The 94,105-nt window shown below is 72.2% G+C and carries 86 protein-coding genes and 2 riboswitches; of the genes, 56 read left to right on the forward strand and 30 right to left on the reverse strand.

Going from position 1 to position 94,105, the window contains the following annotated elements; translation table 11 throughout:
* Window positions 1-53: 53 nt before the first annotated feature.
* Complete coding sequence (locus ACFW01_RS25600) at window positions 54-1,580, reverse strand: hypothetical protein (RefSeq protein ID WP_234953844.1); 1,527 nt, start codon at window positions 1,578-1,580, stop codon at window positions 54-56.
* Between the two features lie 92 nt (window positions 1,581-1,672).
* On the reverse strand, window positions 1,673-1,882 hold the full coding sequence (locus ACFW01_RS25605) for a hypothetical protein (RefSeq protein WP_125494738.1): 210 nt from the start codon (window positions 1,880-1,882) through the stop codon (window positions 1,673-1,675).
* Window positions 1,883-2,014: 132 nt separating this feature from the next.
* Between ACFW01_RS25605 and ACFW01_RS25610 the strand changes: the two genes are divergently transcribed.
* The gene (locus ACFW01_RS25610) at window positions 2,015-2,989 is read left to right on the forward strand and encodes a carbohydrate kinase family protein (RefSeq protein ID WP_122620517.1); all 975 of its coding nucleotides are present in this window, start codon (window positions 2,015-2,017) and stop codon (window positions 2,987-2,989) included.
* A 15-nt stretch (window positions 2,990-3,004) separates the two neighbouring features.
* On the opposite strand, the gene ACFW01_RS25615 is transcribed toward ACFW01_RS25610, so the two are convergent.
* Window positions 3,005-4,387 (reverse strand): cysteine desulfurase/sulfurtransferase TusA family protein, encoded by a 1,383-nt coding sequence (locus tag ACFW01_RS25615; protein WP_234953843.1) that lies wholly within the window; start codon window positions 4,385-4,387, stop codon window positions 3,005-3,007.
* Between the two features lie 301 nt (window positions 4,388-4,688).
* Here ACFW01_RS25615 and coxB point away from each other — a divergent pair, with 301 nt between their 5' ends.
* The 4 genes from coxB (at window position 4,689) to ACFW01_RS25635 (ending at window position 9,182) form a co-directional block, all read left to right on the forward strand.
* Window positions 4,689-5,648, forward strand: a complete 960-nt coding sequence (gene coxB, locus ACFW01_RS25620) for a cytochrome c oxidase subunit II (protein WP_234953841.1) — start codon at window positions 4,689-4,691, stop codon at window positions 5,646-5,648.
* Window positions 5,645-7,381, forward strand: a complete 1,737-nt coding sequence (gene ctaD / locus ACFW01_RS25625; RefSeq protein WP_234953839.1) for a cytochrome c oxidase subunit I — start codon at window positions 5,645-5,647, stop codon at window positions 7,379-7,381. The genes coxB and ctaD overlap by 4 nt, the downstream gene beginning before the upstream one ends.
* Window positions 7,378-7,776, forward strand: a complete 399-nt coding sequence (locus ACFW01_RS25630; protein ID WP_064727489.1) for a cytochrome c oxidase subunit 4 — start codon at window positions 7,378-7,380, stop codon at window positions 7,774-7,776. The genes ctaD and ACFW01_RS25630 overlap by 4 nt, the downstream gene beginning before the upstream one ends.
* A gap of 128 nt (window positions 7,777-7,904) precedes the next feature.
* Entirely contained in the window at window positions 7,905-9,182 is a 1,278-nt protein-coding gene (locus tag ACFW01_RS25635) for an Ig-like domain-containing protein (protein ID WP_234953837.1), read from the forward strand.
* Between the two features lie 112 nt (window positions 9,183-9,294).
* Here the strand turns inward: ACFW01_RS25635 and ACFW01_RS25640 are convergent, their stop codons facing one another.
* A complete protein-coding gene (locus ACFW01_RS25640) occupies window positions 9,295-9,696 on the reverse strand; it encodes a hypothetical protein (RefSeq protein WP_234953835.1) in 402 nt (133 codons plus the stop codon).
* Window positions 9,697-9,903: 207 nt separating this feature from the next.
* Between ACFW01_RS25640 and ACFW01_RS25645 the strand changes: the two genes are divergently transcribed.
* The 6 genes from ACFW01_RS25645 to ACFW01_RS25670 all read left to right on the forward strand — a co-directional run bounded on the left by ACFW01_RS25645 (window position 9,904) and on the right by ACFW01_RS25670 (window position 17,019).
* Window positions 9,904-10,524 (forward strand): heme-copper oxidase subunit III, encoded by a 621-nt coding sequence (locus ACFW01_RS25645; protein ID WP_064727486.1) that lies wholly within the window; start codon window positions 9,904-9,906, stop codon window positions 10,522-10,524.
* A gap of 65 nt (window positions 10,525-10,589) precedes the next feature.
* The gene (locus ACFW01_RS25650; protein WP_064727485.1) at window positions 10,590-11,399 is read left to right on the forward strand and encodes a c-type cytochrome; all 810 of its coding nucleotides are present in this window, start codon (window positions 10,590-10,592) and stop codon (window positions 11,397-11,399) included.
* Window positions 11,396-12,454: a Rieske 2Fe-2S domain-containing protein gene (locus ACFW01_RS25655; RefSeq protein ID WP_234953833.1), complete on the forward strand. Its 1,059-nt coding sequence runs from the start codon at window positions 11,396-11,398 to the stop codon at window positions 12,452-12,454. The genes ACFW01_RS25650 and ACFW01_RS25655 overlap by 4 nt, the downstream gene beginning before the upstream one ends.
* A complete protein-coding gene (locus ACFW01_RS25660) occupies window positions 12,451-14,088 on the forward strand; it encodes a cytochrome bc complex cytochrome b subunit (RefSeq protein ID WP_384506996.1) in 1,638 nt (545 codons plus the stop codon). Before ACFW01_RS25655 ends, ACFW01_RS25660 begins: the two co-directional genes overlap by 4 nt.
* A gap of 130 nt (window positions 14,089-14,218) precedes the next feature.
* On the forward strand, window positions 14,219-15,283 hold the full coding sequence (trpD, locus tag ACFW01_RS25665) for an anthranilate phosphoribosyltransferase (RefSeq protein WP_384506999.1): 1,065 nt from the start codon (window positions 14,219-14,221) through the stop codon (window positions 15,281-15,283).
* Window positions 15,284-15,382: 99 nt separating this feature from the next.
* A riboswitch (SAM riboswitch) is annotated at window positions 15,383-15,499 on the forward strand.
* A gap of 146 nt (window positions 15,500-15,645) precedes the next feature.
* Window positions 15,646-17,019, forward strand: a complete 1,374-nt coding sequence (locus ACFW01_RS25670; RefSeq protein WP_234953827.1) for an aminotransferase class V-fold PLP-dependent enzyme — start codon at window positions 15,646-15,648, stop codon at window positions 17,017-17,019.
* On the opposite strand, the gene ACFW01_RS25675 is transcribed toward ACFW01_RS25670, so the two are convergent.
* From ACFW01_RS25675 to ACFW01_RS25705, 7 genes are all read right to left on the reverse strand, one after another.
* Window positions 16,953-18,221, reverse strand: coding sequence for a glycerate kinase (locus ACFW01_RS25675; protein WP_384507002.1), 1,269 nt, complete (start codon window positions 18,219-18,221; stop codon window positions 16,953-16,955). The two genes, ACFW01_RS25670 and ACFW01_RS25675, sit on opposite strands and share 67 nt — an antisense overlap.
* 11 nt (window positions 18,222-18,232) lie before the next feature.
* Window positions 18,233-19,648 (reverse strand): SLC13 family permease, encoded by a 1,416-nt coding sequence (locus ACFW01_RS25680; protein WP_384507005.1) that lies wholly within the window; start codon window positions 19,646-19,648, stop codon window positions 18,233-18,235.
* A gap of 57 nt (window positions 19,649-19,705) precedes the next feature.
* Window positions 19,706-20,371 carry a winged helix-turn-helix domain-containing protein gene (locus ACFW01_RS25685; RefSeq protein WP_234953821.1) on the reverse strand — a complete coding sequence of 222 codons (666 nt, stop codon included), beginning with the start codon at window positions 20,369-20,371 and terminating at the stop codon, window positions 19,706-19,708.
* Between the two features lie 19 nt (window positions 20,372-20,390).
* The gene (locus ACFW01_RS25690; protein WP_384507008.1) at window positions 20,391-21,866 is read right to left on the reverse strand and encodes an ATP-binding protein; all 1,476 of its coding nucleotides are present in this window, start codon (window positions 21,864-21,866) and stop codon (window positions 20,391-20,393) included.
* A complete protein-coding gene (locus tag ACFW01_RS25695) occupies window positions 21,802-22,101 on the reverse strand; it encodes a small secreted hydrophilic protein (RefSeq protein WP_234953817.1) in 300 nt (99 codons plus the stop codon). The genes ACFW01_RS25690 and ACFW01_RS25695 overlap by 65 nt, the downstream gene beginning before the upstream one ends.
* Window positions 22,102-22,188: 87 nt before the next feature.
* Entirely contained in the window at window positions 22,189-22,470 is a 282-nt protein-coding gene (locus ACFW01_RS25700; protein WP_122614980.1) for an Lrp/AsnC family transcriptional regulator, read from the reverse strand.
* The gene (locus ACFW01_RS25705) at window positions 22,467-23,228 is read right to left on the reverse strand and encodes a rhomboid family intramembrane serine protease (RefSeq protein WP_384507011.1); all 762 of its coding nucleotides are present in this window, start codon (window positions 23,226-23,228) and stop codon (window positions 22,467-22,469) included. Before ACFW01_RS25705 ends, ACFW01_RS25700 begins: the two co-directional genes overlap by 4 nt.
* 157 nt (window positions 23,229-23,385) lie before the next feature.
* On the opposite strand from ACFW01_RS25705, the gene ACFW01_RS25710 reads away from it, so the two are divergent.
* The 5 genes from ACFW01_RS25710 (at window position 23,386) to ACFW01_RS25730 (ending at window position 28,817) form a co-directional block, all read left to right on the forward strand.
* Window positions 23,386-23,625: a hypothetical protein gene (locus tag ACFW01_RS25710; protein ID WP_064727475.1), complete on the forward strand. Its 240-nt coding sequence runs from the start codon at window positions 23,386-23,388 to the stop codon at window positions 23,623-23,625.
* Between the two features lie 63 nt (window positions 23,626-23,688).
* Window positions 23,689-25,032, forward strand: a complete 1,344-nt coding sequence (locus ACFW01_RS25715) for an NYN domain-containing protein (protein ID WP_384507015.1) — start codon at window positions 23,689-23,691, stop codon at window positions 25,030-25,032.
* Window positions 25,033-25,263: 231 nt separating this feature from the next.
* On the forward strand, window positions 25,264-26,304 hold the full coding sequence (locus ACFW01_RS25720) for a C40 family peptidase (RefSeq protein WP_161328673.1): 1,041 nt from the start codon (window positions 25,264-25,266) through the stop codon (window positions 26,302-26,304).
* Window positions 26,305-26,517: 213 nt separating this feature from the next.
* On the forward strand, window positions 26,518-27,552 hold the full coding sequence (locus tag ACFW01_RS25725; protein ID WP_384507019.1) for an NlpC/P60 family protein: 1,035 nt from the start codon (window positions 26,518-26,520) through the stop codon (window positions 27,550-27,552).
* A 71-nt stretch (window positions 27,553-27,623) separates the two neighbouring features.
* Window positions 27,624-28,817: a hypothetical protein gene (locus ACFW01_RS25730; protein ID WP_384507022.1), complete on the forward strand. Its 1,194-nt coding sequence runs from the start codon at window positions 27,624-27,626 to the stop codon at window positions 28,815-28,817.
* 598 nt (window positions 28,818-29,415) lie between these two features.
* Here ACFW01_RS25730 and ACFW01_RS25735 read toward each other — a convergent pair.
* Window positions 29,416-30,657 carry a glycosyltransferase 87 family protein gene (locus ACFW01_RS25735; RefSeq protein WP_384507119.1) on the reverse strand — a complete coding sequence of 414 codons (1,242 nt, stop codon included), beginning with the start codon at window positions 30,655-30,657 and terminating at the stop codon, window positions 29,416-29,418.
* A gap of 122 nt (window positions 30,658-30,779) precedes the next feature.
* Here ACFW01_RS25735 and ACFW01_RS25740 point away from each other — a divergent pair, with 122 nt between their 5' ends.
* The gene (locus tag ACFW01_RS25740; RefSeq protein ID WP_384507025.1) at window positions 30,780-31,922 is read left to right on the forward strand and encodes a glycosyltransferase family 4 protein; all 1,143 of its coding nucleotides are present in this window, start codon (window positions 30,780-30,782) and stop codon (window positions 31,920-31,922) included.
* A gap of 104 nt (window positions 31,923-32,026) precedes the next feature.
* Here ACFW01_RS25740 and ACFW01_RS25745 read toward each other — a convergent pair whose 3' ends face one another.
* On the reverse strand, window positions 32,027-33,823 hold the full coding sequence (locus ACFW01_RS25745) for an AMP-dependent synthetase/ligase (RefSeq protein ID WP_384507028.1): 1,797 nt from the start codon (window positions 33,821-33,823) through the stop codon (window positions 32,027-32,029).
* 293 nt (window positions 33,824-34,116) lie between these two features.
* Here ACFW01_RS25745 and ACFW01_RS25750 point away from each other — a divergent pair, with 293 nt between their 5' ends.
* The 6 genes from ACFW01_RS25750 to ACFW01_RS25775 all read left to right on the forward strand — a co-directional run bounded on the left by ACFW01_RS25750 (window position 34,117) and on the right by ACFW01_RS25775 (window position 39,663).
* Window positions 34,117-34,914, forward strand: a complete 798-nt coding sequence (locus tag ACFW01_RS25750) for a metallophosphoesterase (RefSeq protein WP_384507031.1) — start codon at window positions 34,117-34,119, stop codon at window positions 34,912-34,914.
* Window positions 34,915-35,070: 156 nt separating this feature from the next.
* On the forward strand, window positions 35,071-35,511 hold the full coding sequence (locus tag ACFW01_RS25755) for an SRPBCC family protein (protein ID WP_384507034.1): 441 nt from the start codon (window positions 35,071-35,073) through the stop codon (window positions 35,509-35,511).
* A 477-nt stretch (window positions 35,512-35,988) separates the two neighbouring features.
* Window positions 35,989-37,161, forward strand: a complete 1,173-nt coding sequence (locus tag ACFW01_RS25760) for an ArsA family ATPase (protein ID WP_384507037.1) — start codon at window positions 35,989-35,991, stop codon at window positions 37,159-37,161.
* A 66-nt stretch (window positions 37,162-37,227) separates the two neighbouring features.
* Window positions 37,228-37,764, forward strand: a complete 537-nt coding sequence (locus tag ACFW01_RS25765) for a DUF5304 domain-containing protein (RefSeq protein ID WP_234953800.1) — start codon at window positions 37,228-37,230, stop codon at window positions 37,762-37,764.
* A gap of 54 nt (window positions 37,765-37,818) precedes the next feature.
* Window positions 37,819-38,772 (forward strand): ROK family glucokinase, encoded by a 954-nt coding sequence (locus tag ACFW01_RS25770; RefSeq protein WP_122614970.1) that lies wholly within the window; start codon window positions 37,819-37,821, stop codon window positions 38,770-38,772.
* Between the two features lie 129 nt (window positions 38,773-38,901).
* Entirely contained in the window at window positions 38,902-39,663 is a 762-nt protein-coding gene (locus ACFW01_RS25775; RefSeq protein WP_234953798.1) for an endonuclease/exonuclease/phosphatase family protein, read from the forward strand.
* Window positions 39,664-39,709: 46 nt separating this feature from the next.
* Here the strand turns inward: ACFW01_RS25775 and ACFW01_RS25780 are convergent, their stop codons facing one another.
* Window positions 39,710-40,324 (reverse strand): hypothetical protein, encoded by a 615-nt coding sequence (locus tag ACFW01_RS25780; RefSeq protein ID WP_234953796.1) that lies wholly within the window; start codon window positions 40,322-40,324, stop codon window positions 39,710-39,712.
* On the reverse strand, window positions 40,317-41,120 hold the full coding sequence (locus ACFW01_RS25785) for an alpha/beta hydrolase (RefSeq protein WP_384507043.1): 804 nt from the start codon (window positions 41,118-41,120) through the stop codon (window positions 40,317-40,319). The genes ACFW01_RS25780 and ACFW01_RS25785 overlap by 8 nt, the downstream gene beginning before the upstream one ends.
* Before the next feature lie 148 nt (window positions 41,121-41,268).
* Between ACFW01_RS25785 and ACFW01_RS25790 the strand changes: the two genes are divergently transcribed.
* The 5 genes from ACFW01_RS25790 to ACFW01_RS25810 all read left to right on the forward strand — a co-directional run bounded on the left by ACFW01_RS25790 (window position 41,269) and on the right by ACFW01_RS25810 (window position 46,216).
* Entirely contained in the window at window positions 41,269-42,087 is an 819-nt protein-coding gene (locus ACFW01_RS25790) for a lysophospholipid acyltransferase family protein (protein ID WP_384507122.1), read from the forward strand.
* 39 nt (window positions 42,088-42,126) lie between these two features.
* Complete coding sequence (macS, locus tag ACFW01_RS25795; RefSeq protein WP_234953793.1) at window positions 42,127-43,368, forward strand: MacS family sensor histidine kinase; 1,242 nt, start codon at window positions 42,127-42,129, stop codon at window positions 43,366-43,368.
* The gene (locus ACFW01_RS25800) at window positions 43,361-44,038 is read left to right on the forward strand and encodes a response regulator (protein ID WP_384507047.1); all 678 of its coding nucleotides are present in this window, start codon (window positions 43,361-43,363) and stop codon (window positions 44,036-44,038) included. The genes macS and ACFW01_RS25800 overlap by 8 nt, the downstream gene beginning before the upstream one ends.
* A 52-nt stretch (window positions 44,039-44,090) precedes the next feature.
* Entirely contained in the window at window positions 44,091-45,119 is a 1,029-nt protein-coding gene (locus tag ACFW01_RS25805) for a 6-phosphofructokinase (RefSeq protein ID WP_384507050.1), read from the forward strand.
* A 101-nt stretch (window positions 45,120-45,220) separates the two neighbouring features.
* The gene (locus ACFW01_RS25810) at window positions 45,221-46,216 is read left to right on the forward strand and encodes a 2-hydroxyacid dehydrogenase (RefSeq protein WP_234953789.1); all 996 of its coding nucleotides are present in this window, start codon (window positions 45,221-45,223) and stop codon (window positions 46,214-46,216) included.
* Here the strand turns inward: ACFW01_RS25810 and ACFW01_RS25815 are convergent.
* The 3 genes from ACFW01_RS25815 to ACFW01_RS25825 all read right to left on the reverse strand — a co-directional run bounded on the left by ACFW01_RS25815 (window position 46,168) and on the right by ACFW01_RS25825 (window position 51,122).
* On the reverse strand, window positions 46,168-48,051 hold the full coding sequence (locus ACFW01_RS25815) for an anthranilate synthase family protein (RefSeq protein ID WP_384507055.1): 1,884 nt from the start codon (window positions 48,049-48,051) through the stop codon (window positions 46,168-46,170). The two genes, ACFW01_RS25810 and ACFW01_RS25815, sit on opposite strands and share 49 nt — an antisense overlap.
* A gap of 106 nt (window positions 48,052-48,157) precedes the next feature.
* On the reverse strand, window positions 48,158-48,256 hold the full coding sequence (locus tag ACFW01_RS25820; protein WP_384507125.1) for a trp operon leader peptide: 99 nt from the start codon (window positions 48,254-48,256) through the stop codon (window positions 48,158-48,160).
* 37 nt (window positions 48,257-48,293) lie between these two features.
* Window positions 48,294-51,122: an N-acetylmuramoyl-L-alanine amidase gene (locus ACFW01_RS25825; protein ID WP_384507058.1), complete on the reverse strand. Its 2,829-nt coding sequence runs from the start codon at window positions 51,120-51,122 to the stop codon at window positions 48,294-48,296.
* Between the two features lie 176 nt (window positions 51,123-51,298).
* Here ACFW01_RS25825 and ACFW01_RS25830 point away from each other — a divergent pair, with 176 nt between their 5' ends.
* Window positions 51,299-52,651, forward strand: coding sequence for a class II 3-deoxy-7-phosphoheptulonate synthase (locus ACFW01_RS25830; RefSeq protein WP_234953784.1), 1,353 nt, complete (start codon window positions 51,299-51,301; stop codon window positions 52,649-52,651).
* A gap of 163 nt (window positions 52,652-52,814) precedes the next feature.
* Entirely contained in the window at window positions 52,815-53,048 is a 234-nt protein-coding gene (locus ACFW01_RS25835; protein ID WP_384507128.1) for a bacterioferritin-associated ferredoxin, read from the forward strand.
* Window positions 53,049-53,067: 19 nt separating this feature from the next.
* On the opposite strand, the gene bfr is transcribed toward ACFW01_RS25835, so the two are convergent.
* Window positions 53,068-53,571 (reverse strand): bacterioferritin, encoded by a 504-nt coding sequence (gene bfr, locus ACFW01_RS25840; RefSeq protein ID WP_122614957.1) that lies wholly within the window; start codon window positions 53,569-53,571, stop codon window positions 53,068-53,070.
* Between the two features lie 191 nt (window positions 53,572-53,762).
* Here bfr and ACFW01_RS25845 point away from each other — a divergent pair, with 191 nt between their 5' ends.
* Window positions 53,763-54,410 (forward strand): sulfite oxidase-like oxidoreductase, encoded by a 648-nt coding sequence (locus tag ACFW01_RS25845; protein ID WP_384507063.1) that lies wholly within the window; start codon window positions 53,763-53,765, stop codon window positions 54,408-54,410.
* A gap of 19 nt (window positions 54,411-54,429) precedes the next feature.
* Here the strand turns inward: ACFW01_RS25845 and ACFW01_RS25850 are convergent, their stop codons facing one another.
* From ACFW01_RS25850 to thiO, 5 genes are all read right to left on the reverse strand, one after another.
* Window positions 54,430-55,317 carry a deoxyribonuclease IV gene (locus tag ACFW01_RS25850; protein ID WP_384507066.1) on the reverse strand — a complete coding sequence of 296 codons (888 nt, stop codon included), beginning with the start codon at window positions 55,315-55,317 and terminating at the stop codon, window positions 54,430-54,432.
* Window positions 55,314-57,251 (reverse strand): Stk1 family PASTA domain-containing Ser/Thr kinase, encoded by a 1,938-nt coding sequence (gene pknB, locus ACFW01_RS25855; RefSeq protein ID WP_234953778.1) that lies wholly within the window; start codon window positions 57,249-57,251, stop codon window positions 55,314-55,316. Before pknB ends, ACFW01_RS25850 begins: the two co-directional genes overlap by 4 nt.
* Window positions 57,252-57,473: 222 nt before the next feature.
* Window positions 57,474-58,271 carry a thiazole synthase gene (locus ACFW01_RS25860; RefSeq protein WP_234953776.1) on the reverse strand — a complete coding sequence of 266 codons (798 nt, stop codon included), beginning with the start codon at window positions 58,269-58,271 and terminating at the stop codon, window positions 57,474-57,476.
* 3 nt (window positions 58,272-58,274) lie between these two features.
* Window positions 58,275-58,475, reverse strand: coding sequence for a sulfur carrier protein ThiS (thiS, locus tag ACFW01_RS25865; protein ID WP_122614953.1), 201 nt, complete (start codon window positions 58,473-58,475; stop codon window positions 58,275-58,277).
* Window positions 58,472-59,713, reverse strand: coding sequence for a glycine oxidase ThiO (thiO, locus tag ACFW01_RS25870; RefSeq protein ID WP_384507071.1), 1,242 nt, complete (start codon window positions 59,711-59,713; stop codon window positions 58,472-58,474). The genes thiS and thiO overlap by 4 nt, the downstream gene beginning before the upstream one ends.
* A riboswitch (TPP riboswitch) is annotated at window positions 59,711-59,822 on the reverse strand. Its footprint overlaps the gene before it by 3 nt.
* Before the next feature lie 52 nt (window positions 59,823-59,874).
* On the opposite strand from thiO, the gene ACFW01_RS25875 reads away from it, so the two are divergent.
* The 6 genes from ACFW01_RS25875 to ACFW01_RS25900 all read left to right on the forward strand — a co-directional run bounded on the left by ACFW01_RS25875 (window position 59,875) and on the right by ACFW01_RS25900 (window position 64,819).
* The gene (locus ACFW01_RS25875) at window positions 59,875-60,225 is read left to right on the forward strand and encodes a hypothetical protein (protein WP_384507074.1); all 351 of its coding nucleotides are present in this window, start codon (window positions 59,875-59,877) and stop codon (window positions 60,223-60,225) included.
* An 89-nt stretch (window positions 60,226-60,314) separates the two neighbouring features.
* On the forward strand, window positions 60,315-61,526 hold the full coding sequence (locus ACFW01_RS25880; RefSeq protein WP_384507131.1) for an NAD(P)/FAD-dependent oxidoreductase: 1,212 nt from the start codon (window positions 60,315-60,317) through the stop codon (window positions 61,524-61,526).
* A 57-nt stretch (window positions 61,527-61,583) separates the two neighbouring features.
* A complete protein-coding gene (locus tag ACFW01_RS25885) occupies window positions 61,584-61,949 on the forward strand; it encodes an Rv2175c family DNA-binding protein (RefSeq protein ID WP_234953770.1) in 366 nt (121 codons plus the stop codon).
* A 116-nt stretch (window positions 61,950-62,065) separates the two neighbouring features.
* Window positions 62,066-62,725 (forward strand): thiamine phosphate synthase, encoded by a 660-nt coding sequence (thiE, locus tag ACFW01_RS25890; RefSeq protein ID WP_234953768.1) that lies wholly within the window; start codon window positions 62,066-62,068, stop codon window positions 62,723-62,725.
* A 106-nt stretch (window positions 62,726-62,831) separates the two neighbouring features.
* Window positions 62,832-63,755, forward strand: coding sequence for a methylenetetrahydrofolate reductase [NAD(P)H] (gene metF / locus ACFW01_RS25895; RefSeq protein WP_234953766.1), 924 nt, complete (start codon window positions 62,832-62,834; stop codon window positions 63,753-63,755).
* A 56-nt stretch (window positions 63,756-63,811) separates the two neighbouring features.
* Window positions 63,812-64,819 (forward strand): hypothetical protein, encoded by a 1,008-nt coding sequence (locus ACFW01_RS25900; protein WP_384507079.1) that lies wholly within the window; start codon window positions 63,812-63,814, stop codon window positions 64,817-64,819.
* Window positions 64,820-64,873: 54 nt separating this feature from the next.
* On the opposite strand, the gene ACFW01_RS25905 is transcribed toward ACFW01_RS25900, so the two are convergent.
* Both ACFW01_RS25905 and ACFW01_RS25910 read right to left on the reverse strand, forming a co-directional pair.
* Complete coding sequence (locus ACFW01_RS25905; RefSeq protein WP_384507081.1) at window positions 64,874-66,373, reverse strand: phytoene desaturase family protein; 1,500 nt, start codon at window positions 66,371-66,373, stop codon at window positions 64,874-64,876.
* Window positions 66,374-66,835: 462 nt separating this feature from the next.
* A complete protein-coding gene (locus ACFW01_RS25910) occupies window positions 66,836-67,465 on the reverse strand; it encodes a TetR/AcrR family transcriptional regulator (RefSeq protein ID WP_122614947.1) in 630 nt (209 codons plus the stop codon).
* A gap of 184 nt (window positions 67,466-67,649) precedes the next feature.
* Between ACFW01_RS25910 and ACFW01_RS25915 the strand changes: the two genes are divergently transcribed.
* The 3 genes from ACFW01_RS25915 to ACFW01_RS25925 all read left to right on the forward strand — a co-directional run bounded on the left by ACFW01_RS25915 (window position 67,650) and on the right by ACFW01_RS25925 (window position 69,838).
* On the forward strand, window positions 67,650-68,198 hold the full coding sequence (locus ACFW01_RS25915; RefSeq protein ID WP_234953760.1) for an SAV_6107 family HEPN domain-containing protein: 549 nt from the start codon (window positions 67,650-67,652) through the stop codon (window positions 68,196-68,198).
* Window positions 68,199-68,351: 153 nt separating this feature from the next.
* Window positions 68,352-69,155 carry a methyltransferase gene (locus tag ACFW01_RS25920; RefSeq protein ID WP_234953758.1) on the forward strand — a complete coding sequence of 268 codons (804 nt, stop codon included), beginning with the start codon at window positions 68,352-68,354 and terminating at the stop codon, window positions 69,153-69,155.
* Window positions 69,156-69,433: 278 nt separating this feature from the next.
* The gene (locus ACFW01_RS25925) at window positions 69,434-69,838 is read left to right on the forward strand and encodes a spore wall synthesis complex protein (RefSeq protein ID WP_125495243.1); all 405 of its coding nucleotides are present in this window, start codon (window positions 69,434-69,436) and stop codon (window positions 69,836-69,838) included.
* Between the two features lie 133 nt (window positions 69,839-69,971).
* Here ACFW01_RS25925 and ACFW01_RS25930 read toward each other — a convergent pair whose 3' ends face one another.
* From ACFW01_RS25930 to ACFW01_RS25945, 4 genes are all read right to left on the reverse strand, one after another.
* Window positions 69,972-72,362: a transglutaminaseTgpA domain-containing protein gene (locus ACFW01_RS25930; RefSeq protein ID WP_384507087.1), complete on the reverse strand. Its 2,391-nt coding sequence runs from the start codon at window positions 72,360-72,362 to the stop codon at window positions 69,972-69,974.
* Entirely contained in the window at window positions 72,359-73,723 is a 1,365-nt protein-coding gene (locus ACFW01_RS25935; RefSeq protein WP_234953754.1) for a DUF58 domain-containing protein, read from the reverse strand. The genes ACFW01_RS25930 and ACFW01_RS25935 overlap by 4 nt, the downstream gene beginning before the upstream one ends.
* On the reverse strand, window positions 73,723-74,796 hold the full coding sequence (locus ACFW01_RS25940) for an AAA family ATPase (protein ID WP_376299566.1): 1,074 nt from the start codon (window positions 74,794-74,796) through the stop codon (window positions 73,723-73,725). The genes ACFW01_RS25935 and ACFW01_RS25940 overlap by 1 nt, the downstream gene beginning before the upstream one ends.
* Before the next feature lie 228 nt (window positions 74,797-75,024).
* Window positions 75,025-75,546 carry a carbonic anhydrase gene (locus tag ACFW01_RS25945; RefSeq protein WP_125495246.1) on the reverse strand — a complete coding sequence of 174 codons (522 nt, stop codon included), beginning with the start codon at window positions 75,544-75,546 and terminating at the stop codon, window positions 75,025-75,027.
* A gap of 431 nt (window positions 75,547-75,977) precedes the next feature.
* Here ACFW01_RS25945 and rsmH point away from each other — a divergent pair, with 431 nt between their 5' ends.
* The 16 genes from rsmH to divIVA all read left to right on the forward strand — a co-directional run bounded on the left by rsmH (window position 75,978) and on the right by divIVA (window position 93,934).
* Window positions 75,978-76,934 carry a 16S rRNA (cytosine(1402)-N(4))-methyltransferase RsmH gene (gene rsmH / locus ACFW01_RS25950; protein WP_361361537.1) on the forward strand — a complete coding sequence of 319 codons (957 nt, stop codon included), beginning with the start codon at window positions 75,978-75,980 and terminating at the stop codon, window positions 76,932-76,934.
* A 61-nt stretch (window positions 76,935-76,995) separates the two neighbouring features.
* Window positions 76,996-77,550 (forward strand): septum formation initiator family protein, encoded by a 555-nt coding sequence (locus ACFW01_RS25955; protein ID WP_384507093.1) that lies wholly within the window; start codon window positions 76,996-76,998, stop codon window positions 77,548-77,550.
* Window positions 77,547-79,514 carry a peptidoglycan D,D-transpeptidase FtsI family protein gene (locus tag ACFW01_RS25960; protein ID WP_384507096.1) on the forward strand — a complete coding sequence of 656 codons (1,968 nt, stop codon included), beginning with the start codon at window positions 77,547-77,549 and terminating at the stop codon, window positions 79,512-79,514. The genes ACFW01_RS25955 and ACFW01_RS25960 overlap by 4 nt, the downstream gene beginning before the upstream one ends.
* A 195-nt stretch (window positions 79,515-79,709) precedes the next feature.
* Window positions 79,710-81,233: a UDP-N-acetylmuramoyl-L-alanyl-D-glutamate--2,6-diaminopimelate ligase gene (locus tag ACFW01_RS25965; protein WP_234953747.1), complete on the forward strand. Its 1,524-nt coding sequence runs from the start codon at window positions 79,710-79,712 to the stop codon at window positions 81,231-81,233.
* Window positions 81,234-81,282: 49 nt separating this feature from the next.
* Complete coding sequence (gene murF / locus ACFW01_RS25970; RefSeq protein ID WP_234953745.1) at window positions 81,283-82,698, forward strand: UDP-N-acetylmuramoyl-tripeptide--D-alanyl-D-alanine ligase; 1,416 nt, start codon at window positions 81,283-81,285, stop codon at window positions 82,696-82,698.
* Window positions 82,698-83,795: a phospho-N-acetylmuramoyl-pentapeptide-transferase gene (mraY, locus tag ACFW01_RS25975; RefSeq protein WP_234954647.1), complete on the forward strand. Its 1,098-nt coding sequence runs from the start codon at window positions 82,698-82,700 to the stop codon at window positions 83,793-83,795. Before murF ends, mraY begins: the two co-directional genes overlap by 1 nt.
* Before the next feature lie 11 nt (window positions 83,796-83,806).
* Window positions 83,807-85,222 (forward strand): UDP-N-acetylmuramoyl-L-alanine--D-glutamate ligase, encoded by a 1,416-nt coding sequence (gene murD / locus ACFW01_RS25980; RefSeq protein ID WP_384507136.1) that lies wholly within the window; start codon window positions 83,807-83,809, stop codon window positions 85,220-85,222.
* A 77-nt stretch (window positions 85,223-85,299) separates the two neighbouring features.
* On the forward strand, window positions 85,300-86,670 hold the full coding sequence (gene ftsW / locus ACFW01_RS25985) for a putative lipid II flippase FtsW (protein WP_234953743.1): 1,371 nt from the start codon (window positions 85,300-85,302) through the stop codon (window positions 86,668-86,670).
* A 6-nt stretch (window positions 86,671-86,676) separates the two neighbouring features.
* Window positions 86,677-87,771 (forward strand): undecaprenyldiphospho-muramoylpentapeptide beta-N-acetylglucosaminyltransferase, encoded by a 1,095-nt coding sequence (gene murG, locus ACFW01_RS25990; RefSeq protein ID WP_064727427.1) that lies wholly within the window; start codon window positions 86,677-86,679, stop codon window positions 87,769-87,771.
* 22 nt (window positions 87,772-87,793) lie between these two features.
* The gene (gene ftsQ, locus ACFW01_RS25995; RefSeq protein ID WP_384507105.1) at window positions 87,794-88,588 is read left to right on the forward strand and encodes a cell division protein FtsQ; all 795 of its coding nucleotides are present in this window, start codon (window positions 87,794-87,796) and stop codon (window positions 88,586-88,588) included.
* Window positions 88,589-88,876: 288 nt separating this feature from the next.
* Entirely contained in the window at window positions 88,877-90,079 is a 1,203-nt protein-coding gene (gene ftsZ, locus ACFW01_RS26000) for a cell division protein FtsZ (protein WP_161330395.1), read from the forward strand.
* Window positions 90,076-90,804, forward strand: a complete 729-nt coding sequence (gene pgeF / locus ACFW01_RS26005; protein WP_384507109.1) for a peptidoglycan editing factor PgeF — start codon at window positions 90,076-90,078, stop codon at window positions 90,802-90,804. Before ftsZ ends, pgeF begins: the two co-directional genes overlap by 4 nt.
* Window positions 90,805-90,810: 6 nt before the next feature.
* Window positions 90,811-91,530: a YggS family pyridoxal phosphate-dependent enzyme gene (locus tag ACFW01_RS26010; protein WP_384507112.1), complete on the forward strand. Its 720-nt coding sequence runs from the start codon at window positions 90,811-90,813 to the stop codon at window positions 91,528-91,530.
* Between the two features lie 129 nt (window positions 91,531-91,659).
* A complete protein-coding gene (locus tag ACFW01_RS26015; RefSeq protein WP_384507115.1) occupies window positions 91,660-92,301 on the forward strand; it encodes a cell division protein SepF in 642 nt (213 codons plus the stop codon).
* A gap of 81 nt (window positions 92,302-92,382) precedes the next feature.
* On the forward strand, window positions 92,383-92,667 hold the full coding sequence (locus ACFW01_RS26020; RefSeq protein WP_122614930.1) for a YggT family protein: 285 nt from the start codon (window positions 92,383-92,385) through the stop codon (window positions 92,665-92,667).
* Between the two features lie 55 nt (window positions 92,668-92,722).
* On the forward strand, window positions 92,723-93,934 hold the full coding sequence (gene divIVA / locus ACFW01_RS26025) for an apical growth/hyphal branching protein DivIVA (RefSeq protein WP_234953730.1): 1,212 nt from the start codon (window positions 92,723-92,725) through the stop codon (window positions 93,932-93,934).
* Window positions 93,935-94,105: the final 171 nt, after the last annotated feature.

Here is a 94,105-nt window from a genome sequence, read left to right on the forward strand (position 1 = left end):
GGCCCGGGGCGAGAGCCCCGGGCCGCCGCCCTCTTCCGCTCACGCGCCCGGCCTCACCGGCCCCCGGACGGCGCCGGCAGCCGCGCGCCGGGCTTGTGCAGCGGGATCTTCTCGCCGTCCGCACCCACGACCTTCCGGTCACCGAGCGGTTCGTCGAGCCGCACCGTGCGCTCGTACTCCTTGGCGATCAGGATGCACACCTTGTCCGGATGCGGGGTCTCGGTCACCTTCACGGTCACCTCCCCGTCCTCCTCCTCGGCCTTCGCCTCGTAGTCCGCGCACACCCCGCCCGTGAAGTGCACGGTCAGCTCGCCGCCCTCGGCCGTGTAACCGTTCACCCGCACGTCCCGCGGCTCGCCCGGCTTCGAGGCCGGCTTGTCGGACGGGGACGGCGAGGCCGGGGCCGCGGTCGTCAGGTACTCCGGCTCGACCGCCGGATACGTGACCGTGGAGCTGTCCTCCGCGCCCGGCGCGCGCACCTCGAACAGCCAGGAGGGCACCAGCGTCTGCCGCCCCCGCACCGGATGCGCGGCCAGACCGAACACCGCGTCCTCGACCGTGACCGTCTGCTTCTGCTGTGCGGGCTTCTCCGGTGAGCCGGTCGGCGGCGCGCACGGAGTGCCGGCGCCGTCCTCGTGCGGCACCGGGCTCGCGCAGCCCCCGATGCCCCCGGCGCCGGGCCCGGAACCGCCGCCCGGCGAGTTCAGCAGCGCCAGGGCCTCCTTCGCGCCCAGGACGGGGTACGTGTCCCCCTTGACCGGGGCCTTGACCTGCCCGCTGCCGCCGACCACGTCGCCCTGGGCACCGACGACCACACCGGTCGTCCAGCCCTGCGTGGGCAGCCCGCCGACCTCGGGCTCGGCGTTCACGGCCCGCCGGGCGCCCATGACCTGGCCCGCGTCCAGCTTGGCGGCGTCCTGGCCCAGCGCCTTCAGCACCGGCGCCGCGGCCTTCTTCGCGGCCGCCTCGCTCACCGGGCTCCCGTCGGCGGACGGGGCCCGGCACACGGCGCCCTTCTTGCAGTCGTCCGTGCCGGGTGTGTAGCGGTGGAACGTCCAGGTGCCCGGCGCCTGCGTGGTCACCGTCAGCAGGGGCCCCGAGCCGTCCTTGGCGTTGCCGACCTTCCAGGCCCCGCCCTGGACGCGCGGTGCGCCCGTCACCTTGAGCGCCTCGGCCAGCCGGGCCACCTCCGCCTCGGTGACCTCGCCCTTCGTCCGGTACACGGGCGCCGAGCCGGGTCCCTCGGGGAGGGAGCCCTCGGCGCGGTAGGTGACGCCGTACGGGTTCGGCTCACCGGGCGCGATGCCGTTCGTCCCGTCCGTACCGCCGTCGGGGGACGTCCCGTGGTCGTCCAGGGCCAGCGGCGGGGGAGTGTCGTCGCCCGACGCCCCGGACGCCGTACCGCCGTCCGGGTCGCCGTCGGAGGCGGACGTGGCCAGGTAGGCACCGCCCGTGCCGACCAGCAGCACGGCGGCGGCGACCGACGCGACGACGACCGCGGAGGGACGCCGTCGCGCGGGACGCCCGGTGCCGGCCTCGTCGGCCGCGGTGGCGTCGTTGTCGGGTCGCTCGCTGTTCACCGCATCGCTCCTTCAGCTGTTACTGGGGACAGCGATGGGACGCGGTGGGCGGACATCCGGTTCCCGGCGACGGCGAGCGCCGCCCGAACGGCTCAGTCGCCGTAGTCCGACATCGCCTCCAGCAACCGGGCCGACGTCTGCGGCACCCGCACACCGTGGAGCAGCGAGACGGGCACCGGCCGGGTGGCGACGTGAGCCGGGGCCGACCAGCGCGGGGTCATCCGGGCGCAGTCACCGCGCAGTGACGCCAGGTCGCCGTCCAGGTCGGCCGGGGCGGGGTCGGCGGTCCTCAGGTTCGTCATAACAGAACCGTAGGCACGTCCCGGACCGCGAAGAAAGTTGTACTACCGGGTAGTTTTGCCTGCTTCGATCGGGAGGCGGTCCCGGGTAGCGTGAACTGTCAACCCGCCTCCCCTCAGGAGAGAGTCCACGCCGTGCGCATCGCAGTCACCGGCTCCATCGCCACCGACCACCTCATGACCTTTCCCGGCCGATTCTCCGACCAGCTCGTCGCGGACCAGCTGCACACGGTCTCGCTCTCCTTCCTCGTCGACCAGCTGGACGTACGCCGGGGCGGCGTCGCCGCGAACATCGCCTTCGGCATGGGCCAGCTCGGCATCCGGCCGATCCTGGTCGGCGCGGCCGGCTCGGACTTCGCCGAGTACCGCGCCTGGCTGGACCGGCACGGCGTCGACACCGGCTCGGTGCGCATCTCGGAGACCCTGCACACCGCCCGCTTCGTCTGCACCACCGACGCCGACCACAACCAGATCGGCTCCTTCTACACGGGCGCGATGAGCGAGGCCCGCCTCATCGAGCTGAAGACCGTCGCCGACCGCGTGGGCGGCCTCGACCTGGTCTCCATCGGCGCCGACGACCCGGAGGCGATGCTCCGGCACACCGAGGAGTGCCGCGCGCGGTCCATCCCCTTCGCCGCGGACTTCTCCCAGCAGATCGCCCGGATGAACGGCGACGAGATCCGGATACTGCTGGACGGGGCGACCTACCTCTTCTCCAACGAGTACGAGAAGGGGCTCATCGAGACCAAGACCGGCTGGACGGACGAGGAGATCCTCGGCCGCGTCGGGCACCGCGTCACCACCCTCGGCGCGCGGGGCGTGCGGATCGAGCGGGCCGGCGAGGAGACCATCGAGGTCGGCGTGCCCGACGAGGAGCGCAAGGCCGACCCGACGGGGGTCGGCGACGCCTTCCGGGCCGGGTTCATGTCGGGACTGGCGTGGGGCGTTTCGCTGGAGCGGGCGGCGCAGGTGGGCTGCATGCTGGCGACCCTCGTCATCGAGACGGTCGGTACGCAGGAGTACCAGCTGCGGCGGGGGCACTTCATGGAGCGGTTCACCAAGGCGTACGGGGACGAGGCGGCGGAGGAGGTTCGGGGGCGGCTGGGCTGATCGGCCGGGTGCGGTCTACTTGATCCGGCGGACCAAGTAGGCCGTTCCCCTCTCCTCCCGCTCCTCACCCACGTACTCCTGGCCACGCATCTCGCACCACGCCGGGATGTCCAGGCGCGCCGCCTCGTCGTCGGACAGCACTCGCACCGTTCCGCCGACGGGGACGTCGCCGATGACCTTGGCCAGTTCGATGACAGGGATCGGGCAGCGTCGGCCGATGGCGTCCACGACGAGGTCCGCCCCGGTCCGAGGGGCGGACTCCGCGGCCGCCGGCGCGCCCAGCCTCTCCCGCACCGCGGCCACCGTGCCCGGCAGCACCTCCAGGAACCGCTCCACGTCCTCGGCGGGGGTGCCCGGCGGCAGCGACACCCGGACGTTGCCCTCGGTGAGCACGCCCATCGCCTTCAGGACGTGGCTCGGTGTCAGCGTGCTGCTGGTGCAGGAGGAGCCGGACGAGACGGAGAAGCCGGCCCGGTCCAGCTCGTGCAGCAGAGTCTCCCCGTCGACATAGAGACACGAGAAGGTGACGATCCCGGGCAGCCGCCGCACCGCGTCGCCGACCACCTCGACGTCCGGCACCAGCCCGGGCACCCGCGCCCGGATCCGCTCCGTCAGCTCCCGCAGCCGGTCCGCCTCCTGCGCGGCCTCGGCCCGCACCGCCCGCAGCGACGCCGCCGCGGCCACGATCGCCGGCAGGTTCTCGAAGCCGGGCGCCCGCCCCGACTCCCGCTCGTCCGCCGCCCCTTGCGGCGCGAACCGCACCCCCTTGCGCACGACCAGCAGCCCGACCCCCGACGGCCCGCCCCACTTGTGCGCGCTCGCCGTGAGCAGCGACCAGTCGCCCGGCACCTTGCCCCAGCCCAGCGACTGGGCCGCGTCCACCAGCAGCGGCACGCCCGCCGCCCGGCAGACCTCCGCCACCTCCGCCACGGGCTGCTCGGTGCCCACCTCGTGGTTGGCCGACTGGAGGCAGGCCAGCGCGGTGTCGTCACCGAGGGCCGCGGCGAAGGCCCCCGCGTCCACCGCGCCGACGCGGTCCACGGGGACCTGGGTGACGGTCCCGCCGTCGCGCTCCAGCTCCTCCGCCGCATGGAGTACGGAGGAGTGTTCGACGGCGGACACGATCAGGTGGCGTCCGACGCGCCGCCGCCCGGCGAGCGCCCCCGCCACCCCTGAATGCACCGCCCGCGTCCCCGAAGGAGTGAAGACCAGTTCGTCGGCCCGGCACCCCACTGCCTCCGCGGCGGCCTCGCGGGCGGCGTCGAGCAGCAGCCGCGCCCGGCGCCCCTCCCGGTAGAGCCGCGCGGGATCGGCCCACCCCTCGTCAAGAGAGGCCAGCAGCGCCTGCCGGGCAACGGGATGGAGGGGAGCAGCGGAAGCAGCGTCAAAGTAAGCCACACGCACACGCTATGACGTGCGGCAGGGCGTCGCCGCCAAGGGGCGCGGGGAACTGCGCGACAAGCCACAACGCACCGCAAGCCGCCGAACGACCCCCGCCCCCCCACCCCCGTAGGCACCCCATCCCACCCTTAAAGAGTGACCCCCGGCGCGTATGCCACCCTCCCCGCGACCCCCCGGAGGGCGTCGGCTAGGGTTTGGTCCGCATAAACATCAAACCCCTGCCCGACGCAGGGCGGCGACCGACCAGCGAGAAGGCCGCAGCCGAACAGCGCGGGCGAGACTCTCGGGAAGGCGCTACGTGAGTCCCAACGGCTCCGACCGCTCGCCGCGGCGCCCGATGCGGCGGAAGCTGCTGCAGGCACTGACCGCGGGCCTGGTCCTGGCGACCGCCACAGGTTGCACATACGAGGACTTCCCCCGCCTCGGCTTGCCCACCCCCACCACGGAAGAGGCTCCGCGGATCCTCTCCCTGTGGCAGGGCTCCTGGGCGGCCGCGCTGGCCACCGGCGTGCTGGTGTGGGGCCTGATCCTGTGGAGTGTGTTCTTCCACCGGCGCAGCCGCACCAAGGTCGAGGTCCCTCCGCAGACCAGGTACAACCTGCCCATCGAGGCGCTGTACACCATGGTTCCGCTCGTCATCGTCTCGGTGCTGTTCTACTTCACCGCGCGTGACGAGTCCGAGCTCCTGAACCTCAAGAAGAAGCCCGACGTCACGGTCAACGTGGTCGGCTTCCAGTGGAGCTGGTGCTTCAACTACGTCGAGAGCGTCAACGGTTCCTCCGGTGACGCCAAGACCTCCGAGGAACTGTCCGCCATCCCGGACCGGTTCAAGGAGGACTTCCCGGCCAACGCCGGCGGCACCTACGACTGCGGTACCCCGAGCACGCGGAACCCGCAGACCGACAACCCCGGTCCGACCCTCTGGCTCCCCAAGGGCAAGACGGTCCGCTTCGTCCTGACCTCGCGTGACGTCATCCACTCCTTCTGGGTGGTGCCGTTCCTCATGAAGCAGGACGTCATTCCGGGCCACACCAACGCCTTCGAGGTGACCCCCAACAAGGAGGGCACCTTCCTCGGCAAGTGCGCCGAGCTGTGCGGCGTGGACCACTCCCGGATGCTGTTCAACGTGAAGGTCGTCTCCCCGGAGCGCTACGAGCAGCACCTCCAGGACCTCGTGAAGAAGGGGCAGACCGGTTACGTTCCCGCAGGCATCGCGCAGACGAGCCACGAGAAGAACCGGGAGACGAACAACCTGTGAGCATCCTCAACGAACCCCAGGGTGCCTCGGCAGCGGAGGACTCGTACGAGAACGAGCTGCCGGTACGGCGCAAGCAGCCCGGCAACGTCGTGGTCAAGTGGCTGACGACCACTGACCACAAGACGATCGGCACGCTGTATCTGGTGACGTCGTTCGCCTTCTTCTGCATCGGTGGCGTGATGGCGCTCTTCATGCGCGCCGAGCTGGCCCGGCCGGGTCTGCAGATCATGTCGAACGAGCAGTTCAACCAGGCGTTCACGATGCACGGCACGATCATGCTGCTGATGTTCGCGACGCCGCTGTTCGCCGGCTTCACGAACTGGATCATGCCGCTGCAGATCGGCGCGCCGGACGTGGCGTTCCCGCGGCTGAACATGTTCGCCTACTGGCTGTACCTGTTCGGCTCGACCATCGCGGTGGGCGGGTTCCTGACCCCGCAGGGTGCGGCCGACTTCGGCTGGTTCGCCTACTCCCCGCTGTCCGACGCGGTGCACTCGCCCGGCATCGGCGGTGACCTGTGGATCATGGGTCTGGCCTTCTCCGGCTTCGGCACCATCCTCGGCGCGGTCAACTTCATCACCACGATCATCTGCATGCGCGCGCCCGGCATGACGATGTTCCGGATGCCGATCTTCACCTGGAACGTGCTGCTGACCGCGGTGCTGGTCCTGCTGGCCTTCCCGGTGCTGGCCGCGGCCCTGTTCGCGCTGGAGGCGGACCGCAAGTTCGGTGCGCACATCTTCGACTCGGCCAACGGCGGGGCGCTGCTGTGGCAGCACCTGTTCTGGTTCTTCGGCCACCCCGAGGTGTACATCATCGCGCTGCCGTTCTTCGGCATCATCAGTGAGATCATTCCGGTCTTCTCCCGCAAGCCGATCTTCGGTTACACGGGTCTGATCGCGGCGACCATCGCGATCGCGGGCCTGTCGGTGACGGTGTGGGCGCACCACATGTACGTCACGGGCGGCGTGCTGTTGCCGTTCTTCTCCTTCATGACCTTCCTGATCGCGGTCCCGACCGGTGTGAAGTTCTTCAACTGGATCGGCACCATGTGGAAGGGCTCGCTGTCCTTCGAGACACCGATGCTGTGGTCCACCGGCTTCCTGATCACTTTCCTCTTCGGTGGTCTGACCGGTGTCATCCTGGCCTCGCCGCCGCTGGACTTCCACGTCTCGGACTCGTACTTCGTGGTGGCGCACTTCCACTACGTGGTGTTCGGCACGGTGGTGTTCGCGATGTTCGCGGGCTTCCACTTCTGGTGGCCGAAGTTCACCGGCAAGCTGCTGGACGAGCGCCTGGGCAAGATCACGTTCTGGACGCTCTTCGTCGGCTTCCACGGCACGTTCCTGGTCCAGCACTGGCTGGGTGCCGAGGGCATGCCCCGCCGGTACGCGGACTACCTGGCGGCCGACGGGTTCACCGCCCTGAACACGATCTCGACGATCAGCTCGTTCCTGCTCGGCGCGTCGATCCTGCCGTTCTTCTACAACATCTGGAAGACGGCCAAGTACGGCAAGCCGGTCGAAGTGGACGACCCGTGGGGCTACGGGCGTTCGCTGGAGTGGGCGACCTCCTGCCCGCCGCCGCGGCACAACTTCCTCACCCTGCCGCGCATCCGCAGCGAATCCCCGGCGTTCGACCTGCACCACCCCGAGATCTCGGCGATCGACCAGTTGGAGAACGTCGGTCACGGGGAGAAGACCCTCGCCGGCGGCAAGGAGGCCGGGAAGTGAAGATCCAGGGCAAGATGTTCATCTGGTTGAGCGTCTTCATCCTCGTCGTGGCGGTCGTCTACGGCTACTGGTCCAAGGAACCGGCCGGCACCACGGCGCTCTTCCTGGCCTTCGGCCTGTCCATCATGATCGGCTTCTACCTGGCCTTCACGGCCAAGCGGGTCGACGTCGGTGCGCAGGACAACAAGGAGGCGGACGTCGCGGACGACGCCGGCGAGGTCGGGTTCTTCAGCCCGCACAGCTGGCAGCCGCTCGCGCTCGGCCTCGGCGGTGCGCTCGCCTTCCTGGGCGTGGCCGTCGGCTGGTGGATCATGTACTTCTCGGCACCGGTGATCCTGGTCGGCCTGTTCGGCTGGGTCTTCGAGTACTACCGCGGTGAGAACCGCACCCAGTAGCACGCGCTGAGCACAGAGGGGCCCGGACACTCCGTCAGGAGCGTCCGGGCCCTTCGTATGCCGTACGCCTTTCACTCGTCCGGATTACCCACCGTGCCGTCCTTGACGTGGCTCCCTAGCGTGAGGTCATGAGCGACACGGATCACTTCCAGGCGCGGGGGCGTACGGTCGTCGGCTGCACCCTGCTGGTGATGGCCCTCGGCGCGTCCGTCACCGCCTGCACCGGCGACGACGACAACCCGCTGTCCGCCTCGCCCTACGACGCGGCCGGCCAGATCTCCTTCAACGGCCCCAAGGACGCCGGGAAGAAAGCCGACCCGGACAAACCCCTGGAGGTCGTCGCCGAGGGCGCCGACGGGCGCATCACGGACGTCACGGCCGTCGACGCGTCCGGCCGCTACGTCGCCGGGGAACTGTCCGCCGACGGCGCCCGCTGGCACAGCACCTCACCCCTGGCCGCCAACGCCAGCTACACGGTGCGGGTCAGCACCGAGGACGGCGACGGGGCGCCCGGCCGCAAGGTGCTCACCTTCGAGACGGGCAAGCCCGGCGCCAAGAAGACGCTGGGCATCACCTTCGGGCCCAAGGCGGGCGCGTACGGGGTCGGCCAGCCCGTCACCGCGGAGCTGAGCCAGCCGGTCCGGGACAAGGCGCAGCGGGCCATAGTGGAGCGTGCGCTGAAGGTGGACTCCACGCCCGCGGTGGAGGGCGCGTGGCACTGGGTGGACGACAAGAAGCTCCACTACCGCCCGAAGGAGTTCTGGCCCGCGCACGCGACCATTCAGGTCCGCAGCACCCTCGACGGCATCAAGGTCGGCGACCGGATGTGGGGCGGCGCCGCCAAGCCCCTGAAGATCACCACGGACGACCGGGTGGTGGCCGTCACCGACGCCGCCGCACACACGCTGACCGTCTTCCAGGACGGCAAGGAGATCAAGCAGATCCCGGTCACCACCGGCAAGCCCGGCTTCGACACCCGCAACGGCGTCAAGGTCGTCCTCGGCAAGGAACCCTTCGTACGCATGCGCAGCACCACCGTGGGCATCGCCGAGGGCTCCTCGGAGTCGTACGACCTGCCGGTCCACTTCGCCACCCGCGTCACCTGGAGCGGCGAGTACGTGCACGCCGCCCCCTGGTCCGTCGGCTCCCAGGGCTCGGCCAACGTGAGTCACGGCTGCGTCGGCATGAGCACCGCCAACGCGGAGTGGTTCTTCAAGGCCGTCCAGGAGGGCGACCTCGTGGAGGTGGTCAACTCCGGCGGCGAGATGATGGAGCCGTTCGGCAACGGCTTCGGCGACTGGAACCTGGACTGGAACAAGTGGCGCACGGGCAGCGCCCTCACCGGCGGCACGGGCAGTGCCGCAAGCAACCAGGAAACGGCACGCCTACGCCCGACAGTGGTTTGACCCACCTAGGGGCGCGGGGCCGTGTCGATGTGCGGCTCCGCCGCGTGGGCGCGACAAGCCACAACGGCGCCGCACCCGCCACACAACCCCGCCCCCACCCCCTAAGGGCGCCCTAAACGCCCTGCAGCCTCTTCTCACGAAGCAGCGCGGCCAGCGCACCCGCGAACTCCACCGGCTCCACCGGCAGCGTCACAGCGGCCTCCGCGCGGCTCCACGTGGCCAGCCACGCGTCCTGCGGGCGCGCGATCAGCAGCAGTACCGGAGGACACATGAAGATCTCGTCCTTGATCTGGCGGCACACCCCCATACCGCCCATGGGCACGGCCTCGCCGTCCAGCACGCAGACGTCGATCCCGCCCTTGTCCAGCTCCTTCAGCACGGCGGCCGGAGTCGCGCACTCCACGAACTCGACGACGGGCACGTCCGGAGCCGGCCGGCGGCCGGTCGCGAGCCGCACCTGTTCGCGGGTGTTGGAGTCGTCGCTGTAGACCAGCACCGTGGCGGTCGCCTGCATGCTTCCTCCGATACGCGGTGAAGACCGGTAAGGCAGTCGTGGCTGTCGTAGCCCGTTGGGGCGGATGCTACTCCCTTGAACACCTCGTCAACACCGGTTCGGACACGCCTTCGACGGGCCGTTCGATGGGCCATACGGGCAGTACAGACGGGGCGGACACTCCGAACGGCACCCCCCGGGGTGAGGGCGGGATAAGCGACCGACATAATGTCGGTCGTGGCGACAGCAACGACAGTAGAAACCGGGCACGCGCACCCGTCGGTCAACCGGCCGAACCTCACCAGCGTCGGAACCATCATCTGGTTGAGTTCCGAGCTGATGTTCTTCGCGGCCCTCTTCGCGATGTACTTCACCCTGCGATCGGTGACCGGCCCGGACTTCTGGTCCGAGAAGGCCGACGCGCTGAACTTCCCGTTCTCCGCGACGAACACCACGATCCTGGTGCTCTCCTCCCTCACCTGCCAGCTCGGCGTGTTCGCGGCCGAGCGCGGTGACGTGAAGAAGCTCCGGATGTGGTTCATCGTCACCTTCGTGATGGGTGCGATCTTCATCGGCGGTCAGGTGTTCGAGTACACCGAGCTGGTCAAGCACGAGGGTCTCTCGCTCTCGTCCGACCCGTACGGCTCGGCGTTCTACCTGACCACCGGCTTCCACGGACTGCACGTGACGGGCGGCCTCATCGCCTTCCTGCTGGTCCTCGGCCGCACCTACGCGGCCCGGAGGTTCACCCACGAGCAGGCGACCGCGGCCATCGTCGTGTCCTATTACTGGCACTTCGTCGATGTCGTCTGGATCGGCCTCTTCGCCACGATCTACATGATCAAGTAGTCGCGGCACGCACCCGCGCAATACCAGAAGCATCGACGCAGAAGATCCTGACACCGGGGTAATCCGTGAAAAAGCTCTCCGCACGACGACGCCATCCGCTGGCGGCGCTCGTCGTCCTACTCCTCGCGCTGGCATGCACAGGGGGGCTGTACGCCGCGTTCGCACCCGCGAGCAAGGCGCAGGCCGATGAAACCGCCCAGTCCCTCGCCATCGACGAGGGCAAGAAGCTCTACGCCGTCGGCTGTGCCAGTTGCCACGGCACCGGAGGGCAGGGCACCACCGACGGCCCGAGCCTGGTGGGCGTGGGCGCCGCCGCCGTCGACTTCCAGGTCGGCACCGGCCGCATGCCGGCCCAGCAGCCCGGCGCGCAGGTCCCGAAGAAGAAGGTCATCTACTCCCAGGCGGAGATCGACCAGCTCGCGGCCTACATCGCCTCGCTGGGTGCCGGCCCCGCCGTCCCCTCGGAGGAGAAGTACGGTCCGGAGGGCGCGGACATCGCCAAGGGCGGCGAGCTGTTCCGCACCAACTGCGCGCAGTGCCACAACTTCACCGGCAAGGGCGGCGCCCTGACGCACGGCAAGTACGCGCCGACCCTCGAGGGTGTCGACCCCAAGCACATCTACGAGGCCATGCAGACCGGCCCGCAGAACATGCCCTCCTTCCCCGACACCACGCTGTCGGAGCAGAACAAGAAGGACATCATCGCCTACCTGGACGCGGTCAACGGTGACGACACCGTCGAGCCCGGTGGCCTCAGCCTCGGCGGACTGGGCCCGGTCAGCGAGGGTCTGTTCGCGTGGGTCTTCGGACTGGGCGCGCTGATCGCGGTCGCCGTCTGGGTCGCCGCTCGGACCGCAAAGGCCAAGAAGTCATGAGTAGCCAAGACATTCCTGAAGAGAACCTGCCCGCTGAGCAGGGCCACGCGCACGGCGCGGTGAAGGTCGCGGACGAGGAGAACCCGTTCGCCGACCCGGGGCTGCCGCCCCACGAGCACCGGATCCAGGACATCGACGAGCGGGCCGCCAAGCGGTCCGAGCGCACGGTCGCCCTGCTGTTCACGGTGTCGATGCTGGCCACCATCGGCTTCATCGCCTCGTTCGTGGCGATCCCGGTCGACAAGTCGGTCTACATCTGGCCGATCGGTCACATCAGCGCGCTGAACTTCGCGCTCGGCATGACGCTCGGCGTCGCGCTGTTCGCGATCGGCGCGGGCGCGGTCCACTGGGCCCGCACCCTGATGTCCGACGAGGAGGTCGCCGACGAGCGGCACGCGATCGAGGCCGACACCGAGACCCGTGCCAAGGTCCACGCGGACTTCAAGCAGGGCGCCAAGGAGTCCGTGATCGGGCGCCGCAAGCTGATCCGCAACACGATGCTGGGCGCGCTCACCCTGGTGCCGCTCTCCGGCGTCGTCCTGCTGCGCGACCTCGGCCCGCTGCCCGGCACCAGCCTCCGCCACACCCTGTGGTCCAAGGGCAAGCTGCTCGTCAACATGAACACCAACGAGCCGCTGCGTCCCGCCGACGTCGCGGTGGGCTCCCTCACCTTCGCCAAGCCCGAGGGCCTGGAGGAGCACGACGAGGGGTTCATGAACGAGATCGCCAAGGCGGCCCTGATGATCATCCGGCTGGAGCCGGACGCCATCAAGGACAAGCGCGAGCTCGAGTGGTCGCACGAGGGCATCGTGGCGTACTCGAAGATCTGCACCCACGTCGGTTGCCCGATCTCCCTGTACGAGCAGCAGACGCACCACGCGCTCTGCCCCTGCCACCAGTCCACCTTCGACCTTGCCGACGGTGCCCGGGTGATCTTCGGTCCCGCGGGTCACGCCCTGCCGCAGCTGCGCATCGGCGTGAACGACGAGGGGTACCTCGAAGCGCTCGGCGACTTCGACGAGCCCGTCGGTCCTTCCTTCTGGGAGCGCGGATGAGTACTACACCCAACGAAGCCCCGCGCTCTCGCGGGAAGGCACCGGCCGGCGAGCGCGTCGCCGACTGGGCCGACGGCCGGCTGGGGATCTACTCCCTGGCCAAGGCCAACATGCGCAAGATCTTCCCCGACCACTGGTCGTTCATGCTGGGTGAGATCTGCCTCTACAGCTTCATCATCATCATCCTCACGGGTGTGTACCTGACGCTGTTCTTCCACCCGTCGATGAACGAGGTCACGTACCACGGCTCGTACGTGCCGCTGCAGGGCCAGCTGATGAGTGAGGCGTACGCCTCCACGCTGGACATCAGCTTCGACGTCCGCGGCGGTCTGCTCATCCGGCAGATCCACCACTGGGCTGCGCTGATCTTCCTGGCCGGCATGTTCGTGCACATGATGCGCGTCTTCTTCACCGGCGCGTTCCGCAAGCCGCGTGAGATCAACTGGCTGTTCGGCTTCCTGCTGTTCGTCCTCGGCATGTTCACCGGCTTCACCGGTTACTCGCTCCCGGACGACCTGCTCTCCGGCACCGGTATCCGCTTCATGGAGGGCGCGATCCTGTCCGTGCCGATCGTCGGCACGTACATCTCGTTCTTCCTGTTCGGCGGGGAGTTCCCCGGCCACGACTTCGTGGCCCGGTTCTACTCGATCCACATCCTGCTGCTGCCGGGCATCATGCTCGGCCTGGTGGTCGGCCACCTGATCCTGGTCTTCTACCACAAGCACACGCAGTTCGCGGGTCCGGGCAAGACCAACAAGAACGTCGTCGGCATGCCGCTGCTGCCGGTGTACATGGCGAAGGCCGGAGGCTTCTTCTTCCTGGTCTTCGGTGTGATCGCCGCAGTCTCGGCCATCGCCACGATCAACCCGATCTGGGCCATCGGCCCCTACCGGCCGGACCAGGTCTCCACCGGCGCGCAGCCCGACTGGTACATGGGCTTCTCCGAGGGTCTGATCCGTGTGATGCCCGGCTGGGAGATCGACTTCTGGGGTCACACGCTCGCCCTGGGCGTGTTCGTCCCGCTGATGATCTTCCCGCTGGTGCTGGTGGCGATCGCGGTCTACCCGTTCATCGAGTCCTGGGTCACCGGGGACAAGCGCGAGCACCACATCCTGGACCGCCCGCGCAACGCCCCGACGCGTACCGCCTTCGGTGTCGCCTGGATCACGGTGTACTTCGTGCTGCTGGTCGGTGGCGGCAACGACCTGTGGGCCACCCACTTCCACCTGTCGATCAACGCGATCACCTGGTTCGTCCGCATCGCGTTCTTCGTCGGACCGGTCCTCGCGTTCATCGCCACCAAGCGGATCTGCCTCGGCCTCCAGCGCCGGGACAAGGAGAAGGTGCTGCACGGCCGCGAGTCGGGCATCATCAAGCGCCTGCCGCACGGTGAGTTCATCGAGGTGCACGAGCCGCTCAGCCAGGAGCAGCTGCACACCCTCACCGCGCACGACCAGTACAAGCCCGCCGAGATCGGCCCGACGGTCGACGAGAACGGCGTCGAGCGCAAGGTGTCCCGCACCGAGAAGCTCCGCGCCAAGCTGAGCGAGTCGTACTACGGCGAGGAGTCGCAGATTCCGAAGCCGACCGTCGAGGAGTACAAGGAGATCACGAGCGGCCACGGCCACCACTGACCCTCCTGCGTCGCCACACCACGGTCGAAGGGCCCCGTCCGTTCCGCGGACGGGGCCCTTCGCCGTGCCCGGGGCTGGATAGGGTGGGACCACACTCCTTCTCCACGATCCACGACCATCAGGAGCGGCCATGAGCGCTGTGACCCCCGCTGGAGGCGACACCGCGGGCGGCCGCTCCTGGCCCGCCCTGCTGAACCGGCTGCTGGACGGCCACGACCTGTCCCAGGACGACACCGCGTGGGCGCTGGACGTGATCATGCGCGGCGAGGCGACCGACGCGCAGATCGCCGGCCTCGCGGTGGGCCTCAGGTTCAAGGGCGAGACCGTGGAGGAGATCTCCGGCCTGGTCCGCACCATGTACGCGCACGCCAACGTCATCGAGGTGCCGGGCGAGACGGTCGACATCGTCGGGACCGGGGGCGACGGTGCGAAGACGGTCAACATCTCCACCATGTCGGCGATCGTCGTGGCCGGCACCGGCGCGAAGGTCGTCAAGCACGGCAACCGCGCCGCCTCCTCGGCCTCCGGGGCCTCCGACGTCCTGGAGAAGCTCGGCGTCAATCTGGAACTGACGCCGCAGCGGGTCGCCGAGGTCGCCGACGAGGCCGGCATCACCTTCTGCTTCGCCGTGAAGTTCCACCCGGCGCTGCGCCACGTGGCCTCGGCGCGCGGCCAGCTCGGCATCCGCACGGTGTTCAACTTCCTGGGCCCGCTGACCAACCCCGCGAAGGTCAAGGCCCAGGCGATCGGCGTCGCCCACGCCCGGATGGCCCCGATCATCGCCGGTGTCTTCGCCGAGCGCGGCCACTCGTCCCTGGTCTTCCGGGGCGACGACGGCCTCGACGAGCTGACCACGACCGCCACCTCCCGGGTCTGGGTGGTGCGCGACGGCCGGGTGACCGAGGAGACCTTCGACCCGCGGGACGTCGGCCTCGACCTGGTGCCGGTCGAGGCCCTGCGCGGCGCCGACGCCTCCTACAACGCCGACGTGGCCCGGCGCCTGCTGAACGGCGAGACGGGCCCCGTGCGGGACGCCGTGCTGCTGAACTCGGCGGCCGCCCTGGTCGCCCTGGAAGGCGGCGAGGGCCCGCTGGCGGAGCGTATCCGGGCCGGCATGGACCTGGCGGCCGAGGCGATCGACTCGGGCGCCGCCAAACGCGCCCTGGACCGCTGGGTGGCCGCCAGCAACGCGTAGGCCCCACCGTGTGACGTGTGACGTGTGACGTGTGACGTGCGTCCCGCGATCCGGACTCGGGTTGCGGGACGCCGATCACTTCCCATAAGTTTTTCGACAGGTCATGAGTGACAGTCATGAGGCCCCGGCCGACTGTCCGGCAACCCTCCGTCCGTGGCGGGGTGCCCCGGGTGAAGACCAGGCCGTGGACAGCAAGGTTCACGGCAAGCGCGGACCCCTCGCGGAACCAGGGGTCCTGGGTCGTCCGAGGGAGTCTCCCGTGAACCAGCGAATGCGATAGGGCCGCAGAGCCCCGCCTCCGCACACCCTTTTCTTCTCTTTCACAGCGCCCTGCTCCGCGCTGGTCCTCACGGGAGTCCGCCATGTCCGTACCCACCGCTGTCGCCACCCCGCTGCCCGTCCTGGGCCGCGACGTCACCGTCCCGCTCGTCACCGGCGGCGAGGTCACCTACGCCGCGCTCGACTACGCCGCCAGCGCCCCCGCGCTCCAGCGGGTCTGGGACGACGTGGCGGCCTACGCCCCGTACTACGGCAGCGTGCACCGCGGGGCCGGGTACCTGTCGCAGCTGTCGACCGACCTGTTCGAGAACGCCCGCGCCACCGTCGCCGACTTCCTCGGCTGCCGCGAGGACGACCAGGTCGTGTTCACCCGGTCCACCACCGACTCCCTGAACCTGCTGGCCGGCGCGCTGCCGGCCGGCTGCCGGGTCTTCGTCTTCGAGACCGAGCACCACGCCTCGCTGCTGCCCTGGAGGGACGCGGACGTGACCTACCTCGACGCCCCCCGCACGCACGCCGAGGCCGTCGAGACGCTGGAGCGCGCCCTCGCCGCCCGTGAGCCGTACGGGCCCGCCCTGGTCTGCGTCACCGGTGCCTCCAACGTCACCGGCGAGCTGTGGCCGGTGCGCGAACTGGCCGCCGCCGCGCACGCGCACGGCGCCCGGATCGTGCTGGACGCCGCCCAGCTCGCCCCGCACCACCCGGTGAGCGTGCGCGACCTCGACGTCGACTGGGTCGCCTTCTCCGGGCACAAGCTGTACGCCCCGTTCGGCTCCGGTGTGCTGGCCGGACGGGCCGACTGGCTGCGCGAGGCCGAGCCGTACCTCGCCGGCGGCGGTGCCAGCCGCAGCGTCACCCGGCGCGCCGACGGCGGTGTGGACGTGCGCTGGCACGAGAGCGCCGCCCGGCACGAGGCCGGGTCGCCCAACGTCATCGGCGCCTACTCGATCGCCTCCGCCTGCAAGGCCCTCACCGAGGCCGGGTTCGGCTCGCTGGTCGCTCGCGAGGAGTACCTGATCGCCAAGGTGCGGGAGGGCCTCGCCGAGGTGCCCGAGGTGCGGATCCTCTCCCTCTTCGGCGACGACGCGCCCCGCGTGGGCGTGCTCTCCTTCGTCGTCGACGGCTGGAACAGCTCCCACTTCGCCGCCGCGCTCTCCGCCGAGTACGGCATCGGGGTGCGCGACGGCCTCTTCTGCGCCCACCCGCTGGTGCGCACCCTGCTCGGCGGCGAGCCCGGGGCGCAGGGCGAGTGCGGCGCCCCGGAGGCGGCGCCGGGGGAGAAGTCTCTCAACGCCATCCGCGTGAGCTTCGGCGCCGGCACCCCGGACGAGCACGTCGAGCGGTTCGTGCACGCCGTCAAGGAGCTGGTCAGCGACGGCGCCCGGTGGAGCTACCGCACCGAGGACGGCCGCTGCGTGCCCGACACCTCCGCCGCCCTGGGCAGCTCCGCCGCCTGAGCCGGCCGGCCCGGCAGCCGCGACCCCAGGAGAACCATCCGCAACGCCCGCTCCGTGGCGTCCGTCAGCAGCTCCGCGGCCTGCAGCAGCGCGTCCGCCAGGGCCATCGGCGCCGGCATGATCCCGTGGCAGGCGTCCACCCCCGGCACCTCGTGGGCGCCCTCGCCGAGCGTGCCGGCCAGGGCGAGGACGGGCCGGCCGTAGCGCTTGGCGCGCCGGGCGACCTCGGCCGGGACCTTGCCGCGCGGCGTCTGGTGGTCCAGGGCGCCCTCGGCGGTGAGCACCAGGTCGGCACGGGCGAGGCGGGCGTCCAGGTCCAGGTGGTCGAGCAGCACGTCGAAGCGGGGCAGCAGCCGGGCGCCGACCGCGGCCAGCCCGGCGCCGAGCCCACCGGAGGCACCGGTGCCGGGACCGCCCCGCAGGTCCGTGCCGACGACCCCGAGGTCGCGGGTGAGGACGCGCGCCCAGTTCTCCAGACCGGCCGACAACTGCTCCACCTGCGCGGGCGTCGCCCCCTTCTGCGGGCCGAACACCCGGGCCACCCCCCGCTCGCCGCACAGCACGTTGTACGGGTTGCAGGCGACGAGCAGCTCGGTGTCCTTCAGGCGGGTGTCCAGGCCGGAGGGGTCGACGCGGGCGAGCCGGACCAGCTCGCCTCCGCCGGGCGGCAGTTCGAACCCGTCCGCGTCCAGCAGCCGCGCCCCGAGCGCCTGGAGCGCACCCGCGCCCCCGTCCGAGGTACCGGAGTCGCCGCAGCCGACCAGGATCCGCCGTACCCCGGTGTCGAGCGCGGCACCGATCAGCTCGCCGACGCCGTACGTGGTCGTCGCGCCGGGGTCGCGCAGGGCGCGGGAGACCAGGGACAGACCCGCGACCGCGGCCATCTCCACCACCGCCGTGTCCCGGCCGCCGAGCAGCGCGAAGTGGGTGCCGACGGGTTCGCCGACCGGGCCGGTGGCGGCCAGCGCGACCAGCCGCCCGCCGGTCGCGGCGGCCAGCGCCACGGCCGTGCCCTCACCGCCGTCGACCAGCGGGATACGGTCGATCTCGGCGGCCGGCAGCACCCGGCGGACACCGGCCGCGATGGCGTCGGCGGCGGCCTGCGCGGACAGGGACTCCTTGAAGCCGCTGGGAGCGACGGCGACGCGGCCCAGCAGGGAGGGGGGTGAGGGCGCTGAGGACAGGGCGAACGTGGCGGACATGGCGAACTCCTTCATCGGGTGACGGGCACGCCGAGCAGCGGCCAGACGGCGGCGGCGAAGAACAGCACGAGCAGGGCGGTCAGCGGGGCCAGAACGGCGGACAGCCGCAGCAGGTCGCGCGGGGTGTAGGTGGGGGTGCCGGGAAGGTCGGAGAAGAGCGTGACCGGCTTGGCGGAGGCCGGCAGCGTGTGGCAGAAGCCGGCCGCGGCGGTCGACGCGAGCGCCGCCGCGACCGGGTTGACCCCCGCGCCGACGGCCGCGGCGATCACCAGCGGGACCAGCACGGACGAGCGGGCCGAGCGGGACTGGAGGACCAGGTGGGCCGCCGTGCTCACCGCGACCACGACCCCGAGGAAGACGGCCGGCGCCACGTGTGCGGGCAGCCCCGACACCAGCCACTTCGCAGCCCCGGAGTCCGCGAGCGCCACGCCCATCGCCATGGTCGCCGCCATGAACAGCAGCAGCGACCAGGGAACCGTCTTCAGCGCGTCCTTGAGCCGTACGGTGCCCAGCGCGGGGGAGGAGGCGACGACCGCCCCGATCAGCGCCACCACGGCGGGCGACACGTGGTGCAGGGGCTCGCTGCACCACAGCGCCACCACCGTGGCCAGCAGCAGGGCGCAGCGCTTCTCCGCCTGCGTCCAGGGGCCGGTGACCGGGCTCTCGCTGTGCCGCTGTATCTCCTCGGCGGTGATGTGGACCGGGCCCTTGCGGTCCGCGCGGCGCGTGGTGGTCAGCAGGACGGTCTCGGCGGCCAGATGGGAGGAGGCCACCGCCAGCGGCAGCCCCAGCAGCAGCCATTGCGTGAACCCGATCCGGTCGCCGGTCGCCTCCCACAGCACCGACACCGTGATCAGGTGCGCGCCCGCGCCGATCAGGGTGGCGACCGCCGACAGCAGGATCACCGTCGGGAACAGCAGCGCCAACATCACCACCAGCCGCTTCCGGTCCGCGAGGGCCTTGGCGAGCGCCAGGAACACCGGCAGCGCGAGCGCCGCCCGGCCCGACGTGGCCGGCACCGCGAACGCGGTCACGACCAGCGCGGCCGTCGTCAGGTGCGTCAACTGCCGTACCGTGCGCGCCCCGCCGACCAGGAACGCCGCCGCCCGCCCGGCGAGCCCGGTCCGCGCCACCGCGGCCGCCAGCACGAAGGCGCAGATCAGCAGCCACACCGTGGCGTCCCCGAGGGTGCCGAAGAGGGTGTCGCTGCTGATCACTCCGGTCGCGGTCAGCGCGAGCCCGGCGCCCAGCGCGATGTACGTGTCGTCGATCGGCGTGCCGATCCAGGCACAGGTCGCCAGCGCGAACACGGCCAGGGTCAGCCGCGCGTCGCCGCCCAGGGCGGGGAAGTTGGCGGGGACCGCCAGCAGCGCGCACAGGGACAGCGCCACGCACAGGGCCGCCGCGAGGCGGAGGTTCAACGTCACGTCATCGAGGGTTCACGGGTGCGGTGAGCCATCGATGAGCGTCACATGAAGGAAACTTCACCAGGCCGGCAGCCGGTACCCCATCCCGCGCACGGTCTCCACCTGCTGCGCCCCGAGCTTCTTGCGCAGCGCCCGCACGTAGACGTCCACGATGTTGGAGCCCGGGTCGAAGTCGTAGCCCCACACGTGCGACAGGATCTGCTCGCGGGAGAGCACCTGCCCCGGATGGCGCAGGAACAGCTCCAGGAGCACGAACTCACGGGCCGTCAGGTCGACCGTGCGTCCCTGGGAACGGGCCCGGCGGGTGCGCAGATCCAGGCTGAGCGCCCCCGACTTCAGCACCGTCACCTCCGGCGCGCGGGCGGCCGTACGCAGCCGCAGCCGCACCCGGGCGAGCAGTTCCTCGAAGCGGAACGGTTTGGTCATCCAGTCGTCGGCGCCGCCCTCCAGGCCGGCCACCGTGTCCCGGACGGAGTCGCGGGCGGTGAGCACGATCACCGGGGTCGTCACCCGGGCCTCGCGCAGCTCGCGCAGGACCGTGAAGCCGTCCCGGCCGGGCAGCCCGATGTCCAGCACGACCAGGTCGAAGCCGCCGGTGAGGGCGTACTCGTAGGCGGCCACGCCGTCGCCGACGGCGGTGGTGGTGAAGCCGTTGGCGCGCAGGCCCTTCTCGACGAAGGAGGCGATGCGCTCCTCGTCCTCGACGATGAGGATGCGGTTCATGGGCGTGCCTCTTCCGAAGTCAGTCCAGTGTCAGTACGAAGGTGGCTCCGCCGCCCTCGGTGGCGCCCAGGCCGACCCGGCCGCCGTGGCCCTCGGCGATCGCCCGGACGATCGACAGTCCGAGCCCGGCGCCCGTGCCGCGCACCCCGCGCCGCGCCGTGCCGCGCCGGAACCGCTCGAAGATCACCTCGGCGTCCTGCGCCTGGACCCCGGGACCGGAGTCGGCGACGTACAGCTCGACGCGGGCGCCGTCGGCGCGGGAGCCGATGCGGATGGTCTGGCCGGTGGTGGTGTGCTGCACCGCGTTCTGCGCGAGCTGCACCATGGCCTGGGTGATCCGCTGGGGGTCGAGCCGGGCCTCTCGGTCGGCGACCTCCGCCAGCACCCAGTCCCGGTCCCCGAGGGTGCGGGCCTTGACGTAGACGTCGGCGGTGAGTTCGGCCAGCTGCACCGGTTCGGGGGTGACGAAGTCGGGGCGTTCGGCCTTGGCGAGCAGCAGCAGGTCCTCGACGATGCGACTCATCCGGTCCAGTTCGTCGGTGACGAGCCGGACGGTCTCCTCGCGCTCGGCGGGCTCGTCGCCCATCAGTTCCAGGTGGCCGCGCACGATGGTGATGGGGGTGCGCAGTTCGTGGCCGGCGTCGTCGACGAACCGGCGCTGGGTGGCGAAGGCGCGCTCCAGCCGGTCCAGCATGGCGTTGAAGGTCTCGGCCAGGGCGGCGACGTCGTCGTGGCCGTGCACCGGGATGCGCCGGGTCAGGTCCTGCTCGGTGAGCTGGGCGGCCGTGGTACGCACCAGGCGCACCGGTTTGAGGATGCGGCCGGCGACCACCCAGGCGATGCCGGTCGTCATCAGCAGGGCGACGCCGGAGATGGCGAGCAGGACGCGGAACACCGCGTCCGCGCGGGCCTGTTCGCGCCCCGGGTGGAAGGCCACCACGAAGGCGGCCGCCGGTTCGCCGCCGTAGCGGGCCACGGTGACCTTGGCCCAGCGGATCTCGCCCTCGGGCCGCTCCAGGGTGCCGGTGGAGTCGGGCGAGGCGTGGATGCGGCGCCGGGCGTCGGCGTCCTCGTGCAGGGGGCGGTCGACGGGGATCTCGCGCTGCTGGATGATCTGGGTGGGCCTGCTGCCCACCTCGCCCACCAGGCCGACCAGTTCCTCGTCCAGGTCGGCGTACTGCCGCTCCAGGAAGACCCGCAGTAGCCGGCCGGGGTCGGTGAAGGGGCGGCCGGTCTCCGGGTCGAACCCCTGCTCCTCGAAGTTGGCGAACTCTCCGGCCTCCTGTGCGAGCAGGCCGTTGATCCGCTGGTCGGTGTCGCGCAGCAGGATCGAGCGGGTGGTCGCCGCCACCGAGGCGAGCGCGACCGCCATCACGAGCAGCAGCCAGAGCAGGATGCGGACCCGGGCCGAGATCCGTCGGCGTTCACGGTCAGCCGTCGGCCCCGTCGTCCCCGGCCCCGTCGTCGCCGCCGTCCCGGCCTCGGTCGTCGTCATCGTCGTCATCCGAAGGGCCGTCCGTCACCGGCGGCCGGGTCACCACCTGGTCGCTGGGCGTGGGCTGGGGCGAGGAGGAGGTGGGTGCGGGGCTGGGGGAGCCGCTCTCCAGCTCCACCTTCGCCGGGACCCTGGGCTCCTTCGGACTGTCGGTGAGGGCGAAACTGGTAGCGGCGATACCGAGGGGAATCAGGACGACGGCGGCGAGTGCCGCCATCCGGCGGGAGAAGACCATACGTCCGATGCTGCGCCCGGTACCCGGTGGTTCCGATGAGTCCCGCATGAAGAACCCTTCATCCGCGACGGCCCGCGGAGCGCCGGCTCAGCTGTCGAGCCCGATGGCGAACGCCGCCTCCAGGTCGTGCTGCGAGTACGTCCGGAACGCGACGTGGGTGTCGGTGCCCTCCACGCCCGGGATCTTGCTGATCCGGCCCGGGATGACGTCGGCCAGGTCCTCGTGCCGGCTCACCCGCACCATGGCGATCAGGTCGTACGTGCCGGTCACGGAGAAGACCTCGCTGACGCTCTCCAGCGCGGCGATCTGCTCCGCGATCTCGGGAATCCGGTCCACGCTGGTCTTGATGAGCACGATCGCGCTGATCACGGCTGGTTCTCTCCCTCGGGGGCCGCCACTGGAACGCCCTTCACTCTAGTCGTACGCCCGAACCGCACCCACGCGAAGCTGAAGCCCAGGCCGAAGCCCACCAGGTGGGCGAGGTACGCCACCCCCGGGCCGTCGCCCGCCCGGCCCGCCGCCATCCACTGCAGGGCCGCCCAGAACGGGAGGACCAGCCAGGCCGGGAAGCGCAGGGGCAGGAAGAAGAGGAAGGGCAGGAGGCTGGTCACCCGGGCGCGGGGGAAGAGGAACAGGAACGCGCCGAGGATCGCGGAGATCGCCCCGGAGGCGCCGACCAGGGTCTGCTGGGAGTGGGCGTTCGCGCCCGCGTAGCCGAGCAGCGCCAGGTAGCCGCAGCCGAGGTAGAACAGGGCGAACTGGAACCGGCCCATGCGTTCCTCGGTCATCGCGCCGAAGACGTACAGGAAGAGCATGTTGCCCAGCAGATGCACCCAGCTGCCGTGGACGAACAGCGCCGTGGCGGGGGTGAGCGCGGAACCGGGGGAGCCCTCGAACAGTTCTGCGGGGATCACGCCCCAGCGCCGGAAGTACGCGCGCTGCGCGGCCAGCAGCTCCTCCCCGGTGCCGTACGCCGGATTGAGGCCCGCCGCCGGGCTGACCAGGAACAGCACACAGCAGAGGGTGATCAGCGTGTACGTCACCGGTGCCGCACGGCCCCGTGGCGTCAGGGCCGTGCCGAGCGTTCGAGCCGTCCCGAGGGCCGTCCTGCTCCAGTCACCGATCATGGACACAGAGCATGACGTAACCGGCCGCAACCGCTCATACCGCCTCGCCGCCGTGGACACGCGGGCGTCGGGTACCCGCCAGGCCGTAGGGTTACGAGCCACACGCACCGGGGGAGCCCGGCGCGTCACCGACACTGGAAGAGAGCGAACAGCCACGATGACGGTTCCCCTGCCGACGGACACGACACGGTGGCGCTGCACCCTGTGCGGCAACCTGACCCGATTCGACGTGACCCGGGCCTCGAAGGTCGTCGAGTACGTCCACCTCGACCTGGCCGGCGAGCCGAAGGTCGAGGAGCGCGAGGTGCTCAGCGAGACCGTCGAGTCGGTGCGGTGCCGCTGGTGCAACGCCGTGGACCAGGTGGAACTCGTGGACAGGCCGGGTGCCGCCTCCTGAGCGGAGCGGTTCCCGCACGAGGCGGTCCCCGGCCGGGACCGCCCTGAGACATGGGGATGACGGATGGTGGAGACACACGACGGGGGGCCGGGCGACGGCGCCGCTGAGGTGCTCGACCGCCCGCTGCCCGACGGCGTGCGCCGCAGAGTCGTGCAGATCGTGTCCGACGGCTTCGGCGGACTCACCCTCGCCGAGCTGCCCGCACAGCTGAGGCAGTACGCCAGGTTCGCCCCCAACCGCAGGGCCAAGTTCGCCGGCAACGCCATGGCCGCCGCCGTGGAGAGCGACCCGCTGTTCCGCCAGCGCATCGGCGAGAAGTTCCGCGACGCCCAGCCGGAGCTGGCCGGCGCCCTGGACGCCGGCTCCCCGCCGCCCGCCGCCGACCCGCTCGACGTGGCCGCCGCGGCCTACGTGCTGCGCCCGCACGGCTGGGTGAAGCTGGTGACCGCCGCCGGCGAGGAGGCGCAGCGCGCGGACGCCGAGCGCGCCGACGAGGAGAGCCGCGCCGAGCTGGAGCGGCTGCACGAGGAGCTGGCCCGGGCCCGGGAGCACACCCGGACGGAGACCGAGCGGCTGCGCGCCGAGCTGGAGTCGGCGAAGAAGGAGACCGAGACGCTCCACCGCAAGCTGCGCTCGGCCCTCAGCGACGTCAAGCGAGGCGAGGCCGCGCTGCGCAAGGTCCAGGCCGAGATGGACACCGTCCGCACCGAGGGCCAGACCCAGGTGTCCGCCGCGGAGAGCGAGTCCCGGCGGCTCAAGACCCGCCTCGCGGAGGCGGAGGCGGCCCTGGAGGCCACCCGCAAGGCCGCCCGCGAGGGGCGCAGCGTCGAGGACATGCGCGTCCGGCTGCTCCTGGACACCCTGCTGGACGCCACCCAGGGGCTGCGCAGGGAGCTGGCGCTGCCCCCGGTGTCCGTGCGGCCCGCCGAGACCGTGGACGCGGTCGAACCCGGCCGGATGACGCCGAAGGACATCGCCGCGCGCGCCCTGTCCGAGAACGACCCCGCCATCCTCGACCAGCTGCTCGCCCTGCCCCAGGCCCACCTGGTCGTCGACGGCTACAACGTCACCAAGACCGGCTATCCGCAGATGCCGCTGGAGAAGCAGCGGCTCAGGCTGCTCGGCCAGCTCTCCCAGCTCGCCGCCCAGACCGGCGCCGAGATGACCTGCGTCTTCGACGGGGCCGAACTGGCGGCGCCGGTGCTGCTCGCGCCGCCGCGCGGGGTGCGGGTGCTCTTCTCCAAGCCCGGCGTCACCGCCGACGAGCTGATCCGCCAACTCGTGCGCGCCGAGCCGCCGGGACGGCCCGTCATCGTCGTCTCGACCGACCGCGAGGTGGCCGACGGCGTGGCGCGCGCCGGCGCACGCCCGGTGGCGTCCGTGGTGCTCCTCAAGCGGCTTTCCTAGCCGCTCGTTCACTTCCGCACCAACCGCAACGTAGGCGCCCTATGCCTGAATTGACGGAACTGTCACGCAACGTAGTGTCAGGCAAGCGTCACTGCAGGTGAGTTGTGACGAAGAACGCGGTGCGTAACCAGGATTTTTCGGCGGAGGATTTGAACTGATCACGAGTGGGTCACTAGGGTCAGCGCTCGAACCCTCGAACGGGTGATCCCTCTCAAGAAGGAGCTCGTCTCCGTGGCGTCCCACCGTCGTCCCAAGCAGCCGAGCCGCACGCGCGTGACCGTGCTCACCACCGCTGCCGCCGCCGCTGTCGCTCTCAGCTCGCAGGCCGCCAACGCCGCGCCGAGCGAGAAGCCGAGCAAGGACGAGGTCAAGGCCAAGGTCGACAAGCTCTACGAGGAGGCCGAGAAGGCCACCGAGAAGTACAACGGCGCCAAGGAGAAGCAGGAGAAGCTCCAGAAGGAGATCTCCACCATCCAGGACAACGTCGCCCGCGGCCAGGAGGAGCTCAACGAGCTGCGCGACGGCCTCGGTTCGATGGCCAGCGCCCAGTACCGCTCCGGCGGCATCGACCCCTCGCTCCAGCTCTTCCTCTCCGCCGACCCGGACAACTACCTGGACAAGGCCTCCACCCTCGACCAGCTCAGCGGTCAGCAGGTCGAGGCGCTGAAGAAGATCCAGGGCAAGCAGCGCGACCTCGCCCAGCAGCGTTCCGAGGCGTCCGAGAAGCTCAAGGACCTCTCCGCCACCCGCACCGAACTGGGCAACAAGAAGAAGGAAGTCCAGGGCAAGCTCTCCTCCGCGCAGAAGCTGCTCAACACGCTCACCGCGAAGGAGAAGGCCGCGCTCGCCGCCGAGGAGCAGCGCGCCACCCGCAGCAGCGAGCGCGAGGTCCTCTCCGGCAAGGGCACCCCCGCCTCCGGCCGGGCCGCCGCCGCCTTCGCCGCCGCCCAGAGCAAGATAGGCACGCCGTACGTCTACGGCGCCACCGGCCCGTCCTCCTTCGACTGCTCGGGCCTGACCTCCTGGGCCTACGCCCAGGCCGGCGTCGGCATCCCGCGCACCTCCGAGGCGCAGACCGGCGCGGGCACCCGGATCTCCTCGATGAGCCAACTCCAGGTCGGCGACCTCGTCTTCTTCTTCAACGACCTGCACCACGTCGGCCTCTACGCCGGCAACGGCCAGGTCCTGCACGCGCCGCGCACCGGTACGGTCGTGCGCTACGAGTCGATGAGCACCATCGGCGGCCCGTTCATGTTCGGCGTGCGGGTCTGACCCGGAGCACGCGCCACCCCTGAACCGCCCTCGCCATGCCGCCCGTTCGGGCGAATCACGGCACGGCCTGTGGACCCCCTGCCCCGCCGGTGACCTGCGTCAGCGGCGGGGCGCCGCCGTGCGCGGCACCCGGAGGTCGTTGGCCGGTACCCCGTCACGGGGTTACTGTCTGCCGCGTTTCCCCGTCCGCCAGCGGAAGGAGTGCGGCTTCCCGTGGGGTCCCATCGCCGCCTTGCACCGTCCGGGTCCGACCGCGGCTCCGCCGCCGCCGTCGGTCTGCTCTCCGTCGCCGCCGCAGTCCTGGGCGCCGTACCGGCCACCGCCGCGCCCACGGCCCCGGCCGCCCCGCGGGACGACCGGCGGGCGGAGGTGGACCGCCTGCACACCGAGGCGGAGCAGGCGACCGAGGCCTACAACAAGGCCGACGCGCGCACCGACGCCCTGCAGAAGGAGGTCGGCACCGCGCAGGACTCGATCGCCCGGCAGCAGGAGCGGATCAACTCCATGCGCGACGCGCTCGGTTCGCTGGCCGGCGCCCAGTACCGCTCCGGGGGCATCGATCCGTCGCTGGCCCTGCTGCTCTCCGCGAACCCGGACGAATACCTGGACCGGGCCTCCGTCCTCGACCGGATCTCCAGCCGCCACGCGGGCGAGCTGCGGGAACTCCAGCGGGCCATGCGCGACCTCGCCCAGGACCGCGCCGAGGCCGCCGGCAAGCTCGCCGAGCTGGAGAAGGGCCGCAAGGCCGTCGCCGCCCACAAGAAGACCGTGGAACGCAAGCTCGCCAAGGCGCGCGCGCTGCTCAACTCCCTCCCGGACGACGAACGCGCGGGCTACGAGCGCGGCTCCCGCTCCGGCCGCGCGGACCTGACCGCCCTCACCGGCGCCGGGGGCCCGGCCTCCGGCCGCGCGGGCGCCGCGTTCGCCGCCGCCCGCTCCGCCCTCGGCAAGCCGTACGTGTGGGGCGCCAACGGCCCCACCGGCTTCGACTGCTCCGGCCTGACCCAGTGGGCGTACGCCCAGGCGGGGGTCGGCCTGCCGCGCACCTCGCAGGCGCAGTCCGGCGCCGGGCAGCGGGTCTCCCTGTCCGAGGCCCGGCCCGGCGACCTCGTGGCCTACCGCGACGACGCCAGCCACATCGGCATGTACGCCGGAAACGGCCAGGTGATCCACGCGCCCTACCCCGGCGCGCCGGTGCGCTACGACCCGGTCGGCATGATGCCGGTCTCCTCGATCACCCGGGTCTGACCCGCCGCGGCACCGGAGTCCGGAGCGCCGCCCTGTGACCCGTACCGCCACGCGCCCGTACGATCGGGAAGGTGGCTGGTCGATGGCGGGTGTCGGGTTCCTCGGTGGTGGTGCTGTGCCTGCTGCTGGCCGCCCTCGTGGCCTGCGGTGGCGGGGTCACCGCCGACCCGGTGCGGGCCGAGGTGCAGAAGGTGCTGGACCGGCGCGCGGCGGCCGTCCTCGGCCATGACCGGGCCGCCTACGCCCGTACGGGCACCGGGACCGGCTTCGGCAACCTGAGCGCGATTCCGCTGGCCGACTGGTCGTACCGGGTGACCGACGTGGACCGCGGCGGCGACACCGCCACCGCCGAGGTCGAGCTGCGCTACCGCGTCGACGGCTACGACCGGGGAGCCGTCACCGCGCACCGCACCGTCGCGCTGAGCCGGGACGGTGCGGACGGGGAGTGGTCCGTCGACTCCGAGCGGCCCGCGAAGGGGTCCGGCCAGCAGCCCTGGGACCAGGGCGCGGTCCGGGTGGTGCGCGGCACGCACAGCCTGGTGCTCGGCGTCGGGCAGTCCACCGGCTCCCTGCGCGCCTTCGCCGGCCTCGCCGACCGGGCGGTGCCCGCCGTCTCCGACGCCTGGGACGGCGACTGGGCACGCCGGGTCGTCGTGCTCGTCCCGCGGTCCGTGGAGGGCATGGCGGGCCTGCTGGGCTCGCCCGCCTCCTCCTACCGGGGCATCGCCGCGGTCACCACGGGGGAGACCGGCGGCCGGGAGCACGCCCCGGCGGACCGGATCATCGTCAATCCCGACGCGTACGGGCTGCTCGGCGACCTCGGCAAGCAGGTCGTGCTCACTCACGAGACCACCCACGTCGCCACCCGCGCCGACACCACCGCCGCCACCCCGCTGTGGCTCTCCGAGGGCTACGCCGACTGGGTCGGCTACCGAGGCAGCGACCGCGACCCCGACGAGGCCGCTCCCGAACTGCACGGCGAGGTGTCCGAGGGCCGGGTGCCCGGCGCACTGCCGACGGACGACGACTTCGGCTTCACCGCCGACGCCGACGGACTGGCCCGCGCCTACGAGGGCGGCTGGCTGGCCTGCCGCATGATCGCCGACCAGTGGGGCGAGGACCGCCTGGACGCGTTCTACCGCGCCGTGGGCACGCACGACGAGCGCGCGGGCGCGGTGGAGGCGGCGATGGACGAGACCCTCGGGACGACACCCGAGGACTTCACGGCGCGCTGGCGGGAGTACCTGCGGAGCGAACTGGGCTGAGGCGCCCCAGGCTCCGTGGGCGGCACGGCTGGGTCGGTCCGAAGCGGCCTGCTCCCCGGGGCCGGGGTGCTCGTCGAGGGGTGGGTGTGGTCGGGGGCTTCGGGGGTGGGGGGTGCCGCGCGGGGGCACGGTGTGACGGCGGAGGGGGCTGTGGGGTGAGCGGGGTGGGCTCGGCTTCGCGGGTGGTGGGGACGTCGGGGCGGGGTCGCGGTGCGGCGGCGGGAGGGACGGTAGGGCGGGCTGGGTGGGCCGCCCGGCTTCGCGGTGGCGGCGCGCGGGGTCACGGTGCGGCGGCGGAGGGGGCTGTGGGGCGAGCGGGGTGGGCCGGCTCGGCTTCGCGGGTGGTGGGGACGTCGGGGCGGGGTCGCGGTGCGGCGGCGGGAGGGGCGGTAGGGCGGGCTGGGTGGGTCGCCCGGCTTCGCGGTGGCGGCGCGCGGGGTCACGGTGCGGCGGCGGAGGGGGCTGTGGGGCGAGCGGGGTGGGCCGGCTCGGCTTCGCGGGTGGTGGGGACGTCGGGGCGGGGTCGCGGTGCGGCGGCGGGAGGGGCGGTAGGGCGGGCTGGGTGGGTCGCCCGGCTTCGCGGTGGCGGCGCGCGGGGTCACGGTGCGACGGCGGGTGTGTCCGTGGGGCGAGGCGTGGTGAGCCGTTCGCCCCGGGCGGCGGGAGTGCGTCGCCGTGTGTCGCGCCACAGGGCGCGGGCCGCGATCAGGGCGGCGGCCACCAGCAGGCCGTTGCGGACGGCCAGGAGCGCGATGCCGAGCGGCGTGCTCGCCACGACGTCGGCGAACAGGACCGGGAACTCCAGCGCCGTCACCGGGGTCGCCGCCAGCACCAGCGCGGTCGGCACCCGCATCCGGGTCGCCCGGCAGCACCGGCAGACCGCCGCGAGGCCGACCAGCCACACCATGTACTGCGGGCTGATCACCCGGCTCGTGACCGTGAACACCAGTACCGCCACGAAGGCCGCGTCCGCCGCCGTGTGCGCCGCGAACCGGGCCGCCCGCAGCCGCCACAGCAGCAGCCAGCCGAAGCCGAGCGCGCTCAGCGCCAGCGCCACCGTGCTCACCGCGCCCACGTACGGGCCGAGGAACTCCACCGAGCCGTAGTTCAGCAGCACCTCGCCCCGCCAGCCGAAGTGCCGGGCGACGTGGAACACCAGCGCCCCCAGCGACTCCACCTCGGTGCCCCGCTCACGCTGGAACGTCAGGAACGCGAACGCCCCCGGCATCGTCACCACGAACAGCGCGGCCAGCCCCGCCCCGCTCACCGCGGCGGCGACCCACGGCCCACGCCCCCGCATCCCGAGCAGCACCAGCGCCGGCCACACCTTCAGCAGCGCCCCGAGCGCGACCAAGGCCCCCGCCACCCGCGGATGCCGCCCCGCGGCCAGCAGCGCGGCCACCGCGACGGCGGTGACCATCACGTCGTAGCGGGCGTACACCGTCGGGCCGAGCAGCGGCACGCCCACCACCCAGACCCACGCCCCGCGCGGCGAGCGCCCCGCGCCCCGGCCCGCGTGCCGCAGCAGCGCCAGCACGGCCAGATCCACGGCACAGGCCAGGACGAAGAAGGCCGTGGCGTACGTCAGGAAGGGCAGCAGCCCGGGGGAGAGGACCGCGAAGGCCGCCGCCGGCGGGTACTGCCAGGTGACGTCGTCCAGCGGAAACGTTCCGGTGCGCAGGATCTCGCACCAGCCCCGGTAGATGACGGACACGTCGCTGGTGACGTCCGGACCGGGGAAGACCAGGACCTTCAGCACGAACAGCAGCAGCAACAGCCGTGTGGCGCCCCAGGCCGTCAGCAGCCACCGCGGTGACCGCCCCTCGTCCCTCGTCTCCACGTGCTCCCTGCCCGTCCGCGTCCGCCCTGCCGGTGCGGCCATGATGACCCGGACACCTGTGCGTCTGCCACAGGACGCGGCCGGGCCCCGGCCCGCACGGAGGGTTCGGTAGGGTCGGCGGCGTGCGCAAGACCTTGATCGTGACGAACGACTTCCCGCCCCGTCCGGGCGGCATCCAGGCCTTCCTGCACAACATGGCGCTGCGCCTGGACCCCGAGCGGCTGGTCGTCTACGCGTCCACCTGGAAGCGGAGCCGCGAGGGCGTCGAGGCCACCGCCGCCTTCGACGCCGAGCAGCCCTTCACCGTCGTAAGGGACCGTACGACGATGCTGCTGCCGACACCGGGCGCGACCCGGCGCGCGGCCGGACTGCTCCGCGAGCACGGCTGCACATCGGTGTGGTTCGGCGCGGCCGCACCCCTCGGCCTGATGGCGCCGGCGCTGCGCCGGGCGGGTGCCGAGCGCCTCGTCGCCACCACCCACGGCCACGAGGCGGGCTGGGCCCAGCTGCCCGCCGCCCGGCAGCTGCTGCGCCGTATCGGGGAGTCGACCGACACCCTCACCTACCTCGGCGAGTACACGCGCTCGCGCATGGCGGACGCGCTCACCCCGGCGGCCGCCGCACGGATGACGCAGCTGCCGCCCGGCGTCGACGAGAAGACCTTCCACCCGGACAGCGGCGGCGACGAGGTCCGCGCCCGCCTCGGCCTGACCGAGCGCCCCGTCGTGGTCTGCGTCTCACGCCTGGTCCCGCGCAAGGGCCAGGACACCCTGATCCGGGCCATGCCCCGCATCCTCGCCGCCGAGCCGGACGCCGTCCTGCTGATCGTCGGCGGCGGCCCCTACGAGAAGGACCTGCGCCGCCTCGCCGAGGACACCGGCGTCGCCGCCTCCGTGCACTTCACGGGCGCGGTGCCCTGGTCCGAGCTGCCCGCGCACTACGGCGCCGGCGACGTCTTCGCCATGCCCTGCCGCACCCGCCGTGGCGGCCTCGACGTCGAGGGCCTCGGCATCGTCTACCTGGAAGCCTCCGCGACCGGCCTCCCCGTCGTCGCCGGCGACTCCGGCGGCGCCCCGGACGCGGTACTCGACGGCGAGACGGGCTGGGTGGTCCGCGGCGACTCGCACGACGACACGGCCGACCGCGTCATCACCCTCCTGGCCGACCCCGAACTCCGCCACCGCATGGGGGAGCGGGGCCGCGCCTGGGTCGAGGAGAAGTGGCGCTGGGACCTCCTGGCAGAACACCTGAAGGCGCTGCTGTAGCGCGGGGTAACTGCGCGCCCTTCAGGGGCGCGGGGAACTGCGCGACCAGCCGCAGCGAACCCGCACCCGCCCACGGCGCCGAAGCGGCACCCCACTAGGCGCCTTCACTTGGCGTAAATCGCCTCGATCTCCCCCGCGTAATCCTTGGCAACGACATGCCGCTTCAGCTTCAACGACGGCGTCAAGTGCCCGGAATCCTCGGTGAACTGAGCCCCCAGCACCCGGAACCTCCGTACCGACTCCGCCTTGGAGACCGCCGAGTTCCCGTCATCGATCGCCGACTGGATCTCGGCGAGCAGCTCCGCGTCGTCCCGCAGCGACGCCGCCGTCGAGCCGGCCGGCTTGCCGTGCTCCGCGCACCACCGCCCGAGGAACTCCTCGTCGAGGGTGACCAGCGCACCCACGAAGGGCCGCCCGTCGCCGACCACCATGCACTCCGCGACCAGCGCGTGCGCGCGGATGCGGTCCTCGATCACGGCCGGGGCGACGTTCTTGCCGCCGGCGGTGACGATGATCTCCTTCTTGCGGCCGGTGATCCGCAGATACCCGTCCTCGTCGAGGGTGCCGATGTCCCCGGTGTGGAACCAGCCGTCGGCCAGCGCCTCGGCGGTCGCGCCCGGGTTGTTCCAGTACTCCTTGAACAGGTGCTCGCCGTGCAGGAGCACCTCGCCGTCGTCCGCGATGCGCACCACGGAGCCCGGCAGCGGCTGACCGACCGTGCCGATCTTCTGCCGGTCCCAGGGGTTGAAGGCGGTGGCGGCGCAGGACTCGGTCAGGCCGTAGCCCTCCAGGACCGTGAAGCCGATGCCGCGGAAGAAGTGACCGAGCCGCTCGCCGAGCGGCGCGCCGCCGGAGATGGCGTACTCGCCGCGTCCGCCGAGGACCGTGCGCAGCTTGCTGTAGACGAGCCGGTCGAAGACCTTGTGCTTGATCTTCAGGCCGACGGACGGCCCCGACGGCGTGTCCAGCGCGCTGCTGTACGCGATGGCGGTGTCCGCCGCCTTGTCGAAGATCTTGCCCTTGCCGTCGGCCTGCGCCTTGGCGCGCGCCGAGTTGTAGACCTTCTCGAAGACGCGCGGCACACCGAGGATCAGCGTCGGCCGGAAGGCGGCCAGCTCGTCGGTGAGGTTCTTGATGTCGGGGACGCAGCCCAGCTTGATCGGCGCGATCATCGGCGCGACCTGCACCAGCCGCCCGAAGACATGGGCGAGGGGCAGGAAGAGGAGGACGGAGCACTCACCGGTGCGGAACAGGGGGCGCAGGCGCTCGACCACGTTCCCGCACTCGGCGAAGAAGCTGCGGTGGGTGAGGACGCAGCCCTTGGGGCGGCCGGTGGTGCCGGAGGTGTAGACGATGGTCGCGGGGTCGTCGGCCTTCGCGATCGAGCCGCGCTCCCCGACGGCGCGGTCGGTGACGTCCTGGCCGAGGCGCCCCAGTTCCTCCACGCCGCCGGCGTCGATCTGCCAGACGTTCTTGAGGGCGGGCAGCGCCTCGCGCACCGACTCGACGACGGCCGAGTGCCCGGCCGACTCCACGACGCAGGCGGTGGCCCCCGAGTCGCTGAGGATCCACTGCACCTGCTCCGGCGAGCTGGTCTCGTACACCGGCACGGTGATCGCGCCCGCGCTCCAGATGGCGAAGTCCAGCAGCGTCCACTCGTAGCGGGTGCGGGACATGAGGCCGACCCGGTCGCCCGGCTGGACACCGGACGCGATCAGGCCCTTGGCGGCGGAGTGCACCTCGGCGAGGAAGTCGCGGGCGGTCACGTCCTGCCAGGCGCCCGACACCTTGCGGGAGATGACGGCGACGTCGGGATGCTGCGCGGCGTTTCTGCGGACGATGTCGGTCAGGTTTCCGTCCGCGGGGACCTCGTACAAGGCCGGAAGGCTGAACTCGCGCAAGACTGCTGCTCCTCATAGGGCGCCGGCGCCACGACACTGTGTGATGCGACGGTGCGGTCCAAGGCTCGGGCTGGTGCTCGGGAGGTGGTTGAAATCCTGAGCACGACTGGACTGCCCGGACGTTACCCGTCGGTATGCGTTCTCCGACAGGGGGTCCCCGCGAGATGTTCGACGCGTCACACGGATGGGGTTTCCTTTGCGCACAGTAGTCGACGGATCAACCGACCAGCCAGTAACCGCAGGTCCGACCGCCACTGTTCACAAGAGGCGCGCGCTGCTTACGCTTGATCACCATGGCACCCACACCGGCCCGTAACACGAGCACGCGCGTCCACGTGGTGAGCGACGTGCACGGCAACGCCCGCGACCTGGCCAGGGCCGGCGAGGGCGCCGACGCCCTGATCTGCCTCGGCGACCTGGTCCTCTTCCTCGACTACGCCGACCACTCGCGCGGCATCTTCCCCGACCTGTTCGGCGTCGCGAACGCCGACCGCATCGTCGAGCTGCGCACCGCCCGCCGCTTCGCCGAGGCGCGGGAGTTCGGGGCGGGGCTGTGGGCGGGCGTCGGCGAGGACCGGTCGAAGCTGATCGAGGGGGCGGTGCGCAAGCAGTACGCCGAACTGTTCGCCGCCTTCCCCACCCCGACGTACGCCACCTACGGCAACGTCGACATGCCGCCGCTGTGGCCCGAGTACGCCCGCCCCGGCACGACCGTGCTCGACGGGGAGCGGGTGGAGATCGGCGGCCGGGTCTTCGGCTTCGTCGGCGGCGGCCTGCGCAGCCCGATGCGCACGCCGTACGAGATCAGCGACGAGGAGTACGCCGCGAAGATCGAGGCCGTCGGCGAGGTGGACGTGCTGTGCACCCACATCCCGCCCCAGGTGCCGGACCTGGTCTACGACACGGTGGCGCGGCGCTTCGAACGGGGCAGCCGGGCGCTGCTGGACGCGATCCGGCGGACCCGGCCCCGGTACGCGCTGTTCGGGCACGTGCACCAGCCCCTGGCCCGCCGCATGCGCATCGGCGCCACCGAGTGCGTGAACGTCGGCCACTTCGCGTCGACCGGGCGGCCGTGGGTGCTGGAGTGGTGATTTTTCCGACCGGGGCCGCACAGGCAGGTGGTGGCCGTCGCGGCGTCCGTGCGCGATAGCCTTCACGCGGCACACACGTGCGCCCCACGGGCGCACGGGACCCGAGACGACTCACGACGACACCTGTACCGGCCCGCATCCGGAGGAGCCACGGCGATGGCGGAACACACCAGCTCGAGCATCACCATCGAGGCGGCACCCGCCTACGTCATGTCGGTGATCGCGGACTTCGCCCGCTACCCGGACTGGACCGGCGAGGTGAAGGAGGCCGAGGTCCTCGCCAGCGACGGCCAGGGGCGCGCCGAACAGGTCCGGCTGGTCATGGACGCCGGCGCGATCAAGGACGACCAGACGCTGGCGTACACCTGGACCGGCGAGCACGAGGTGTCCTGGACGCTGGTGAAGTCGCAGATGCTGCGCTCACTCGACGGCTCCTACCTGCTCCGCCCGGCGGGCACGGGCACCGAGGTCACCTACCGGCTCACCGTCGACGTCAAGATCCCCATGCTCGGCATGATCAAGCGCAAGGCCGAGAAGGTCATCATCGACCGCGCGCTGGCGGGCCTGAAGAAGCGAGTGGAAACCCCGGCGAAGTAGCCGTCGCCGCAGCGGGTGCTCCGCCGCGGCCGACCGTGCCGCTCGGGCGGCACCCGTCCGCAGGAGAGCGCACCCCGCCACGCCGGGCTGCGACACCCACCCCGGCCCGCACGGACCCCGCACCCCTTCGACGCCGGACGCGACCACTCGCACGCGGGCTGGACGTGGCCACCCGCACGCTGGCCGGACGTGGCCACCCGCACGCGGGCTGGACGTGGCCACCCGCACGCACGCCGGACGTGGCCACCCGCACGCGGGCTGGACGTGGCCACCCGCACGCACGCCGGACGTGGCCACCCGCACGCACGCCGGACGTGGCCACCCGCACGCGGGCTGGACGTGGCCACCCGCACGCACGCTGGACGCGGCCCCCGCACCCACGCCGGACGCGGCCCCCGCACCCACGCCGGACGCGGCCCCCGCACCCACGCCGGTCACGAGCCGACCAGGCGTCCCGCGAAGGTAGCGTTCAGCCTCATGCGCACCATCCTGATCACAGGCCCCGGCGGCAGCGGCCGTACCACCGTCGCGGCCGCCACCGCGCTCGCCGCCGCCCGGCAGGGCACCCGCACCCTGCTGCTCGGCACCGACCGCGACGACACCCTCGGCGCCGCGCTCGGGGTGCGCACCGGCCCGGCGCCGACGACCGTCGAACCCCACCTCACCGTCTGGCGGCCGGACGCCGCCCAGGGGTTCCGGGACGGCCTCGCCGCGCTCCAGGACCGCGCCTCCTCCGCCCTCGACCTCCTCGGCGCCGCCCGCCTCGACCCCGAGGAACTCACCCCCCTCCCCGGCGCCGACGAACTCGCCCTGCTGCGCGCCCTGCGCGACGCCGCCCTCGCCGAGCGGCACGATCTCCTCGTCGTCGACCTCCCGCCCGCCCCGCGCGCCCTCGCCCTGCTCGCCGCCCCCGAGGAGCTGCGCCGCTGCCTGCGCCGGCTGCTGCCCCCCGAGCGGCAGGCGGCCCGTGCCCTGCGCCCCGTCCTCGGCAAGCTCGCGGGCGTCCCCATGCCCGCCGAGGCGCTGTACGAGGCCGCGGCCCGCTGGGACCTGGAACTCGCCGCCGCCGAAGCCGTCGTCGCCGACCGGAACACCGTCGCGCGGCTGGTCGCCGAACCCGGCCCGGCGGGCGCCGACGCCATCCACGCCACCGTCCTCGGCCTCGCCCTGCGCGGCCTCCGTACCGACCTGCTGGTCGCCAACCGCGTCCTGCCCGAGGAGGTCCCGGCCGACAGCTGGCTCACCGGCCCCCTCGCCCAGCAGCGCAAGACGCTGGAGGAGTGGCGGGGCACGTACGACGTCCGCGCGCTCCCGCACCTCGGCCGCGATCCGCGCGGCACCGACGACCTCGCCGCGCTCGGTGCGCCGGGCCCCGGCCCGGCCGTCACCCCGGTCGAGTGGCCCGTCACCGACCGGCTGGCCGAGGACGGCGTCCTGGTCTGGCGCATCCCGCTGCCCGGCGCCGTACGCGAGGAACTCGACCTGGTCCGCCGCGGGGACGAACTGGTCGTCGCCGCCGGACCGTTCCGCCGGATCGTTCCGCTGCCGTCCGCGCTGCGCCGCTGCACCGTCGAGGGGGCCGCGCTGCGGGAGGGCACGCTCGCCGTCCGGTTCGCGCCTGACCCGCAGCTGTGGCCGCGGGGGCGCTGATCCCGCCACGGGGCCCGAGTCCGTTCGGGTAACGTCGTAAGGACGAAACGTAGTCAGGAGTCCGTCATGAGCGAACAGCTCCCCCCGTCCGAGGCCCCCCGCCCCGACGAGGCCGACGGGGCCGACGCCGCGCGACCGAGCGACGCCGACGCCTGGGCGACGGCGTGCGCCGAGGACCTGGAGTCGGAGAAGGCCCGCCGCCGTGCCGAGTACGGGGTACCGCCCGGCTCGGCCGCCGAGGAGCTGCGCCGGCTCGTCGACACCGTGGCGGACAAGCTGTCCGGCCTCCAGTCCCCGCTGCTCGGCCAGGTCGCCGGACCCGCCGCCCAGCAGGTGTTCCGGCAGGTCGTCCAGCAGGCCAGGGCCGCCGTCGAACCGGTCATCGAGCGCAACCCGGACGTCTTCGACCACCTCGCCGCCGCCGGCGGCGAACTCCTCGCCGCCTACCGCTCCGCCGTCCAGGACCAGGAACGCCGCTGGACCACCGGCGACTCCCCGGCCAAGGACCCGCGCGACCCCCGCGACCAGGCCGAACGCCGGGACGGCGGCGGCGACGACGGCGACGAGGGCACCGGCCCGGGCCAGCGCATCGACCTGGACTGAGCCCCGCCTCGGGTACGGTTGCCCATAGCGGGGCTCGACCGAACTGAGGGATTCATGGGACTCACCATCGGCGTCGACATCGGCGGCACGAAGATCGCGGCCGGCGTGGTCGACGAGGAAGGCAACATCCTCTCGACCCACAAGGTGCCGACCCCCAGCACACCCGAGGCCATCGTGGACGCCATCGCCTCCGCGGTGGAGGGCGCACGCGTGGGGCACGAGATCGTCGGAGTGGGCATCGGCGCCGCCGGATACGTCAACCGCCAGCGCTCCACGGTCTACTTCGCGCCCAACATCGACTGGCGCCAGGAACCGCTCAAGGAGAAGGTCGAGGCCCGCGTCGGCCTCCCGGTCGTCGTGGAGAACGACGCCAACGCGGCCGCCTGGGGCGAGTACAAGTTCGGTGGTGGCAAGGGCCACCGCAACGTCATCTGCATCACCCTCGGCACCGGCCTCGGCGGCGGCATCATCATCGGCAACAAGCTGCGCCGCGGTCACTTCGGCGTGGCCGCCGAGTTCGGCCACATCCGCATGGTGCCGGACGGGCTGCTGTGCGGCTGCGGCTCGCAGGGCTGCTGGGAGCAGTACGCCTCCGGGCGGGCCCTGGTGAGGTACGCCAAGCAGCGCGCCAACGCCACCCCCGAGCGCGCCGAGGTGCTGCTCGCGCTCGGCGACGGCACCCCCGAGGGCATCGAGGGCAAGCACATCTCCGTGGCCGCCCGCCAGGGCTGCCCGGTCGCCGTCGACTCCTACCGTGAACTGGCCCGCTGGGCCGGCGCCGGCCTCGCCGACCTGGCCTCCCTCTTCGACCCGTCCGCCTTCATCGTCGGCGGCGGCCTCTCCGACGAGGGGGACCTGGTCCTCGACCCGATCCGCAAGTCCTACAAGCGGTGGCTGGTCGGCGGCAACTGGCGCCCGGTCGCCGACGTGGTCGCCGCACAACTCGGCAACAAGGCGGGCCTGGTCGGTGCGGCCGACCTGGCCCGGGAGCCCGACCCGATCATGTAGACCGAGGATCGCCGTACGCCCAAGGGGCGCGGGGAACTGCGCGACAGGCCACGACGCACCGGCGGTCGCCCACCAACCCCGCGCCCCGGGCTGTCCGGCGCAAGATCCGCGGTCCCGTAAATTGACCGCATGGCGACATCCCTCCCCCCGCTCCCCAACTCCCGTACCGAACCAGACGGTTCCGCCGTCCTCCGCGTCCTCAGCTACAACATCCGCTCGATGCGCGACGACACCGACGCCCTCGCCCGCGTCATCACCGCCTGCGCCCCCGACCTCGTCCTCCTCCAGGAGGCCCCCCGCTTCTTCCGGTGGCGCAAGAAGCTCACCCGGCTCGCCGACGCCTCCGGCCTGGTGCTGCTCTCCGGTGGCGCCCCCGCGGCCGGCCCCGCGCTGCTGTGCTCCCTGCGGGCCACCGTCGAGCGCACCGAGGACGTGCTGCTCCCGCTCACCCCCGGCCGGCACCGGCGGGGCCTCGCCACCGCCGTGGTCCGGTTCGGCGGCGCCCGCCTCGGTGTCCTGAGCTGCCACCTCTCCCTGGAGGCGGAGGAGCGCCACGAGCAGGCGGGCCTGCTCCTCGACCGGCTGGCCGCCCTGGACGTCCCGCACGCGGTCGCGGGCGGCGACCTCAACGAGCGCCCCGGCGGCCGCACCTTCCGGCGCCTCGGCGACGGCCTGCGGGACTGCTGGACCGCCGCGCCCTGGGGCGGCGAGTACACGTTCACACCCACGGCGCCCGACCGCCGCATCGACGCCGTCTTCGTCACCGAGGGCGTCGAGGTGCTGGGCTGCGGCGTGCCGCTGGGACTGGCCGGGGTGGCCGAGGCGGACCTGAGGGCGGCCACGGACCACCTCCCGGTCCTGACCGCCCTCCGCGTACCCGCGACGCCCTGAGCCCGGGCGCCGCTGAGCCCGGGCGCCGGCCGAGCGTCGACAGACCCTAGACCACCGCGCCCCGCCCGGGATCGTCGTCGTCCTCGTCGTCCGTCCGCATCCGCATGACCAGCGTGGCGAAGCCGCCGAGGAAACCGCCGATGCTGAGGGTCGTCAGCCACCAGGTCATGTCCCAGCCGAACAGCACCGCCAGCAGGAGCAGCACGGGCCCGCCGAGCACGCCCAGCCAGGCGAACTTCGCGGTGGGGTCCGCCTCGGGCAGCGGCGGCGGCTCGGGCGGCACGAAGTGGCCCTCGTCGTCCTCGTCGAAGTCGTCGTCGGACGGCTCGGCCGGCGTGTGGTCGCGGGGACCGACGCCGGGCGCGAACGCGACGGAGCTGCCCAGCGGCCGGGCCGAGGACGGCTGGTCCGGCGCGGGCTTCTCGTCGTTCGTCTCGGGCTCCAGGAGCGCCAGGTCCTCGACCGACTTGAACGGCTTCGCGCCCGGCGGGTCCGGGGGCTCGTCCCCGTACCCGGCGACGATCGCGGCCCAGGCGGCGTCCTCGTCGAGGGGCACGCCGCCCTGCTCCTCGGGCCCGCGGTCCGCCGCGCGCTCCCGCCCCTCGGGGTGCTCCCGCTCCCGCTCCTCGCGGTCCTCGCGGTCGGAGTCGTGCTCAGCCACCTGCGGCCGTCCCTTCCTTGCCGATGCCGGGCTCCGGCTCCCTGACGGAACCGGGCGCGAGCCGGCCGATGAACGCGACGCTCTCCGCGAAGATCCGGTCCGCATCGTGGTCCAACGTCGCCACGTGGTAGCTCTGTTCCAGCAGGACCTCCGTCACGTCCGTGGAGGACACCCGGCCGAGGATCCGCGCCGAGTCGGCCGGCGGCACCACGTGGTCCTGCGGGCTGCGCAGCAACAGCAGCGGCTGCGTCACCTGCGGCAGGTCGCCGTCGGCGAGACGGAAGTACGAGCGCAGCGAGTGCGCCGCGTGCAGCGGCACCCTGTCGTAGCCCAGCTCCGAGCCGAGCGGCTTGGCGATGTCGCTGGCGATGCCCTTCGTCGCCGGCAGCAGATGGCGCACGAGGGGCAGGGCGTGCTGGGCCACGCCGTGCATCCGGTTCGCCGGGTTGACGACCATGACGCCCAAGACCGCGTCCCCGTGCTTGGCGGCGAGCCGCAGCGCCAGCGCGCCGCCCATCGACAGGCCGGCCACGAAGACCCGCGCGCAGCGCTCGCGCAGGGCGCGCAGCTCGCGGTCCACCTCCGCGTACCAGTCCTGCCAGCCGGTGACCTGCATGTCCTGCCAGCGGGTGCCGTGCCCGGGCAGCAGGGGCAGCGCGACGGTCAGGTCGCGGGCGGCGAGATACCGCGCCCAGGGGCGCAGCGACTGCGGGGAACCGGTGAAGCCGTGACAGAGGAGGACGCCGGTCTCCCCGCCCTCGTGGCGGAACGGCTCGGCTCCGGGCAGGACCGACACGTCTCGGTCTCCTGTCGTCAGATACTTGCGGGTACTTCACCGTACGCGACCGCACTGACACCGACCAGGGCCGTCGGGGCCATTGACGGTGCCCCGGGATAGAGTCTGACCCACAGACACAGGAGGCAATCGGTTGTTGTACGGCGCGATGAAGGTCACCGTCGGGGGTTCGCTGAAGCTCGCCTTCCGGCCCTGGGTGGAGGGCCTGGAGCACATCCCGGCCGACGGCCCCGCCATTCTGGCGAGCAACCACCTGTCGTTCTCCGACTCGTTCTTCCTGCCCGCCGTCCTCGACCGCAAGGTGACCTTCATCGCCAAGGCCGAGTACTTCAACACCCCCGGCGTCAAGGGACGGCTCACCGCCGCGTTCTTCAAGGGCGTCGGCCAGCTCCCGGTGGACCGCTCCGGCGTGCGCGGCGCCGGCGAGGCCGCCATCCGCAGCGGCATAGAGGTCCTGGAGCGCGGTGAGCTGTTCGGCATCTACCCCGAGGGCACGCGCTCGCCCGACGGCCGCCTCTACCGGGGCAAGCCGGGCGGGCTCGCGCGCGTCGCGCTGGCCACCGGCGCGCCCGTGATCCCGGTCGCCATGATCGACACCGAGAAGATCCAGCCGCCCGGCCAGGTGGTGCCGAAGCTGATGCGGCCCGGCATCCGCATCGGCCGGCCCCTGGACTTCTCCCGCTACCAGGGCATGGAGCACGACCGCTTCGTGCTCCGCGCGGTGACCGACGAGGTCATGTACGAGATCATGAAGCTCTCCGGCCAGGAGTACGTCGACATGTACGCGACCGCGATGAAGCGGCAGATCGCGGACGCGGCCAAGGCCGAGAAGGAGGCGGGCAAGGCGGCGAAGGCCGCACTCGCCCAGGCGGAGAAGGCCGAGAAGGACGAAAAGGCCGGGAAGGACGACAAGGCCGGCAAGGCCGACAAGGCCGAGACTGCCGAGAAGGACCCGACCGGGTCGTAGCCCCGGAGACCGGTATCCCGGGGGAGGGGGAGGGGGGACATGGCCAGGCGCGAGAGAGTCATGCGGATGTCGGTCGAACAGCCGCTGTGGCGCGCGCTCGCCGGCTACCGCGTGCTGACCATGCTGTACGCGATCGGCTTCTTCGCCACCGCCTACTCCGGCTTCACCCGCCCCTGGCTCGCCGTCGCCTACTACGCCCTCCTGTTCGTCTGGACCCTCGCCACCCTGCCGAAGGTCGCGGGCGCCGCGAGCTGCACCAAGCGCTTCCTCGCCGCCGACCTCACCATCGCCGTCACCGGCATCCTGCTGACGCCCCTCGCCGACGCCCACGAGCGGGTCATGGACGGCGGCCCCACCCTGCCGTCGATATGGACCGCCGGGTCCGTCCTGGCCTTCGCCATCAAGGGCGGCTGGCGCTGGGCGGCCGTCGCCTCCACCCTGGTCGCCGTCGCCAACCTGGTCGAACGCGGCACCCCGGCCCGCGACACCGTGCACAACGTGATCCTCGTCTGGGTCGCCTCCATCGCCATCGGCTACGTCGTCGAGGTCGCCCGCGCCTCCGAGCGCACCCTCGCCCGCGCCCTGGAGATCGAGGCGGCCACCAGGGAACGCGAACGGCTCGCGCGGGACATCCACGACAGCGTCCTCCAGGTGCTGGCCATGGTGCAGCGGCGCGGCGCCGTCATCGGCGGCGAGGCGGCCGAGCTGGGCCGGATGGCCGGTGAGCAGGAGGTGGCGCTGCGCACCCTGGTCTCCGGCGGCCTGGTGCCGGTCTCCCGCGTCTCCGAGGACACCGCCGAGGGCGCGGTCGTCCGGGCGGTGGAGGAACCGGATCCGGCGGACCCGGACGGCCCCGTCGACCTGCGGACCCTGCTCGCCCCGTACGCCGGCTCCCTCGTGCACCTGGCCGAGCCGGGCGCGCCCGTCCCGCTGGCCCCGGCCGCGGCGCGGGAGCTGGCGGCGGCCGTGGGGGCCGCCCTGGACAACGTACGCGTGCACGTCGGCGAGCGGGCGCGGGCCTGGATCCTGGTCGAGGACGAGCCCGACGAGGTGATCGTCACCGTCCGCGACGAGGGACCGGGCATCCCGGACGGGCGGCTCGCCGAGGCCGAGGGCGAGGGGCGGCTCGGGGTCGCCCTGTCGATCCGGGGCCGGCTGCGCGACCTCGGCGGCACGGCCGAACTGATCTCGGTGCCCGGCCAGGGCACGGAGGTCGAACTGAGGGCACCGAAGGAAACCGGCGGCGGCGCCGCCCGGGGGAAGGCAGCGGACCATGAGTGAACGACGGGAACCGATCAAGGTCATGGTGGTCGACGACCACCCGATGTGGCGCGACGCGGTCGCCCGGGACCTGGCCGAGTCCGGCTTCGACGTGGTCGCCACCGCGGGCGACGGGGACCAGGCGGTGCGCCGCGCCCGGGCCGCCGCGCCCGAGGTCCTCGTCCTCGACCTCAACCTGCCCGGCAAGCCCGGCGTCCAGGTCTGCAAGGAGGTCGTCGGCGCCGACCCGAGGCTGCGCGTCCTCGTCCTCTCGGCGAGCGGGGAGCACGCCGACGTGCTGGAGGCGGTGAAGTCCGGCGCGACCGGCTACCTGCTGAAGTCGGCGTCCACCGAGGAGTTGCAGGACGCGGTGCGCCGTACGGCCGTCGGCGACCCGGTGTTCACGCCGGGACTGGCCGGCCTGGTCCTCGGCGAGTACCGCCGCCTCGCCTCCGAACCCGCCCCCGCCGCGGACGCCGGTGAACCCGGGGCGCCCCGGCTCACCGACCGGGAGACCGAGGTGCTGCGCCTGGTCGCCAAGGGCCTGAGCTACAAGCAGATCGCCGAGCGCCTCGTGATCTCCCACCGCACCGTGCAGAACCACGTCCAGAACACCCTGGGCAAGCTCCAGCTGCACAACCGGGTCGAGCTGGTGCGGTACGCGATAGAACGCGGTCTGGACGACGCCTGACCCCACGCGGGACAGTGGCCCCAACCACTCACCCTCCCAAAGGGGTTGTGCGATGAAGGTCGGAGTACTGACCGGAGGCGGCGACTGCCCCGGGCTCAACGCCGTCATCAGGGCCATCGTCCGCAAGGGAGTCCAGGAGTACGGCTACGAGTTCACCGGCTTCCGGGACGGCTGGCGCGGCCCCCTGGAGGGCGACACCGTCCGCCTCGACATCCCGGCCGTCCGCGGCATCCTGCCCCGCGGCGGCACCATCCTCGGTTCCTCGCGCACCAATCCGCTCCAGCAGGAGCAGGGCATCCGGCGCATCAAGGAGAACCTGGCGAAGCTCGACGTGGAGGCGCTCGTCGTCATCGGCGGCGAGGACACCCTCGGTGTCGCCACCCGGCTCGCCGACGAGTACGGCGTGCCCTGCGTCGGCGTTCCCAAGACCATCGACAACGACCTGTCCGCCACCGACTACACCTTCGGCTTCGACACCGCGGTCGGCATCGCCACGGAGGCCATCGACCGGCTGCACACCACCGCCGAGTCCCACATGCGGGTCCTCGTCGTCGAGGTCATGGGCCGGCACGCCGGCTGGATCGCCCTGCACTCGGGCCTGGCCGGCGGCGCCAACGTCATCCTCATCCCCGAGCAGCGCTTCGACGTCGAGCAGGTGTGCGCCTGGGTGACCTCCCGGTTCCGGGCGTCCTACGCCCCGATCGTGGTCGTCGCCGAGGGCGCGATGCCGCGCGACGGCGACATGGTGCTCAAGGACGAGTCGCTCGACTCCTACGGCCACGTCCGGCTGTCCGGAGTCGGCGAATGGCTGGCCAAACAGATCGAGAAGCGCACCGGCAACGAGGCCCGCACCACCGTCCTCGGCCACGTCCAGCGCGGTGGCACGCCCAGCGCCTTCGACCGCTGGCTCGCCACCCGTTTCGGGCTGCACGCCATCGACTGCGTGCGCGACGGCGACTTCGGCAAGATGGTCGCCCTGCGCGGCACGGACATCGTCCGCGTCCCGATCGCCGACGCCACGGTCCGCCTGAAGACCGTCGACCCCAGGCTGTACGAGGAGGTGGGCGTCTTCTTCGGCTGATCAGCTGACCGGCTGACCGGCCGACTGTACGACCGGCTGACCGGCGACTCCGGGCGGCAAGTCGTATATTCGGCCCGGAGTCCACCGGAAGGGGAGCGGTCATGGAGATCCTGGCCTTCGGCGTCCAGGCCGACGAGCAGCCCCTGATCGAGCGGGCCTTCCGCGACGCCGAGGAGGTCCGTTGCCTGGACGTCTTCCTCAACGAGGACACCGCCCCCATCGCGGCCGGCCACGAGATCATCTCGACGTCCGTCAACGCCGACCTCGGCGAGGGCGTCCTGGAGATCCTCGCGGCCGGCGGCACCCGGATGGTGGCCCAGCGCTCCACCGGCTTCAACAACATCGACCTGGACACCGCCGAGCGGCTCGGCCTGACCGTGGCGAGGGTGTCGTACTACTCGCCGTACTCGGTCGCCGAATTCGCCTGGGCGCTGGCCATGGCCGTCAACCGCCGGATCGTCCGCGCCTCCACCCGCACCCGCGACTTCGACTTCCGCCTGCACGGCCTGATGGGCCGGGACATGCACGGCCGCACCGCCGGTGTCGTCGGCACCGGCAAGATCGGCGAGGCCTTCGCCCGGATCGCCCACGGATTCGGCATGCGCCTGCTCGGCTGGGACGTCGCCGAGAACCCCGCCTGCGCGGAACTCGGCATGCGCTACGTCCCGAAGGACGAGCTGCTCGCCCGGTCCGACCTGATCACCCTCCACGTCCCGCTGGTGGCCGAGACCCGGCACCTGATCGACGCGGCCGCCCTCAAGTCGATGCGCGACGACGCGATCCTGGTCAACTCCAGCCGCGGCGGCCTGATCGACACCGCCGCGCTCGTCGGCGAGCTGCGCGCCGGCCGTCTCGCGGGCGTGGGCCTGGACGTCTACGAGGCGGAGGCGGGCCTGTTCTTCCTCGACAAGTCGCTGGAACCCCTTGAGGACGACACCCTGGCCCGCCTCGTCACCTTTCCGAACGTCCTGGTCACCTCGCACCAGGCGTACTACACCGAGGACGCCGTCGGCCAGATCGTCGACGCGACGGCGCGCAACGTGCTCGACTACCGGGAGGGCCGCCGCTCGGAGAACGTGCTGGTCCCGCGCAGCTGACCGGCCAGCTCCCGCACGATCGCGGCGCCGTTCAGCGTCAGCACCGACTCGGGGTGGAACTGGACCCCGGCGAAGCCCGGCCCGCGCAGCGCGTGCACCTCGCCGTTCGCGGCGCGGCTCACCCCGATGCCGTGCGCGGCCAGCTCGGCGGCCGTCGCGTCGTCGCAGTGCGCGGTGAAGCTGTTGTAGAAGCCGACCGTCTCGCGCCGCCCGAAGAGGTCGATCTCCGTCTGCGCCCCCTGGTACGGCACCTCCTTGCGGACGAGGTCCAGACCCAGCTCCGCCGCGATCAGCTCGTGCCCGAGGCAGACGCCGAGGACACCGTGCCGGTGGTCCCGGACCACCTCGGCGGTCAGGGCGCGCAGGAAGCGCATCTTCGGGTCGTCGGGGTCCGACGGGTCACCGGGCCCCGGCCCCAGGACCACCGGCCCCTCGTGCCCGAGCACCGCCTCGCGCAGCCCCGGTTCGTCGTACCGCCGTACGCTCACCGCGAGCCCCGACGAGCGCAGCACATGCGCGAGCATCGCCGTGAAGGTGTCCTCGCCGTCGACGACCAGGGCGTGCCCGGCGAGCGCGTCGGCCGGTTCCTGCATCCGCAGCCAGAACGGGGCCAGCGAGGCCCGGCGCCCGTCCAGAGCCGCCCGCACCCTGGGGTCGTCGGCCAGCCTCGGCCGGCCCGCCTCCGCACGCGGCCGGGACGGGCGTACGCCGAGGGCCGCCAGTACCCCGGCAGCCTTGGCGTGGGTCTCCGCGACCTCGCCCGCCGGGTCCGAGCCGCGCACCAGCGTGGCGCCGACCGGCACCCGCAGCCGCCCGTCGGCGTCGATGTCGGCGGTACGGATCAGGATGGGGGAGTCGAGGGTCTGGGCGCCGCCGGAATCACGCCCCAGCAGCGCCAGCGCCCCCGCGTAGTAGCCGCGCCCCCCGGCCTCGTGCCGCGAGATGACCCGGCAGGCGTTCTGCACCGGAGAGCCGGTGACCGTCGCCGCGAACATCGTCTCCTTCAGCACCTCCCGCGCGTCCAGCGAGGAACGGCCGCGCAGCTCGTACTCGGTGTGCGCGAGGTGCGCCATCTCCTTCAGCCGCGGCCCGACGACCACACCCCCCATGTCGCCGACGGTGCACATCATCTTCAGCTCCTCGTCGACGACCATCGACAGCTCCTCGATCTCCTTGCCGTCGGCGAGGAAGCGGAGCAGGTGCTCGGGCGTGGGTCCCCCGGCGGGGTAGCGGTACGTCCCGCTGATCGGGTTCATGACGACCGTGCCGCCGGACATCCGCACGTGCACCTCGGGGCTGGCCCCCACCAGCGTGCGGTCCCCGGTGTGCACGACGAACGTCCAGTACGCGCCCCGCTCACCCTCCAGCAGCCGCCGGAACAGCGCCAGCGCGTCGGCCCGCCCGAACCCCGCGACACGGCCCCCGTACGTCCGCCGGATCACGAAGTTGGCGCCCTCGCCGGCCCCGATCTCCTCCTCCAGCACCCGGCCGACGATCTCCGCGTACTCCTCGTCGCCGACGTCGAAACCGCCGCCCTCGACGTGGACCTCGTGCGCGGGGAGCCGGTCCAGGGCCTCGGCGAGCGGGATGTCGTGCCGCTCCTCGGGGGTCAGCACGAGCAGCGGCGTGCCGTCGTCGCGGACGTCGAAGCCGCGCTCGCGGATCTGCCGGAACGGGACGAGCGCCAGTCCCTCGTCGGGCAGGCCGGCGAGTCTGTCGCGCTCGGTCACCGGGCCGAGCAGCAGTTCCACGGTGTCGTGATCGTGGCCCGGGGTGCGGCGGCGGAGCAGGGCGAACGGGCGGGAGTCGGCCAGGAGGCCGTCGAGCGGTGTCATGAGTCCGTGTCCTTCTCGGTTCGTCGGAGAGAGGAACGGACCCCGGTCGCGGAAACACCGAAGGCCGCCCCTCGGGCGGCCTTCGCGAGTCTTACGTCACGCGCAGTCAGCGGGCCGCCGGATGAGCGGTCCACCACCAGTTCTGGATCGAGTGCGCGAACATGCCGCAGACCCTACTGCATCCGCGCGCGGCGCCGCGGCACATCCCGGGACACGGGACGACCGCGGCGCCGCCCGCCACGTCAGACGATCATGTCGTACGTGTTCCACCCGCCGCCGATCCTGGACCGGCCCTCGAAGGGCTTCGCGGCGTTGCCGGTGCCCTGGTAGAACCAGAGGACGCCGTCCTTGCCCCGGGCGACCAGGTCGGGCACCCCGTCGCGGTTCAGGTCGCTGGGGCCGCGCAGCACGTCGTAGACGGACCAGCCGCCGCCGACCCTGCTCATGGCCTCGAAGGGCTTCGCGGCGTCGCCGGTGCCCCGGTAGAGCCAGAGCACCCCGCCCTTGTCGCGGGCGACCAGGTCGGCCCGGCCGTCACCCGTGAGGTCGCCGGTGTCGGCCAGCGCGTTGAAGACGGACCACCCGCCGCCGATCCTGGACCGGCTCTCGAAGGGCTTCGCGGCGTCACCGGTGCCCTGGTAGAGCCAGAGGACGCCGCTCTTGTCCCGGGCGACCAGGTCGGCCCTGCCGTCACCCGTGAGGTCCCGGGCGCCGGTGATCGTGTCGTACACCGACCAGCCGCCGCCGACCCGGGTGCGCTTCTGGAACGGCTCCGTCAGGTCGCCGCTGCCCTTGTAGTACCAGAGGACCCCGCTCTTGTCGCGGGCCACCGCGTCGCCGGTGCCGTCGGCGCGCAGCGCCGTGAGCGTCGTCACCGCGTCGTAGGCGTTCCAGCCGCCGCCGACGCGGAAGCGGCCGAAGAACGGGGCGGTGGCGCCGCCGGTGCCCTGGTACTGCCACAGCACGCCCGAGGCGTCCCGGCCGAGGATGTCGTACCGGTCGGTGCCGGGGTCGGGCGCGGTGCCCTTGACCAGCTGGACGTCGGCCGTGCGGACGTAGCCGATGCGGTGGTTGTAGCGGATCGGGTAGTACGTGGTGTCGCCCACGACCACCGTGCGCGAACCCTCGCCCGAGCCGTCGATGTTGCCGCTGTTGTAGTACGAGCCCTTAAGGGCCCCGCCGGCCGGCGCGTACTTCTGCCCGGCCAGGACGCCGTACTTCGTCAGCGACTCGTTGTTCTTGCTCTGGACCGGCACTCCGGTGCCCGCGTACGCGCTGTCCTCGGGGTAGGCGCGCCCGTACACCGGGACGGAGCCGGCCCCCGCCTTGGGCGTGACGACGTCCGGTGTACCGACGGAGGTGGCGAACTGGCCGCCCCGGTTGTGGAACCAGGCCTTCTTGCCGCCGTACCAGATGGCCGTCCAGTCCTGCCGGGCCTCGGCGACCACGAACTCGCCGCCGGCCAGGACCTTGTTGGCCCAGTTCCAGCCCTCGGTCCAGGTCTGGCTGCCCAGGTACGGGTCGGTCAGCGTGGCCGAGGAGGTGGACGGCGAGGAGTACAGGTACGTGAAGTTCGCCGGCTGCCCGGGGACCGCGGAGCCGCCGTTGGTGATCTTCGGCTGGTTCGCCGTGGTGAACGGCGGAACGACGCGGACCACCTGGCCGGCCCGGTACGGGCCGCCCGGGCCCTCGGCGCCGGTGGGGGCGCCCATCAGATCCATGTAGTGGTTCCAGTCCCAGAACGGGCCCGGGTCCCAGTGCTGCGACTTCACGTTGCCGTCCAGGACGCCCGGCACCTCGTCGTGGCCGATGATGTGCTCACGGTCCAGCGGGATGTCGTACTTGCCGGCCAGGTACTTCACCAGCGCGGCCGAGGACTCGTACTGCGGCTCCGTGTACCAGCTGCCGTCCTTGATCGCGTAGCCCTCGTGCTCCACGCCGATCGAGTGCATGTTGAGGGTCTTGTTGGCCGCGTGCCACGCCTCGTTCTTGTTCTCGACCATCTGGGTGACCAGACCGTCGGAGGCGCGGATCAGGTAGTGGGCGCTGGCGTACGACAGGGAGTTCTGGAAGACGCCGAGCGCGCTGCTGTAACTGCCCTCGGTGTCGTGGATCACGATCGAGGTGATCTCGTGGCCGGCCGTGGGGCGGCTCGCGACGTTGTAGTTGCCCCAGTCGTCGATGCCGCCGTTCTGCTTGTAGGCGGCGGGACGGAAGTCGCAGTTCAGGCCGGACGGGCACTCGGGGGCCGGTGCGGCGGAGGCCGCGGCGAGCTCGAGGTCGGCCGTCCTCTTCGGCTCCACCGCCGGGGCGGCCGGCAGGGTGAGGGACTGGCCGTCGGCGGTGACCCGCTTCTCACCGGTCTTGATCGAGTCGAAGACGCGCTGCGCGAAGAGCCGCGCGCCCTTGTGGTCCGGGGCCTGGCTGGCGCGGGCTACGGCCGGGTACCAGGCGCCCGGGTCCTCGGGCAGCGAACCGGTCGCGTCCTTCTGGTACTTGGCCAGCAGCGCGGCACCCGCCCGGATGCTCTCGCCGGCGTCGCTCCGCACCTCTGCGGCCGGCGCGTCGATGAGGCCGGCCGCCTCGTCCAGGGTGTGCAGCCGGGGGTCTTCGGTGTCGACGGGCTGCTCGTCGAGGCTCTTGAGCGCCTTGTCGGCGTCGAAGTTCTTCTCGACCACCGGGTCGCCGCTGCGGTTCATGTGCTCGAGCCGGTGCTCGCGCTCCTCGGCGGAGCCGCCGTCCTCCAGGTCCTCCGGATCGACGTCGGTGAGTCCCATCACGTTGTACGCGCCGGTGGTGCTCGGCAGCCCGTCGTGGTCCTCCCAGCGCGTCTGCCGGTACGAGACCGCCATGAGCACGCTCTGCGGGACGTCGAACTCCTCCGCGGCCTGCCGGAACTCGCTCTGCAGCCGGGCGCCCGGAGCCGCCGCGGCCCGGGCGGTGTCCGCGCCCAGGAAACCGGGTGAGGCCAGGGCCAGCGTGCCGGCCGTGGCGGCGACGGCCACCGCCGAGGCGACACCGTAGACGAGCAGTCTCTTCTTCTTGCGGTCTCTGCGATGCTCCGCGCTCAAATCCCCACCCCGATACGCGTTCGACATGTACGTGAGATGTCCGTGATCAGAACCTTGATCAGAACATCGAAGGCGCGTGAGGGTACCAACCCGGTCGCCGAGACCCCCACCGGGGTCCCGTCTCATCTGTCGAGCCGGGGCGCGGAGCGCGGGTCCGGACACCGTAGGGTTGAGGGGTGACCGTGAACGCTAAGACCAGCCCGAGCGCTGGCAACACCTGGCGAGACCTGCCCGCGGCGCAGCAGCCCGAGTACCCCGACACCGAGGCTCTGCGCGCAGTGATCGCGGACCTCGAGTCGTATCCGCCGCTCGTCTTCGCGGGCGAGTGCGACCAGCTGCGCGCCCGGATGGCGGCCGTCGCCAAGGGAGAGGCGTTCCTCCTCCAGGGCGGCGACTGCGCCGAGGCCTTCGACGGCGTGTCCGCGGACCACATCCGCAACAAGCTGAAGACCCTGCTCCAGATGGGCGCCGTACTCACGTACGCCGCGTCCGTGCCCGTGGTGAAGGTCGGCCGGATCGCCGGCCAGTACTCCAAGCCGCGCTCCAAGCCGACCGAGACCCGCGACGGCGTGACCCTGCCGACCTACCGCGGCGACTCGGTCAACGGCTTCGACTTCACCGAAGAGGCCCGGATCCCGGACCCCGAGCGGCTCAAGCGCATGTACCACGCCTCGGCCTCCACGCTGAACCTGGTGCGCGCCTTCACCACCGGCGGCTACGCCGACCTGCGCCAGGTGCACGCCTGGAACCAGGACTTCGTGAAGTCCTCCCCGTCCGGGCAGCGCTACGAGCAGCTGGCCCGGGAGATCGACAGCGCGCTGAACTTCATGCGGGCCTGCGGCACCGACCCGGAGGAGTTCAAGACCGTCGAGTTCTTCTCCTCGCACGAGGCGCTGCTGCTCGACTACGAGTCGGCCCTCACCCGGGTCGACTCCCGCACGGGGCAGCTGTACGACGTCTCCGGGCACATGGTGTGGATCGGCGAGCGCACCCGGCAGCTGGACCACGCGCACATCGAGTTCGCCTCGCGGATCCGCAACCCGATCGGCATCAAGCTCGGACCCACGACGACGGCCGAGGAGGCGCTCCAGTACATCGAGCGGCTCGACCCGGAGCGTGAGCCGGGCCGGCTGACCTTCATCGTCCGCATGGGCGCCGACAAGATCCGTGACCGGCTCCCCGAGCTGGTGGAGAAGGTCACCGCCTCGGGCGCGACCGTCGCCTGGATCACCGACCCGATGCACGGCAACACCTACGAGGCGGCCTCCGGGCACAAGACCCGCCGCTTCGACGACGTGCTCGACGAGGTCAAGGGCTTCTTCGAGGTCCACAAGGCGCTCGGCACCCACCCGGGCGGCATCCACGTGGAGCTGACCGGCGACGACGTCACCGAGTGCGTGGGCGGCGGCGACGAGATCTTCGTCGACGACCTGCATCAGCGCTACGAGACGGCCTGCGACCCCCGGCTCAACCGCAGTCAGTCGCTCGACCTGGCGTTCCTGGTGGCGGAGATGTACCGGGACCAGTGAGGCTGCGCCCCTTACGGGCGGTGGAATGGGGCGCGGGTCACATGGGATCCGCGCCCCCTCCACTTTTGCCGACCCGGCCTCATGGGTAAGGTTAGGTTTGCCTCACCGACCAGTCGGGCCCTCCGGTCGTCGGTACGGCACGACCTTGTACCCCGCCCGGGAGGTGAACCGCGTGTTCGTCTGCAGCTGCTTCGGTGTCACCGAGGAACAGGTGAAGAGCCACGCGGACGCCGGTGCGTGCACGCCCCGGCAGATCGCGTCCGCCTGCAAGGCCGGCACCGACTGCGGCGGCTGCGTACGGCGCATCCAGGCGTTGCTCGGCCGCGGTGCCTGCCCCCGCCGGAGCCTGGCCGACCGGGGCGAACCGGCACTCACGGAGCTTCCGGAAGCCGCCTAGCCGGCCCTGGGCCGCCCGGCTAGAGCGAGCCGGGGCCGGACGGGTCGGGCTGGGACTGCTCGATCACCGTCGACAGGTACAGCGACTCGCCCAGCTTCTCGATCAGGTCGAGCTGGGTCTCCAGGTAGTCGATGTGGTGCTCCTCGTCGGCGAGGATCGCCTCGAACACGTTGGCCGACGTGATGTCGTGCTTGGCCCGCATCACCTCGATGCCGCGGCGCAGCCGGTCGATCGCCTCGATCTCGATCTCCCGGTCGGCCTGGAACATCTCGGTCACGCTCTGACCGACCCGCACGTGGAAGAGCCGCTGGTAGTTCGGCAGGCCGTCCAGGAGCAGGATGCGGTCGGTGAGCACCTCCGCGTGGCGCATCTCGTCGAAGGACTCCGCGCGCGTGTACTTCGCGAGCTTGGTCCAGCCCTTGTGGTCCTGCAGCTTCGCGTGCAGGAAGTACTGGTTGATCGCCGTGAGCTCGGCGGTCAGCTGCTCATTCAGGAACTCGATGACCTCGGGGTCGCCCTGCATCGCTTGACGCTCCTTAAAACGGGAACTGGCCTGTTGCGCCGCATGATTGCACCGGCATCGAAGATCGTCCAGTAAGTGTTGACTTAGTAAGTAAGTACAGGCTTAGTCGATTTTGTTGATGTTTTTCCTGTTTGCCTGAATGTAAGTGGGGTGGGTCAAGGGCATCGGTCCGGGTCTGTCAGGATGGAGACATGGGTCAGCCGGTGGGAAACGAAATGGGGGAAGACGGTTCGGAAGGGGCGACCTCGTTCGAGCTCCCGCCGGGACAGCGCCTCCAGCGCGGCTGGCCGGTCACGCACTACGGACCGGTACCCAAGTTCCGCCCCGAGCGCTGGGAGTTCCGGGTCTTCGGCGCCACCGCCGACGGTGACAAGCGCGGCTGGACCCATGAGGAGTTCACCGCCCTGCCGTACTCCACGGTCGTCGCCGACCTGCACTGCGTCACGAAGTTCAGCATGCTCGGCGCCGAGTGGGGCGGGGTGCCCGCCGCCACGGTCCTGGAGCTCGCGCCGCCCGCCCCGGCCGTCACCCACGTGATGGTCTGGGCCGAGTACGGCTTCAGCTCCAACCTCCGGCTGGCCGACTTCGCCGACGGGCGTGCCCTCTTCGCCACCCACAAGGACGGCGAACTGCTCACCGCCGAGCACGGCTTTCCGCTGCGGCTGATCGTCCCCCACCTGTACGCCTGGAAGGGCCCCAAATGGGTCCGCGGCATCGAGTACATGACAGCCGACCGGCGCGGCTTCTGGGAGGAGCGCGGCTACCACAACATCGGCGACCCGTGGCGCGAGCAGCGCTACTCCTACCAGGAGGAACCCGGGGACGGCCCCGAGCTCTGAGCCCGCCGCCGGACGCGGATCAGCCGTCGCGCAGCTTCTTCAGCCGCTCCACGTCCGCCGCGTGCCCCTGCTTGCCGCCCGGCGTCTCGATGATCAGCGGCACGCCCTCGGTCGCGGGGTGGGTCATGAGCGCCCGGAACGGGTCCTCGCCGATGTGCCCGGCGCCGATGTTCTCGTGCCGGTCCTTGTGGGCGCCCGCCACGTCCTTGGAGTCGTTGGCGTGGATCAGCTTCAGCCGGCCCGCGCCGACCGTGTCGACCAGCAGGTCCAGGGTCTGGTGCATGCCGGACGGGCCGGTCAGGTCGTGCCCCGCCGCGAAGACGTGGCAGGTGTCCAGGCACACGCCCAGCTTGGGATGCGAGTCCAGCGCCTCGAAGTACGGGCCGAAGTCCCAGGTCCGCGAGCACAGAGAGGCGCCCTGCCCGGCGGTCGACTCCAGCAGGAGGAACGGGTCGTCGTCGTGGGTCAGCTCGTCGAGCAGCGGCAGCAGGTACTCCCGCACCTGCTTGAGCGCCACCGACCTGTCCCGTCCGCCGGTCGCGCTGCCGGTGTGCACGACCACGCCCAGCGCCCCGATGGCCCGCCCGCGCCGCAGCGAGTGCCGCATGGACTCCACCGACCGCTGGGCCGTCGCCTCGGTGTGCGAGCCGAAGTTGATCAGGTACGGGGCGTGCACGTACGCCGGGATCGACTCGGCCGCGCAGGTCTCCCGGAAGGCCTCGTCCTGCTTCGGGTTGCCGGCCGGCGTGGCCCAGCCGCGCGGGTTGGCGACGAAGACCTGCACGGTCTCCGCCTTCAGCTCACGGGCGTAGGACAGCCCCACGGAGTGCAGCCCGCCGGCCACCGGGACGTGGCCGCCGACCGGGTTGCGGGGGAGTGCGGGCGTCCCGCCCCTGCCCCCGGTCATCGGATGGTGATCGTGACGGTGGAGCCCTCGGCAGCCGTGTCCCCGGCGTCCACGGACTGCTTCTTCACCGTGTCGCCGAACAGCCCGAGCAGCCCCCGGTCCTCGTCCACCTGGAAGCCCGCGTCCGTCAGCTTCCGCTTGGCGTCGTCCACGCTGTCGCCGACCACGTCCGGGACCTCGATCTGCCGGGGGCCCTTGGACACCGTGAGCGTCACGGTGTCGCCCTCGGCGGCGCGGCTGCCCGGCTCCGGGGTCTGCCGGGCGACCTGGCCGCTGTCGTACTCGGAGTTCACCCGCGTCTCGTCGACCTTCACCTTGAGGCCGGCCTCCGTCAGCCGGCTCCGCGCGTCCTCCAGGCCGACGCCGGAGACGTCCGGGACGTCCACCGGGCTGCCCTTGCTGACCACGAGCGCGACCGCCGAGCCGCCGCGCACCGTGGTGCCCGAGGCGGGCTTGGTGGAGATCACGAAGCCCTTGGGCACCTCGTCGCTGAACGCGCGGGTCACCATGCCCGGCTCCAGCCCCTCGTCCTTCAGCAGGGTGCGGGCCCGGTCCAGCCGGTAGCCCTCCAGGTCCGGCAGCTTCACGGTGTCGGGGCCGTCGGAGACCGTGAAGGACACGGAGTCGTTCTTGCGGATCCGGGAGCCCACGCCGGGGTCGGTGCTGATGATCCGGCCGCGGTCCACGGTGTCGCTGTGCGCGTGCCGCACCGTGCCGACGTCCAGCCCGGTGTCCTCCAGCCGGTCGCGGGCCTCCGCCTCGGTCTTCGAGAGCAGCGGCGGCACCTTGGTGAACTGGCCGGAATTGATGTACCAGACGCCGGTGCCCAGGCCGAGCACCAGCAGCACGGCCAGCACGATCGTCAGCGGGCCGCGCCGCACCCCCGGCCGGCGGCGCCGGGGCGGGTCCGGCGGGGGAGACGCCAGCCGGCTGGTGTGCTGCACGCCGTCGTCTCCGGCGCCGTACGCGTCCTCGTCGACCGGCAGCGGCCGGGGCACGGTGAGCGAGCGCGGGATGACACTCGTGCGGTCCTCGGCGTTGTCGTGCTCCGTGCCGAGCGCCTGCGGCGGCACCGCGTCCAGCTGCTCGGCGGTCAGCGCCGCGCGCGCCTCACGGGCCCGCGCGAGCAGCGCGACGGCGTCGTACGGCCGGATCTCCGGGTTGCGCGCGGTGGCGGCGGCGACCAGCTCGTCCAGCTCGTACGCCATCCCCGGCACCGCGGAGGAGGGCGGCGGCACGTCCTCGTGGAGGTGCTTGTAGAGCACCACCGCGGCCGAGTCCCCCTCGTGCGGCTTGCCGCCGGTCAGCATCTCGTAGAGCACCACGCCGCACGCGTACACGTCGACCCTGGGGTCGGCGGCGCCGTGCTCGACCTGCTCGGGCGCCAGGTAGGAGACGGTGCCGAGGACGGCGCCGGTGGTGCTGGTGACGGTGTCCACCGAGCGGACCAGGCCGAAGTCGGCGACCTTGACCCGGCCGTCGTCCCCGATCAGCACGTTCTCCGGCTTCATGTCCCGGTGCACGAAACCCGCCCGGTGCGCGGCGCCGAGCGCGGCCAGCACCGGCTCCAGGATGTCGAGGGCGGCCCGCGGCCGGAGCGCACCGCGCTCGCGCAGCACGTCACGCACGGTGCAGCCCGGGATGTACTCCATGGCCAGGTAGACGTACGCCCCGTCGGCCCCCTGGTCGAAGACCTGGACGACATTGGGGTGGTCGAGGCGGGCCACCGACTTGGCCTCGCGGATGAACCGCTCGACGAAGCCGGCGTCGGTCGCGAGCGCCGGGTGCATCACCTTCAGCGCGAGCACGCGGTCCAGGCGGGTGTCCACGGCCCGGTAGACCGTGGCCATCCCGCCGACCGCGATCCGCGCCTCGACGCGGTACCGGCCGTCGAGCACCTGCCCGACGAGAGGGTCCTGAAGGGTCGTGTCCACGCAGGCGAGTGTACGAGCCACGACCGACACCCCGCGCTCGCCGCCCGCCACCGGGGCGGTACTGCAGCGCACCTGTGACGCACGTGACACGTACCGGGCGATCCCCCGCCCACGCACGGTGAGCCGCCGACGGCGAGTCACCCCCACGGGAGAGCCCAGCCTCTTGTCCGACTGGAAACGCGTGGTGCGCGGGTGGGAGAAGACCCTCGGAGCAACGCAGGCTCACTGAAAAGCGGGCCGCTCCGGATCAAGGTCGGCCAAGCCCTCCGCAGGAGACGACGCCTCGGCGAAGTGCCGCCGCGGGATCCGTCCCGCAAGCCGCGCCAACCGCCCGGCCTCGACCCCCGCACGCATCGCGGAAGCCATCAGCACCGGCTCCTGCGCCCGCGTGACCGCCGAGGCCAGCATCACACCCGCACACCCCAGCTCCATCGCCAGCGCCACGTCCGACGCCGTACCGGCCCCCGCGTCCAGGATCACCGGCACCCCCGCGCGCTCCACGATCAGCTCGAAGTTGTGCGGGTTGCGGATCCCGAGCCCCGACCCGATCGGCGAACCGAGCGGCATGATCGCCGCACACCCCACGTCCTCCAGCTTCTTCGCGAGAACGGGGTCGTCGTTCGTGTACGGCAGCACCGTGAACCCGTCGTCGACCAGGGTCTCCGCGGCCTCCAGCAGCTCGATCGGGTCCGGCAGCAGCGTGCGCTCGTCGGCGATGACCTCCAGCTTGACCAGGTCCGTGCCCAGCGCCTCGCGCGCGAGCCGGGCGGTGAGCACCGCCTCCCCGGCGGTGAAGCAGCCGGCCGTGTTGGGCAGCACGCGGATGCCGAGCTTCTCCAGCACCGACAGCACGGACCCGTGCACCGACGCGTTCACGCGCCGCATCGCGACCGTGGTCAGCTCCGTCCCGGAGGCCACCAGCACGCGCTCCAGCACGTCCAGGCTGGGCGCCCCGCCGGTACCCATGATCAGACGGGACGCGTACGACGTGCCGTCGAGGACAAAGGGGTCGTCGGCCATGGTTCAGCCTCCTTGCACAGCGGTGAGGACCTCGACGCGGTCGCCGTCGGCCAGGGCGGTGGCGGACCACCGCGCGCGCGGGACCACGGTCTCGTTCAGGGCGGCGGCCACTCCGGACGGCGCGGTGGTGAGCGTGCCCACCAGGGCGTCCAGGGCCGTACCGGGAGCCACCTCGCGCGGCTCGCCGTTGACGGAGATGTTCATGCGGACTGCTCCGAGAGTGCGGGGGCGGCGTCGAAGCGCCGGGGGGTGAAGGGGCGGGCCTCGTCCGGCAGCTCCCCGGTGGTCAGGGCGTGCGCCATGGCGTCGCCGGTGACGGGGGTGAGCAGGACGCCGTTGCGGTGGTGGCCGGTGGCCAGCAGCAGCCCGTCGAGGCCGGTCGGCCCGAGCAGCGGGGCGTTGTCGGGGGAGGTGGGGCGCAGGCCCGCGCGGGTCTCCGTCAGGGGCAGCTCGGTGATGCCGGGGACCAGCTCGTGGGCGTCGCGCAGCAGCTCGTACACGCCGCCCGCGGTCACCGTGGTGTCCCAGCCCAGCTCCTCGCTGGTGGCGCCGACGACCAGCTCGCCGCTCTCCCGGGGCACCAGGTAGACGTGGTTGCCGCGCACCACGGCGCGCACGGTGCGGTTCAGCAGTGGCCCGTGCGTCCGCGGCATGGTCAGCCGCAGCACCTGCCCCTTCACCGGCCGCACCGGCGGCAGCACGGCGTCCGGCACGCCCGCGAGGCGCCCGCTCAGGCTGCCCCCGGCCAGCACCACCTGCCCGGCCTCCAGCGCGGTTCCGTCGGCGGTGGCGACCCCCGTGGCCCGCTCCCCGCGTCCGACGGTGAGCCGGTCGGCCCACACCCGGTGGAAGACCACCCCCGCCCGCTCACAGGCGGCCACGAGCGCGTGGGTGAGGCGCCGGGGGTCGATCTGGTGGTCGCCGTCCACCCGCAGGCCCCCGCGCACGCCCGGCGCGAGCATCGGCTCCAGGCGCCGGCACTCACGCCCCGACAGCCACTCGGACTCCAGGCCGGAGCGCTGCTGAAGCGCGTGTACTTCGCGCAGGTGGGACCGGTCGTCGGCGTCCAGCGCGACGGCGAGGGTGCCGCAGCGGCGGTACCCCAGGTCGTGGCCGGTGACATCGGTCAGCTCGGCGGCGAACTCCGGGTAGCGGCGGGCCGAGGAGAGATTCAGCGAGAGCAGCGTCTGCTCGCCGTGGTGCAGCTCCGTGACGGCGGCCAGCATCCCGGCCGCCACCTGCGCCGCCCCGCCGCCGGGCTCGGGGTCGACGACGGCCGTGGCGAGCCCGCGCTGGGCTGCCCGCCAGGCGGTGACCAGACCGATGACGCCACCGCCCACCACGAGGACGTCGGGCGTACGGGACACGGTGGGTGACGACGTGGTGTGCGACGACACGGTGTGTGACGAGCTGTGTGGCGAGCTGTGTGATGAGGACGGCATGGGCGTCCAGCCCCTCCCTTCGCCGGCATGACCCGGATCAGGTTCGTACGGTCGGAGGCCGCCAGCCTCCCTCTCAGCCCGGTGCGTCCGGGCTCCCGCGAGTGCTTTACGTTGGCCAGCCTAGCCCGCAGCGCCTCGCACTCGTAAGGGAGCCTCCGCCCGTGCCCCGTTCGCTCGATGGTCTCGTCCTCGCCCCCGTCACCGACCAGGCGCCCGGCCAGGTGGGCACCCGCACCCGGTTCACGTACCACGAGCGGGACGACGCCGTCTGGGCCGACTACGCGGGCGGCGACGTCGTCCGCGGCCACCTGGTGGGTACCCGCGCGGGGGACCGGCTCGACTTCCGGTACGTGCAGCTCAGGACCGACGGCAGCACGGCGTCGGGGCACTGCGTGTCGACCGTGCTGGAACTGCCGGACGGCCGGGTGCGCCTGGAGGAGAGCTGGGAGTGGGAGTCGCGCCCCGGCCGCGGCACGAGCGTTGTGGAGCAGGTCACGGTGCACGAGCGCTGACTGACAAATTGTCAGGTGGCTAAGGTGATCAGGTGAGCGAGCAGACGCGGGAGCGGGGACCGGAACCGGCGGCGGACGACGCGCGCCGCGTGGTCGTGGTGGGCGCCGGCATGGCGGGCGTGCAGACCGCCGTCGCCCTGCGGGAACAGGGCTTCACCGGCACCCTGACACTGATCGGCGCCGAGCCCCACCAGCCCTACGACCGGCCTCCGCTGTCCAAGGCCGTCCTGCTCGGCACGGCCGAGGGCTCCGCCTTCGACGTCGACTTCGAGGCACTCGGCATTACCCTGCGGCTCGGCTGCGAGGCCCTGGGTGTCCGCCCCGGCGAGCACCTCCTCGACACCTCCGAGGGCCCCGTGCCGTACGACGCCCTCGTCCTCGCGACCGGCGCCGAACCGGTCCGGCTCCCCGGCACCGACGGCGTGCCGGGCGTGCACCTGCTGCGCACCCTGGACGACGCCGAACGGCTGCGCCCCGTGCTCGCCGGCCGCCACGGCATCGTCGTCGGCGCCGGCTGGATCGGCGCCGAGTTCGCCACCGCCGCGCGCGAGGCCGGCTGCGCGGTGACCGTGGTGGAGGCCGCCGGCCGGCCGCTCGCCGACGCGCTGCCCGCCGAGGTGGCCGCGCCGATGACCGCCTGGTACGCCGAAGCGGGCGCCGCACTGCGCACGCACGCGCGCGTGGAGCGGGTCGAGCCCGGCGAGTCGGGGGAGCCCCTCCGGGTCGTCCTCGACGACGGCACCCGGCTGCCCGCCGACGCGGTCGTCGTCGGCATCGGCGCCCGCCCCTCCACCGCGTGGCTCGCCGGCTCCGGGATCGCCCTCGGCGGGCACGGCGAGGTCCTGGCCGACGACCTCCTGCGCACCTCGGCGCCGGACGTGCACGCGGTTGGCGACTGCGCCTCCTTCCCCTCCGCCCGCTACGGCGAGCGGCTGCTGGTGCACCACTGGGACAACGCCCTCCAGGGCCCGCGCACCGTCGCCGCCGACATCGTCGGCGCCCCCGCGGGCGAGACCCCGGCGGCGTACGACCCGGTGCCGTACTTCTGGTCCGAGCAGTTCGGCCGCTTCGTCCAGTACGCCGGACACCACACGGCCGCCGACACCGTCCTGTGGCGCGGGGACCGCACGGGCCCGGCCTGGACGGTCTGCTGGCTGCGCGAGAACCGGCTGGTGGCCCTGCTCGCGGTGGGCCGCCCCCGCGACCTGGCGCAGGGAAAGCGGCTGATCCAGGCGGGCACGACGATGGACCCGGTGCTGCTGGCCGACCCGGCGAGGCCGCTCAAGGGGGCCACGGCGTAGCACCGGTCCGGACGGGTCCGGCTTCCTCCTGTCAGTGCCAGATGGCAGGCTGGAGACGTGACCGAGATTGACGCAAAGACCGATGCTCTCGTGCCTGCCTGGCTCACCGTTCCCGACATCGCCGAGATGCTCGGCGTCGAGGTGACCCGCGTACGCCAGCTGATCAAGGAAGGCCAGCTCATCGCCGTACGCCGGGGTGAGAACCGCGCGCTGCACATTCCGGCGGCCTTCATCGACGAGGACAAGGTCGTCAAGGGCCTGGCCGGGACCCTGACGCTGCTGCGGGACGACGGCTTCACGCCGGAGGAGATGCTGGAGTGGCTCTTCACCCCCGACCCCACCCTGCCGGGCACCCCGGCCCAGGCGCTGAGTGAGAATCGCGGCACGGAGGTGAAGCGCCGCGCCCAGGCGCTCGCCGTCTGACCCGACCCACCGCCCGGCGTACGGGCCGCGCGGCCGTCACGGTCCGCGGTCCGTACGCCGCAGGGCCGTGCGGTCCGCGCCGCCCACGCCAACCACCGACCCGGGGGGACACCCGCATGCCCGACACCGCTCCGACCACCGCCCGCGCCCGCCTCGCCGACGCCCGGCTCTACCTGTGCACGGACGCCCGCCGGAGCCAGGGCGACCTGCCCGAGTTCCTGGACGCCGTACTGGCCGGCGGCGTCGACATCGTGCAGCTGCGCGACAAGGGCATGGAGGCCGCCGAGGAGCTGGAGCACCTGGCGGTCCTGGCCGACGCCTGCGCCCGGCACGGCAAGCTCCTCGCGGTCAACGACCGCGCGGACGTCGCGCACGCCGCCCGCGCCGACGTGCTGCACCTCGGCCAGGGCGACCTCCCGGTGCCCGCCGCCCGCGCGATCCTCGGCGACGACGTCCTCATCGGGCGCTCCACGCACGCCGGGTCCGAGGCCTCCGCGGCGGCCGTCCAGGACGGCGTGGACTACTTCTGCACCGGCCCGTGCTGGCCCACCCCCACCAAGCCCGGCCGCCATGCCCCCGGCCTCGACCTGGTCCGCCACACCGCGTCGCTGGGCACCGACCGCCCCTGGTTCGCCATCGGCGGCATCGACCTCGGCAACCTCGACGAGGTGCTGGAGGCGGGCGCCCGGCGGGTCGTCGTCGTCCGCGCGATCACCGCCGCCGAGGATCCGGGCGCGGCCGCGGCCGAGTTCGCGAAGCGCCTGCGGCAGCCGTAGGCGGATGCCGGGGGCATGTGTCCAAGGGGTGGACAACAAATAGACAATGCGGACAAATATCCCGCATCCGGTTGGGTGGCCGCCGCCCCCTGGCTAACCTGCCCGTATGGCCCTCGGAACCGCAAGCACGAGGACTGACCGCGCCCGCACGGTGCGTGACATCCTCGCCACCGGCAAGACGACGTACTCCTTCGAGTTCTCGGCGCCGAAGACGCCCAAGGGCGAGAAGAACCTGTGGAGCGCGCTGCGCCGCGTGGAGGCGGTGGCCCCGGACTTCGTCTCCGTGACCTACGGCGCCGGCGGTTCCACCCGCGCGGGTACGGTCCGGGAGACCCAGCAGATCGTCGCCGACACCACGCTGACCCCCGTGGCCCACCTCACCGCCGTCGACCACTCCGTGGCCGAGCTGCGCAACATCATCGGCCAGTACGCCGACGCCGGGATCCGCAACATGCTGGCCGTGCGCGGCGACCCGCCCGGCGATCCGACGGCCGACTGGATCGCGCACCCGAAGGGTCTGACCTACGCGGCCGAACTGGTCCGGCTCATCAAGGAGTCGGGCGACTTCTGCGTCGGCGTCGCGGCCTTCCCGGAGATGCATCCGCGCTCCGCCGACTGGGACGCGGACGTCAGGCACTTCGTGGACAAGTGCCGGGCCGGCGCCGACTACGCGATCACGCAGATGTTCTTCCAGGCCGAGTCCTACCTGAGGCTGCGCGACCGGGTCGCCGCGGCAGGATGCGAGACCCCGGTCATCCCCGAGGTCATGCCGGTGACCAGTGTGAAGATGCTGGAGAGGTTGCCGAAGCTCAGCAACGCCTCGTTCCCGCCGGAGCTGAAAGAGCGGATCCTCACAGCCAAGGACGATCCGGCGGCTGTACGCTCCATTGGCATCGAGTTCGCCACGGAGTTCTGCGCGCGGCTGCTGGCCGAGGGCGTCCCCGGACTGCACTTCATCACGCTGAACAACTCCACGGCGACGCTGGAGATCTACGAGAACCTGGGCCTGCACCACCCACCGCGGGCCTAGACCGGCCGCACATATTTACGACACACTGCGTAACGGCCACTGGGAGAGGGGCGTACATGGGCTGGACGGTCCTCTACATCGCGTTCGGCGTGGTCGCGCTGTGGTTGCTCGGTGAGGTGCTGCTGCAGTACAAGGCGCGGCTGCGGTGGCGGCTGCTCGCCTTCGGCGGCTTCGTCGGCGTGGTCGCCGGCGTACTGATGTCCAACGTGCTCGTCATCGGGGTGGGCGCCGCCGCCTTCGCGGTCGGCCAGACCTACGTCACGCTGTCGTTCCGCCGCGGCTTCGAGGCCGGCTGGGCGGTCAACGCCCCCGCGAGCCTCGTCGGCAAGCGCGGCCGTCCCGAACGCGGCCGCCAGGAGCCGACGCTGGAGGTCTCCGGTCTGGAACCGGCCGACGCCGACCAGGGCCACCGGGACGGCTACGACGACCACGCGGGCCACGCCCCGTCCCAGGACGGCCTGTCCTACGGTCACGACGACTACGACCGTGACGACGTCTTCACCCCGGCCCGGCCCGCCGACCCCACGGCCGCCGAGACCACCGCCGTCTACGAGCCGCAGCCGATGCCGGACGACACCGGCTCCTACGGCGTCTACGCCGACTCCGGCTACGGCCACGACCAGCAGGCACCCGCCGCCGCGCCGGGCGCAGACCAGGCCTACGCCTACGACTACTCGGGCTACGGGCAGCAGGGGTACGGCTACGACACCGGAGCCCAGCAGCAGTACGCCGCCTACTCCGACCCGTACATCGGCACCCACGCCTACGGCGGGGCGTCCTACGACACCGGCGGCTACGACACCACCGGGACGCAGCAGTACGGCCAGCAGGGCTACGGGCAGGACCAGTACGCCACCGGCGCGCACGGTGGCTACGGCGGCGAGACCCCGGCCGGCGGGGTGTGGGTGCCGCAGCAGCGCAGCACCGACGACCCCTACGGCGGCGAACTCCCGCCGGAGCAGCAGTACCCCTACCAGGACAACGGCCAGACTCAGGGTCAGGGCCAAGGGCAGGGGCAGGGGCAGGGGCAGGGGCAGGGATACGACGAGCAGTACCGCTTCTGACGGCGTATCCGGCGCCCGGCGCCCGGTGACCGTCCCCGGTCGCTCACCGGTCGCTCACTGGGAGCCGCGGAACTCCGGTCCCTCCACCACGAGTCCGGCGACCAGCGCGCCCGACATGCCCGCGTGCGGGAGGCCCCCGCCGGGGTGCGACCAGCCGCCGACCGTGAACAGACCCGCCACGCGCGTGCTGTTCGCGGCGTGCAGCAGCCGTCCGCCGGCCGCCGCCAGCGTCGGCGCCGGAACCGCCCCGTCCGCCACGCCGGTGGCCGCGGCGACATCGGCCGGGGTGCGCACCTCGCGCCACAGGAGACGGTCGCGGAGGCCGGGTATCGCCCGCTCGGCGGCATCGACGAGGCGTTCGGCCCCGTCCTCGGCGTCCACTCCCTCGCCCGCGGGCACCACCGAACTGAGGGTGACCGCCTCGTGGTCCGCGTCCGGCACCAGCGCCGGGTCGTCGGGCCGCAGGACGGTGACGGTCGCACGCGCGGGCATGCGCGGCTCCGCGCCGAACAGCGCGTCCAACTCGGCGTCCCCGTCCGGCGCGTGCACCACCGTCCGGTGCGCCGTGCCCTCCGCGCGCCCACCCCGCAACGCCAGATGCACCGTCAGCCGGCTCGCCCCGCCGCGCTGAGGCGGGACTTCGCCCGCACCCCGCACCGCCGGCCCCCCGCACACCCGGTCCAGCACGTCCGGCGCCACCCCGGCGACCACGAACTCGGCCTCCGCCAGGCCCCCTTCGGCCAGCTCCACGCCCGCCACCCGGCCGTCCTTCTCGATCACCCCGGTGACCTCGGTGCCGAAGCGGAACTCGACCCGGCGGGCCAGACACCGCTCGTACACGGCGCGCGCCAGCTCCCGCAGGCCGCCACCGCGCACGTACCACATCCCGAACGCGTACTCCATGTACGGCAGCACGGCGGCGTTCGCCGGGACGGTCCGGGGATCCAGGCCGTACGCCAGCGCGTGGCTGCTCAGGAGGGCGGCGAGCCGGGCGTCCCGCAGCTCCCAGGCGCCCACCTCGGCGAGCGTGCCGGCGCGGCGGGTGCGCAGCAGCCGCTTGTGCGGGACCGACGGGTAGGGGTCGCGTTCGGCCAGCACCTCCCAGTTCGGCCACAGGGGCTCCTCCAGGAGCGGGCGGCGCGTCCGGTCCCAGGCCTCGCGGGCCCGCACGAGGAAGTCGCTCCAGCGCCGCCCGGCCGCCGGACCGAGAGCCGCGTCCAGGGCGTCGACGACGCCCGCCCGGGAGGCGTTCGGCAGCGCGACCTCAGTGCCGTCCGCGAACACGTGCCGTGACGACGGGTCGACCTGGACCAGCTCGACACGGTCCTCCAGCGGCTCCTTGCCGGTCTTGACGAACAGATCGCGCCAGACCGCGGGCAGCGGCAGCAGACCGGGGCCGGTGTCGAAGGAGAACCCGTCCCGCTCGAAGCGGCCGAGGGCTCCGCCGTACGTCCCCGTCCGCTCGTACACCACCACCCGGTGGCCCGCGACGGCCAGCCGGGCGGCGGCCGCCATCGCGCCCATCCCGGCGCCGATCACCGCAATCCGTGCCATGCCAGGGACTTTATCCGCCGCCACCGACGGTCCTCCTCCGGCCTGCTCCCGCCTCGTCCGAGTACCGCGACGGACGCTCGGGTGACCAGTGGGCAGGGTGCTGCCGTGAGCCGGGGTGCGCAGGACTGAGTATCCGTACCTAGCCGCGTAGATGAGTATGCGCGCGGATGGGCCCCGACCTGCGGGAACGAGAGAGTGGAGGCACGGAGAGGGGCGCGGCTCCGGTACCGGCGACACGGGGTGCCGGAACGGAGCCGGGCCCGCGATCCGCTCCTCTCGCCGGCCGCGGTCGGCGGGAGCGAGGCACGGGGGAACCCGGGGGAACGACCGGCCACGGGGGTTCCGGACGGGGGGACGTAGGGGGAGCAAGGAGAAGGCGCCGGTCCGACGGCGGCCCGCGGGGGACGCGGCCACCACGGACCGGCGTTCTTCGTGTGCGGGCCGGCGGAGCGGCAGGGCGGCTCAGGGGCGGCCGCTCACCCGCCCCTGGAGCAGCCGCGACAGCGCGGCGTGCACGTCGTCCAGGGAGCGCTCCGGCTGGAACGACTGCCAGTCCAGCGCGGCCACCAGCACCATGCCCACCAGCGCCGCGGCGGTCAGCGGCACGTCGATGCCGTCGCTGAACTCCCCGCTCGCCACGCCCTCGCGCAGCACGCCCTCCACCACCGCCACGGCCTCCTGCCGGACCACCAGCAGAGTCGACTGCCAGGCCCGGTTGGTGCGCCACAGCTCGGCCACGTACAGCTGGGTGAAGGCCGGGTAGCGGTCGATGAACACGAGCCCCGCGCGGATCATCGCGTCCAGGGCGTCGACCCGGCCGCGGCCCTCCCGCGCCGTCCGCTCCGCCGCCTCCCGCAACGAGGCGGTGAGCAGCCCGACACCGTGCCGCAGCAGCTCCTCGAAGAGGACGGCCTTGCTGGCGAAGTTGTAGTAGACCGTGCCCTTCGCGACGCCGGCCCGCTCGGCGATCTCGTCCACGGTGGTGGCGGAGAAACCCTGCTCGGCGATGAGGGTGACGGCGGCCTCGTACAGCTTCTGCCGGGTGGCCTCGCGACGGCTGCTGCCCGGCGCGGCGGTGCTGCTGCTTTCCATGGTCCGGATTCTCCCAGCACCGCTCGCGCCGCCGTCACCGCAGGGCCCGCCCACCGGTCCATCCGAACTGTCGCTCGAATCAAAAGGCCAGGTCAGAACGGATTGTCAGTGCCATACCTCACGATGGGCACATACGGCACCTCCTGCCAGGACGTGCCGTCCAGGAGACGACAGGAGGATCGTCATGGCCCACTCGTCCGCAGCCGCCTCCCGGCGGCGCCGCGCAGCCGGCCCTGCACCCTCACTGACCGGCCCGGCGAGCGACGTGCACCCGGTGCTCCGCCGGGCGACCGCCCCGCCCGCCGCCCTCGACCTGCTCGCCCAGGCCCGCGCCGGCCTGGAGGAGGCCACCACCCTCGCGACGCCGAACGAGCGTTATGCGACGGCCCACCTCGCCGCCCTGCGCACCGCGGCCGCGGTCCTCGCCGCGCGGGGCCGCCCGGAGACCAGCCCGCGGGGCCGCGCCCGCATCCGCAGCGCCTGGGAGGTGCTCCCCGAGATCGCGCCCGAGCTGTCCGACTGGAGCGCCCTGTTCGCCGCGGGCGCCCGGCGCCGGGCCAGGGCCGAGGCGGGCATCCAGGGTGCGGCGGGCCGCCGGGACGCCGACGACCTGATACGCGACGTGGCGATGTTCCTGCGCCTCGTGGAGCGGATGCTGGTCCTCCAGCCGGTCCTGCCCCAGCCCCGCCCCGACACCGACCAGCCGGATCCCGACCTGCCGGACACGGGATGAGCGGCGCGGGGCGCCGGGCGCCACCTTGTGGGCACGGCGGAGGCAATAGGGTGGGAGGCGCCTGAAGCCTCCCCCTTCCCACGCCGGGCGGGGGCGGCAGCCCGTTCGCTCCGCCCGATTCCGAGGCGGTGCCGCGCCGAGGAGTCGACTGCCGTGCCGGACCCGAGCCCGAACCCCGCATCGCCGCGCTCCGAGCCCTCGCGCTCCCGGGCGGCCCTGCGCACCGCCGTGGTCTGGGACGTCCTCCAGGACGCCCTGGACCGCCGGGTGAAGGCCACGGGCCGCCAAGCGCTCGACGTCCTCGACACCGGCGGCGGCAGCGGCAACTTCGCGGTGCCGGTGGCCCGCCTCGGCCACCGCGTCACCGTCGTCGACCCGAGCCCCAACGCCCTCTTCGCCCTGGAGCGCCGCGCCGCCGAGGCCGACGTCGCCGACCGCGTGCGAGGCGTCCAGGGGGACGCCCACGGCCTCTTCGACGTGGTCGAGCGCGGCGGCTACGACGTGGTGCTGTGCCACGGCGTCCTGGAGTACGTCGACGACCCCGCCGAGGGTGTGCGCAACGTGGTCGCCGCCCTGCGCGCCGAGGGCGTCCTCAGCCTGCTCGCCGCGGGCCTGGGCGGCGCCGTGCTCGCGCGCGCCCTCGCCGGGCACTTCACGGAGGCCCGGCAGGCCCTCGACGACCCGAACGGCCGCTGGGGCACGGGTGACCCCGTGCCGCGCCGGTTCACCGCCGAACAGCTCACCGCACTGGTCGAGGCCGCCGGGCTGCGGATCGGCGCCGTCCACGGCGTACGGGTCTTCGCCGACCTCGTTCCCGGCGTGCTGGTGGACACCGAGCCCGGCGCCATGGACGCCCTGCTGAAGCTGGAGGCCGCGGCGGCCGAACTCGCCTCCTTCCATTCTGTGGCCACGCAGCTTCATGTGCTCGGTGAGACCGCAGGGACCGACGAGGCCTGAGCGACCCAGTGGGGTACGCCGCTGATCAGGGGCGCGACTGCACATGGAGTACGCCACAGGCCCCCCGAACGGCGGCCACTCGCCGTATGATCGAGGGAGACGGCCCGGCATGACGGGTCGGCCGCTGGGGAATGGGAACTTCAGCGAGCCGGCACGGCCATGACGGAGTCCGGTTGGCCAATTGGCGCAGAGGGGCGGGTTTCACGGGGGCGATTCCCTGCCTATCCTGAAGGGACCCCCCCGGGTCGCCCCGGCGACTGCACGATGAGGAGGACTCCGTGCCGCTCTCGGAGCACGAGCAGCGCATGCTCGAGCAAATGGAGCGAGCGCTGTACGCCGAAGATCCCAAGTTCGCGACAGCGCTCGAGGGAAGCGGGCTGCGTACGTACACCCGGCGACGGGTCTACCAGGCGGTCGCGGGCTTCCTCGTAGGTATTGCGCTCCTCATGGCCGGTATGGTCGCCCAGCAGGTGTGGCTCAGCGTGGTGGGCTTCCTCGTCATGCTGGGTTGCGCGGTGCTCGCCGTGACCGGCTGGCGCAAGGCACCCAAGCCGGGCGAGCAGCCGGCTGCCGGTGCCGGACCACAGACCGCGGGCCGTCGGCAACGCCAGAAACGCTCGATGATGGACCGCATCGACGAGCGCTGGCAGCGCCGCAGGGATGAGCAGCAGGGCGGCCAGTAGCGCGCCCGGGCAACCGCTCACCAGGACATCCGCGTGAGGGGGTGACCACCGACCGGGTGGTCACCCCCTCACGCGTGCCTGCGCGCGGCCGGCGGGTCTCCCCGCACGGCCCGCGCCGCCCCGGCGTTCTGCTTCAGCCCTGCTGTCCGGTCGTCTTCCGCAGGGTCGGCCGCGCCGCCGCGGCACGCCGCTTCAGAGCCGTCCACCGGTCCGAGAGCGCCCAGGCCACCCGTACGGTCGAACGCGGGGCGATCCGTGCGCGCAGCCGCGTGCCGCGGCCGACCGCCGCCCGCAGACCGGCCGTCGCGAGCCGGACGTCCTCGGCGAGCCCCGCCGTCAGGCGCGGTCGCGGCGCGTAGAGAACCTGCTCCACCGCGTCCGCGACCCGGTGCACCGCCGCCGCGGCCGCCGGATCGAGCCGGCCCAGCCGGACGATCCGGGCCGCCGCCTTGCGTGGCGTCTGCGACTCCTCCGGCGGGATCCCGTGGTCCCACGCCGTATCGGCCAGCTCCTGCCAGACCGCCAGGGTGTGCGGGCCCGCGTCCGCCTCGGCGCGGCCGTGCGCCCCCAGCCGCCTGGCCCGGGTGCGCAGCCGCCACAGCATCGGCGACAGCGGGACCAGCAGCACCAGGAGACCCGCGAGCGCCCAGGCCGGCGCCTCGTACCACTTCGGTCCGCCGCCGTCCGAGACGGGCACGGGCAGCGCGGAGCCGGTGTCGCAGGCGTCCAGCTTCTTGTCCTGCGCCGAGCAGCTCTCGCTCGTCGACGGCGCCGCCGACGGCTCCGTCTCGCTGTCCTGCGACGGAAGAGCCGGGTCCGGCACCGAACTGCCCGGCGCGTCCGGCACGGTGTACGCCGGGGTCGAGCCACGCGTCGGCGTCGGCTCGAAGCGGGTCCAGCCCACGCCCTCGAAGTACACCTCGGGCCAGGCGTGCGCGTCGCGCAGCCCCACCGACACCGAACCGTCGGCCTGCGGGGAGCCCGGCGCGAAGCCCACCGCGACCCTGGCCGGAATGCCCAGGGACCGGGCCATCGCCGCCATGGCGAAGGAGAAGTGGACGCAGAAGCCCTCCTTGTCCCTCAGGAACCGGGCGATCCCCTCCGAGCCACTGCCGACGCTGACCTCGGTGTCGTACTCGAAACCGCCGTTGACCGCGAAGTACTCCTGGAGCTTGACCGCCTGCTCGTAGGGGTTCGCCGCGCCGGCGGTGACCTCGCGGGCGGTCCTGGAGACCAGGTCGGGCAGCGAGTCCGGCAACTGCGTGTACTCGCGCTTCAGCGCGGTCGACGGCGAAGGAGCGGCGGCGAGCTGCTCCGCCGTCGGCTGCACGTTCAGGCTCCGCACCTCGTACTTCAGCCCGCGGGTGTTCTGGCCGTGGTCGCCGACCAGGGTCATGCCGACCGGTTCGTACCGCCAGTTCCCCGCGACGCGCACGCCGGTGGGCGGGTACGGCATCGGCAGCCAGTCCTGCGCGTACCAGTCGGCGGCCGAGATGAAGGTCCGGGTCTCGTTGCGCTGGACGTCGGGGCCCAGGCCGACGGGGGTGGGGAACGAGCCGTTCGGAACGGCGGTGATCTGCCGTTTGGACGGCTTCCAGGTGGTGCCGTCGAAGTCGTCCAGGGACACGATGCGCAGGTACAGGTCCGACAGGTCGTTCGAGTCCGTCTGGACGGAGAGGACCTGCCGGTTCTCGTCCACGTTGAGACTGTCCCGCAGGGAGACCAGCGGGTTCACCGCCGAGATCGTGCCGCCGCCCCCGGTCCCGGAGCCGACGCCCGTTCCGGCGGTGTCCAGCAGCCCGCCGTTCATCGCGGGCAGGGCGAGCGGCACCACCAGGGCGACGCCCAGCGCGAAGGCGCCGATCCGCCGCCCGGTGCGGACCGGGGCGACCGCGCCGCCCTGCCCGGCGCCCGGAGCGCGCGCCGCACCGCCGAAGACCCGGCCCCACTGCGAGAGCCGGTCCCGGCCCTCCGCCAGCAGCAACGTCAGATAGCCGACCGCCGCCACCAGGAACCACAGCCAGTCGGCGCCGCCCTCGGACAGTCCCGCGGCCACCGAGTACAGCGCGAGCAGCGGCAGGCCGGCCGGCGCGGCGCTGCGGAAGGTCACCGCGAGGGTGTCCACCAGCAGACCGATCACCAGGACACCGCCGACCAGCATCAGCCGGATGCCGTCGGACTCCAGCGGCGCCGGGATGGCGTACCGGGCGATGTCGTCGCCGCCCTGTCGCAGCAGGTCGCCGAAGCGCTGGATGGCCTGCGGGCCGGGGACCAGCCCCGCGAACGCCTGCTGCCGGGCGAAGACCAGGGTCAGGAGCAGCAGCGTGACCAGGGCCTGCACGGCGATGGTCAGCGGGCGCGCCAGCGGCACCCGCCGCGCCACCGCACCCACCACGGCCTGCACGGCCAGCAGGACCGCGGCCTGCAGGATCCAGGTCGCCGGTTCGACCAGCGGCAGCAGCGCGCAGGCCGCCATCAGGGTGGCCGCCCACGCGCACACCGCCAGCCGCGCACCCCCGCTCATCGCGTCCCCTCCCCGCCGGTCCCCGCCGCGACGGCGGTGCGTTCCCGGTCCGCCAGGCGCCACCGCTCCTCCAGGGTGGCGCCGTACGGAACGCCCACGGCGGTCCAGCCCGCCTCGCGCAGCATCCGCAGCCGCTCCTCGCTCCTGTCCAACGGACCGGGCACGTCGGCCGGTTCCCGCGCCCAGGCCCCGCTGTCCAGGACGAAGGCGACCGCGCCGCCGCTGCGCTGCCGCATCCTGGCGGCCACCGTGGCCTGCTCCTCGTCGAGGTCGCCGAAGAACGCCACCAGCAGCCCCTCGTTCCCGCCGCGCAGCAGGTCGTAGGCGGGGGAGAGGCTGGTGCCGTCGGAGTGGTCGATCACCGCGAGGGTGTCCATCATCAGCCCGGCCGCGTCGGCCGTGCCCTGGCTCGCGCCCGCGAAGCCGTCGGCGCCCTCGCCCGGCACCGAGTTGCCGGTGTCGGTGAGCAGCCGGACGGAGAAGCCCCGCTCCAGCATGTGCACCAGCACGGAGGCCGCGCCCGACACCGCCCACTCGAAGGGCGAGTCGGGGCCCGCGCCCTCGTAGGCCAGGCCCCGGGTGTCAAGGAGCACCGTGCAGCGGGCGCGCTGCGGCTGCTCCTCGCGGCGCACCATCAGCTCGCCGTAGCGCGCGGTGGAGCGCCAGTGCACGCGGCGCAGGTCGTCGCCGTGGCGGTACCCGCGCGGGATCACGTCGTCGTCGCCCGCCAGGGCCAGCGAGCGCTGCCGTCCCTCGCCGTACCCCTTCGCCTCGCCGCTGAGCCGCACCGGCGGCAGCGCCTCCACGCGCGGGATCACGGTCAGGGTGTCGTGGGTGGAGAAGGACCGGGTCAGCTCGCACAGTCCGAACGGGTCGGTCAGCCGTAGTTGCAGCGGGCCCAGCGGATAGCGGCCGCGCAGGTCGGAGCGGACCCGGTAGGACACCTCGCGGCGACCGCCCGGCTCCACCCGGTCGAGCACGAAGCGGGGCCGGGGGCCCAGCACGTAGGGCACCCGGTCCTGGAGCATCAGCAGCCCCGTGGGCATCCGCGAGACGTTGTCGACGCGCAGGTGCACCCGGGCCTCGCTGCCCGCGGGCACCCGCTCGGGGGAGAGCCGGCGGCTGCCCGCCACCCGGTAGCGCGTGCGGTACAGCACGGTCGCGCAGACCAGGGGCAGCACACCCAGCAGCAGTCCGACCCGCAGCAGGTCGCTCTGCCCGAGGACGTAGGCGCAGACCGCGGCGGCGATTCCGGCGGCCAGGAAGGAGCGGCCGCGGGTGGTCAGACCGGTCAGGGCGGTGCGGATCCCGCCGCTCTCGCCCCGGTCGTCGTGCGACCGGTCCGTCCCCCCGGCGTCCATCAGAGCCTCCGCGGCGGCTGCTGGGGGTACGCCGGTGCGCCGCGGCTCATGCCGAACCCGGTCTGCTGCTGGGGCGCCGCGGGTACCGGGGTGCGCTGGAGGATCTCCTGGACGACCTGCTCGGCGCTGCGGCGGTTGAGCTGGGCCTGGGCGGTCGGCAGCAGGCGGTGGGCCAGGACCGCGACCGCGAGGGCCTGCACGTCGTCCGGCAGCGCGTACTCCCGGCCGCTCAGGGCGGCGGACGCCTTCGCCGCGCGCAGCAGATGCAGCGTGGCGCGCGGCGAGGCGCCGAGTCTGAGATCGGGGTGGTTCCGGGTGGCCGCGACGAGGTCCACGGCGTACCTGCGGACCGGCTCCGCGACGTGGACGCCGCGGACGGCCTCGATCAGCTTGAGGATCTCGTCGGCGTGCGCCACCGGCTGGAGGTCGTCCAGCGGGTTCACCCCGCCGTGCACGTCGAGCATCTCCAGCTCGGCCTCCGGGCTGGGATAGCCGATGGAGACGCGGGCCATGAAGCGGTCGCGCTGGGCCTCGGGCAGCGGGTAGGTGCCCTCCATCTCGACCGGGTTCTGCGTGGCCACCACCATGAAGGGGCTGGGCAGCTCGTAGGTCTGGCCGTCGATGGTGACCTGGCGCTCCTCCATCGACTCCAGGAGCGCGGACTGCGTCTTCGGCGAGGCGCGGTTGATCTCGTCGCCGATCACCACCTGGGCGAAGATCGCGCCGGGCTTGAACTCGAAGTCCCGCCGCTGCTGGTCCCAGATGGAGACTCCGGTGATGTCGGAGGGCAGCAGGTCCGGCGTGAACTGGATCCGGCGCACGGAGCAGTCGATGGACCGCGCCAGCGCCTTGGCCAGCATGGTCTTGCCGACTCCCGGGACGTCCTCGATCAGCAGGTGCCCCTCGGCGAGCAGCACGGTCAGTGAGAGCCGCACGACCTCGGGCTTGCCCTCGATCACGTCCTCGACCGATCCACGCACCCGCTCGACGACAGCGGTCAGATCGTCCCCCACCCGCGCATACGCCCGGTCGGGGCTGCCTCCATGGCTCGCCTGATCGTCAAAGGTCGTCACCCGGCCCTCCTCGGCCTTTCCCCGCGCTTCCCGGGAAGCGGGGGTACCCCATTGCCGGGCCGGTCCCGCACCGCGCGGACCGGCCCACCCCGAATCACGGACACCGCGCGGAAAAAGTTCCGCGCGACACCACTTCCCGCATTCTTGCTGCCGTTACCGATTCGTGTCACTCGCCTGTGGACAACTGGCCGCGTTATGTCATGCCTTGCGGCCTTTGCGGGGCTTGGATCAGGCGGGGGTGACCTCGCGCAGCAGTCCCGTCTTCACGTCGTAGACGAAACCACGTACGTCGTCGGTGTGCGGCAGGAACGGCGAGGTGCGCACCCGTTCGATCGACTGGCGCACGTCCTGGTCGACGTCCTGGAAGGACTCGACCGCCCAGACGGGACGCTGGCCGACCTCCAGCTCCAGCTCGTGCCGGAAGTCCTCGGTGAGGGTCTCCATGCCGCACGCGGTGTGGTGCACGAGGACCACGGCGGTGGTGCCGAGGGCCCGCTGGCTGATGGCGAGGGAACGGATCACGTCGTCGGTGACGGCGCCGCCGGCGTTGCGGATGACGTGGCAGTCGCCGTTGCGCAGGCCGAGCGCGGCGGTCACGTCCAGGCGCGCGTCCATGCAGGCCACGACGGCGGTGTGGAGTGCGGGGCGGCCCGCGAGTTCGGCGTCGGAGAACTCGGCGGCGTAGCGCGCGTTCGCCTCGACGAGCCGGTCGGTGGCGGAGCCTGCGGGAACCGATGCAGAAGTCGTCATAACCATGACGTTACTGGTCACCGATGGGCCGGGCCCGCTGTGAAGAGGGACAAAGAACGTCAACGAGGCTTGTTGTGAGCCACTCCACAGGCCCGTACGGGTGCGTCCGTGCGAGTGAAGTACCGGCCCGCGCCGATTCACGCGCTCCGGCGGCGTCCGCGACGCGCAGGCCGGTTGATTGACCGGGCGACACGGTGGACTAAAGTGACGCGAAGCGGGAGGCGAGGCTCTCCCTGCTGGACTGAATTCCCCGGAGACCTGGGCGACGCCCCGCCAGTTCTCCCCACGTGCGCGGCGCGTACGTACGGCTCGGCCTCCTCCCGCTCCCGGCCGGCCGACGCCTCCGGCGCCGGCCGGGCTCCCCTTCACGAGCGAGCGGGAGGGGACCCGGCGGTGCGTGACGCCGCGCCGGACCTGAGAGGCCGCCCCACTTGAGCCAGAGTCGACACGTCCCGGTGATGCTCCAGCGGTGTCTGGACCTGCTGGCGCCCGCCCTGAAGGAGCCGGGGGCCGTGGTCGTCGACTGCACACTGGGACTCGGCGGGCACAGCGAGGCGTTGCTCGAACGCTTCCCCGAGGCCCGGCTCGTCGCGCTCGACCGGGACAAGGAGGCCCTGCGCCTGTCCGGCGAGCGGCTCGCCCCGTACGGCGACCGCGCCACCCTCGTGCACGCCGTCTACGACGAGCTGCCCGACGTACTCGACCGGCTCGGCGTCCCCCGCGTCCAGGGCGTCCTGTTCGACCTCGGCGTCTCCTCCATGCAACTCGACGAGGCGGACCGCGGCTTCGCCTACGCCCAGGACGCCCCGCTCGACATGCGCATGGACCAGACGTCCGGCATGAGCGCCGCCGAGGTCCTCAACACCTACCCGCCCGGCGAACTCGTCCGCATCCTGCGGGCGTACGGCGAGGAGAAGCAGGCCAAGCGGATCGTGTCCGCGGTCGTGCGCGAGCGCGAGAAGGAGCCGTTCACCAACAGCGCCCGGCTCGTGGAACTGATCCGCGCGGCACTCCCGCAGGCCGCCAAACGCACCGGCGGCAACCCGGCCAAGCGCACCTTCCAGGCCCTGCGCATCGAGGTCAACGGCGAGCTGTCCGTCCTGGAGCGGGCGATCCCGGCCGCCGTCGAGGCGATCGCCGTCGGCGGGCGGATCGCGGTGCTCTCCTACCAGTCCCTGGAGGACCGGCTGGTCAAGCAGGTCTTCGCGGCCGGTGCCGCCAACACCGCGCCGCCCGGACTGCCGGTGGTCCCCGAACGCTACGCGCCCCGGCTCAAGCTGCTCACGCGCGGTGCCGAACTTCCCACCGAGGAGGAGATCGCCGAGAACCGGCGGGCGGCTCCGGCGCGGCTGCGCGGCGCCGAGCGCATCAGGGAGTCCATCGGGTGAAGCGAGCGAGGCAGGCCAGGCACGGGGGCGGACGGTCCACCCGGGCCGAGGGGGAGGGCCAGTGAGCAGGAAACCCGAACTGAAAGGACGGGCGGCCCGGCTGGCCCGGCTCCTCCCGCCCGGCGGCGGCCGCGGCCAGGCGGCCCGGGCGCCCTTCGTCCTCCTCGTCGTCGTCCTGCTCGGCGGCGGCCTCATCGGGCTTCTGGTGCTGAACTCCGCCCTGAGCGAGGGGTCCTTCCAGCTGGACGACCTCAAACAGGAGACCAAGAGCCTCACCGACGAGGAGCAGGCGCTCCAGCGGGACATCGACGCCTACTCCGCCCCCCGGGCCCTCCAGCGCCGCGCCCGCGAACTGGGCATGGTCCCCGGCGGCGACCCCGCCTTCCTCGGCCCCGACGGCACCGTCAAGGGCTCGCCCAGCGCCGCGCCGACCGGGACCACCCCGCTGGTGCTCGCCCCCGAGGCGCTGACCACGGCGCCCGACGGCGTGCTCACCGCCACCCCGTCGCCCGTCGGCACCCAGCCGCCCCCGGCCCCCTCCGCCCCGCCCACCACCCCCACCGCAGCGGCGACCTCCACCCCGAGCCCGACTCCGACCCCGACTCCCGGCAGGTGACGGAAGTGTCCGACAGGGAACCGCCGCGCCGCCGTGTGCCCGGACCCGCGAGGCCCGTCCGTCCCGGCGGACGGCGGCAGCCCGGCCCCGGCGCCCGGCCCGCCCGCCGCCCCGGCCCGCCCCGGCCCGCCGCGCCCCGCACCATCCGGCTGGGCAGCCCCCGCCCGCGGCTCAGGATGATCGGCCTCGCGCTGACCCTCGTACTGGCCGCCTTCGTCGTACGGCTCCTCCAGGTGCAGGCCGTCGACGCCGGCACCTACTCCGCCAAGGCCGAGCAGAACCGCTACGTGGTCCACACCCTGCCCGCCGAGCGCGGCGGCATCACCGACCGCAACGGCGTCGCCCTCGCGACCACCGTGGACTCCTACGACATCACCGCCGACCCCACGATGTTCACCCGCGAGCAGCTGAAGGTCGGCGACGGGCCCGAGCAGGCGGCTGCGCTCCTCGCGCCCATCCTCGGCCAGGAGCAGGAGGACCTGGCCGAGCGGCTGCGCCCCGAGAACAAGGAACTGCGCTACGTCCGCCTCGCCCGGCGGCAGACCCCGCAGGTCTGGAACCAGATCAAGGACCTGAAGTCCGCGCTCACCACGAAGGCGGAGACGGACAAGTCCGTGGTCAACGCCCTCGCGGGCGTCTTCGCCGACCCCAGCAGCAAGCGCGTCTACCCGGGCGGCGACCTGGCCGCCGGCGTCCTGGGCTGGGTCGGCGCCGACGGCAAGGGCGGCGGCGGCCTGGAGCGGCAGCTGGACAAGACGCTGGCGGGCGAGGACGGCAAGATCCGCTACGCGCAGTCGGGCGGCCGCCAGGTCCCCACCGCCGGCTCCACCGAGACACCGGCCGTGCCCGGCAGCGACGTCGAGCTGACCATCGACCGCGACATCCAGTGGGCCGCGCAGGACGCCATCAGCGAGCAGGTGGAGAAGTCCAAGGCGGACGGCGGCTACGTCATCGTCCAGGACACCGCCACCGGCGAGATCCTCGCCATGGCCAACTCGCCGGGCTTCGACCCGGGCGACCTCGCCCACGCCGACCCGGACGCGCTGGGCAACGCCGCCCTCCAGGACGCCTTCGAACCCGGCTCCACCGCCAAGGTGATGTCGATGGCGGCGGTACTGGAGGAGGAGGCCGCCACGCCGGGCACCCACATCACCGTCCCCAACCGCCTCAAGCGCGGCGACCGGCTCTTCAAGGACGACATCGACCACCCGACCTGGTACCTCACGCTCAACGGCGTGCTCGCCAAGTCCAGCAACATCGGCACCATCATGGCCACCGGCGAGCTGGGCAAGACCCAGGCCGAGGCCAACAAGGTGCTCTACTCCTACCTGCGCAAGTTCGGCCTGGGCGGCTACACCGGCCTCGGCTTCCCCGGCGAGACCAAGGGCATCCTGGCGCCGCCCGGCCAGTGGTCGACGTCGCAGCAGTACACGATCCCTTTCGGCCAGGGCGTCTCCATCAACGCGCTCCAGGCGGCCTCCGTGTACTCGACCATCGCCAACGGCGGAGTCCGCGTCGAACCCACGCTCGTACGCGGCACCAAGGACGCCGACGGACGCTTCGCACCGTCCCCGGAGCCCGAGAAGAGCCGTGTGATCAGCGAGAAGACCGCGAAGACCCTCTCGCAGATGCTGGAGTCCGTCGTCGACGACGAGGAGGGCACCGGCACCAAGGCCCGCATCCCCGGCTACCGCGTGGCGGGCAAGACCGGCACGGCCAACCGAGTGGATCCGGACACCGGCAAGTACCGGGGCTACACCTCGTCGTTCGCCGGGTTCGCCCCCTCCGACAAACCCCGCGTCACCGTCTACTGCGCCATCCAGAACGCCACCGAGGGCAGCTACTTCGGCGGCCAGATCTGCGGACCCATCTACAAGCAGGTCATGGAGTTCGCCCTGAAGACCCTTCAGGTCCCCCCGACCGGGGCCGCCCCCGCGAGACTCCCGGTCACCTTCAAGCCCTGACCTCCGTCGGGCCAGTACCGAGCCAGCGTCGTTTCAGTACCGAGCCACCAGGAACCACCCGTGACAACGATCACCCCCGACCCCGGGAACCAGAGCAGCCCCGAGCCCTCACTTCGCCCGGAAGCCGGTACGCCCGGTACGCTCACCGCCGTGCCACACCCTGATCAGTCCCAAACCACCCAGAAGGGCCAACCCGTGACATACCCGGGACCGCCCCGGCCGGTGCGGATCTCCGCCACGCCCCTCGCGGAACTCGCCGATCAGCTGGGTGTCGCCGCGCCGGACAGCACCGCGGGAGTCACGGGCATCACCCACGACTCCCGCGCCGTCCGCCCCGGTGACCTGTACGCCGCCCTGCCCGGCGCCCGCCTGCACGGCGCCGACTTCGCCACCCAGGCCGAGGGCCTCGGCGCCGTCGCCGTGCTGACCGACCCGTCCGGCGCCGAGCGCGCCGCCGCCGCCGCCGGCCTGCCGACGCTCGTCGTCGACGACCCGCGGGCGCGGATGGGGGAGTTGGCGGCCACGATCTACGGCCACCCCGGCCGCGACCTGCTCCAGATCGGCATCACCGGCACCTCCGGCAAGACCACCACCGCCTACCTCGTCGAGGGCGGTCTGCGCACGGCGAAGTCCACCGGCCTCATCGGCACGGTCGAGATGCGCATCGGCGACGAGCGCATCAAGTCCGTGCGCACCACGCCCGAGGCCACCGACCTCCAGGCGCTGTTCGCGGTGATGCGCGAGCGCGGCACCGAGGCGGTCGCCATGGAGGTCTCCAGCCACGCCCTGGTGCTGGGCCGCGTCGACGCCTGCGTCTTCGACATCGCGGTCTTCACCAACCTGAGCCCGGAGCACATGGAGTTCCACTCCGGTATGGAGGACTACTTCCAGGCCAAGGCGCAGCTGTTCACGCCGGAGCGCAGCAAGCTCGGCGTGGTCAACGTGGACGACGAGTACGGGCGCCGCCTCGCCAACGAGGCCACCGTCCCGGTCGTCACCTACTCCGCCGAGGGCCACCCCGACGCGGACTGGCGCGCCGACGAGGTCGAGGTCGGCCCGCTGGACTCCACGTTCACCGTGCTGGGGCCCAAGGGCGAGCGCGTGACCGCCAAGTCGCCGCTGGCCGGCCCGTTCAACGTGGCCAACACCCTCGCCGCGATCGTCGCCCTGGCCGCCGCCGGCCTGGACCCGCACGAGGCCGCCGACGGCGTCGCCGCGGTGCCGGGGGTGCCGGGCCGCCTGGAGCGCGTGGACGAGGGCCAGCCGTACTTCGCGGTGGTCGACTACGCCCACAAGACCGACGCCGTCGAGTCGGTCCTGCGGGCCCTGCGCAAGGTGACCGAGGGCAAGCTGCACGCCGTGCTCGGCTGCGGCGGCGACCGGGACACCACCAAGCGCGAGCCGATGGGCGCCGCCGTGGCGCGGTTCGCCGACACGGCCGTACTGACCTCCGACAACCCCCGCTCCGAGGACCCGCTCGCGATCCTCGCCACCATGCTCCAGGGCGCGGCCTCCGTGCCCGCCCACGAGCGCGGCGAGGTGCAGGTCTTCGAGGACCGGGCCGCCGCCATCGCCGCCGCCGTCGCCCGGGCCGAGCCCGGCGACACGGTGCTGGTGGCGGGCAAGGGCCACGAGCAGGGCCAGGACATCGCCGGGGTGGTCCGTCCCTTCGACGACCGCGAGGTGCTGCGCGCAGCCATCAAGAAAGCCCAAGGATGAGATCCCGAATGATCCAGCCGATCCTGATCCTGATCCAGGGGACGAACTTGTGATCACCCTCTCTCTCGCCGAGATCGCAGAAGTCGTCGGCGGGCGGATGCACGACATACCGGACGCGTCCGCGCAGGTCACCGGCCCCGTCGTCCGGGACTCCCGGGAAGCGGGGCCGGGCAGCCTCTTCGTCGCCTTCGTCGGCGAACGGGTGGACGGCCACGACTTCGCCGCCGCGGTCGTCGAGGCGGGGGCGGTGGCCGTGCTCGGCTCCCGCCCCGTCGGCGTGCCCGCGATCGTCGTGGACGACGTCCAGGCCGCCCTCGGCGCCCTCGCCCGGCACGTCGTACGCCGCCTCGGCACCACGCTCGTCGCCCTCACCGGGTCCGCCGGCAAGACCAGTACCAAGGACCTCATCGCCCAGGTGCTGCGGCGCAAGGCGCCCACGGTCTTCACGCCCGGCTCCCTCAACAACGAGATCGGGCTGCCGCTCACCGCGCTCACCGCCACCGAGGAGACCAGGTTCCTCGTCCTGGAGATGGGCGCCCGGGGCATCGGCCACATCCGGTACCTCTGCGAGCTGACCCCGCCGAAGGTCGGCCTCGTCCTCAACGTCGGCTCCGCGCACATCGGCGAGTTCGGCGGCCGGGAGCAGATCGCCCAGGCCAAGGGCGAACTCGTCGAGGCGCTGCCGCCGGCCGAGGAGGGCGGTGCCGCGATCCTCAACGCGGACGACCCTCTCGTACGGGCCATGGCCTCCCGGACGAAGGCGAAGGTGATCCTTTTCGGAGAGTCCGACGAAGCGGACGTTCGCGCCGAGAACGTGCGACTCACGGACACCGGACAGCCTTCGTTCAGGCTTCACACACCCTCCGGTGCAAGCGATGTGACCATGCGCCTGTACGGTGAGCACCACGTGTCGAACGCGCTCGCCGCGGCCGCCGTCGCCCACGAGTTGGGCATGTCCGCAGACGAGATCGCCACCGCGCTCTCCGAAGCGGACTCCCTCTCCCGCTGGCGGATGGAGGTCACCGAGCGCCCGGACGGCGTGACGGTCGTCAACGACGCCTACAACGCGAACCCCGAGTCCATGAAAGCCGCGCTGCGCGCGCTGGTGGCCATCGGCAAGGGGCGCCGTACGTGGGCGGTGCTCGGCAAGATGGCCGAGCTCGGGGACGAGGCGCTCGCCGAGCACGACGCGGTCGGACGGCTCGCCGTCCGGCTCAACGTCAGCAAGCTCGTCGCGGTCGGGGGCAGGGAAGCCCAATGGCTGCAACTGGGCGCATATAACGAGGGTTCGTGGGGTGAGGAGTCGGTGCACGTGTCCGACGCACAGGCGGCGGTCGACCTGTTGCGCAGCGAGTTGCGCCCGGGGGACGTCGTGCTCGTGAAGGCGTCCCGTTCGGTGGGTCTGGAGAGCGTCGCCACGGCGCTGCTGGAGACCGGCACCGAGGGTGAGGTTGCCGTCCGATGATGAAGCAGATCCTGTTCGCGGGCGTCATCGGCCTCTTCCTGACGCTGGTCGGCACCCCGCTGCTGATCAAGCTGCTGGCCCGCAAGGGCTACGGCCAGTACATCCGCGACGACGGACCGCGCGAGCACGCCAGCAAGCGCGGTACGCCGACGATGGGCGGTATCGCCTTCATCCTCGCCACGGTCGCCGCCTACTTCCTGGCCAAGGTGATCACCAGCTACCTGGAGCCCGACCCGAACGTCGACGCGGGCCCGACCTTCTCGGGCCTGCTGGTGCTCGGCCTGATGGTGGGCATGGGCCTGGTCGGCTTCCTCGACGACTACATCAAGATCGTCAAGAGGCGGTCGCTGGGCCTGCGGGCCAAGGCGAAGATGGCCGGCCAGCTGATCGTCGGCATCGGCTTCGCGGTGCTCTCGCTGCAGTTCGCGGACAACCGCGGCAACACCCCGGCCTCGACCAAGCTGTCGTTCATCACCGACTTCGGCTGGTCGATCGGCCCGGTGCTGTTCGTCATCTGGGCGCTGTTCATGATCCTCGCGATGTCGAACGGCGTGAACCTGACCGACGGCCTGGACGGCCTGGCCACCGGCGCCTCCGTCCTGGTCTTCGGTGCCTACACTTTCATCGGCGTCTGGCAGTTCCAGGAGTCCTGCGCCAACGCGCTGACCCTGACCAACCCGGGCGCCTGCTACGAGGTGAGAGACCCCCTCGACCTCGCCGTGGTCGCGTCCGCGCTGATGGGCGCCTGCCTCGGCTTCCTGTGGTGGAACACCTCGCCGGCCAAGATCTTCATGGGCGACACCGGTTCGCTCGCGCTCGGCGGTGTGCTCGCGGGTCTGGCGATCTGCTCGCGCACCGAGCTGCTGATGGCCATCCTCGGCGGCCTGTTCGTCCTGATCACCATGTCGGTGGTCATCCAGGTCGGCTCCTTCCGGCTGACCGGCAAGCGGGTCTTCCGGATGGCGCCACTCCAGCACCACTTCGAACTCAAGGGCTGGTCCGAGGTCCTTGTCGTGGTCCGTTTCTGGATCATCCAGGGCATCTGTGTGATCGTCGGACTGGGCCTCTTCTACGCGGGATGGGCAGCGGACAAGTGACCGACTCCTCGGTGCCTTTCGACTTCCAGGGCAAGCACGTCACCGTCGCCGGCCTCGGCGTCTCCGGTGTCCCGGCCGCCAAGGTCCTGCACGGGCTCGGCGCGCGCGTCACCGTCGTCAACGACGGCGACGACGAGCGCGCGCGGGCGCAGGCGGCGGAGCTGGAGGCGCTCGGCGTCACCGTGCGCCTCGGCGACGGAGCGACCCTGCCCGAGGGCACCGAGCTGATCGTCACCGCGCCGGGCTGGAAGCCGGACAAGCCGCTGTTCACCGCGGCCCACGAGGCCGGTGTCCCCGTCTGGGGCGACGTCGAACTGGCCTGGCGCCTGCGCGGCCGGGACGGCCGGAAGGCGGCGCCCTGGCTCGCGGTCACCGGCACCAACGGCAAGACCACCACCGTCCAGATGCTGGCGTCGATCCTGAAGGCGGCCGGCCTGCGCACCGCCGCCGTCGGCAACATCGGCGTCTCCCTGCTGGACGCGGTCACCGGCGACGAGGAGTACGACGTCCTGGCCGTGGAGCTGTCCAGCTACCAGCTCCACTGGGCGCCCTCCCTGCGCGCCCACTCGGCCGTCGTGCTCAACCTCGCCCCCGACCACCTCGACTGGCACGGCTCCATGGAGGCCTACGCCGCCGACAAGGGCCGGATCTACGAGGGCAACCGCGTCGCCTGCGTCTACAACGCCGCCGACAAGGCCACCGAGGACCTGGTCCGCGAGGCCGACGTCGAGGAGGGCTGCCGGGCCGTCGGCTTCACCCTCGGCTCCCCGGCACCCTCCCAACTCGGCGTCGTCGACGGCATCCTGGTCGACCGCGCCTTCGTCGAGGACCGGCAGAAGAACGCCCAGGAACTGGCCGAGGTCTCGGACGTCGACCCGCCGGCCCCGCACAACATCGCCAACGCCCTGGCCGCCGCCGGCCTCGCCCGCGCCTTCGGCGTCTCCGCCGCGGCCGTACGGGACGGGCTGCGGGCCTTCACGCCCGACGCCCACCGCATCGCGCACGTCGCCGACGTCGACGGGGTCGCGTACGTGGACGACTCCAAGGCCACCAACACCCATGCCACCGAGGCGTCCTTGGCGGCGTACGAGTCGATCGTCTGGATCGCCGGCGGGCTGGCCAAGGGCGCGACCTTCGACGAACTGGTCACGGGCGCGGCCAAGCGGCTGCGCGGGGCGGTCCTCATCGGCGCCGACCGCGCCCTGATCCGCGAAGCCCTGGCGCGACACGCCCCCGAAGTACCCGTGGTCGACCTCGGCCGGACCGACACTGGGGCGATGCTCCAGGCCGTCCAGGAAGCCCAGCGACTCGCCCGGCCCGGCGACACGGTCCTGCTGGCCCCGGCCTGTGCCTCCATGGACATGTTCACCAACTACAACAAGCGCGGCGACGCGTTCGCACAGGCCGTTCGCGAACTCGGCGCCTGACCCGGCCGCCTCCCGCGCCGGGCGAACTCGGGGAGGACGCGTGGGACGGTCCATGCCGACGTACAGCGGAGGCAGCGATGCCCGGTAGTCCCCAGAGCCGTACCGGACGTCCGCCCGTACAGCGGGCCGCCAGGCGACCCGTGGCGCCGGGGCCGCGGCACGAGAACCCGGTGCTCCGCCTGTACCTGCGCCTGCGCCGCGCCTGGGACCGGCCGCTGACCGCGTACTACCTGATCTTCGGCGGCAGCGCGCTGATCACCGTCCTCGGCCTGGTGATGGTCTACTCGGCCTCCCAGATCACCGCGCTCCAGCTGTCGCTGCCCGGCTCCTACTTCTTCCGCAAGCAGGCCCTGGCCGCCCTGATCGGCGCCGGACTGCTCGCGGCCGCCATGCGGATGCCGGTGAAGCTGCACCGCGCGCTGGCCTACCCGATCCTCGCCGGTGCCGTCTTCCTGATGATCCTGGTGCAGGTACCGGGGATAGGAGTCGCGGTCAACGGCAACCAGAACTGGATCGCGCTCGGCGGCTCCTTCCAGATCCAGCCCAGCGAGTTCGGCAAGCTGGCCCTGGTGCTGTGGGGCGCGGACCTGCTGGCCCGCAAGCAGGACAAGAGGCTGCTGACCCAGTGGAAGCACATGCTGGTGCCGCTGGCCCCGGCCGCGTTCATGCTGCTCGGGCTGATCATGATCGGCGGCGACATGGGCACGGCGATCATCCTGACGGCGATCCTGTTCGGGCTGCTCTGGCTGGCGGGCGCGCCCACCCGGCTCTTCGCCGGCGTGCTGTCCATCGCCGCGCTGCTCGGCTTCATCCTCATCAAGACCAGCCCCAACCGCATGGCCCGGCTCAACTGCCTCGGTGCCACCGACCCGGGCCCCGGCGACTCCTGCTGGCAGGCCGTGCACGGCATCTACGCCCTCGCCTCGGGCGGGCTGTTCGGCTCCGGGCTCGGTGCCAGTGTGGAGAAATGGGGCCAACTCCCCGAGGCCCACACCGACTTCATCTTCGCCGTCACCGGTGAGGAACTGGGCCTGGCGGGGACGCTGTCGGTGCTCGCCCTCTTCGCGGCTCTAGGCTATGCGGGTATCCGCGTGGCCGGACGCACGGAGGACCCGTTCGTGAGGTATGCCGCGGGAGGCGTGACCACCTGGATCACGGCCCAGGCCGTGATCAACATCGGTGCGGTCCTCGGGCTGCTGCCGATCGCCGGTGTCCCGCTCCCGCTGTTCTCCTACGGCGGTTCCGCCCTGCTGCCGACCATGTTCGCCATCGGTCTGCTGATCGCCTTCGCGCGAGACGAACCCGGTGCGCGGGCGGCGCTTGCGTTGCGGCAACCTCGCTTTGGTAGAAAGCGGGGGGCCAGGGGTCCCGGAACCAAGCGGAGCCCCCGGAGTTGGAACACGATGCGACGGCGTGCCTCGGCGGCGCGTTCGTCCGGAGAGCGGTGAATTTCGGTGCATGTCGTACTCGCCGGCGGAGGAACCGCGGGCCACATCGAGCCCGCGCTCGCCCTCGCGGACGCCCTGCGCAGGCAGGATCCGACCGTGGGGATCACGGCCCTGGGCACGGAACGCGGCCTGGAGACCCGCCTGGTGCCCGAGCGGGGTTACGAGCTGGCGCTGATCCCGGCCGTACCGCTGCCGCGCAAGCCCACCCCCGAGCTGATCACCGTCCCGGGCCGGCTGCGCGGGACGATCAAGGCGACCGAGCAGATCCTGGAGCGCACCAAGGCGGACGCCGTGGCCGGCTTCGGCGGCTACGTCGCCCTGCCCGCCTACCTCGCGGCCAAGCGGCTCGGCGTGCCGATCGTCGTGCACGAGGCCAACGCCCGCCCCGGGCTGGCCAACAAGATCGGCTCGCGCTACGCCAGCCAGGTCGCCGTCTCCACCCCCGACAGCAAACTGCGCAACTCCCGCTACATCGGCATCCCGCTGCGCCGCTCCATCGCCACCCTGGACCGGGCCGCCGCCCGCCCCGAGGCCCGCGCGATGTTCGGGCTCGACCCCAACCTGCCGACCCTGCTGGTCACCGGCGGCTCGCAGGGCGCCCGCCGGCTCAACGAGGTCATCCAGCAGGTCGCGCCCTGGCTCCAGCAGGCGGGCATCCAGATCCTGCACGCGGTCGGACCCAAGAACGAACTGCCGCAGGTCCACCAGATGCCGGGGATGCCCCCGTACATCCCGGTAAGTTATCTGGACCGGATGGACCTCGCGTACGCCGCCGCCGACATGATGCTCTGCCGCGCGGGCGCGATGACCGTCGCCGAACTCTCCGCCGTCGGGCTCCCGGCCGCCTACGTCCCGCTGCCCATCGGCAACGGCGAACAGCGGCTCAACGCCCAGCCGGTGGTCAAGGCCGGCGGCGGACTGCTGGTCGACGACGCGGAACTGACGCCCGAGTGGCTCCAGCAGAACGTCCTGCCGGTGCTCGCCGATCCGCACCGGCTGTACGAGATGTCCCGCGCCGCCGCCGAGTTCGGCCGCCGGGACGCCGACGACCTGCTCGTCGGCATGGTGTACGAGGCGATCGCCGCCCGTGCCCACCGCTAGAGACTGACGGAAGGCAGGGAGCGTGGCCGGACCGACCACCGCCGAGCGCGGGGAACGCCAGCAGGAGTCGTCCGGCCCGCCCCGCGCGCGCCGGTTCGGCCCGCCCCGTCTTCGTACGATCATCATCACGGCCGTCTCCCTCGCCCTGGTCGCGGGCGGCACCGTCTGGGTGCTCTACGGCTCGAACTGGACCCGCGTGGACGGCGTGTCGGTCTCCGGAACACGGGTTCTCACCGCCGCACAGGTGCGCGAGGCCGCCGACGTGCCCGTCGGTGAACCCCTGGTCTCCGTCGACACCGAGGCGGTCGAGGCGCGACTGCGCCGGAAATTGCCCCGCATTGACGAGGTCGACGTCGAGCGTTCCTGGCCGCACGGAATCGGACTGAAAGTGACGGAGCGCACCCCGGTTCTGATTGTCCAAAAGGGTAAAAACTTCGTGGAAGTGGACGATGAAGGCGTCCGATTCGCCACGGTTTCCCGGGCGCCCAAAGGCGTGCCGGCACTGGAATTGGAGCCCGACCGTTCCGGCTCGGCGGGGCCGAGTCTGCGCCGCTTCGACGAGGACCGTCTGGTGCGGGAGGCGGTACGGGTGGCGGGCCGTCTCCCGGACGCGGTCGCCCGGGACGCACGCCTCGTCAAGGTCCGTTCCTACGACGACATCTCACTGGAGTTGAGCGGCGAGCGGACCGTGGCGTGGGGGAGCGGCGAACAGGGTACGGACAAAGCCCGTGCGCTCACCGCGCTGATGAAAGCGACGCCCAAGGCGCACCACTTCGACGTGAGTGTTCCCACCGCCCCCGCGTCATCGGCGAGTTGACGGGTATCCGTGCAGGCCAGCACCCTGGCTGGGCAGCGCTACGGCTGATCACATAGGGTGAAAAGAAAAACGGGAGGTTCGGCGTGTTCGTTGAACGTGCGCCACTTGTCGACTTAGTGTCCTGTTCAGAAGACTCCAAGGAACAGACACACTGGTAACCCTAAACTTCAGCGTTAGGGTTCGGGTCGGCACTACGGACCGTCCCAATCGGCATCAGTCGTCGGGTCGCGGGGGCATCAGTGCTTCGGTGACCGGGCGACACGTAACTCGAGGCGAGAGGCCTTCGACGTGGCAGCACCGCAGAACTACCTCGCAGTCATCAAAGTCATCGGTGTCGGCGGCGGTGGTGTCAATGCCATCAACCGGATGATCGAGGTCGGTCTCAAGGGCGTCGAGTTCATCGCCATCAACACCGACGCGCAGGCGCTGTTGATGAGCGACGCCGACGTCAAGCTCGACGTCGGCCGCGAACTCACCCGCGGACTCGGCGCCGGAGCCAACCCGGCCGTCGGCCGCAAGGCCGCCGAGGACCACCGCGAGGAGATCGAGGAGGTCCTCAAGGGGGCCGACATGGTCTTCGTGACAGCCGGAGAAGGCGGCGGCACCGGCACCGGCGGCGCGCCCGTCGTGGCCAACATCGCCCGCTCGCTGGGCGCCCTCACCATCGGCGTGGTCACCCGCCCCTTCACCTTCGAGGGACGGCGCCGGGCCAACCAGGCCGAGGACGGCATCGCCGAACTCCGCGAAGAGGTCGACACCCTCATCGTCATCCCCAACGACCGGCTGCTGTCCATCTCGGACCGCCAGGTCAGCGTGCTCGACGCGTTCAAGTCCGCCGACCAGGTGCTGCTCTCCGGTGTGCAGGGCATCACCGACCTGATCACCACGCCCGGCCTGATCAACCTGGACTTCGCCGACGTCAAGTCGGTCATGTCCGAGGCCGGCTCCGCCCTCATGGGCATCGGCTCGGCCCGCGGCGACGACCGCGCGGTGGCCGCCGCCGAGATGGCGATCTCCTCGCCGCTCCTGGAGGCGTCCATCGACGGCGCCCGGGGCGTCCTGCTCTCCATCTCCGGCGGTTCCGACCTCGGCCTGTTCGAGATCAACGAGGCCGCCCAGCTGGTCAGCGAGGCCGCCCACCCCGAGGCCAACATCATCTTCGGCGCGGTCATCGACGACGCGCTCGGCGACGAGGTGCGGGTCACCGTGATCGCGGCCGGCTTCGACGGGGGCCAGCCGCCGTCCAAGCGGGACAACGTCCTCGGCTCCTCCTCGGCCAAGCGCGAGGAGCCCACCCCGGCACGGCAGAGCGACAGCCGTCCGTCCTTCGGCTCGCTCGGCAGCGTGAAGCCGAAGGAGGAGCCGGAGCAGGCGCCCGCGCCCGAGCCGGTCGCCGACCTGCCGCAGGTCTCCCCGCCGCCGGTCCCGCCGTCGCGGACCTACTCGGACAGCGCGGCCGAGGAACTGGACGTGCCGGACTTCCTGAAGTGATAGGACAGCGCGACACCGTGAACGGCGCGCACTTCGGCTTCACCGACCGGTGGGGCGGAGTGAGCGCCGTTCCGTACGAGGAGCTCAATCTCGGGGGCGCGGTCGGTGACGACCCCGGCGCCGTCACGGCCAACCGGGAGCTGGCCGCCAAGTCACTGGGCGTGGACCCTGACCGGGTGGTCTGGATGAACCAGGTGCACGGCGCCGACGTCGCCGTCGTCGACGGTCCCTGGGGCGACACCCCGGTCCCGCGGGTCGACGCGGTCGTCACCGCCGAACGCGGTCTCCCTCTCGCCGTCCTCACCGCCGACTGCGTGCCGGTGCTGCTCGCCGACCCGGTCGCCGGTGTCGCCGCCGCGGCCCACGCGGGCCGGCCCGGCCTGGTCGCCGGGGTCGTCCCCACGGCCGTACGGGCGATGGCCGGGCTCGGCGCGGACCCCGCCCGGATCGTCGCCCGCACCGGACCCGCCGTGTGCGGCCGGTGCTACGAGGTACCCGAGGAGATGCGGGCCGACGTGGCCGCCGCCGAACCGGCCGCGCACGCCGAGACGAGCTGGGGAACCTCGGCGGTCGACGTGGCCGCGGGCGTGCACGCGCAGCTCGAACGGCTCGGGGTGCGCGACCTGGTGGGGTCGCCGGTGTGCACCCGGGAGTCGCGGGACCACTTCTCGTACCGACGCGACCGCACCACCGGGCGGCTCGCGAGCTATGTCTGGCTGGACTGATGGGGCATGACGGACCGTAAGCACGAAATCGCCGCCAACCTGGCGAAGGTGGAGGAGCGCATCAGCGCCGCCTGCGCGGCCGCCGGCCGCCCCCGCGACGAGGTCACCCTCATCGTGGTCACCAAGACCTATCCGGCGGACGATGTGCGCATTCTCTCCGGACTCGGTGTGCGGCACGTCGCCGAGAACCGTGACCAGGACGCTGCACCGAAGGCCGCCGCCTGCGCGGACCTGCCGCTTTCCTGGCACTTCGTCGGTCAGTTGCAGACCAACAAGGTGCGTTCCGTGGTCGGGTACGCGGATGTGGTGCAGTCCATCGACCGGGCCCGGCTCGTCACGGCCCTGTCGAAGGAGGCCGTGCGGGCCGGCCGCGAGGTGGGCTGTCTCCTCCAGGTGGCGCTCGACGCGGGGGAGCGCGAGCGCGGGGAGCGCGGTGGCGTCTCGCCCGCCGGGGTCGAGGAGTTGGCCGGCCTCGTCGCGGGGGCCGAGGGGCTGCGGCTCGACGGGCTGATGACGGTGGCCCCCCTCACCGGCGAGTACGCGGGGCGCCAACAGGCCGCGTTCGAGCGCCTCATGGAATTGTCGACCTGCGTGCGCCGAGCCCATCCGGCTGCGAACATGGTCTCCGCAGGCATGAGTGCGGACCTCGAACAGGCCGTGGCCGCCGGAGCGACACATGTACGCGTCGGCACTGCGGTACTCGGAGTCCGCCCCAGGCTCGGGTAACGTCGCCAAGAAGTCGGACCACAGCAGAAAATATGGTCATTACCGCCGAAAGGCGGACGCAACGACCTCGTGGATCGCAGGCACTTGGCAGTCGTCAGCCGATCCACCACAGAGCGGAGGACTCAGAGCATGGCCGGCGCGATGCGCAAGATGGCGGTCTACCTCGGCCTCGTGGAGGACGATGGTTACGACGGCCGGGGGTTCGACCCCGACGACGACTTCGAACCGGAACTGGACCCGGAGCCCGAGCGGGACCACCGGCGACACGAACCGGCACATCAGTCGCACGGTTCACATCAGCCCCAAAGGGACGAAGAGGTACGAGTCGTGCAACCGCCCGCGCAGCGCGAGCCGATGCCCCGTGCCACTTCGCTCGCGGCGGAATCCGCGCGCCCGGCGCGGATCGCGCCCGTGGCGTCCATCACACAAGAACGCGCAAGCCTGGAAAAGAGCGCACCGGTCATCATGCCCAAGGTCGTGTCCGAACGAGAGCCCTACCGCATCACCACGCTTCACCCCCGGACCTACAACGAGGCCCGTACCATCGGGGAACACTTCCGTGAGGGCACTCCGGTGATCATGAATCTCACTGAGATGGATGACACAGATGCGAAGCGACTTGTCGACTTTGCGGCCGGTTTGGTGTTTGGTCTTCACGGCAGTATCGAGCGGGTGACGCAGAAGGTGTTCCTGCTGTCTCCTGCTAACGTCGATGTCACGGCGGAGGACAAGGCCCGCATCGCAGAGGGCGGGTTCTTCAACCAGAGCTGAGACGCACCACCGGTACAGAGCAAGAACACGGATCCGAGGACGGTTCCGAGAGATGGTTCAGGGGAGAGGGAAGCACCAGTCATGAGCGTGGTCCTGGATGTCGTCTACATCGCGCTGATGTGCTTCCTCATCGTGCTCATCTTCCGGTTGGTCATGGACTACGTCTTCCAGTTCGCCCGCTCGTGGCAACCCGGCAAGGCGATGGTGGTCGTTCTGGAGGCCACCTACACTGTCACCGATCCACCGTTGAAGCTTCTGCGGCGGTTCATCCCGCCGCTGCGTCTCGGGGGCGTGGCGCTCGACCTGTCCTTCTTCGTACTGATGATCATCGTCTACATCCTGATCCACATCGTGAGCCGGCTGTGAACGATGAGAGAGATACGGGCTTGCCGAATGCCGACGACAACGTTGAGGTGAAGAGATGCCGTTGACCCCCGAGGACGTGCGGAACAAGCAGTTCACGACCGTCCGCCTCCGAGAAGGCTATGACGAGGACGAGGTCGATGCCTTCCTCGATGAGGTCGAAGCCGAACTGACCCGCCTGCTCCGCGAGAACGAGGACCTGCGCGCCAAGCTGGCCGCGGCGACGCGTGCGGCCGCGCAGAACCAGCAGAACATGCGCAAGCCTCCGGAACCCCCGCAGGACCAGCAGCACGGGCAGCACCCACCGCAGCAGGGCGGGATGCCCCAGCAGGGTGGGATGCCGCAGCAGGGCGGTATGCCCCAGCAGGGCATGCGAGGTCCCGGCGCTCCGGTGCCCGCCGGCATATCGGGCCCGCCGCAGCAGCAGATGGGTGGCCCCATGGGTGGCCCGCCCCAGCTGCCGAGCGGTGCCCCGCAGCTGCCCGCCGGTCCCGGCGGTCAGGGTGGCCCGCAGGGCCCCGGCCCGATGGGTCAGGGTCCGGGACCGATGGGCCAGGGCGGCCCCGGTCCGATGCAGGGCCAGATGGGCCCCGGCCCGATGGGCGGCCCCATGGGCGGTCCGCAGGGTCCCGGTGGTCCCGGCGGCATGCCCGGTCAGGGAGGCCCCGGTGGCGACAGCGCCGCCCGGGTTCTGTCGCTGGCCCAGCAGACCGCCGACCAGGCGATCGCCGAGGCCCGTTCCGAGGCCAACAAGATCGTCGGCGAGGCGCGTTCGCGTGCCGAGGGTCTGGAGCGGGACGCCCGTGCCAAGGCGGACGCCCTGGAGCGGGACGCGCAGGAGAAGCACCGCGTAGCGATGGGCTCCCTGGAGTCCGCCCGCGCCACGCTGGAGCGCAAGGTCGAGGACCTGCGCGGCTTCGAGCGCGAGTACCGGACGCGACTGAAGTCGTACCTGGAGTCGCAGCTGCGTCAGCTGGAGACCCAGGCGGACGACTCGCTCGCCCCGCCGCGTACGCCCGCGACGGCCTCTCTGCCGCCGTCCCCGGCGCCCTCGATGGCACCGGCCGGCGCGAGTGCCCCGTCGTACGGCGGCAACCAGTCGATGGGCGGTGGGCCGAGCCAGTCCGGCCCGTCCTACGGCGGCGGCCAGCAGCAGATGTCGCCGGCGATGACCCAGCCGATGGCGCCGGTACGGCCGCAGGGCCCGTCGCCGATGGGGCAGGCGCCCTCGCCGATGCGCGGGTTCCTGATCGACGAGGACGACAACTGAGCCGGCGCACCGACGTCCGGTAGGTAGTACGGCGCAGCAGTCGGCAGCGTTCAGGGCGGGGCCCGGGGTTGTGTACCGGGGGCCGCCCGGCTGCCTGATGGCCGGTGTGTTATAAACAAATGACGCTGCCGACGATTGCGATGGTGTAGATCTAGGTGGTCGGCGGATCAT

This window comes from Streptomyces sp. NPDC058985 (assembly GCF_042740985.1).
Lineage (GTDB): Bacteria > Actinomycetota > Actinomycetes > Streptomycetales > Streptomycetaceae > Streptomyces.

Excerpts from the sequence above, each read along its gene's own strand:
- ACFW01_RS25935 (WP_234953754.1), bottom strand. The coding sequence starts at position 73,723 with ATGGACGCCGGGGGGACGGACCGGTCGCACGACGACCGGGGCGAGAGC.
- ACFW01_RS25710 (WP_064727475.1), top strand. The coding sequence starts at position 23,386 with ATGACGGTTCCCCTGCCGACGGACACGACACGGTGGCGCTGCACCCTG.
- ACFW01_RS25670 (WP_234953827.1), top strand. The coding sequence starts at position 15,646 with ATGTCCGTACCCACCGCTGTCGCCACCCCGCTGCCCGTCCTGGGCCGC.
- thiS (WP_122614953.1), bottom strand. The coding sequence starts at position 58,475 with ATGAACATCTCCGTCAACGGCGAGCCGCGCGAGGTGGCTCCCGGTACG.
- mraY (WP_234954647.1), top strand. The coding sequence starts at position 82,698 with ATGAAGCAGATCCTGTTCGCGGGCGTCATCGGCCTCTTCCTGACGCTG.
- ACFW01_RS25685 (WP_234953821.1), bottom strand. The coding sequence starts at position 20,371 with ATGAACCGCATCCTCATCGTCGAGGACGAGGAGCGCATCGCCTCCTTC.
- ACFW01_RS25810 (WP_234953789.1), top strand. The coding sequence starts at position 45,221 with ATGGAGATCCTGGCCTTCGGCGTCCAGGCCGACGAGCAGCCCCTGATC.
- macS (WP_234953793.1), top strand. The coding sequence starts at position 42,127 with ATGGCCAGGCGCGAGAGAGTCATGCGGATGTCGGTCGAACAGCCGCTG.
- ACFW01_RS26020 (WP_122614930.1), top strand. The coding sequence starts at position 92,383 with ATGAGCGTGGTCCTGGATGTCGTCTACATCGCGCTGATGTGCTTCCTC.
- ACFW01_RS25930 (WP_384507087.1), bottom strand. The coding sequence starts at position 72,362 with ATGAGCGGGGGTGCGCGGCTGGCGGTGTGCGCGTGGGCGGCCACCCTG.
- ACFW01_RS25850 (WP_384507066.1), bottom strand. The coding sequence starts at position 55,317 with ATGACCGGGGGCAGGGGCGGGACGCCCGCACTCCCCCGCAACCCGGTC.
- ACFW01_RS25915 (WP_234953760.1), top strand. The coding sequence starts at position 67,650 with ATGGCCCACTCGTCCGCAGCCGCCTCCCGGCGGCGCCGCGCAGCCGGC.
- ACFW01_RS25815 (WP_384507055.1), bottom strand. The coding sequence starts at position 48,051 with ATGACACCGCTCGACGGCCTCCTGGCCGACTCCCGCCCGTTCGCCCTG.
- ACFW01_RS25660 (WP_384506996.1), top strand. The coding sequence starts at position 12,451 with ATGAGTACTACACCCAACGAAGCCCCGCGCTCTCGCGGGAAGGCACCG.
- ACFW01_RS25750 (WP_384507031.1), top strand. The coding sequence starts at position 34,117 with ATGGCACCCACACCGGCCCGTAACACGAGCACGCGCGTCCACGTGGTG.
- thiE (WP_234953768.1), top strand. The coding sequence starts at position 62,066 with ATGCCCGACACCGCTCCGACCACCGCCCGCGCCCGCCTCGCCGACGCC.
- ACFW01_RS25905 (WP_384507081.1), bottom strand. The coding sequence starts at position 66,373 with ATGGCACGGATTGCGGTGATCGGCGCCGGGATGGGCGCGATGGCGGCC.
- ACFW01_RS25705 (WP_384507011.1), bottom strand. The coding sequence starts at position 23,228 with ATGATCGGTGACTGGAGCAGGACGGCCCTCGGGACGGCTCGAACGCTC.
- bfr (WP_122614957.1), bottom strand. The coding sequence starts at position 53,571 with ATGCAGGGCGACCCCGAGGTCATCGAGTTCCTGAATGAGCAGCTGACC.
- trpD (WP_384506999.1), top strand. The coding sequence starts at position 14,219 with ATGAGCGCTGTGACCCCCGCTGGAGGCGACACCGCGGGCGGCCGCTCC.
- ACFW01_RS26010 (WP_384507112.1), top strand. The coding sequence starts at position 90,811 with ATGACGGACCGTAAGCACGAAATCGCCGCCAACCTGGCGAAGGTGGAG.
- ACFW01_RS25690 (WP_384507008.1), bottom strand. The coding sequence starts at position 21,866 with ATGACGACGACCGAGGCCGGGACGGCGGCGACGACGGGGCCGGGGACG.
- ACFW01_RS25655 (WP_234953833.1), top strand. The coding sequence starts at position 11,396 with ATGAGTAGCCAAGACATTCCTGAAGAGAACCTGCCCGCTGAGCAGGGC.
- thiO (WP_384507071.1), bottom strand. The coding sequence starts at position 59,713 with ATGCCGTCCTCATCACACAGCTCGCCACACAGCTCGTCACACACCGTG.
- ACFW01_RS25605 (WP_125494738.1), bottom strand. The coding sequence starts at position 1,882 with ATGACGAACCTGAGGACCGCCGACCCCGCCCCGGCCGACCTGGACGGC.
- ACFW01_RS25820 (WP_384507125.1), bottom strand. The coding sequence starts at position 48,256 with ATGTGCCGCGGCGCCGCGCGCGGATGCAGTAGGGTCTGCGGCATGTTC.
- ACFW01_RS25715 (WP_384507015.1), top strand. The coding sequence starts at position 23,689 with ATGGTGGAGACACACGACGGGGGGCCGGGCGACGGCGCCGCTGAGGTG.
- ACFW01_RS25800 (WP_384507047.1), top strand. The coding sequence starts at position 43,361 with ATGAGTGAACGACGGGAACCGATCAAGGTCATGGTGGTCGACGACCAC.
- ACFW01_RS25695 (WP_234953817.1), bottom strand. The coding sequence starts at position 22,101 with ATGGTCTTCTCCCGCCGGATGGCGGCACTCGCCGCCGTCGTCCTGATT.
- ACFW01_RS25945 (WP_125495246.1), bottom strand. The coding sequence starts at position 75,546 with ATGACGACTTCTGCATCGGTTCCCGCAGGCTCCGCCACCGACCGGCTC.
- ACFW01_RS26015 (WP_384507115.1), top strand. The coding sequence starts at position 91,660 with ATGGCCGGCGCGATGCGCAAGATGGCGGTCTACCTCGGCCTCGTGGAG.
- ACFW01_RS25675 (WP_384507002.1), bottom strand. The coding sequence starts at position 18,221 with ATGTCCGCCACGTTCGCCCTGTCCTCAGCGCCCTCACCCCCCTCCCTG.
- ACFW01_RS25640 (WP_234953835.1), bottom strand. The coding sequence starts at position 9,696 with ATGCAGGCGACCGCCACGGTGCTGGTCTACAGCGACGACTCCAACACC.
- metF (WP_234953766.1), top strand. The coding sequence starts at position 62,832 with ATGGCCCTCGGAACCGCAAGCACGAGGACTGACCGCGCCCGCACGGTG.
- ACFW01_RS25900 (WP_384507079.1), top strand. The coding sequence starts at position 63,812 with ATGGGCTGGACGGTCCTCTACATCGCGTTCGGCGTGGTCGCGCTGTGG.
- ACFW01_RS25765 (WP_234953800.1), top strand. The coding sequence starts at position 37,228 with ATGAGCGAACAGCTCCCCCCGTCCGAGGCCCCCCGCCCCGACGAGGCC.
- ACFW01_RS25805 (WP_384507050.1), top strand. The coding sequence starts at position 44,091 with ATGAAGGTCGGAGTACTGACCGGAGGCGGCGACTGCCCCGGGCTCAAC.
- ACFW01_RS25790 (WP_384507122.1), top strand. The coding sequence starts at position 41,269 with ATGAAGGTCACCGTCGGGGGTTCGCTGAAGCTCGCCTTCCGGCCCTGG.
- ACFW01_RS25860 (WP_234953776.1), bottom strand. The coding sequence starts at position 58,271 with ATGGCCGACGACCCCTTTGTCCTCGACGGCACGTCGTACGCGTCCCGT.
- divIVA (WP_234953730.1), top strand. The coding sequence starts at position 92,723 with ATGCCGTTGACCCCCGAGGACGTGCGGAACAAGCAGTTCACGACCGTC.
- ACFW01_RS25645 (WP_064727486.1), top strand. The coding sequence starts at position 9,904 with ATGTCGGTCGTGGCGACAGCAACGACAGTAGAAACCGGGCACGCGCAC.
- ACFW01_RS25775 (WP_234953798.1), top strand. The coding sequence starts at position 38,902 with ATGGCGACATCCCTCCCCCCGCTCCCCAACTCCCGTACCGAACCAGAC.
- ACFW01_RS25760 (WP_384507037.1), top strand. The coding sequence starts at position 35,989 with ATGCGCACCATCCTGATCACAGGCCCCGGCGGCAGCGGCCGTACCACC.
- ACFW01_RS25845 (WP_384507063.1), top strand. The coding sequence starts at position 53,763 with ATGGGTCAGCCGGTGGGAAACGAAATGGGGGAAGACGGTTCGGAAGGG.
- ftsW (WP_234953743.1), top strand. The coding sequence starts at position 85,300 with ATGCCCGGTAGTCCCCAGAGCCGTACCGGACGTCCGCCCGTACAGCGG.
- ACFW01_RS25755 (WP_384507034.1), top strand. The coding sequence starts at position 35,071 with ATGGCGGAACACACCAGCTCGAGCATCACCATCGAGGCGGCACCCGCC.
- ACFW01_RS25635 (WP_234953837.1), top strand. The coding sequence starts at position 7,905 with ATGAGCGACACGGATCACTTCCAGGCGCGGGGGCGTACGGTCGTCGGC.
- ACFW01_RS25770 (WP_122614970.1), top strand. The coding sequence starts at position 37,819 with ATGGGACTCACCATCGGCGTCGACATCGGCGGCACGAAGATCGCGGCC.
- ACFW01_RS25910 (WP_122614947.1), bottom strand. The coding sequence starts at position 67,465 with ATGGAAAGCAGCAGCACCGCCGCGCCGGGCAGCAGCCGTCGCGAGGCC.